The sequence below is a fragment of the Nocardia fodinahabitans genome (assembly GCF_052983615.1).
In genome coordinates this window covers 6,113,997-6,227,559 of record NZ_JBRJJC010000001.1, presented here as the reverse complement: position 1 = coordinate 6,227,559, position 113,563 = coordinate 6,113,997, and the positions used below count along the sequence as shown (strand labels likewise).

The window sequence follows — 113,563 nt, the reverse complement described above, 5'->3', positions numbered from 1 at the left end:
CGGCCCTCCTCACCGACCTCCCCGACCTGGTCGGGATCACCTGCCTGGCCCGCGGCGCGGATTCGATCTTCGCCGAGGAGGTACTGGCGGCAGGCGGGCGCCTGGAAGTCGTGCTGCCCTCGCGCGACTACCGCTCGGCCAAGGTGAAGCCCGACCACGCACCCCTGTTCGACGCCCTGCTCGACCGTGCGAGCACGGTGCGGGTGATGGACTTCGACACCGCGGGCAAGAGCGCCTACGAAGCCGCCAACGAGATCCTCCTCGCCGACTGCGACCGCCTCCTCGCGGTCTGGGACGGCGACCAGGGCGAGCGCGGCGGCACCGCCACCGTCGTCGAATCCGCCCGCGCCCAAGGCATTCCGGTGGACGTCGTCTGGCCGAACGGCGCAACCAGGCAGTAGTTCGGGCCTCCCGGCGCCACCGACCGGCCGCCCATCATCCGCGCCAGTGGGACCGAGACCAGCATGAGCACGGCGGTTGCCGGCACCCACACAGCATCGCCGGGTTCTCCCACCGGGGTGACATCGGCGAGAGACGGGCATGACCCGAGAATCGCGCGGGATCAGGCCAATTCTTCGATGCGGGCGGCGAGTTCGGCGCCGGTGAGGGGTTCGCGGGCGATCACGGCGATGGTGTCGTCGCCGGCGATGGTGCCGACGATGAAGGGGAGGGCGGCGCGGTCGAGGGCGCTGGCCAGGAAGTGGGCGGCGCCGGGTGGGGTGCGCAGGACGGCGAGGTTGCCGCTGGCGTCGGTGGAGACCAGCAGGTCGCCGAGGAGTTTGGAGAGGCGGCCGGTGCCGCCGGTGACACCGCGGACGGGGCTACCGTCCTCGGGGACCACGTAGACGCCCGCACCACCGTCGGCGGCACGGAGCTTGACCGCGCCGAGTTCGTCGAGGTCACGCGACAGGGTCGCCTGGGTGGTCTCGATGCCCTCGGCGGCCAGCAGCGTCGCCAGCTCGGTCTGGCTGCGCACCGAATGCGCGGACAGCAGCTCCACGATGCGCGATTGGCGGCCGGCGCGGGTACGGGCGATGGCGGGCGAGCCCTTCTCGGGCGCGCTCATCGACCGACCCCCGCGCCGGCCCCGGTTCGCGGTCTCACGCGGCGGCTTTCGCGAGCAGCCAGACCAGCAGCGCCTTCTGGGCGTGCAGCCGGTTCTCGGCTTCGTCCCAGACCACGCTGTGCGGGCCGTCGAGGACCTCGTCGGTGATCTCCTCGCCGCGGTGCGCCGGAAGGCAGTGCATCACAATGACTTCCGGATCGGCCGCGGCCAGCAGTGCCTCGTTGACCTGGAACGGTCGGAACGGGCCGACGCGATCGAGACCATCGTTCTCCTGGCCCATCGAGGTCCAGGTGTCGGTGACGAGGACATCGGCGCCGGTCGCGCCCGCCACCGGGTCGTTGGTGACGGTCACGGTCGCACCGGTCTCCGCGGCCCGCTTGGCGGTAGCCTCGAGGATCCACGGCAGCGGCTCGAAACCGGCGGGCGCGGCGACGGTCACGTTCATGCCGGCCGTGACCCCGCCCAGCAGCAGCGAGTGCGCCATATTGTTGGCACCGTCACCGAAGTAGGTGAGATCCAGCCCGGCGAGGGCTCCCTTGCGCTCGCTGATCGTCTGCAGATCGGCGAGCACCTGGCAGGGGTGGAACTCGTTGGACAGCGCGTTCACCACGGGAACCGTCGCGGTGGCCGACATCTCGTCGAGCCGGGACTGTTCGAAGGTCCGCCAGACGATGGCCTCGACGTAGCGCGAGAGCACGCTGCCGGTGTCGCCGAGGGTTTCCTCCCGGCCCAGCTGGGTGTCGCGGCCGTCGACGACGACCGCGTGCCCGCCGAGCTGGGCGATGCCCAGCTCGAACGAGAACCGGGTGCGGGTGGAGTTCTTCTCGAAGATCACCCCGACGCCACGCGGACCGTCGAGCGGCCGGTGCGCGAACGGGTTCTTCTTCAGATCCGCGGCGATGGCGAGGATTTCGGCCTGCTCGGCCTGGGTCACATCGTCGTCGCGCAGGAAGTGGCGCAGGGTCACTTGCTGGCTCCCTTCGCATCGGCGGCGGCCTTGTCGAGAATCTCGGGCAGGTCGGCGACGAAGTTGTCGGCCTGGGTTTCGGTGAGCACCAGGGGCGGCGCCAACCGGATCACGTTCGGCTTGGCGGGATTGATCAGGTAGCCCGCCTCCCGCGCCCGCTCGTCCACGTAGGCGGAGATGTCGTTGCGCAGCACGATGCCGATCAGCAGACCCGCGCCACGCACGTGATCGATCTCGGGGTGCTCGAGCAGCGCGATACCGTCACTGAGCTTCTTGCCGACCCATTCCACATGGGAGAGCAGGCCTTCGGAGTCGATCGTGCGCAGTACCGCCAGCGCCGCCGCCGCGCACACCGGGTTGCCACCGAAGGTGGTGCCGTGCAGGCCCGGGGTGAGCAGCTCGGCGGCCCGGCCCTGCGCCAGGACCGCGCCGATCGGCAGACCGCCGCCGAGACCCTTGGCGAGGGTGATCGCGTCGGGCACGATGCCCGCCGCCTGATGCGCGAAGAACGTTCCCGTGCGACCGATTCCGGTCTGCACCTCGTCGAGGATCAGCAGCGCGCCCGCCCGCGAGGTGATCTCGCGGGCGCGGGCCAGGTAGTCGAACGGCGGGACGACCACACCGCTCTCCCCCATCATCGGCTCCAGGAACACCGCGGCGGTGTCGGTGTCGACGACGGCCTCCAGCGCGGCGGCGTCACCGTAGGGCACGTGCACGACGCCGGGCGGCATCGGCTCGAACGGCTCGCGCTTGGACGGCTGACCGGTGAGCGCGAGCGCGCCCATGGTCCGGCCGTGGAAGGCCTCCTCGGCGGCGACGATCTTGGACCGGCCGGTCAGCCGCGCAATCTTGAAGGCGGCCTCGTTGGCCTCGGTGCCGGAGTTGCAGAAGAACGCCTTGCCCTCACCGTCGCCGAAGTGCGCGAGCAGCTTCTCGGCCAGCTCGATCACCGGCTCGCTGGCGTACAGGTTCGACACGTGGCCGAGCGTGCCCAGCTGCTGGGTGACCGCTGCCAGGATGGCGGGATGGGCGTGGCCGAGGCTGTTCACCGCGATGCCACCGAGGAAATCGATGTAGCGCTTGCCATCGGCGTCGTAGACCACCGCGCCCGCGCCGCGCACCAGCGCGACCTTCGGGGTGCCGTAGTTGTTCATCATCGCGGCCGACCACCGCTGCTGCAGCTTCTCTACTTCACTCATGCGGTCACCATCGTTCCGATTCCTTCTCCGGTGAACAACTCCAGTAGTACCGAATGCGGCACTCTGCCGTCGATCACATGGGCGCTGGGCACCCCGCCCTGGACGGCGCGCAGGCACGCTTCCATCTTCGGCACCATGCCCGCATCCAGGCGCGGCAGCAACTCCGCCAATGCCGTCGCGTCGATCTCGCTGGTCAGCGAGGAGCGGTCGGGCCAGTCGGTGTAGAGGCCCTCGACGTCGGTGAGGACGACGAGCTTCTCCGCGCCGATCCCCTCCGCCAGCGCGGCGGCGGCGGTGTCGGCGTTGATGTTGTGCACCACGCCGTCGGCGTCGGGCGCGATGGTGGACACCACCGGGATGCGCCCGGCGTCGATCAGGTCGAGCACGGCGCCGGGGTTGACCTCGGTGACGTCGCCGACCAGGCCGATGTCGGTGGCGACACCCTCCACCGTGACGGTGCGCCGGGTCGCGGTGAACAGGTGCGCGTCCTCACCGGAGATGCCGACCGCGTATGGGCCGTGCGCGTTGATCAGGCCGACGAGCTCGCGCCCGACCTGGCCGAACAGCACCATCCGCACCACATCCATCACCTCGGGGGTGGTGACGCGGAAGCCGCCGCGGAACTCCCCCGCCATGCCGAGCTTCTTCAGCATCGCGTTGATCTGCGGTCCACCGCCGTGCACGACCACCGGGTGCACGCCGACGGTGCGCAGGAACGCCATGTCGGCGGCGAAGGCGGCCTTGAGTTCGTCGTCGACCATGGCGTTGCCGCCGTACTTCACGACGACGACCTTGTCCCGGAACTTCTGCAGCCACGGCAGCGCGTCGGCGAGCACGTGCGCCTTGTCCAGCGCCGACAGCGACTGCACCACACCGCTGCTCATGAGCTGTACGCCGAGTTCTCTTCGACGTAGGCGTGCGAGAGGTCGGTGGTGCGCACCATCGCGGTGCCCTCGCCGACGTGCAGCTCGATCAGCACGTCGATGTCCGCGCCGGACAGGTCGACCTCGCGGGCGCCGGGCGCGCCGACACTGTCGACGCAGACCGGATTGCCGTTGAACGACACCGCGATCCGATTCGGGTCCAGGGTGATCGGGGCGATGCCGACAGCGGCGAGCACCCGGCCCCAGTTGGGGTCGGAGCCGAACAGCGCGGTCTTGACCAGACTGTCGCGGGCGACCGCCCGGGCGGCGGTGAGCGCCTCTTCTTCGGAGGCCGCGCCGGTGACGGTGACCCGCACCCGCTTGGTGACGCCCTCGGCGTCGGCCATCAGCTGGGCGGCCAGGTCGTCGCACACGGTGAAGACGGCGGCGTCGAGGTCCTCCTGAGATGGTGCGACGCCGCTGGCACCGTTGGCCAGCAGCAGCACGGTGTCGTTGGTGGAGCAGGAGCCGTCGACGTCGAGCCGGTCGAAGGTGTATTTCGTGGCCTTGCGCAGCGCCTGGTCGAGCTGCTCGGGCGTGGCCACCGCGTCGGTGGTGAGCACGACGAGCATGGTGGCCAGCGACGGGGCGAGCATGCCCGCGCCCTTGGCCATGCCGCCGACGTTCCACTTGTCCTCGTGGTGGAACGCCGATTCCTTCGGCACGGTGTCGGTGGTCATGATGGCGTGCGCGGCGTCGGAACCGCCGGACATGCCGCCGCCCATCTCGTGCACGATCTCGGTGACGGCGGGGATCAGCTTGTCCATCGGCAGCCGGTCACCGATCAGGCCGGTGGAGCAGACCGCGATCTCGCCGGCGCCGGTCTCGGTGCCCCAATTGCTCAGCGCGGCAGCGAGTTCCTCGGCGGTCCGGTGGGTGTCCTGGAACCCACCAGGGCCGGTGCAGGCGTTCGCGCCGCCCGAATTCAGGATGACCGCGCGCACGCGACCGGACTTCAGCACCTGCTGCGACCACAGCACGGGCGCGGCCTTGACCTGATTGCTGGTGAACACGCCTGCCGCCGCGTACTCGGGGCCCTCGTTGAGCACCAGCGCGAGGTCGGGCTTGCCGCTGGCCTTGATGCCCGCCGCGATACCGGCGGCGCGGAAGCCGAGCGGGGCGGTGACGCCCTGGGTGTGGATCAAATTGCCATGGTCCGTCGTGTGCGGATCAGGGGTCGTCACGGTGCCACTCCTACGGTGGAAAGTCCTGCGGTCTCGTCGAATCCGACGGCCAGATTCATCGATTGCACCGCGGCGCCCGCGGTGCCCTTGGTCAAGTTGTCGATCGCGCCGATCACCACGAGCAGACCCGCGTCGGCATCGACGGCGACCTGCAGGGTGATGGCGTTGGAGCCCAGCACCGCACCGGTCTGCGGCAGCACGCCTTCGGGCAGCAGGTGCACGAACGGTTCGTCGGCGTAGGCCTTGTCGTAGACAGCGCGCGCCTGCGCGGCGCCGACCTTCACGGGAGCGGTGCAGGTGGCCAGGATGCCGCGTGGCATCGGGGCGAGCACCGGGGTGAACGACACCGAGACATCCACGCCGCCCGCGGCTTTCAGGTTCTGCGCGATCTCGGGGGTGTGCCGGTGCGCGCCGGCGATGCCGTAGGCGCGCACGCTGCCCATCACCTCGGAACCGAGCAGGCCGACATCGAGCTTGCGGCCCGCGCCCGACGTGCCGCTCACGGCTACGACGTTCACGGTCGGCTCGATGATGCCCGCGGCGATGGCGGGCGCCAGCGCGACACTGGACACGGTCGGGTAGCAGCCGGGCACGGCGATGCGCCGGGCGCCGGTGAGCCGCGCCCGGCCACCGGGCAGCTCGGGCAGGCCGTAGGGCCAGCTGCCCGCGTGCGCGCTGCCGTAGTACTTCTCCCAGGCGGCGGCATCGGTGAGCCGGAAGTCGGCACCACAATCGATGATCACCGTGGACTCGGGCAGTGCCTGCGCGATGGCGCCGGACTGGCCGTGCGGCAGGCCGAGGAAGACGATGTCGTGCCCGGCCAGGACCTCGGGGGTGGTTTCCTGCAGGATCCGGTCGGCCAGCGGCAGCAGATGCGGCTGGAGCGCGCCCAGGGCGGTGCCCGCGTTGGATCCGGCGGTCAGCGCCCCGATCTCGAGGCGCCCGGTTCGGTATTCGGGGTGGGCCAGCAGCAGACGCAACACTTCGCCACCGGCGTATCCACTCGCACCGGCAACCGCCACCCGCAGCGCGGGTCCTCCCGACGAATCAACCATGTGATGATTATGCACGACTATGCAAGCTCATTCATGAGCAGGTGCGGTCACGAGCGGCGCCTTACCCCCGATCAGCCGCGCTACCAGCGGAAACAGTAGAACCGTCGTCGCACCGGCGGCGACCAGGACCGAGGCGGTATCCGCCGTCATCAGCTCCGTCGACACGGCCACCTGGGTGACGGCGACGATGATCGGCAGGCCGGTGGCCGCGAACAGGGCGAGCTGGGCGCGCTCGTGCGGCGACTCCAGATTGCGCCCGTGCGGGACGAACCGCTCGCTCAACCACACCGGCAGCCCGCGCGCGACGGCGATGGCGGCCACGAACGACACCCACAGCAGCGGCCTGCTCGCCACCGCGGACATATCGATCGCCATGCCCGACACCACGAAGAACACCGGGATCAGCAGCCCGTAGCCGATGGTCTCGAGCTGCTCGTCGACCCGCGGGTGGCCGGCGGCGATGAGCCGGCGCAGCACCATGCCCGCGGCGAACGCGCCGAGCACCACGTCCAGGTCGAAGCGTTCGGCCACCACCATGAGCACCAGCAGCAGCAGGATCGACCCGCGCACCGGCAGCTGGGAGGTGCCGCCGTCCATCTTGGCCAGCGCAGCCCCGAGGTCGGGGATACGGCCGAACAGCCGTATCGGGATTACCCCGACCAGCAGCGCCGCCAGGACGAACAAGGCCAGCACCGCCAGCGCGGCGCCGACATTGTGGCTGCTCAGCAGTACCGACATGGCCACGATCGGGCCCAGTTCGCCGACCGCGCCGTGCGCGAGCACCGCCCGGCCCAGCGCGGTGTCGAGCAGCCCGGCCTGCTTGATGATCGGCAGCAGGGTGCCCAGCGCGGTGGAGGTCATCGCGATGGCGACGGCGATGTGATTGGTCGTCGATTCACCGCTCGCCAGCACGGCGACCAGGCCGAACGCGAAGACGAGACCGGCCAGCCACACCAGCCAGGCGACCCGGCCGGACTTGCCGCCGAGCAGCTCGGGGTCCAGTTCGTAGCCCGCGAGCAGGAACAGCATGCCGAGGCCGAGTTCCTTGATGAGGTCGACACCGCCGTCCGCGGTGGCCCAGCCGAGCGCGAACGGCCCGAGGATCGTGCCCGCCACGAGCAGGATCACCACATCCGGCACGAACCCCCGCAGCGCCCGCGACAGCAGCGGCGCCAGCACCGCGACGAGCGCGATCCAGAACAGCGAGACGATCGGCGACGGGGCGTCCACGGCGGCGGCGAGCAGCTCCATGCGCCTCATCGTGGCACAGCGGCCCGGCCGATCCGGCACACCTCGCTGGCCGTCAAGCCGCGAATCGGAACACCCGCGACTGTCGATCCGGCGGCGGCCCGTTCGCCCAGGAGAGGAACCGTGGATGGGCCGTTCCTGCTGATCGTCGAGGCGCAGGGGCGTCCGGAATCCCGCAAACCCGCGGCGTGGTCGTATTACCTGTCGTTCTTGATCGCGAAGTACGAGCTGCCGGTCGTGCTGGCTGTCGTGTGCCGTGACCATGCCACCGCGACGTGGGCCGCCGGGCCGCTCCGGCTCGGCCACGACCGGTGGACCTGCCTGTCGGTGTCGCCGATCGTGCTCGGGCCGCACAATGTCCCGGCCGTCCTCGACGTCGACACCGCGCGTCACGACCTGCCGCTGGCGGCCCTGTCCGCCATCACCCACGCTCGCCAACCCCACATCGGTGCGAAACTGGAGTCCGTGGCCGAGGCCTTCCGGCAAGCCGGAGACCAGGACGAGACCCAGCTGTTCATCGAGCTCGTCTATCACGGCCTCGGCCGGACCACAGCGGGCACGACCTGGAAGGAACTCATGGACGCCGATCTCTCGTACTTCCGCGGACCCCTTGCTCAGGCACTGCGTGAAGAAGGGCTGGATGAGGGCCGAGCCAAAGATGTGCTGCTCATCCTTCGACATCGCGGAGTTCATGTTCCGGAGGATGCCGCCGAACGCATCGCAGCATGCCGAGACCAGCACATCTTCGACGTATGGATGCGTCGGGCGCTGGAGATCTCCAGGGTAGAGGCCCTGTTCGACTGAGCGTTTCGGCCGAAGTGCCCGTCAGCGTAGGTCGGCGGGGTCGATGCCGAGGGTTGTCGTCAAGCCGGTTACTCCGGTAGGAGTGACGCGGATGGCGCGGCCCGTTCCCGACGGGGTGATCCAGCCGAGTGTCAGGAGGCGGCGGTGGAGGAGGACCGCGGCGGGGCCGCCCAGGTGCGTGCGGCGTTCGGTCCAGTCGAGGCAGGGGCGGGTCAGGGGGCGGCGGGAGCGGGCGAGGGTGGGCTCGTCGATGCCGAGGGTGGTGGTCAGCCAGGTGGTGCCCGCGGGGGTCAGGGCGTGGGCGTTGCCGGGGTCGAGGAGGGCTCGGCGGGCCATGGCATCGGTGATGGTGACGCCGAGGCGGCCGGCGAGATGGTTGTAGCAGGTGCGGCCGCGGGCCAGGGCCGCGTCGGCGGTCGCGGCGCGCAGGTTCTTCGGCGGGGTGGGGGCCGGATCGAGTTCGGCCAGTAGGGTTTCCAGAAGCTGGGCGATGGCGGGGCTCGCCAGTTCGACGTAGCGGTGCCTGCCCTGCTTGCGCTCGGTGATCACGCCAGCGGCGCACAGCCGGTCCAGGTGTGCGGTGGCGGTGGAGGGGGCGACACCGGTCAGGCGGGCCAGTTCGCCTGCGGTCCAGGCGCGACCATCCAGCAGGGCCAGGCACATGTGGGCTCTGGTCCGGTCGGCGAGGACGGCGGCCCAGTCGGCGAGGGCGGCGGCGCGGGCGGGCATCTCCCCATCATGCGCCGCGATTGTTCGGCGGCCACCGAAATGTCGCGGGCTTACCGTCGGTGCCGTGATCATGGCGACGACACCTCCACTGCGCTCCACCCGACGCGTGGTCGACGGCACGGTCACCGAACTCGACCTACGCCACCCCGGACTCGGCTTCGGCGCGGGACCGCATCGCTGCCCAGGGAGCGCCCACGCCCTCGCGATCGCCGGCGGCGTTCTGGCGGCGATGCCACAACCGGGCAGCCCGGCGGTCGAGGTGGATTCCTGATCGCGACCGATGTCCTTTCACGCGCTGCATCACAGCGACCACCCCCTCGTGCTGCCGAACGCCTGGGACTACACCTCGGCCGCGCTACTGGTCGACGCGGGCTTCCCCGCCGTCGCCACAACCAGTCTCGGCGTCGCCGCGGCCGCAGGTCTGCCGGACGGCACAGCGGCATCGGCCGACGAGACCTTCGCTCTCGCAGCACGATTGACGCGGCTACCGGTGCCGGTGAGCGTCGATGTCGAAGCCGGATTCGCCGACGAGCCCGATGCGGTCGCCGACTATGTCGCACGCTTGGCCGATCTCGGTGTCGCGGGCATCAACATCGAGGACGGCCGCGACAACACCACACTGGCCGCACCCGAGACGCACGCCGAGCTCATTCACGCGATCAAGTCACGCGCACCGACGCTGTTCGTCAACGCCCGCATCGACACCCATTGGTTCGGCATCGACCGCGAGTCGACGCTGATCCGCGCCGAGCGGTACGCGGCGGCGGGCGCCGACGGATTGTTCGTTCCCGGCGTCACCGACCCCGCCACCCTCACCGCGCTGGTCGGCGCGACCCCGCTGCCGCTGAACACTCTCTACTCACCCACCGGCCCGGATATAGACACGCTGGCAGCGCTGGGCGTCCGCCGGATCAGCACCGGATCGGCGCTCTACCGCGCCGCTCTCGGAGCGGCGATCGGCGTGGCTCGCACGCTCCGCGGCGACACCGGTGACGTGGCGACCGTCCCCGACTACCGGCAGGTCCAGGCCCTGCTTGCGGTGGCCGACACTCGGTAGCCGGTGCCGCCCGCCACCGCCGAACGCCCGTCGAGCGCGTGATCGCGACCACCATGCGCGACGAGCTGATCCTTGCGCGACTGCCCTGACGACACGCTAGTCCTTGCGCGACCGCGCGTTGAGCGCTGTTGCGCTGACCAGCCCGAGCGCCAGGAACCCGGCCGCGACGAGCAGCGCGATCCGGGTCGCGTCGGCGAATCCTTCCGACAGCGCCGAAGTCACCTCGGGCCCGGTCTGGCCGAACGTGCCGTCGTCCCCCTGCGCGCGGATCCCTGAGATCGTGCCGCCCGCGGAGTCCCTGGTCGCGGTGACCAGCTGTTCCTGCGCAGGCGGCGGCACCGCGGTGACCGGTTCGAGACTGGCGGTGAGGTTCTGCGCCAGCGAGATCGAGAGCACGGCGCCCAGAACGGCCGACCCGAGTGCGGCGCCGAGCTGGCGCACGGTGCTCTGGGTGGCCGAGCCCTGCCCGGATTTCTCGGTGGGGATGTCGGCGAGCACCGTCCCGGTCAGTTGCGCCGAGGCCAGCCCGAGACCGGCGCCGTAGATCGCCAGCAGCACCGCCAGCAGCCACGGCGACACCGTGGCGGACAGCACGAACGCCACCACCGCCACGCCGACGGCTTCGAGCGCCAAGCCGATGATCACGGTCCGTGGCGCGCCGAACGCGGCGGCGACGTGCCGGGCCGCGGCCCCGGAGGCGAACGCGCCCAGCGCCATCGCGGCCAGCACCAGACCCGCGCCCATCGTGGTCAGGCCGAGCGCGTTCACCAGGAACAGCGGCAGCACCAGCAGCAGACCGAATTCGCCGATCGCCACGGTGAGCGCCGTCAGGTTGCCCCAGCTGAACGTCGGCACCGCGAACAGGGTCAGGTCGAGGATCGCGGAGCGGTGGCTGCCGCGGGCGCGGTGCCGCTCCCACACCACGAACAGCACCAGGCAGAGCACACCGATCGCGCCGACGACCGGGACCACCGAGACCGGCGCGTCCGGGGGCCACTCGAACCCGAACACGCTGAACGGGGCGATCGGCGTCCACCAGCCCAGACTCTGCCCCTCGATCAGGGCGAAGATGACACCGCCGAAGCCGATCGCGCTGAGCAGCAGCCCATCCACGTCGAGACCCGGCTCGGTGATGGTCGCGCGGGTCTCGCGCACCGCGAACAGCGCGCCGACGATCACGGCGATCCCGATCGGGATGTTCACGAGGAAGATCCACGGCCAGGTGAAGTAGGTGGTCAGCCAGCCGCCGAGCAGCGGGCCGACCGCCGCCATGCCGGAGATCACCGCGCCCCACACCGCGAACGCGACGATCCGGTCCTTGCCACGGAAGGTCGCGTTCACGCTGGACAGGGTCGTCGGGAGCACGAAGGCGCCACCGACACCTTGGATGACACGGGCGATGATGAGCGAGGTCGCGTCGGTGGCGAGCGCGGCGAAGACGCTGCCGGTGAGGAACACCAGCACGCCGACGATGAACATGGTGCGCCGACCGAGCCGGTCACCGAGCCGTCCCGCGGTGAGCAGCAGGGCGGCGAACACCACCGAGTAGACGCTGTTGACCCATTGGGCGTCGGTCAGGTCGAGATCGAGGTCGGCGATGATCACCGGCAGCGCGACGCCGACGATGGTGCCGTCGACCACGATCATGGACAGCCCCGCCGCGAGCACCCCGAGCCCGATCCAGGCGCGCCGGTCGGCTCTCGGTTCCGCGTCGGCCGACTCTGCGGTCATGGGTGCCCCTTCCACGTCGACAGCCGGTGCCGAACGGCGCCGCCACGATTCCATCACCGGCCGCCGCCCGTTGCCGTCGCGCAATGCCGAGGCGGCACCGAATTTCCTCCTTTCGATGGATTCGCCCGCGTGGTGGTGATTCAGTCCTTGCGAACGACCCTCTCGCCGGCGCCCGGCTTCCACACCGTGATGTTCAGGTGGTCGTCGTCGACCTCGACGGTCGAGGCGCCGGTGAGATCGGCGACGTAGAAGTGGTCGAACTGCTGGCCGCGGATGTCGAACCCGCTGTCGTCGAAGAGCTGCTGGGCGAAGCGGGCGTGGACGGCTTCGTCGCGCAGGTCGGTGACGGCGCCGAACAGTTTGGCGTCACCGTCGGCGACGTTGGTGTCGACGGTGGCGGTGTGCAGGCAGAAGCGAGGGTCGCGGGCGAGGTCGTCGAATTTCCTGGTGTGCGGCATGCCGACCAGGACCAGCATGTCCTCGAAGACCATCGGCTCGATCGGGCTGATCCGCGGTGATCCGTCGGCGCGCACGGTACCGAGCATGCACAGGTTGCCGGTCGCCTGGTGCCTGCGCAGGAACAGGGCGGAGATTCGCGGTGCTTCTTCGGTGAACTGGCTCCACGTGGTCATAGGTCGAACAGTACGACCGAATCTTGCCATCCCCTGTCAGGTTTTCCGGCTAGTCTCGAGAACATGCGAGCGAGCAGGCTGGTGCAGCTGCTGCTCCTGTTGCAGACCAACGGCGGGGCGACCGCGACCGAGCTGGCACGGGAGCTGGAGGTGTCGGTGCGCACGGTGTACCGCGATGTCGAGGCACTCTCGGCAGCGGGCGTTCCGGTGTACAGCGAACCGGGGCGCGGTGGTGGCGTCCGGCTGATCGATGGGTACCGGACCCGGCTGACCGGTCTGACCTCCGGCGAGGCCGACGCGGTCCTGCTGGCCGGATTGCCCGGTGCCGCCGCCGACCTCGGGCTCGGCACCGTGCTGGCCACCGCCCAGCTGAAGATGCTGGCCGCGCTGCCGCCCGAACTGCGCGGCCGCGCCACCCGCATCGCCGAACGCGTCCACATCGATATGCCCGGGTGGTTCCACCGCCCGGACGACACCCCCACGCTGGCAGCGGTCGCCGACGCGCTGTGGCACGACCGCCGCCTGGCGATCAGCTACCGGCGCCGCGACAAGACCGTCGAGCGCACGATCGATCCGCTCGGCCTGGTCATGAAGGCGGGCACCTGGTACCTGGTCGCCCGCGAGGGCAGCGACACCCGCTCCTACCGGGCGAGCCGCATCGTCTCCGCCGAACCCACCGGCGAATCCTTCACCCGCCCCGCCGATTTCGACCTCACCGCGCACTGGTCGGCATCGGCGGACGAGTTCGCCCGTTCCATCCTGCGGGTCCGGGCGCGGTGTCGCGTCTCGGCCGACCAGCTGAGCCTGCTGCGCTTGATGAACGACCCGGCGGCGGTCCGCGAAGCGCTTGCCTCCGCGGGCCCACCGGACGACACCGGCTGGGTCGACATCACCATCCCCGGTGAGTCCTACGACATCCTCGCTCACGCCCTGCTCCCCCTCGGCGCCCACCTCGAAGTCCTCGGCCCACCCGAACTCCGCGCGACCATGGCCACCACCGCGGCCGCCATGCACGCCCGCTACCACGCATCGACCTGACCGCCGTCCGCGTCCCCGCATGCGGGAACGACGCGGAACCGAACGCACCCAGCGAGATCCCTACCCTCTGGCCGCAGCGCCGACCGGCACGAGTCGCCTCGTTTCTGCCGGAGCGGACGCGTCGGTCCGCGCCTTCGTTTGCTCGATCGGTTGAGGGTCACCAGGCCGACCACGGGGAAGTCCGAAACACGCTCTCGTGCACGGGGTCAGCACGTCCAGTCGAGAATCTCGCCCATCGCACGCAACGGGACGGACGCCGGCGTGAGCCGAAGTGCGGCGTCTCGCAAGGCGACCACCGGGGCCGCGGAGAGCTGGCCGATGGTGCCGATGCGGGCCGAGCGGGCGGCGATCATCCGGGTCCGGGGACGGCGTTCCCGGTCGTAGCGGGTCAGGCCGTCGGGTTCGGCGGCCAGGCGGGCCAGCACCACCGCGTCCTCGAGCGCCTGGCAGCCGCCCTGGCCGAGGTTCGGCGTCATGGCGTGGGCGGCGTCGCCGATCAGGGCGATGCGGCCCACGGTGAACGACGGGAGAGCGGGAATGTCGTAGATGTCGTTGTGCAGCACCGTGTTCGCGTCGGCGGCGGCCAGCAGCGCGGGGATCGGGTGATGCCAGCCGGCGAAGCGGGCGCGAACCTCGGCGAAAGTGCCCGGCGCGTGTTCGGGCGCGTTGTAGACGGCGAAGCAGTAGACGCGACCGTCGGCGAGCGGAGCCATCCCGAAACGTGCTCCGCGACCCCAGGTCTCACCGAACTCGGTCAGTTTCTCCGGCGGGTCGACCACCGCACGCCAGGCGGTGTACCCGGCGTATCGAGCCCGCACCTGGCCACAGACCGCGCGCCGGACCACACTGTGGATGCCGTCCGCGCCCACGACCAGATCCGCGGTCGACACCCCCACGGAGTGGACCACCGATCCGCCGGGTTCCGCCGCCGACACCGAGATATCCGGCCGCACCGCGTTATCGGGGAGCGCGGCGCGCAGGACGTCGAGCAACGCGGCGCGGTGGATCACCACCGGAGCGCCGAAGCGCTCGCGCAGCGTCGCCACATCGGTGCGCGCGAGCCACCGGCCCCGCGCATCGCGGATGCCGGCCGACGCGTCCTCGATCGCCTGCGCCCGCACCGCGGCCCCGACGCCGAGCGCGTCGAGTGCCCGCAGGGCGTTGGACCACAACGAGATTCCCGACCCGACCTCGGCGATCTCCGGCGACCGCTCCAGCACTTCGACCGACCAGCCCCGCCGCGTCAACGCCAGCGCGGTGGCCAGTCCCCCGATGCCACCCCCGACGACAATCGCTGTGGACATCGCGCTCTCCCCTCGTTGCAGGTACCGGCTCACCGTACTACTTCTGTAGTGAAAGACACTACTCCTGTAGTGTTCGACACTACGGGCGTAGTATCGTCGAGTGGGCACGAAACGCGAACAGATTCTCGACGCCGCTATCGATGTACTGGGCACGCGCGGGCCACGAGCCCTGACCCATCGCGCGGCCGACGAGGCGGCGGGCGTCCCCAGCGGATCGGCCTCCAACTACTTCCGCACCCGCGAAGCCCTGCTGATCGGCGTCACCGAACGGCTCGAGGATCGCGACCGCACCGACTGGGAGACGCTGAACCGCCTGCTCGGGCCCGCCACGGTCGAGCACCTCGTCGAAGGTCTCGCCCTGTTCGTCCTGCACGCCACCGGACCCGATCGGACCCGGACCCTGGCCCGGTTCGCGCTGTTCAGCGAGGCTCAGACGATGCCCGCGCTGCACGAGTCACTGCAGCGCGGGCATCGTCGGCTCCGGGAATGGGCGATCGAGATGGCGGCGCGGGTCGGGATCGCCGCCGGGGACACGGCGATCCTGGTCGACTATCTCGACGGAGTCGTCGTGCACCGGCTCGGCGGCGCGGGGACCGAGACCGATCCCCGCGCCGCGATCGGCCGATTGGTCGGCGCGCTGACCGTCAGCTGACCACGGCGAACAGCAACGCCGCCACCGCGAAACTCACCACCGACAGGATGGTTTCGAGGACGGTCCAGGTCTGCAGCGTCTGCTTCACGGTCATGTTGAAGTACTTCGAGATGATCCAGAAACCACCGTCGTTGACGTGGCTGAGGACGATCGAACCGGCCGCGATCGCCATCGCGATCAGGGCGATCGACATCTGCGAGTAGCCCTGGTCGGTCACCAGTGGCGCGACGATGCCGCCGGTGGTGACGATGGCGACCGTCGCCGAACCCTGGGCGATCCGCAGCCCACAGCTGATCAGGTAGGCGAGCACGATCACGGGCAGACCGGCCGCGGACATGGTGTCGGCGAGCGCAGTGCCGATGCCGGTGGCGGAGATGACCTTGCCGAAGAACGCGCCCGCGCCGACCACCAGCAGCACCATGCCGACCGGCTTGAGCGATTCGGCGGTGATGGTGCTCAGTTCCTGCACCGTCGAGCCGCGCCGGATACCGAGCAGGTAGAACGCCACCAGCACGGTGATGAGCAGCGCGACCGCGGGTGTGCCGAAGAAGGTGAGCACCTGCAGCAGGGCCGAATCCTTGTCCAGCAGTTGGTAACCGAAGGTCGCGCCGAGGATCAGCACCAGCGGAATCGCGATGATCGCCCCGATCAGGGCCACCGAGGGCGGCGACTTCACGATGACGGCCGTGCCGCCGGAACCTTCGACGGAACCTTCCGCACCGTCACCCGAGCGTGCCCCGTTGGGCTCGAGCGGCACGAATTCGGCGGGCACCGCGACCTGCACACGATTGCCGATCCAGGTACCCCACACGATGCCCGCGGCGAGGAAACCCGGGATGCCACAGACGAATCCCATGATGATCAGCCAGCCCAGGCTCACCCCGAGCAGACCGCCCAGCGCGACCGGACCGGGGTGCGGCGGCAGGAAGGCGTGCGTCATGGACAGACCGGCCAGCATCGGCATGGCATAGAGCACCAGCGAGCGCCCGCCGCGCTTGGCCGCGACGTAGACCAGCGGCGCCAGGACGAAGATGCCGATGTCGAAGAAGACGGGAATGCCGAAGATGAGGCCGAGCAGGCCCATCGCGACGGGAGCGCCCTTCTCGCCGAACGTCTTCAGCAGTTTGTCGGTGAGAACGTCGGCACCACCGGATCGTTCGAGGATCGCGCCGAGCACGGTGCCGAGACCGATGATGACGGCGATGTGCCCGAGGATGCCGCCGAAGCCGGTCTCCAGTAGTGACTCACCGGCTTTCAATGGTGTGCCGACGAGCTGAGAGACCGGGAGTCCCGCGGCCAGCGCCAGCAACAGACCGGTCAGCAGCAGCGCGACGAACGGCTCCAGTTTGACCTTGATGATGGCGATGAGCAGTACGGCGATCGCGAGACCGCACAGCACCAGCAACCCGGGGGTGGTGGTGCGCAACCAGTCGACAGTGGCGCCCATGGGGATACCTCTCAATCAAGCGAATGGACGAAGCGTGCGGCTTTGGAGCCGATGTGGGACCAGCGCGAACTCGCTACGTCCAGTGGGGCGACCACCTCGGTGCCCGCGGTGACGGCGATCGCTCCCGCCTGCAGGAAATCGCGGGCGTTGTGGGTGTTGACGCCGCCGGAGGGGATCAGGAACACGTGCGGGAACGGACCGAGCAGATCCTTCAGATAGGCGGGGCCGAGCGCGCGCGCCGGGAAGATCTTGACCGCGGCCGCGCCCATCTCGACGGCCGCGAGCACCTCCGACGGGGTGAACGCCCCCATCACGACCGGGATGCCGTGCGCGATGGCGACGTCGGCCACCTCGGGCCGCAGCGCGGGCGTCACCAGGAACTTCGCGCCCACCTCGATCGCGGCCTCGGCCTGATCACGCGTGGTCACGGTGCCCACGCCGACCACGGCGGCGCTCGCCGCCGAGGCCTTGCGGACGGCGTCGAGCACGCCGAGGGTGGTGAAGGTGAGCTCGACGGCGCGGATGCCCGCACCGGCCAGTGCTTCGGCGAGCGCGACCGGGTCGGGGATGGCGGGTGCGCGCACCACGGTGAGCGCACGGTCGGCGCGGATCACCGCCAGCGCCTCGGACGACGAGCTCTGCAGCGGGTTCATCGGGTCTCCTCTCGCTTGGCATCCATCCGCAGCGCGCGACCGGCACGCGCTCCGGTCGCACTGCCGTTCTCCACCGCGAATTCGCCGTTGACCAGCACATGCTGGATGCCGATTGCCTGTTGTCGGGGATGCTCGAACGTCGCCGTGTCGTGGATCGTCGCCGGATCGAAGACGACCAGGTCCGCGGCGAGACCGGGGCGGATCAGGCCGCGCTCGGCCAGTCGCAGCCGGGCGGCGGGCCTGCCGGTGAGGTGGTGCACGCACTCCTCCAGCCCGAGGATGCCCAGCTCACGGACGTAGCGGGACAGGTAGCGCGGGAAGGTGCCCCAGGCGCGCGGATGCGGCCGGGCCCCGACGAGCAGACCGTCGCTACCGCCCATGTGGCCCGCGTCGACCATGATCGCGCGCACGTTCTCCTCGTGGCCGACGTGCTGCAGGATCGTGGTCGCCAGCTGGTCGCGGCGCAGCAGATCGAAGAAGACCTCGACCGGCGCCCGGTTCTCGTCGTCGGCGATCTGCTCGATGGTGCGTCCGACGTAGGCCGACAGCGTGTCGTCGCCGACGCCGCTGATCTGGATCGTCTCCCATTCGACGGTGACGCCGTGGCATCCGTCGGACCCGTTGACGTTCACGTCCGCGGTGATCCGGGCGCGTTCCGCGGCGTCGTCGAGCCGGGCCAGCGCCGCATCGGGCCCACCCGACATCGCCCAGCTCGGCAGCAGCGCCGACAGCGTGGTCGAGCCGGGCAGGTACGGATAGGTGTCGAGGGTGATGTCGCAGCCGTCGGCGCGGGCCTGGGCGACCATCGTGAGGAAGTCCGGTGCGCGGCCGCGGTTCACGCCGAAATTCATGGTGGCGTGGGTCAGGTGCAGCGCGCAGCCGGTGACCTTCGCCAGGCCCATCATCTCCGCGTAGGCCGCCAGCGCGCCCGCGCCGTAGGAGCGGGTGTGCGGCGCGTAGAAGCCGCCGTAGGAGGCGACGACCGCGCACAGCGCGGCGAGTTCGCCGGTGTCGGCGTACATCCCGGGGGTGTAGGTGAGCCCGCTGGACATGCCGACCGCGCCCTCGTCGAGCCCCTGCGCCAGCAGCGCGCACATCCGGTCGATCTCGGCGGTGGTGGCCGGGCGCTGGTCGGTGCCGACGACGAGCAACCGCAGCGTGCCCTGCGGCACCAGGTAGGCGGCGTTGGGCGTGATGCCCTGGTCGAGCCGGTCCAGGTACTCCCCGACGGTGCGCCAGGAGAAGTCGAAGTCGCCCGGGTTGCCGTTCCAGCCGGCGATCTGCTTGCGCACCACCGCGAGCGCGGCGTCGTCGATCGGCGCGTAGGACAGGCCGTCCTGGCCGATCACCTCGGTGGTGACGCCCTGGGTGATCTTCGGGAAGTGGTCGGGGTGGGTCAGCAGGTAGAGGTCCGAATGCGCGTGCATGTCGATGAAGCCGGGACACAGCACCGAACCCTGGTGCGCTGCAACCACTCTCGCGGTGGTGGCGTCGATCGATCCCGGCGCCGACACCTCGGCGATGCGCCCGGCGCGGACCAGGACGTCGCCGCGGCGGCGCGGGTCGCCGGTGCCGTCGACGATGTCGATATCACGAAACAGCAAGTCGGTCATGGTCATCGGTCAGAAGTAGGTGCGAATCAGGTCGACCACGCACGGGCGGTCGGCCGCCGCGTCGTCGATCACCGGGATGAGCCGCCACTTGTCGAACGCCGTACACGGATGCGACAAGCCGAGCCGCACGATGCTGCCGACCGGCAGATCGGCGGCATCGGCGCCGGGCAGGCGCAGGAAGGTGTGCTGATCATTGAGCGCGCTGACGTGCGCGCCCGCGGGCAGCGCACCGCCGACCACCAGCTGCGGCACCGGCAGGCCCTCGTCGAAGGGGAAGTCGCGTTTGCCGCCGTCGAGCAGCGCCAGTTCCGGTTCCGGCCGGGAGACCACGCGGGCCCAGCCGTGCATCGCGGCCCGCAGACCGGGGTCGACGGCGGGCGCGGCCAGCGGGGAGATGCCGGCGTAGAAGCCGTCGTCGTGAACGAGGTAGGCGCCACTGCGCAGGACGACCGTCGTGGTCGCGTCGGCCAGCCCGGCCAGTTCCTCGACGACGAGCTCGGGATAGGCACTGCCGCCGGCGGTGACGATCGCCGGACCGGCATAGGCCCCGGCCGCGGCGAGTTCGGTGTGCAGGGCGGCCAATTCGCCGAGATAGCCGCGCACGGCCGCGACGCCCGCGCTGCTGCGATCGTGGGCCAGCGCGCCTTCGTACCCCGCGACGCCGGCGAGCTCGAGCCGGTCGCCGGCCCGCAGCGCGGCCACGACGGCGTGCGCTTCGGCGCGGGTGCGTGCGCCGGTGCGCCCGTGCGGGCCGCCGAGTTCGACCAGCACCCGGACCCGGGGGCCGGGCGGGGTGTCGCGCAGGATCTTGTCCATCAGTTCGACGGTGGCGACGCTGTCGGCCCAGCAGTAGAACTCGAACCCGGCATCGCGCGCGGATTCCGCGGCGACCCAGGTCAAGGCGGCCGGGTCGACGAGCGCGTTGGCGAGCATGATCCGCCCGACGCCGAACGATCGCGCGACCTGGGCCTGCCAGCCGGTGGCCAGCGTGATCGCCCACGACCCCGCGGCGAGCTGCGCACGCCAGAGCTGGGGCGCCATCGTGGTCTTGCCGTGTGGCGCCAGCGCGACACCCGCCGCGGCGGTCCACCGCGCCATCAGCGCGATATTGGCGTCGAGGAGCCCGCGGTCGAGGGTGAGCAGCGGCGTTTCCCACCGGTCCAGTTCCGGTGCGTCCGCGAGGTATTCGCGCACGGTCCGCCCCCATGCCGCGGGCGGCACGCTCTTGTCGCGCGGGCCGATCGCCTCGTCGGCGAGCGCGTCCACGACGGCATTGTCGATCGTCACAGCAGCCCTTTCCGTCGATCGACCGAGCTACTCCCGGCCGATCGGTCATATCGGATAAACATTGCATAATGTGCAACGCCGGTTGCACTGAATGTTTCTGCTCGTTATTGTGCATCCCAGAGGCAGTGACCGCAAGCACGAAAGGGCGGAATAGGTGACCCAGGCAACATCAGCGCCGCCCAGGGCGGTCACCGTGGGCGAGGGGCTGGCCGTGCTCGTCGCCCGCCCCGGACCGCTGGAGCAGTCCCCGCATTTCGACCGGAGCGCGGGTGGCGCCGAGGCCAATGTGGCCACTGTGCTCACCCAGCTCGGGGTCGCGGCGGCCTGGCTCTCCCGGGTGGGCGACGACGGCTTCGGGCGCTACCTGGTCGCGCAACTGGCGGCCCAAGGGGTCGACGTCGGCGCGGTGGCCGTCGATCCGGACCGGCCGACCGGTCTCTACGTCAAGGAACGCGGCAGCGGGTCGGGCGCGGCCCACGACCTGCCCGCGCACGCCAGCCGCATGCACTACTACCGGGCCGGGTCCGCCGCCAGCGCCCTGTCCCCCGCCGATCTCGCGACCCGAACGGCGGCCGGCCTGCTCGACGGCACCGATCTGGTGCATTTCACCGGCATCACCCCGGCGCTGTCGGAGTCGGCGAGCCAGCTCACCCGCACGCTGATCGCGCTGCCCCGGCGCGGCCGGCTGGTGAGCTTCGACCTGAATTACCGCCCGGCACTGTGGGGTTCGCGGGTCGACGAGGCCGCCGACGAACTCGCCGCCCATGTCCGCGGCGCCGACGTGGTGCTGCTCGGCGCCGACGAGGCACAGGAGATCTTCGGCACCGGCGATCCGGCCGCGCTCCGCGCGCTGTTCCCCGAACCGGCCCAGCTCATCGTCAAGAACGACAAGCACACCGTCACCGGATTCGACGGCGACACCGCCGTCGAGGTACCCGCGCTGGCGCTCGAGCTCACCGAACGGATCGGCGCCGGCGACGCTTTCGCCGGCGGCTACCTCGCCGCCCTGCTGCACGGCGCCGACCTGCGCACCCGGCTGCGCTACGGCCACCTGTGCGCCGCCGCCGCCCTCACCGCGGCCGGTGACGCGGCGAAAATACCTCCGGTGCACGACATTCGGCGACTGGCGCAGCTGCCCGCGGCGGACTGGGCCGGGCTGCGCTATCCGGACGCACTGGATGGGACGATCAGGCCATGAGTCAAAGCGTGTCGCGCGCCCTGTCCATTCTCATCGCCCTCGGCGAGGACTCACAGTCCCTCGACGAGCTGGCCGGGCGGCTCGGCGTGCACAAGTCGACGGTGCTGCGACTGCTGCAGACCATGCAGGCCGAACGCTTCGTCGTGCGCGACAACGCCCACCGGTACTCGCTCGGCACCCGCATGTTCGAGTTGGCCAGTCACGCGCTGGAGAGCCGCGATGTCCGCACCGTCGCCCGCCCGCACCTGAGCGCGCTGGGCGCGGCCACCGGGCAGACCGTCCACCTGGCCGCCTACGAATCCGGCGACGCCGTCTACATCGACAAGGTCGACGCCGAACAAGCGGTCCGGATGTACTCGCGGATCGGCAGGCCGGCGCCGCTGCACTGCACGGCGGTCGGCAAGGTCCTGGTCGCGGCCCTGCCGCGGGCCGAGTGGCGCGCGGTCGCCGCGCGGCTGGACTACCACCCCTTCACCACCCGCACCCTGCGCACGCCCGAGCAGTACCTGGCCGAGCTGGAACTGGTCGCCACCCAGGGCTTCGCCGAGGACCATGAGGAACATGAGAGCTTCGTCAACTGCATCGGCGTGCCGGTGCGCGACGGGATCGGCGCGGTGGTGGCCGCCGTGTCGGTCTCGGTGCCCGACGTGCTGCTCGACCATGATCAGGTGCTGGCGCTGTTGCCGCAGGTCAAGGCGACCGCTGACGCCATCTCCACCGAACTCGGCTGGGCCCCCCGCCGAGACGTCACCGCGAGGAAAGGCTGAACTCCATGGGTACCGAGAAGTCCGAGAAGATCGCCGTGCGCACCGCCGACGCACCCGCGCCCGCGCACACGTTCTCCCAGGGTGTCCGTAAGGGCCCGTTCGTACAGGTCTCGGGCCAGGGCCCGGTCGACCCGGAGACCAACGAGTACCTGCACCCCGGCGACGTCGCCGCCCAGACCACCCGCACGCTGATGAACGTCAAGGCCATCGTCGACGCCTCGGGCGCCACTTTCGACGATGTGGTGATGTTGCGCGTCTATCTCACCCGAAGGGAGGATTTCGCCGTCATGAACCAGGCGTATGGTGAATTCGTCACCAAGCACACGACCGGTGACGTGCTGCCGTCCCGTACCACCGTCTTCACCGGCTTGCCGCGTGCGGAGATGCTGGTCGAGATCGACGCCATCGCCGTCGTAACGGACTGAGCCACAACGTTTCCGGTGATGTCTGATGACATCACGCACCACCCGTGTTGAGATGGGGCGGCCCCTCCGGGGGCTGCTCCGCCCGTTCTACCCGAGGATCAGCCATGTTCGCCAAGATCGCCCGCCCGCTCGCCGTCGCCGCACTCGCCCTCTCCGTGACCACCGTCGGCGCGGGTACCGCCTCGGCCGCCGCCGCCGAGCCTGTCGTCGGCTCGGTCGCCGTCTGCATCGGTATTCCGGTCGGCCCGGTGACCGTCACCTTCTGCGTGTAGCGGCTAACCCGAGTTACGCAAGGCGGTGGCCAGGCCGTTCATGGTGAGCAGGATGCCCCGCTTCACCAGTTCGGAATCGTCACCGCCGCGCAGCCTGCGCAACAGATCCACCTGCAACTGATTGAGCGGTTCCAGGTAGGGGAAGCGGTTGTGGATCGACTCCGCCAGTGACGGGTTGTCGCTGAGCAGCTCCTCGTGGCCGGTCACGGCCAGGTACATGCGGATGGTGCGGGCGTGCTCGTCGCGGATCATCCCGAAGATCTGCGCGCGCAGCGCCGGATCCTCGACCAGGTCGGCGTAGCGGGCGGCGATGTCGAGATCGCTCTTGGCCATCACCTGGGCCAGGTTCGACAGCACCGTCCGGAAGAACGGCCAGCGCTGGTAGAGGTCGGTGAGCCGGGCCAGTCGCCGCGGGTCGTCGCCGACCCAGTCCTCGAGTGCGGTGCCGGTGCCGTACCAGCCCGGCAGCATCACGCGCGCCTGGCTCCAGGCCATCACCCACGGGATCGCGCGCAGGTCCGCCACCGAATTGGTGGGTTTGCGCGAGGCCGGGCGGCTACCGATATTGAGGTCGCCGACCTCGGCGACCGGGGTGGACTGCCGGAAGTACTCGACGAAGCCCGGGGTGTCGTGCACGAGGCGCCCATAGGCGGTGCGAGCCCGGGCCGCCAGATCGTCGAGCAGTTCGTAGGCCGGTTCGGCGGCCTCGCCCAGGCCTTCGACATCCAGCAGCGTCGATTCCAGGGTGCCCGCGATCAGCGACTCCAGATTGCGGTGTGCCGCACCCTGTTCGGAGTACTTCGCCGCGATCACCTCGCCCTGTTCGGTGAGCCGCAGCGAGCCCCGCACCGCGCCCGCGGGCTGGGCCAGGATGGCGTCGTAGCTGCGGCCACCACCACGGCCGACGGTGCCGCCGCGGCCGTGGAACAGCCGCAACCGGATGCCCGACTTGCGGGCCACCTCCACCAGATCCAGCTCCGCCCGGTACAGCGCCCAGTTCGCGGCCAGATACCCGCCGTCCTTGTTCGAATCCGAGTAACCGAGCATCACCTCCTGCCGCATCCCCGCCGCGGCGACCAGCTCGCGATACACCGGAACGTCCAGCACCGCCGACAGCGTCGCCGAGCCGGCCCCCAGGTCCTCGATGGTCTCGAACAGCGGGACGATGCCGACCGGGCTGCTCGGCGTGCCCTCGGCGGTGCCCGGATCGAGAATGCCCGCTTCCTTGAGCAGCAGGGCCGCCTCGAGCATGTCGCTGACCGAGGTACACATGCTGATGATGTAGTTCGGGATGGCGGCGGCACCGAAGGTGTCGATCACCTCCTTGCCTGCGCGCAGCACGCCCAGCTCTTTGGCGGCGAGCTCGCTCAGCTGCGCGTGCGGGCCGAGCAGCGGCCTGCGGGTGCGCAATTCGTTCGACAGCAGCTCGACGCGCTGGGCCTCGGACAGACTCGGGTAGTCGGCGTGCACGCCCGACCAGGCCAGTAGTTCGGTGACGACCTGCTCGTGCACCTCGGAGTTCTGCCGCATGTCCAGGGCCTGCAGGTGGAAGCCGAAGGTCTCGATGGCGTGGCGCAGCGCGGCGAGCCGGTCGTCGGCGAGCAGGGCGTCGCCGCCGGCCCGCAGCGAGAAATCGACCGCGTCGAGGTCGTCGAGCACCGCCTGCGGGGTGGCGTACGGCGCAGCGGCCGCGGCGAGACCGTTCTCGGGCAGTGTGCCCAGCGCCAGTTCGGCGGTGACGCTGAGCCGGGCCCGGATCGCGTGCAGCGCACGGCGATACGGCTCGTCGGCGAAGACGTCCGGGTCGCGGTAGCCCGCCTCGGCGAGCACGGCGACCGCGGGGCTCACCTGGACCAGCCGGGCCGACAGGGACAGCGTCTTCTCCAGCTCGACCAGTTCGTCCAGGTACCGGCCGAAGGCGTAGGCGGCGGCCTGCTCGGCCGCGGTGTGCACGACTTCGGCTGTCACATAGGGGTTTCCGTCGCGGTCGCCGCCGATCCACGAGCCGGGGCGCAGGATCGGGCGCGGCAGCAGCTCGGCCTCGGGCCAGCGGAACCGCAGCGCGGCGCGCACCTGCGCGTTGATCGCCGGGATGACGTCGTAGAGGGTCAGGTCGTAGTAGCGCAGGCCGACCGAGATCTCGTCCTGGATGCGCAAGCGCGCCAACCGGATCAGCGCCGTGCGCCACAGGGTGAGGACTTCGCGGCGGATCCGCAGTTCGGAATCGTCGAAGCCGGGATCACCGGGTTCGAGTCTGCGCCGCAGCCGCATCAGTTCGGTGATCTTGGCCTGCACGTCGAAGACGGTGCGCCTGCGGGTCTCGGTCGGGTGCGCGGTGATCACCGGGGAGACCAGCGCGTCGGTGAGCAGGTCGGCCACCGTCGAGCCGTCGAGCCCGGCCGCGTCGAGTTTGTCGTAGGTGGCCGCCAGCGAGGAGTCCTGCGGCGGCTCGCCCGCCGAGACGTGCGCGGCGCGGCGGCGGTCGCGCTGGATGTCCTCGGCGAGGTTGGCCAGCAGTACGAAGTAGCTGAACGCCCGGATCAGCGGAATCGCGATCTCGGTCGGCGTGCCGTCGAGCATGTCGGCGACCGCGCTGCGTTCGACCTCCTCGCGGCGCACCCGGAACGCCTCGGTGCGCACCCGCTCGATCAGGTCGAACACCTCCGGACCCTCGTGGTCGCGGATGGTGTCGCCCAGGATGCCGCCCAGAAACCGGATGTCCTCGCGCAGCGGCCGGGTGGCTTCCTGCTCCTGCACAATTCGCGATTCGCCCATGGAAAGACAGTATTGCGGCCGTCGCCGTCCCGCGACCCGGCGACGCGCCCCGCCTCGGCCACGACGCCCGTGGCGCTCGGCCGGGGCCGAGCACCACGCGGCCCCGATCAGCCCTTCTGACGGCCGGTGAAGCGGATCTGGTTGCCCCAGGGATCGACGAAGGCGCAATCGCGGCCGTACTGCTGGTCGACCGGAGGCTGGGCGACCGTGGCGCCGAGGTCGCGGACGCGGGTGAAGGTGGCGTCGACGTCGTCGGTGGCGAAGATGATGGTGGACTGCATCCCGCCGTCGAGACGGGCCCGGGCGGCGGCGCGGCGGGCCTCGTCGGGCGCCATCTGCGGAACCTCGAGCACGAATTCGATGGTGGGCTGGCCGACCGGGCCCAGCGACAGCCAGCGGGCGTCCTCGACGAACGGCATATCGGTGCGGACTTCCAGGCCGATCACGTCCTGATAGAACGTCTTGGCCTCGTCCTGGTCGCCGACCAGCAGCATGACGTGGGTGAGCGCGAGGTCTTCACCGGGGCGCATGGGGTATCTCCTTCGGTACCGGGATCGTGAGCGTGCGGTTCAGCCTAGCCAGCACACCTACAACGACCGGATCACCCGCGCCGGATTCCCCGCCGCGAACACCCGGTCGGGCAGGTCGCGGGTGACCACGCTGCCCGCGCCGACCACCACGTCGTCGCCGATGGTCACGCCGGGGCACACGATCACCCCGCCGCCGAACCACGCGTTGTCGCCGATCCGGATCGGTGCCGCGGATTCCCAACGCCGCCTGCGCTTGTCGTGATCCTCCATCGGATGCAGGGCCGTCAGCAGCTGACAGCGCGGCCCGATCGAGCAGTCGTCGCCGATGACGATCGGCGCGCAGTCGAGCAGGATCGCGTCGTAGTTGAGGAAGCTGTTCGTCCCGATCTCGATGAGATAGCCGTAGTCACACTGGAACCGGGGCATGATCCACGATCCCTCCCCCAGCTTGCCCAGCAGGTCGCCGAGCAACTCGGTCCGGCGCCCGGTCTCGTCGGGACCGGTCCGGTTGAACTCGTCGCACAACCGCTGCGCCCGTTGCCGTTCGGCCACCAGTTCGGGATCGCTGTCCTGGTACAACTGCCCGCTCAGCATCCACTGTTTCTGCTCGCCCATTGCGCCGAGTGTAGGGGCGACCCGCGTCGCGCCATTGCCTGCCGACGGCCGGATCGTTAGCGTGGTTCACCATGGTGTCGATGACGCATCTCGTGTCCTTCGCGGGATTGGCCTTCCTGCTCGTCGTGGTTCCCGGGCCGAGCGTGCTGTTCACGATCAGCCGGGCCCTCACGGTCGGCAGGCGGGCGGCGGTGCTGACGGTGGTCGGCAACTCGGCCGGGGTGTACGTCCAGGTCGTGGCGGTCGCCGTCGGGCTCGGCGCGCTGGTGGCCACTTCGGTGGCGGTGTTCACCGCCGTGAAACTGGTCGGCGCGCTGTATCTGGTCTATCTGGGGATCCAGGCGATCCGGCGCCGGGCCGATCTCGCCGGGGCGCTCCAGCCCGGCCGTGCCGAGCCCGGCTATTCCACCCTCGGGGTGCTGCGCGACGGGTTCGTCGTCGGCTTCGCCAATCCGAAGACCATCGTCTTCCTGGCGGCGCTGCTGCCGCAGTTCGTCGATACCGCCCGCGGTGGCGTCCCGCAGCAGATGCTGGTGCTCGGCATCTGCATCCCGCTGTTCGGGCTGATCTTCGACACGCTGTGGGCGCTGGCGGCGAACTCCGTGCGCGGCTGGCTGGCCCGCACGCCACGCCGGATGGCCGCGGTCGGTGGCACCAGCGGACTGATGATGATCGGGCTGGGCACCTCGCTGGCCTTCACGGGGCGCAAGGACTGACCTCCGCGTATGCCGCGGCGGCGCCGCGAACGTAGGGTCGATGTCGTGACGACAGCGCGCACCCGACACAACTACACCGGCACCTCGGTCGCCGAGCGGCAGGTCGAGCGGCGCGCGCTGTTCCTCGAAGCGGGGCTGACCGTGTTCGCGGAGAAGTCGTATGCCAACAGTTCCCTGACCGACGTGTGCGCGGCGGCGGGACTGTCGCGACGCCAGTTCTACGAGCAGTTCGCCGGGCGCGAGGAACTACTCGTCGCCGTCTACGACTCGGTGCAGGGCAAGGCCAGGGACGCGGTCGCCACGGCGCTGGCGGCGGCCGGGACCGACGACCTGCGCGCCCTCATCGACGCCGCGGTGCGCGCCTACACGAAGGCGATCACCGACGACATCCGGTGCGTCACCGTGGCTTTCGTGGAGATCGTCGGTGTGAGCCCGGCGATCGAGGCGCATCGCGCGCAGGTCAGGGACCAGTGGGGTGAGGTGGTGGCCGCGATCGCGCAGGGCCGCGACGGAGTGCGGACACCCCCGGGCGGCTGGCGGGTCGCGATGGCCGCGTTCATCGGCGCTGTCAACGGCGCGGTGCATCAGTGGAGCCTGGACGACCCGCGGCCACCCGTGGACGAGCTCGTCGACGTCTTCTCCACCCTGCTCAATGCCCTGACCGCGGCCTGATCCCCCGGTCGCTGATTGCGATCTACGCCACACCCGTGCCATAGTAGCCGTCATTGAGACGAAGGCGTCTCAATTCACGTGAGGACTGTGCACGATGAGATCTCCCTTCGCTCTGCGATGGATGGCCCTGGCCACGGGCGTGCTCGCGGCCGCAACGGTCGTGGTGGCCGGACCGGTCGCGGCCGACCCGGCGATTGTGGCGCCGGCCCCGGTGATCCCGCTCCCGCCCGAACTGGATCCGGGCTTCTACCTGCCACCCGCCGAGGTCGTGGCCGCTACGGCGCCGGGCGCGATCATCGCCGCCCGGCAGGTGCGCATCGCCGATTTCGGCCTGCTGCCGATCGACGTCGACGCCTGGCAGGTGTCCTACCGCTCCAACAACAGCCGCGACGAGGCGATCCCCGCGGTCGCCACCGTGATCAAGCCGCGCGGCCAGGCGCCGGAGCCGCGCAAGCTGCTCTCGGTGCAGCTGGCCGAGGACTCGACCGCGGGCTATTGCGCGCCCTCCTATGCGCTGCAACATCTTTCGGCAGCCCCGCTGGCTGGACAGATCGTGGTGCCCGCCGAATTCCTGTTCGCCCAGGCCGCGCTGGCGCAGGGTTGGGCTGTCGTCGTTCCGGACCACCAGGGCCCGAATTCGGCCTACGCGGCCGGGCCGCTGGCCGGGCGGATCACCCTCGACGGCATCCGCGCGGCGACCTCGTTCGCGCCGCTCGAGGTGGGTCCGACCGCGCCGGTCGGGCTCTACGGCTACTCCGGCGGCTCGATCGCGACCGGTCACGCCGCCGAGCTGAAGAGCACCTACGCGCCCGAGCTGAACATCGTCGGCGCGGCCGAGGGCGGGGTGGGTGCCGATCTCGGCGCCGCGCTGAGTATGGCGAACAACCAGCTCACCTCGGGCCTCGTCTTCGCCGCGGTGCTCGGCCTCACCCGCGAGTACCCGGACTTCGCCGCCTACCTCGATCAGCGGCTCGATCCACTCGGCAAGGGCCTGACCGCGATCAAGTCGCCGCTGTGCGTGCAGTACCAGTCGGCGCTGCTGCCGTTCCTGAACCTGACCGGCATGATCGGCTCCGACGGCAACCCCCTGGACGACCCGCCGGTCGCGACGATGCTCGACGACACCCGCATGGGCAAGGCCACCCCCGATATGCCGATGTTCCTGTGGCATTCCGCGTGGGACGAGATCCTGCCGCTGGGCGCGACCGACACCCTGGTCGACACCTACTGCCGGGACCCCAAGACCTCTCTCACCTACACCCGCGACCACGCCAGCGAGCACATCGTCGCCGAGGTGGTCGGCGGACCCGCCGCGCTGCTGTGGCTGCGCGACCGGCTCGACGGCATTCCCGCACCCACCGGCTGCACCATCTCCGACGCGGGCACCATGGCCGCCACTCCGGGCGCGCTCGACTTCCTCGGCGACACCCTGTCGGCGAAGTTCGCCACCCTGTTCGGCAGGCCGCTGGGCAGCCGCTGAGCGCGCGCCGGGGTGCGGCCGAGACCGCGCCCCGGCGAAATCCCCTGCGGCGAAGGAGTCTTCGCCGACACCGGTCGCCCTTCCCGCGCACCGGCGAAATCGGTGATACAGGTTGACGTTCGATGTTGATTTGTCTCATACTCGCCGGGTTCGTCGATCATGAGCAGGAGGTGCCCGGTTGACCGACAACGCACGGGCTGCGCTGGAGATACTCCGCGATGCGGGCCAGTTCAAGTGGTATGTCATTCCGCTACTACTGATGGTCATCTACATCTACGCGGTGGAAGTCGAGCGCCGGAACTGGAATGTGCTGTTCGCGGGGCTCGCGCTGTGGGGCATGGACTGGTTCAACGAGATCTGGAATTCGCTGGTCTTCCACGTCACCGATCGGGCGCCGGTCTGGGGCGCGAGCGGGCCGACGGCGTATCAGATCCTGATCGGGCTCAATATCGAGATCTGCTTCATGTTCGCGATCATGGGCGTCGCGGCGGCGAAGATGCTGCCGCCCAAGGAGACCCGGATCGCCGGGCTGCCGAACCGGCCGGTGCTGATCGCGGTGAACTCGGCGGCGGCGGTCGGCGTCGAAGTGCTGCTCAACAAGGCGGGCGTGCTCACCTGGGATTGGTCGTGGTGGCAGCCGGGCTTCCCGTTCCTCATCTGGATCATCGGCTACGTACCGTTCTTCGCCGCCTGCTTCGCCGTGCACGACCTGCCCAGCGTGCGGAGTAAGGCGCTGGTCGTCGGCACCATCTTCGGCATCGACGTGATCGCCCTGATCGCCTTCGGCGCGGCGGGGTGGCTGTGAGGCGCGGGCACGCTGTCCCGGCGTGGTGACGGCAACCTGTACGTGAAGAGGCCGCCGCCCTGGGTGGCCGGCGCACCGTGGTGCTGCCGGGCGGCGGCCTGGCGGGCACGATCGCCGGCGTCTCGGCCGACGCCGACGAACTGGTGACGATCGACCGCGACGGCCGGTTCATCACCATGGATCACCCGCTCAGCGCGCCCAGGGACTGGAACTGGAGCAGCCGGTACGGCACGCCGCTGTGGACCGGGCCGGGCAACCCCTGCCGCCGGGGACGCTGACCCGGTCGTGGTCGGTGTTGTCCCCCGACGAGGATCACGTCTGGACCGACATGGCGGGCAACGAGCATCCGGTCGGCGGGGTCAGCTCACCTCCCGGTGCCGGGGCTGGACGCGGTGCAGCAGGACCTGTTCGAGCAGGGCCACCAGGACATCGCGGACGGAGTCGCGGTCACGGGCGTCGCAGTCCAGGACCGGGATCCAGTCGTCGAGGCCGAGGGCTTCGCGGACCTCGGCGAGGTCGAAGTGGGTGGCGTCGTCGAAGCGGTTGACCACGACGACGAATGGGGTGTTGTGCTCCTCGAAGTAGTCCAGCACCGGGTAGCAGTCCTCGACGCGACCGGTGTCGACGACGATGACCGCGCCGAGGGCGCCGTCGACCAGGTCGTCCCACAGGAACACGAAACGGTCCTGGCCCGGGGTGCCGAACAGGTAGAGGATCAGCGACTGGTCCAGCGTGATCCGGCCGAAGTCCAAGGCGACCGTGGTGGCGGTCTTCTCGGCGCGGCGGCCCGGGTCGTCGACGCCGATCGAGACCTCGGTCATCGACGCCTCGGTGACCAGCGGCTCGATCTCGGAGATGGCGCCGATGAAGGTGGTCTTGCCGACGCCGAAGCCGCCGCTGACCACGATCTTCACCGACGACGGCATCGCCGGTGCGGCGGTACGGAATTCAGAGTGCCCGAACAAGATCCCTGATCCTCTCGATGGCGGCGGTCGACAGTTCCGGGGCGTCGCGGACCGACACGTGGCCCGCCGCGGCCAGGTCGCTGACGATCACCTTGGCGATGCCGACCGGAACCCGCAGGGCGGCACCGATTTCGGCGATGGAGTGCGGTCGCAGGCACAACTGCACGACGGTGCGTTCCTCGAACCGCAGCGGCGCCGACAGCGCGGACGGCGGTGCCTGGACCAGGGTTTCGATGCGCAGCCCGTCCAGCACCGGGACGGTGCGGCCCGCGGTGACCACGAACGGACGGACGAAGCGGTCATCGACGTCGTCGCTGTCGGTGGGCCCCACCGGGACCGGCGGTAGCTGGTCGCGCCAGCCGCTGGGGCGGTTCATCGGGATCATGCGCGGGTCGGGCAGCCGGGGTCGATCGGGATCTCTCATCTGCGCAACGACTCTCGCAGTTCACCGATCAGCCGCGGGTCGAGCAGCGAACCGGCGCGTTCGGCCAGCACCGCCATCTCGTAGCCGACCAGGCCCACATCGCAGCCGCCGTCGGCGATCACGCCCAGGCAACTGCCGTCGCCGAGTGCCGAGACCAGCAGGAAACCGCGCTTCATCTCGATCATGATCAGTTTCAGTCCGTCGAAATCGTAACTGCGCGAGGCACTGCGGGCGAGGCTGGACAGGCCCGACACCATGGCGGCGAGCCGGTCGGCGCCGGTGCGGTCCAGGCCGTCGGACATGGCGATGAGCAGCCCGTCGGAGGACACGGCGACGGTGTCGCGCACGCCGTCGGTGTTGCGGACGAAGTTGCCGAGCAGCCAGTTGAAGGTGTGCGGGTCGGCGGTCGGTAGATGGGTGGTCACCGGGAGCTCCTGTGGTCGGGTCCGATCGGTCAGTGGGTCGGATCGTGCGGGGTGGGGCCGGGGAGGGTGTCGCCACCGCGTTCGTGGCCGGTGCGGAACGACGACAGCATGCTGCGCGTCTGGTCGGGGGTCCGATCGGCGACCGGTGGCCGGTCCTGGCGGGTCACCGGTTCGCGGCGCGGACGGTCGGGCGAGCCGGTGATCTTGGCGCGCTTGCTGCGCTTGACCAGCCCGTTGCGGGTGCGTTCGACGGCGGCGGGGCCGGTCGGGTCGACGGCCGACGGATCGTGCCGGACGCCCGGCGTCGGCGAACCGGTGCGAGCGACCACCGCGGGATCACCGTGCGCCGCTTCGCTTCGGCTGCGGTCGACAGCGGGTGTTCCCGATGTTGCGTCAGGGCGCACCGGGTGCCCGCCCGGCGTGGGCGCCATGCCGTCACGCACTCGATCGGCGCCGGCGGGTGACGGTGCCACGCCATTGCGCGCGCCGTTCGTATCGGAAGGCGCCGATGCCACGCCGTCGCGCGTGCCGTTCGTATCGGCCGGTGCCACACCGTTGCGAGGGTGGTCGCCCGCGCCGGCGATCGTCGGCGCGGGATCACTCGGTGTGCCGTAGTAGCCGATGGCCTTGGTGGTGCTGCTGAGGAACTGCGCGTAGACCGAGTCGCCGGACGCGGGCGCGACGGTGCCGTTGGCCGGGGCGGATCCGGGATCCCGGCGGTGCTGTGATCGGCCGGCCGCCTCGGCCTGCCACGCCGCGCCATTCGCCGAAGGCGACCGGGAATCATCCCGCACACCACCGGCTCCGGCGAAGTCCGGTTCGACTGCCGTTCCGTTGCGGGTGACCGCTCGGCCGGGATCCGCCGCACCGGTGCGGCCCCGGTCGTCGGCCGATGGCACCGGGCGGGCACTCTCGTCGACGAGGATGCTCGCCGGCAGCAGCAGGCGGGCGACGATGCCGCTGACCGGGGAGGTGTTGAGTTCCACGTCGATGCCGAGGCGGCCCGCCAGCCGGCCGACCACGTAGTGACCCAGGTAGCGGGTGGAAGCGACGATGAAGTCCTGTTCACCGCGCAGCCGCGCGTTGGCCTCGGCGAGCTGGTCGGCGGGCATGCCGACGCCGTGATCGACCACCGCGAGCAGATAGCCGCCCGCCACCTTGCGGCCGTAGATCTCGACCTCGAGGTCGGGCGGGGAGAAGGCCAGACCGTTCTCGATGAGTTCGGCCAGCACGTGGGCGAGTTCGCTGACGACCGCACCGGCGATCGCGATGTCGTCGACCCGGCGCAGCACCACCCGGCGATAGTCGTCGACCTCCGACAGGCCGGCCCGGATGACGTCGGTGAGCGCGATCGGCTCGGCCCATCGGCGCGGGCTCGCCTCGCCGACGAGCACCAGCAGGCTTTCCGCGTTGCGGTGCATCCGGGTCGCGAGATGGTCGAGTTCGAACAGATTCGACAGCGCCTTCGGGTCGAGCTCCTCGCGCTCGAACTCGCTGATCAGCCCGAGCTGCCTGCGCACGAGGTTCTGATTGCGGCGGGCCAGGTTCGCCATCGACTCGGTGGTGTTGCGCCGCACCAGGGCCTGTTCGGAGGCCAGGTCGAAGGCGGTGGTCTGGACCCGGTCCAGCGCGCCGGCGACCGCGCCGATCTCGGCGCTGGAACCCGGTGGCGTGCGCACGGGCGCGGGCGCTTCGGGGCGGCTGTCGGCGGCCCCGCGCCAGGCGGCGATCACCTCGGGCAACCGGCTCGACGCGACGTCGTCGGCCTCGGCGGCGAGCCGGGCCAGCGGGCGGACGATGGCCCGGATACTCGCGAAGACCAGCGCCACCTCGGCGGCGATCGCCAGCAGGGCCGCCAGCGCGAAGCCGGCGAGGATCAGCGCGGCATCGCGGCGCAGGTCGGCGGCGCGGGCGCGCACGTCGTCGCCGACGGCCTGCTGCACGGCGCGCTGTTCGTCGATCACGTCGGTCATCCGTGACCACCAGACCGCCGGGTCGACCGGTTGGACCAGCGGACCCGCGGTGGAGGCGATCGCGATGTTCTCCGCTTCGGCTGCCTGCGTGGCACTCTCCCCGGACATGACCGCGTCGAGCCGGTCCTGCTGGGCGGGGGTGGCGTCGCGGTCGAACTGGGTGAGCGCGGCGGTGCGGGCGGCGCGGATGTCGAGGAACTGCACGTACTCCCCCGGCGCGAACTCCCCGGCGGCGAACACACCGTTGAGGAAGCCGCGTTCCCGCGCGGTGAACTCCTTCGCGTCACCGAGGGCGTAGAGCGCCTGCAGACCATGGCGCACCGCCGGATCGCGGGCCTGGTCGAGGCCAAGTGCCAGCCGGTTCATCGCGTCGATGCTGTCGGAATAGAACTGGAAGGCCGCCTGCCGCGAGACCGTGCGGGTGTCGATCTGCGAGCGGACACCGGGCAGACCGGCCAGATGGCCCAGCGCCGAGCGCACCTCGGCCGCGCCGGGCGGATCGGCCGCGACGATGCCCGCGAGATTCCGCAGGGCCGCGTCGGTGTCGGCCCGCTGGTCGGTGACGGGCTGCACCAGCCGCGGGTCGCCACCGAGCAGACCGTTGCTCAGACCACGTTCGCGCTGCACCTGGTGCACCAGATCCTGGGCGGCCAGCGCCACCGCGACCGCGTCCACGGTCTCGCCACTGCGCCGGAAGGCGCTGATCTGCCCGGCCATCGTCAGGCCGAGCAGGGCCAGCACCAGCACGAGCGAGACCGCCAGGATCCGGGCGAGCTGACCGGAGATGGTGCGCGGCCGGATCAGCCGGCCGCCCGCGGCCTGCCGACGGGAATGTGAACGCACCACCTGCTCCTTTGAAACACCGGCGGGTGGAAATTCCCGGCGGCCCAGCGAAAGTCAGGTGTCAACTTGCACTGCCCGGACCGCGCGGTCAATCCGGGACAGCGTAAGAACAGGTTTCGTGCACTGATCTCAACATGCCGGAAATCAACGGGGCTTTCTGTGTCCGAAAGCTCACAGCCCGCACGGCAATTGCGTGACCGGCCCGTTCGATGCGCGACACATAGCGGGGGAATTGCGGCCGTGACGTCGCCCACATTTTCTGGCGGCGCTATTCCCGGTACCACACCGGAAACGCGCGCGAGTCAACCGATCCGAAATGAACGATAGCGAGACGAATCGCGAATACCCCGGATATCCGGGAAATTCGAGACCGAACGGTAATTACTCGCCGCCGAGAATGCCGAGCACCTGCTCGGAGAAGAAGAACGGCTCGAGCCGTTCCCGGATCAGCCCGGCCAGCACACCGTTGCGCTTGGCCGACTCGATGACTGCGGGACCGTAACGCAGGATCTCGGTGCTGACGTCCTCGGCGGTCAGGCCGAGTTCGGGCAGCATCGCCGAGAGCGTGTGCTTGCCGTACTTGGCGTAGAACACCTCGACGCACTCGCGCACGAGCATCCCGAAGTATTCCTTCTCCCTGGTCGTCACCGCGATCTCGTAGCAGATCTGGACCAGTTCGTTGAGGTCCTTCTGGGTCAGGTATTCGCGCAGGCCGGCCACCGGCTCGTCGGCGTGCAGGTCCCAGAACTCCATGGCCGCCGAGTGCACGGGGGCGTCGCGCAGCATGTCGCGGATGGCGTTGTTGGTGCGCTTGAGCGCGAACAGGGCGCCCTTGCCCGCGAGGTCACCGACGAAGGTGCTGTCGGCGACCTTCTTGGCGCGGTTCGCGGCCGACTGGCCCAGCGACATCAGCGAGGAGACACCGGGGATCTTCTCGGCGCGCTCGCGGTTGGCCTGCATGAAATCGCCGATCAGTTTGTCGACGAAGCGGGCCGCGACGGTGGCTACGAGCGGGCTCTCGGTGAGCCGGTCCAGGATCCGCTCCTGAGCCTGGTGCATGCCGAAGATCTTCTCCAGCAGCGCCTCCACCGGCTCCCGGTCGACGACATCGCCGAGGGTGTATTCGGTGTTGGACGCGATGTGGTCGTAGATCGCGTCGGAGAAGATGCCGACGGTGTCGGCGATGACGGGGCTGCCGCCGATGCGGTCGAAGACCGTCGCGACGGTCTGCTCGCCCTGCTCGAGCGAGACGACGTCACCGAAGACGATCGTCTCGCCCACGGCCAGCACCGCGGCCACGTCACGCGCGATCACCTCGGCGAACCGTTCGCCGGTCACCTCGGCGAGCAGGAACTCCACCTGCGCGTCGAGCAGTCGTTCGGCGATCTGGCGCGCCTGCGTCATCTGGGTCCACCCATCACGGTCGTTGCATCGGACGGGAGACCTCACGGCTACTTGTCGTCGGCTCCGGAATCGTTGCGCTGCATCGATTTCCGAATCTGGTCCAGACGCTCGCGCGCGGCTTTCTCCCGCGCCTCCCACTGTTCGTCGGCACTGCGACCCGCGGGGGTCTGCCGGTCGAGCTCACCCATTCCCTGCGCGGTGCCGAAGCGCTGCTCGACCTTATCGCGAACCGCGTCGAATGTCGGCACTCCGGAAGTGGAATAGCCGCCGGTCGCAGTGGGTGCGGCCGTTCCGGGCAGGCCATGCGGTACCGGCGGTACCGGCATGGCGCCTCCGACCTGCTCCGATGCGACGGACACCACATCGGCGTCCAGGACATCCGTGTCCAGAGTCACAGGCGCGCCGGTCTCGGCATGACCGGCCTCGAGCTGGGCGAGCGCGGCGGCGACGGCGCCGAGGCCGGGTCGTCCGGCGACGGCGGCCCGCAGCACCGACACCAGTTCGGCGTCCGGCAGCGCGGCCAGGTGACCGAGGATCTCGCTCGTTTCGCTCATACCGCCAGGCTACGCAGACCGGTGCGACAGGCCCAGGAGATCAGTCCAGGAAGGTGTCGGTCCACTCGACGATGCGCCGGGGCCACGCCGGGCCCAGCGCGTCGATGACGTCGTTGTGGCCCGCGCCGGGGACGACGACCAATTCCTTCGGCTCCCTGGCCGCGGCGAACAGGCGCTCGGCATGGCGCAGCGGGAGCAGTTCGTCGCGGTCGCCGTGGAACATCAGCACCGGCACCCGGAGTTCGGCGATCCGGCGCAGGTTCGGGTACGCGTTCGGGATCAGCGACGCGGGCAGGAACGGATAGACCGACCGGGCCGCCGCGCGCATGCTGCTGAAGGTCGACATGAGCAGCATGCCCGCGGGCGGATACTCGGTGGCCAGTTCGAGCAGGACGCCACCGCCGAGCGACTTGCCGAGATACAGCACCCGCTCCGCGTCGACACCGCGCTGGTCGAGCAGGGCGGCGCGGACAGCCCTGGCGTCGAGATAGGTGCCCCGCTCCCCCGGCGCGCCCGTACTGTGGCCGAACCCGCGGTAGTCGAAGGCGAGCACATCGAAACCGGCCCGGACCAGCAGCGCGATGATCGGCACCCGATCGCCGATGGTGCCCGCGTTGCCGTGCGCGTAGAGGATGTGCCCGCGGGGGCGGTCGGCGCGCACGAACCAGCCGTGCAAGTCGACGCCGTCGGCGGTGCGCATCGTGAGGTCGCGGTAGTCGAGACCGAGGGCGGCGGGAGTCTGGGCGACGTGCTTGTCCGGGTGGTAGACCAGCACGTTGAGCACCCGGGTCGCGGGATGTCGCATCACTTGCCGCGGCCCGCCTGGAAACCGAAGTCCCAGTGGTAGAGCCTGGCGATCTCCACGACGCCGCCGCCCGGCTGACCGGCCGGTGGCCGGACGAAGGTGCCCTCGCGCCGGACCACCAGCTCACCGTCGACATTCTCCAGGACGGCGAGCACCGCGTCGCGGGAGTTGTCGGTGCAGCCGTCGAGGGTCATCTCGATCGGCGCCGAGTTCACCGGATGCAGGGTGACGGTGGCGTGCACGCCACGGAAATCGCTCGCACCGTCGTAGATCGAGGCGAACACCAGGATGCGGCGGAAGAACCGGGTGTAGTCCAGGTTGATCGAAAGGTTCTCGCCGCTGCTGCCGGCGCCGGTGCGATCGTCCCGGTCGAGATGGATGAACGGCGGCTCGTACAGCGCGCCGAACCGGCGGTCCAGCGCACGCACCGAGCCGATCGCGCCATCGACCAGTTCGAAGAAGCAGCACAGGTCGAGGTCGATGTTCTTGCCGCGCAGTTTGCCGAACAGGCGGCCGGTCGCGGCCATCGAGGTCCAGTTGAGATTCACCCGCATGACACCGCCGACGGCCCCGTGCTTCGTCAGCGAGACCGAGGGTGCTTCCTTGGTGAGCGAGACCTTGGCGAGGTTCACCGGTGGTTGCGTGGGCGGGTACGGCTGTGTGGGCGGCGGGTACGGCTGGTTGGCCTGCGGGGAAGCCGCGAACGGGTGCGCGGGCGACTGGCGCTGGTTCGGCTGCGGCGCGGGGGCGTACGGCTGGGCCTGCGGTTGCTGTCCGCTCGGCGAGGTGGCGGGGGCGTCGTCGACGGAGATGTCGAAGTCGGTGGCCAGGCCTGCCAGTCCGGAGTCGTAGCCCTGGCCGACCGCGCGGAACTTCCACGCGCCCTGGCGGCGATACAGCTCGCCGAGGACGAAGGCGGTCTCGGTGGTGGCGCCGGTGCTGTCGAATCGGGCGACCTCGGCGCCGGTGGCCGCGTCGAGCACGCGGATGTAGAGGCCGTGGAACTGGCCGAAGGTACCGCCGTCGGCGGAGGCGGCGAGCACGATCGTCTCGATCTGCGGCTCCACCTGGACCAGGTTCACCGACAGCGTGTCGACGACGGTGTGGCCCTGCTGTTTACCTTTGTGGCGAACCGCGCCCGACGGGTGCACGGCCTGGTTGTAGAAGACGAAGTCGTCATCGGAACGCACCTTCGCACCGGCCAGCAGCAGGGCGGAAGCGTCGGCGTCGGGCACCCCGGGCCCCGACTGCCACCCCAGTTCGACGCGGACCGCGGCAGCGGGCACCGCGACATTGGCGCCCTTCATCATCGACACACCTGCCAACCTAGCCCGCCCGCGCACCGAGCCCAAGCTCCGCGCCCCGCACGCCCCGGATCGATGGCACGTACCGGGCATCGACTACGCACTCGCTCGCCGCCTACCCCGACACCGCGGTCCAGATGCCGGTCGAACTGTTCGACCGCCTGCACGCGGGCCGCGACCAGAGACCAGCCACGCTCGGTGAGCCTGACCAGGCGGGCGCCCCGAGTCCGCGTCGAGTTCGGCGGACAGCACACGGGCGGCGGCCGGGATTCGCCGCGGGCGCGGCACCCTTCGCGGCGGGGCGGCGACCGCTACCGAGCTCGTGCTCGGCCTGACGCTGATCGTCGGCGTACGGGTCAGGGCCGCGGCGGCCGTGTTCACGACGTTCGCGCCGGCGATGGCGACCTCGGTCGGTGTCGCCGCGATGGCCGAGTACGCGGTGCCGGTGATGATCGGCGGCGCACTGCTCGTCGGCAAGGCCACGCGCGCGACCGCGCGGAACAGGTCGATCATGCTGTGGCGCACAGGTATTCGGCGGCGGGGTGAAACACTCGATCTCGGTGACCGGGTCGCGAGTCCTGCTCGGCGGTGCCCCCTGCGGGAACCGGCGGATCGATACTCGGCGGGTCATAGCGTCTCACGGATGATTAATTCACTTGTTCCGCGGAAGCGGAAGTCGTTGTTGTCCTTGGTGTCGGTGCCGCTGATGGCCGTGGGCCTGGTGGCGGTGGGGCTGGTGGGTACCGCCGACGCCGCACCCGGCGCGGGCGGACCCACCAAGATCGATCTGCAGGGCGCTGCCAACGTCCGTGACCTGGGTGGCTACCTCACCTACGACGGAGCGAAGGTCAAGTCGGGCAAGCTCGTTCGGGCCGATGCGCTCGCCAAGCTGACCGACGCCGATCTGCAGAAGCTGGCCGCGTTGAAGGTCCAGCAGGTGATCGACTTCCGGACGCAGGCCGAGGTGCAGTCGATGGGGGCCGACAAGCTGCCCGCCGGGGTTCCGCTGGTGGCCCGTCCGATCGACGACGGCGGCATGTTCGTGAAGATGTACCAGGCGATTTCGTCGAAGGATCCGGTGCAGCAGCAGGAAATGCTGGGCGACGGCAAAGCCGAGCAGATCATGCAGAACGTGTATCTCAACTTCTTCACCCCCGACGCGATGGGGAAGTTCGGGCAGTCGGTCCGGGATCTCGCGGACACCGCGAACGCCACGCTGTACCACTGCACCGCCGGTAAGGACCGGACGGGCTGGCTGTCCTACGTGACGCTGCGGGCCGTCGGCGTGCCGGAATCGGTGGCGCGGCAGGACTATCTGCTGTCGAATCAGTACCGGGCAGCGGCGGATGCCGCGCTGCGGGCCCAGCTGAAGCAGGCGGGCATCATGCAGAATCCGGACCTGCTGATTCCCCTGCAGGAAGTACGGGACGCGTATCTCGAGGTGGCGCTCGCCCAGATCGACGAGAAGTACGGGGACTTCGGTACGTACCTCACCGACGGACTCGGGCTCGACGGCTGGACCCTGCTGAAACTGCGGAAGAATCTCGTGTCCTGACCGGACGCCGCAGACGACGAAGGCCGCCCGGCGACCTGCCGGGCGGCCTTCGGTCTGCGGATCAGCCGCGCAGTTCGGCGCCTACCGCGGTGCCCGCCGCGGCGACGGCGGCGTCGCGGGCGGCGCTGGCCTCGTCCTCGGTGAGGGTGCGGTCGGTGGCGCGGAAGCGCAGGGCGTAGGTGAGCGACTTGCGGCCCTCACCGGCCTGAGCGCCTTCGTAGACATCGAACAGCGCGATGTCCTCGAGCAGGTCGCCACCGCCGGTGCGCAGCGCCGATTCGACGCTCGCGGCGGGCACGGCCTTCTCGACGCTGATCGACACGTCCTGCAGGACGGCGGGAAACGCCGACACCGTGGGCGCCGGGCGGGCCTCGGTCAGCGGCAGCGCGTCGAGGTCGAGTTCCAGCGCGCAGGTGCGGGGCGGCAGACCGGCGCGCTCGAGCACGGCCGGGTGCAGCTCGCCCGCGTGGCCGACCACGACACCGTCGACGACCAGTTCCGCGCAGCGGCCCGGATGCCACGGCAGGTGCACCGCGGCCCGGCGCTCGACGGTGACGCCGGCGGCGTCGGCGACGGCGTCGACCAGCGCGAAGGTGTCGGCGGCCTCGGCCTGACGACCCGGGCCCCAGGGTCCGCGCGGGTCGCGCTTGCCGCTGAGCACCGCGGCCACGTGCACCGGCTGCGCGGGCAGCGACGCGGTGAGCTCGGCGATCTGCTCGTTGCTGGGCCGACGGTCCACCGGCAGCGCCTCGACCGCATGGGTCTCGGCGCCGGGCAGCACGACCTGGGCGATGCCGTAGATCGTGAGGTCGCGCGCGCCACGGGAGATATTGCGGGCGGCCACTTCCAGCAGACCGGGCAGCAGGGTGGTCGCCAGCTCGGGACGCTCGGTGTCGAGCGGGTTCAGCACGCGGGTGGTGTTGCGGCGCGGATCGCCCGCGTCGAGACCCCACACGTCGAACACCCCGGCGGGCAGGAACACCGGCGCGGGCACTTCCACGCCGCCGGCGAACGCCAGCGCCCGGCTCACGGCACGGCGCCGCTTCTGCGCGGCGGTCAGGCCGCGACCGGCGGGCGCGGACGGCAGCACCGACGGGATCTGCTCGAGACCCTCGAGGCGCAGCACCTCCTCGACCAGGTCGGCGGGTTGGGCCAGGTCGGGCCGCCAGGTCGGCGGGGTCACCAGCAGCTGGGTCTTGCCCGCGTCGTTGACCTCGATCTCGACCCCGGCACCGATCTGGGCGAGCCTGCGCACGGCGGTGCCCGCCGGGTAGGTGACGCCGGCGACGCGGTCGGGCAGGTCGATGTCCATCGCGATCGGCGCGACCGGCGCGAGGGGCACCCGGATGTCGGTGAGCGTGGATTCGATGGTGCCGCCGGTGATCTCGGCCAGCAGCGTCGCCGCCCGGTCGAGCGCGACGATGTTGATCTCCGGGTCGACGACGCGCTCGTAGCGCTTGCCCGCCTCCGAGACCAGCTTGTGCCTGCGCGCCGTGCGGTACACCCGCAGCGGGTTCCAGGTCGCCGCCTCGAGCACCACATCGGTGGTCTCCGGGCCGACCTCGGTGCTTGCGCCGCCCATCACACCCGCCAGCGAGACGACGCCGGAATCGTCGGCGATCACCACGTCCTCGGCGTCGAGGGTGCGCTCGGTGTCGTCGAGGGTGCGCAGCGTCTCGCCGGTGTTGGCCGAGCGAACGACCAAGCCGCCGTTGAGCTTCGCCGCGTCGAAGGCGTGCAGCGGCTGGCCCAGTTCGAGCATCACGTAGTTGGTGACGTCGACGGCGGGCGAGATCGGGCGCATGCCCGACAGCATCAGCCTGCGCTGCAGCCACAGCGGGCTCACCGCGTTCGGATCGATCCCGGTGACCCGCCGCGCGCCGAAGCGCGTGCACTCGGCGTCGGCCTCGAGCCGCACCGGCCACGCCACCGCGTCGCCGTCGGGCACCGTCCGCACGGCGGGGTCGGCGTATTCGAGGTCGAAGCCGCAGGCCAGTTCGCGGGCGAGGCCGCGCACCGAGAAGCAGTAGCCGCGATCGGGGGTGATGTTGAGCTCGATGATCGTGTCGCCGGTGCCCAGCAGCACGTTCGCGTCGTCACCGGGCTGCGCCGAGCCGGGCTCGAGCACCAGGATGCCGTCGTGATCCTTGCCGATGCCGAGTTCGGCGACCGAGCAGATCATGCCGTTGGAGGTGTGCCCGTAGGTCTTGCGGGAGGAGATCCTGAACCCGCCGGGCAGCACGCCGCCGGGCAGCACCACGACCACCAGGTCGCCGACCGCGAAATTGCGGGCGCCGCAGACGATCTCCTGCAGCTCGGGGTTGCCGACGTCGACCTTGCAGAAGCGGATCGGCTTCTTGAACTCGGTCAGCTCGGTGATCTCGGCGACCCGGCCGACGACCAGCGGCTTGTCGATGTCACCACCGATCGGCTCGAGCTTGTCGACCTCCTCGACCTCCAGGCCGACACGGACGAAACCGGCGTCGAGCTCTTCGGCGGACACCGACCATTCCGGGGTGGTGCGCTGCAGGATCTCGGTCAGCCAGGACTGCGCTACTCGCACGTGACTTTTCGCTCTCTCTCAGGACCGGATACCGAAGGGCAGGGTGAACCGCACGTCGCCCTCGACGATGTCGCGCATGTCGGGGATGCCGTTGCGGAACTGCAGCGTGCGCTCCATACCCATGCCGAACGCGAACCCGGAGTACACCTCGGGATCGATGCCGCTGGCAATCAGGACCTTCGGGTTGACCATGCCGCAGCCGCCCCACTCGACCCAGCCCGCGCCGCCCTTCTTGTCCGGGAACCACACGTCGACCTCGGCCGAGGGTTCGGTGAACGGGAAGTAGTTGGGGCGCATGCGGGTTCGGGTGTCGGGACCGAACAGGGCGCGCGCGAACGCGTCGAGGGTGCCGCGCAGGTGGGCCATGGTCAGGCCCTTGTCGATGGCCAGTCCCTCCACCTGGGAGAACACCGGGGTGTGGGTGGCGTCGAGCTCGTCGGTGCGGAAGGTGCGGCCCGGGCACACGACATAGATCGGCAGCTCGCGTTCCAGCATCGAGCGCACCTGCACCGGGGAGGTGTGCGTGCGCAGCACCTGGCGCGAACCCTCCGGGGCGATATGGAAGGTGTCCTGCATGGTGCGCGCCGGGTGGTCGGGCAGGAAGTTCAGCGCGTCGAAGTTGAAGTGCTCGGTCTCGACCTCGGGACCCTCGGCGACCTCCCAGCCCATACCGACGAACACGTCGGCGATCTGCTCGGAGATGACGGTGATGGGGTGGCGGGCACCGACCGGCTGACGGCGCGCGGGCAGGGTGACGTCGATCTTCTCGGCCACCAGCACGGCCTGATCGCGCTCTTCCAGCAGCGCGGCGCGGCGGGCCTCGAACGCGTCGGACACGCGCTTGCGGGCAACGTTGACCCGCTTGCCCGCGTCGGCCTTCTCCTCCTTGGGCAGCGTGCCCAGCCCGCGCTGAGCCAGCGCGATCGGCGACTTGCCGCCGATGTACTCGGTCTTGGCGACCGCCAGCGCATCCAGATCAGCCGCAGCGGCGAACGCCTTCTCGGCCTCCGCTGCCGCTGCCGCGAGTGCCTCCTCGGTCAGCAAGGCGTTCTGCTCGACTCCACTGTTGTCGTCGGCCACGATCGTTCGACTCTCCCCTGGGGATCGGTTCACGGGTGCGTCATTGCCTACCCGTATCGGTGCTGCATAAATCCTATGGGATCGGGTTCCGGCGATTCATCCGGATTACCGGCGGCGCGATCACGACCGTGCTAGCGCCCGCAGGAAGGTCCCGATCCGGACCGACAAGTCCAGGTCAGGCCGGTCTTCCCGGGGCGCGCACCACGATCGGCGACGCCCCCGAATTCGTGGGAACCGAAACGCCGTGAGTTCCGTCCAACCGTTCAAACACATCAGCGTGTTCGACTCGAGAACAGGACGACTCGATGCCGGAACAGACTTGCGATTCGACCCCGCCCCCGGGCCCCCGCACCCGCCTCACGGCCCCGGGTAGCGGCCTGGCCCTGTGCGGCCTGAGCATCCGCGGCCCCCGCCACCGTCCCTTTCCCCGCGCCGCAGGCCCCTGCCCCCAGCGACCGATCGAGCCCCGGGAAATCGAGCCCGACCAGGGCACTTCCCGGCCGGAGGACGTCGATTGACGGCGACCCTGCGGTCGTCGCCGAGGACATCAGTGCTGGTCGTAGAGCGGCAGGCAGGCGGTATCGAGCGACATCGACAATGGCGCCGCCAGCACGATCGGGGCACCGAAATCGCCTTCGACCGGGTCCGGATATACCCCGGTATTCGGCTCTCGATACAGCGCCCAGCGGCCGAACCGAGGGTCGATGACGAGCAGAGCGCGCACACCCGCCGCGCCGTACCAGCCGTTCTTGCCGGTGATCTGGTGCGCTTTCTCCGATTTCGAGATCACCTCGACAGCCAGCTCCACATCGGCGGGGTCGGCGAGCCACTCATCGTCGGTATCCCAGGCGTCAGGGAGCACGACGAGGTCGGGCGTGCAGTAATCGTCGATATCACCGGGCATGGCGATCGATGTCACCTCGTAGGCGGCGAGCCCCTCCGGCATGACCGATTCGAGTTGGTGACGCAATCGACGAATCGTGCCCGCGTGTTTCCCACGCGGGGTCGGTGACATCACGAGGGCCCCTCCCAGAATCTCGACCCGCAGACCCGTCGCGCGTTCGATCTGCTCGGCGACGCCACGGAGATTGCCGGGCCGTGGGTGCATCGCGGGAAGGGTCATGCGGTCGCTCCATTCGTGCGGACTGCCGAGCTCAACGATAGCGCGACCGGACAGCACCCGAAGTGGACGCGTCACTGCGGCCATCCCGGAGGGCATGCACAACCCATCAGCATGCTCGACTCGAGACAGGACGACTCGATGCAAGAGTGAATCCGTATGAGCCGCACCTGCGTGCCGACGGTCGCCGACGACATCCGGGCGCGAGTGCGTGGTTCACCCGGTCGGCGCTGCCGACGATCGACCGGATCGGTGGCTATCTCGACATCCTCGACGTGCACGGGGTCGAGTGGAAGCGACTGGACACCGATACTCCGGGAGTCATTCCGCAGCAGGTCGTGGCCGTTCCCAACGGGGCGACCGCACCCGTCCGGTGTTGACCGGGACGCAGCGGGGCCTGCCGGACGTGGCGATGGTCCGCGTACCGAGCGACACGCGGACCATCGTCTCCGGGATCAGGCCGCCGGTGCCGTGTGCCGGGGCAGGAAGGCCGCGATGACGGCCGCGACGGCGACCAGACCCGCGCCGACCCAGACGGCGGGGACGAGGCCGTCGACGTAGGACTGGGGGTCGGTATAGGCGCCGTAGGAGGCGAAGACCGAGGCCAGGACGGCGATGCCCATGGCGACGCCGACTTCGCGGACGGTGCTGTTGATGCCGGAGGCCATGCCCTGGTCGTCCGGGGCTGCGCTGTCCATCACGATCGTGGAGGACGGAGCGAAGGTGAGGCCCATGCCGATGCCGCCGAGCACGAACGGGGCGACGAAGTTGAGGTAGGGCAGGTCGACGGTGATGATCAGCGCCATCCACGCCAGCGAGATCGCGAGGCAGACCTGCCCGGCGGCGATGAGGAGCCGGGGTCCGACCCGGTCGATCACCAGCCCGGCCAGCGGCGCGACCACCATCGGAACCATCGTCCACGGCATGGTGCGCACGCCCGACTCGAGCGGTGAGTAGCCCTGCACCACCTGGAAGTACTGGGCCAGCAGGAAGATCGCGCCGAACACACCGGCGGAGAAGGCGAAGGAGATGAGGTAGCTCAGGCTCAGACCACGGGAGGCGAACATGTGTAGCGGGAGCATCGGATCGGAGGTTCGGTTCTCCCAGACCACGAAGGCGGCGAGCAGCAGGCCACCGCCGATCAGCGCGGCGAGCACGGCCGGTGCGGTCCAGCCGTCGTCGGCGCCGTGGATGACGCCCCACACCAGCGCCAGCACGCCGCCCGCCGAGAGCACCAGGCCGAGGAGATCGAGTGTGCGCGCGGCACCGAAGGACTCGCTGAGCATGCGCGCCGCGAACGGCAGTGCCAGCAGGCCGACCGGGATGTTCAGCCAGAAGATCCACTGCCAGTTCAGCCCGTCGACGACCGCGCCGCCGACCACCGGACCGACCGCGATACCGAGCCCGGCGATACCGCCCCAGATGCCGATCGCGGCGCTGCGCATCCGCTCGGGCACCGCCGCCGCGAGCAGGGTCAGCGACAACGGCATCACGGCCGCGCCGCCCGCGCCCTGCACGGCGCGCGCCGCGATCAGCATCCACGGTTCGGTGGCCATGGCGCATGCGGCCGAGGCGACCACGAACAGGGCGATACCGGCCAGGAATACCCGGCGCCGCCCGATCCGGTCACCCAGCGCCGAGGCCGTCAGCAGCAGCGAGGCGAAGGACAGTGTGTAGGCGTTGACGAACCACTGCAGGTCCGAAAGTGATGCTCCCAGTTCGGTTTTGATCACCGGCAGCGCGTTCGTCACGACGAGGTTGTCCAGCGTGACCATGAACATCGGCACGGCGACCGCGGCGATGACCGCACCGAGCGGCTTGGCCTTCGCGCCCGCCTCGCGCGGCGTCTCGGCGGTGGACTTGCCGCCTGGATCGAGTGTTTGCGTCATCTCCGAGCCCCTTGGTTGTTATTCACTGATAACTAGCGTTCATCGTTATGCATCGGCTGATAACATGTCAAGTGAAAGGGGACTGACCAGGAGGTGGACAACCGGATGGACGGCACGACCAGAACGCGGATGACCGCGTCGCAGCGCAGCGCTCAGGTGCTCGCGGCCGCCGTCCAGGCGTTTGCCGAATCTGGTTATGCCGCAACGAAAACCGACGAGATCGCCCGGCTGGCCGGGGTGTCCCAACCCTATGTGATCCGGCTGTTCGGCACCAAGCAGCAGCTGTTCATCGCCGTCCTGCACGAGGTGTGCGCCCGCATCGAGCAGGTCTTCCGCGACGCGGAGATCGAGCCGGACGCCGACACCGCCGCCGCGCTGCAGGCGCTCGGGAAGGCCTACGAGGTCTTCCTGGAGGAGCGTGAGCTCCCGCTCAACCTGCTGCACGGCGCGGCCGCGAGCGCCGATCCGGCGATCGGCGACCACATGCGGGAACGCTTCGGCCGGATCTACCGGCTGGTCGGCGAGCTCACCGGTGCCGACACGACGGAATCACGTCGCTTCGTCGCCACCGGCATGCTGCTCACGATCATGACGGCCATGCAGGTGGCGGGCGCAGCGGCGATCCCGCTCCCCTGGGCCACCGAGATACTCGACGACCTGCGCAACAGCGTCGACCCGCACTGCTGAGGCGGTGCTAGCGCACGTGCTGGACGCGCGCGCTCGCGTAGAGGCAGATCGCCGCGGCGGCAGCGAGATTCAGGCTCTCGGCCCGGCCGTGGATGGGGATGCGAATGCGATGGTCGGCCCGCGCCGCGACGGCGGGGTCGAGTCCGTGGGCCTCGTTACCGAAGAGCCAGGCGACCGGACCGGCCAGGATCTCGTCGGCGGAATCCAGGTCGACCTCGCCGTTCGCGGCGGTGGCCAGGATGGTCACGCCCGCCGCGGAGATCGCGTCCAGGGTCGCGGCGACATCGCGACTGCGCGCGATCGGCACGTGGAACAGGCTGCCCGCGCTGGCGCGGACGCATTTGCCGTTGTGCGGGTCGACGGTGTCGCCCGCCAGCACCACACCGTCGGCGCCGACCGCGTCGGCGACCCTGATCAGGGTGCCCGCGTTGCCGGGTTCGGCGATCTCGACCGGCACGGCGAGCATGCGCGGCCCGCGCTCGAGGATGTCGGTCAGCGGCACATCGACCAGATCGCACACGGCGACCAGACCGGGCGCGGTGACGGTCTCGCCGAGATGCTCGGCGGCGCGATCGCCGACCAGGGTGGTGCGCACGCCGTCGGCGGCGGCACCGGCGATCAGCGCGGTCTCGCGGCTCGCGGCCGCGACCGAATAGAACAGCTCACGGACGCGACCGGTCTCCAGCGCGGCGGTCACGGCATTGGCGCCCTCGGCCAGGAACTGGCCGGACTTGCGGCGCTGCGCGGCGCGCTGGAGCTTGACAGCGGAAACGACCCGCGGATTGCGCTCGGAGAGCGCGTCCACGGGTCGTTCCGGCAGATCGCTGTGTGTCGTCAAGCTCAGGCAGCGGTGGCCGGGGCGTTGACGTCGGCGGGCAGCGCGGCCTTGGCGACAGCGACGAGGCCGGCGAAGGCCTCGGCGTCGGAGACGGCGAGCTCGGCCAGGATCTTGCGGTCAACCTCGACACCGGCGGCCTTGAGGCCCTGGATGAAGCGGTTGTAGGTGATGTCGTTCAGACGCGCGGCGGCGTTGATACGAGCGATCCACAGCTTGCGGAAGTCACCCTTACGCGCCTTGCGGTCGCGGTAGGCGTAGGTCAGCGAGTGGAGCTGCTGTTCCTTGGCCTTGCGGTACAGGCGCGAGCGCTGGCCCCGGTAGCCCTTGGAGGCCTCGAGGATGGAACGGCGCTTCTTCTGAGCGTTGACAGCCCTTTTGACGCGTGCCACTTTTCAGTCCTTGATCATCTGGGGGGCGCGGCGGCGCCCGAGTTCGGTAGTTGTCGGCGTCCGGTTATCCCGGCCGCGGAATCGTCAGGGTGCGACGGTCTCAGGCGAGACCGAGCAGCCGCTTCACGCGGGGGGCGTCGACGGCAGCGACGGACTCCGTGCCTTCCAGACGACGAGTCCGGCGGGTGGCCTTGTGCTCCAGCAGGTGGCGACGGTTCGCCTGCTCGCGAAGCAGCTTGCCACTGCCGGTCACCTTGAATCGCTTCTTGGCGCCGCTGTGGGTCTTGTTCTTCGGCATGGATTCCTCTATCTGTGTCGTTGAAATCGGTGTTACTGCGGGTCGGCCGGCGCGGCCTGCTCGGCGGGCGCCGGCGTTTCGGCCGTCGCAGCCGGTTCGGCACTCGCGGGGCCGGTCGGCAGCGGACGCGCTGCCGGAGCCGATTCCTGCTGTGCCTTCACCCGCGTCTTCGCGCCCTTGTGGGGAGCGAGGACCATGGTCATGTTGCGGCCGTCCTGCTTGGCCGAGGTCTCGACGAAACCGAGTTCGGCGACGTCGGAGGCCAGACGCTGAAGCAACCGGAAACCGAGCTCGGGCCGCGACTGCTCACGACCACGGAACATGATCGTGACCTTGACCTTGGACCCGGCCTCGAGGAAGCGAACGACGTTGCGCTTCTTGGTCTCGTAGTCGTGGTCGTCGATCTTCGGGCGGAGCTTCTGCTCCTTGATCACGGTCTGGACCTGGTTCTTCCGGGACTCGCGCGCCTTCTGCGCCGTCTCGTACTTGAACTTGCCGTAGTCCATGATCTTGCAGACCGGCGGACGGGCATCGGGTGCCACCTCGACCAGGTCGAGATCGGCTTCGAGCGCGACGCGTAGTGCATCTTCAACACGCACGATCCCAACCTGTTCGCCGCCGGGTCCGATGAGACGAACCTCGGGAACACGGATGCGATCGTTGATGCGGGTCTCAGTGCTGATGGGGCCTCCTAGGTCAAGCGGTGTCGTCATAACGACCGCAGGCAATAACTGCAACCCCTGTTTCAACACGAAAGCCCCGCTGCGGTATTTCTCCGCGACGGGGCCCGATGTCGACCGATCGCCCACAGTCGATGCCCTCACGAGCTCGCTGTCGACCCCCGCGTGCCAGGCACACAGGAAACCCGCCACATCGGGCGGGTGACCGGGACCGTTTGTCCAGTACGATTGCTCGCCGGTAACGGTGGGAGTCGGGCTCCACTTATCTGCCCCAGAGCTGCATGACACAACCAGGGGCGGTCGTCAGCGGAAAGTCTAGCATCGCATTCCGCTATCGCCGAATCGGCCTGGCGCGAACGGGCCCCACCGGGGCCGCTATAGCCTTGTCGGCATGACTGACGAGCTCGATCCCCCCGTGCGCGACCTGGCCGACATCCCCGCCGTCGAAGTTATCAGCCGGGCCGCCGTGATGCTGATGAGTTCGGCCGCGGAGAAGCTGGGGCTGGCCTCCGACGACCCGGACTCCGGGGCGCACGTCGACCTCGACGAGGCCCGCCGGGTGATCACCGCGCTGGCCGGCCTGGTCACCGCGTCGGTGGAGTACCTCGGCCCGCACGCCGGTCCGATCCGCGACGGCCTGCAGGCCTTGCAGCGCGCGTTCCGTGAGTCCTCCTCGGTGCCGGACGCACCGGGCGCGGGCCCGGGCGAGAAGTACACCGGGCCCGTGTTCTGAGCCCGACCGGACACCGAGACGCAAAAGATCCGCCGGCGCAGCAGCGCCGGCGGATCTTTTGTCTACAGAGGCTTACGCGGCCGCGGTCAGGCCGCGGGGGGCGGCGTGCCCGGGGTCACGGCGATGGCCGAGCCCGAGGCGATCGCGTTGGCGAGAGCGGTGAAGATGCTGGCGAGGCCTGCGCTTCCGGTTTCCATGCTCAGTGGTTCCTTTCGATTCCGCCCGACTCAGGCAGTCGGCTTGGTGGGCGTGTAGGCCAGCGAGGACCCGCCACTGAGGAAAGACAGAATCTGGCCGATGAGCGCCGTGGTGGCTTCATCCATGGGGACGTTCCTTTCGTACTGCACGACACCCGCGATCGCGCCGCCCACGGGCGCGAGACACCACTGGATGCCGGTTCGACTGACCGTTACTGTCCGGTATTCCGGCAACGGTGAGGCGAATGCTACCCACAGGTGTTTCACTTTGTCGCGTTTTCGGAAAGTCCCCGCGCGCGAGACTATCCGGACTCAGCGCAGCGCGGCCGCCTTTCGCGCCAGCCGCTTGGCCGCGGCCGTCTCCGCAGGTGCCTTCTTCGCGGCGGGGGCCGCCTTCTTGGCCGCTTTCTTCGCTGCGGGCTCGGCCGGCGCCGGTGCCGCCAGCACCTCCTTGAGGAACTGGCCGGTGTAGCTGCCCGACACCTGTGCCACATCCTCCGGCGTACCGGTCGCGACCACGGTGCCACCGCCGGAACCGCCCTCGGGACCCATGTCGACGACCCAGTCCGAGGTCTTGATGACATCGAGGTTGTGCTCGATGACGATCACCGTGTTGCCCTTGTCGACCAGCCCGTTGATCACCTTGAGCAGCTTGCGGATGTCCTCGAAGTGCAGGCCGGTGGTCGGCTCGTCGAGAATGTAGACGGTGCGCCCGGTCGAGCGCTTCTGCAGCTCGGCGGCCAGTTTCACGCGCTGGGCCTCGCCGCCGGACAGCGTCGGCGCGCTCTGGCCGAGCCGCACATAACCCAGACCGACCTCGACGAGCGTCTTGAGATACCGGTGGATCGAGGTGACCGGCTCGAAGAACTCGGCGGCCTCGTCGATCGGCATGTCCAGGACCTCGGCGATGGTCTTGCCCTTGTAGTGCACCTCGAGGGTCTCGCGGTTGTAGCGGGCACCGTGGCACACCTCGCACGGGACGTAGACGTCCGGCAGGAAGTTCATCTCGATCTTGAGCGTGCCGTCGCCCGAGCACGCCTCGCAGCGGCCGCCCTTGACGTTGAACGAGAACCGGCCCGGCTGATAGCCGCGAACCTTGGCCTCGGTGGTCGAGGCGAACAGGGTGCGGATCTTGTCGAAGACGCCGGTGTAGGTGGCCGGGTTCGAGCGCGGGGTGCGCCCGATCGGCGACTGGTCGACCTGCACCAGCTTGTCCAGGTGATCCAGGCCGTTGATCCTGGTGTGCCTGCCCGGCACCTGGCGGGCGCCGTTGAGCTTGTTCGCCAGCACCGTCGCCAGGATGTCGTTGACCAACGTCGACTTGCCCGAGCCGGAGACGCCGGTGACCGCGGTGAGCACGCCCAGCGGGAACGCCACATCGATACCGGTCAGATTGTGCTCGGTGGCGCCGACGACGGTGAGCCTGCGCTTCTTGTCGATCGGCCGGCGCACCATCGGCACCTCGATCTGCTCACGGCCGGAAAGGTAAGCGCCGGTCAGTGATTCGGGCTCGGTCAGCAGTTCGGTATACGGGCCGCTGTGCACCACCCGACCACCGTGCTCACCGGCCAGCGGGCCGATGTCGACGACCCAGTCCGAGGCGCGGATGGTGTCCTCGTCGTGCTCGACGACGATCAGGGTGTTGCCCAGGTTCTTCAGCCGCAGCAGCGTCTCGATCAGCCTGCGGTTGTCGCGCTGATGCAGGCCGATCGACGGCTCGTCGAGCACATAGAGCACGCCGACCAGGCCGGAGCCGATCTGGGTGGCCAGGCGGATGCGCTGTGCCTCACCACCGGACAGCGTCGCGGCCGCGCGCGAGAGCGTGAGGTACTCCAGGCCGACGTCGAGCAGGAAGCCCAGGCGCGCCTGGATCTCCTTGAGCACCTGACCGGCGATCGCGGCCTCGCGCTCCCCCAGCGTCAGCGAATTCAGGAACTGCGCGCACTCGCCGATCGACAGCTCACTGACATCGGCGATCGACTTGTCGGTGCCGTCGGCGGCCAGCGTGACGGCCAGGATCTCCGGGCGCAGGCGGGCACCGTGGCACACCGGGCACGGTACGTCGCGCATGTAGCCGTCGTAGTGCTCCTTCATCTGCTCGGACTCGGTGTTGTCCATCCGCCGGTGCAGAAACGGCATCACGCCTTCGAAATCGGCGTAGTAGGAGCGCTTGCGGCCGTAGCGGTTGACGTAGGAGACGTGCACCTGGTCGGAGCTACCCTCGAGCACCGCTTTGCGCGCCTTGGCGGGCAGGTCCTGCCACGGGGTGTCCATCGAGAAGCCGATCGACTCGGCCAGGCCCGACAGCAGCCGGTTGAAGTACTCGGCCGTCTGCCCGCGCGACCAGGGCGCGATGGCGCCGTCGGCCAGGCTCAGCTCCGGATCGGGCACCACCAGCTCCGGGTCGACCTCCTTGCGGATGCCGAGGCCGGTGCAGTCGGGGCAGGCGCCGTAGGGCGAGTTGAAGGAGAACGAGCGCGGCTCGAGGTCCTCGATGTCGAGCGCGTGGCCGTTCGGGCAGGCCAGACGCTCGGAGAAGCGGCGCTCCCGGTCGTGCGCGTGCTCGTCGCGGTCGACGAAGTCCAGCACCACGATGCCGTCGGCCAGCCGCAGCGCCGTCTCGATCGAGTCGGTGAGGCGCTGCTTGGACGCGGACTTGACCGCGAGCCGGTCCACGACGACCTCGACGTCGTGCTTCTCCTGCTTCTTCAGCTTCGGCGGATCGGTGAGCGGATACACGACGCCGTCGACCCGCACACGCGAGTAGCCCTGGGTCTTGAGCTGGTCGAACAGGTCGACGAACTCGCCCTTGCGGGTCCGCACCACCGGCGCCAGGACCTGGAACTTGAGCCCCGCCTCCATCGCCAGCACCTGGTCGACGATCTGCTGCGGCGTCTGCTTGGCGATCAGCTCGCCACACACCGGGCAGTGCGGTGTGCCGGCGCGGGCGTAGAGCAGGCGCAGGTAGTCGTAGACCTCGGTGATGGTGCCGACCGTCGACCGCGGGTTGCGGTTGGTCGACTTCTGGTCGATCGACACCGCGGGCGAGAGGCCCTCGATGAAGTCGACATCGGGCTTGTCCATCTGCCCGAGGAACTGCCGCGCGTAGGCCGACAGCGACTCGACGTAGCGGCGCTGCCCCTCGGCGAAGATCGTGTCGAACGCCAAGCTCGACTTCCCGGAACCGGACAGACCGGTGAACACGATCAGGCTGTCACGAGGCAGGTCGAGGTCGACACCTTTCAGGTTGTGTTCCCGAGCTCCGCGCACAGTGAGGCGTTCCGCCACCTGGTGAATCCCTTCTCCATCGTCATCCGCCGACCGGACATGAACCCCCGCTCGCCATGCTAGGCGGACCCACCGACAGAAATATTTGAGCGCTGGCGCGCTCGAGGTCGCGGCCCCTTGGGTCCCGCCGATCAGGCGCCGTGGCTTGCTCCTTCGTCGCTTGCGCCACGGCGCCTGATCGGCGGGACGGCCGCGACGGCCGACTGCGTCGGCCTGCCCCTCCTCGGGGTCGGGGCTTGGTGGTCGAGTTCCCGGTCTGCGCCCATGATTTCGGCGTACGGATTATGTTTGACGGCAGGGGTGGGGCGATCGACATGATGAAGGAGCCGGCGTGCTCGAGGTTTTCCTGGTCGACGACCATGAGATCGTCCGGCGCGGGCTGATCGATCTGCTCGAGGGTGATCCAGAACTCAGGGTGATCGGGCAGGCCGGTGGAGTGGCCGAGGCGATGGCGCGCATTCGCGAGGCACGGCCGGACGTGGCGGTGCTCGATGTCCGCCTGCCCGACGGCAACGGCATCGAGCTGTGCCGCAATCTGCTCGCCGAGTTCGAGGACTTGCGCTGCCTGATCCTCACCTCGTTCTCCGACGAGCACGCCATGCTCGACGCGATCCTGGCCGGCGCCAGCGGCTATGTGGTGAAGAACATCGACGGGATGAAGCTGGCCGACGCGATCAAGCAGGTCGGCGCGGGCCACTCGCTGCTCGACACCCGCGCGGCCGACGCCCTGCGCGCCCGGCTGCGCCGCAGCACCGAGCCCTCCGGCGCGCTGGCCGGGCTCACCGAGCAGGAACGCCGATTACTCGAGCTGCTCGGCGAGGGGCTCACCAACCGGCAAATCGCCGCGCGGATGTTCCTGGCCGAGAAAACGGTCAAGAACTATGTCTCCCGCCTGCTGGCCAAACTTGGCGTCGAACGCCGCACCCAGGCCGCCGTGCTGGCGACCAAGCTGCGCGAGCCGTGAGGGTCAGGACGGGACGACGATCGTCAGGTCGCCGTCGTAGCGGCGGTAGAGCAGGTTGCCGCGGCCGCTGTGGCTGTCGGTGAAGAACAGGTACGGCAGGCCCGCGGTGCACAGCATGTCGGAGGCTTCGTCCTCGGCGTAGACCGGCGCGGCGTCCTGGACGACGCGGACCGGCATGGCGCTGGCGGTCAGCGGCAGCTCGGCCGACTCCCCCGCCGCGGCCGTGCGGCGCTGCCTGGCCAGGCTGACACCGTGCGGATCGGCCCAGGTGACGATGGCGTCCTCGCCGGTCTGGGCGTCGGTGAACAGGTAGGCGTCGTAGTCCATCGCGTCCAGCACGGTGCTGGCTTCCAGCGGCGTGCCGGTCATCAGCGCACAGTCCTTGCGGCGGATGATCGGGCGGGTCTCGGTGACCTGGGCCAGCGGGCGCCGGGCCGGATCGGGCCACGCGCCACGGGCTTCCTTGCCCGCGCGCCGGGCCAGCTGACGGTCGAGCCGCTCGGCGGCGAAGGTGACGGCGAAGCCGCCGGGACCGGTGACCTGCACGCGGGTGAGCGTGTCGTTGGTCCGGATGTTGGCCTGCACCAGGGTCGGCTCGTCGGAGCCCTGCGGCGCGGTGACGCGCACGCGGGCCGGACTGTCCAGGTGGTGCCTGCGCATGACGCGGGTGATGGCACGAACAGCGCGGGTGACGTCCTGGGGTGGTACCTCGCCGCAGGTGGTCACCGCGAGCTCCGGGTCCGCGGCGGTCGTCCAGTGCTGGGTAGTCGACAACGAATTCATCTCTTGCCCCACTTCTCGATCCCTATTCCCGGTGCCCTATGCCACCATGGGGGCCCTTGTGGGTGAAGGGCCGAAAGTCCCCACCTTGCGGACTAGACTTTGCGTTCGACGGTTGGGGTGGCGCGGCGAACGGATACGGCGATGACGAATGACGGTCGGGGTGGCCGCTATTCGGTGGGCCGGACGGTCTCCCAGCAGCGATTGCGCACGCTGCTCGGTGAGGTGGCCGATCGCGTCGAAGTGATGATCGGTTCCCATGACCGGATGGACGGGCTGGTCGAGGCCATGCTGACGGTCACCGCGGGCCTGGATCTCGACGAGACCCTGCGCACGATCGTGCGCACCGCGATGAACCTGGTCGATGCCCGCTACGGCGCGCTCGCGGTCCGCGGCCACGATCAGCAGGTCTCGCAGTTCATCGACGAGGGCATGCCGGACCAGATCCGGGACCGGATCGGGCGATTACCCGCGGGCCACGGCGTGCTCGGCGCGGTGTTCGCGCAGAAGGCGCCGCTGCGCCTGGACGATCTCACCGAGCATTCCTCCTCGGTGGGCTTCCCGGCGGGTCATCCGCCGATGCACACGTTTCTCGGTGTGCCGGTGCGTATCCGGGACGAGGTCTTCGGCAGTCTCTATCTGACCGAGAAGTCCGACGGTAAGCCGTTCACCGAGGAGGACGAGGTCCTGGTGCTGGCGCTGGCGGCCGCGGCGGGGATCGCGGTCGACAACGCACGGCTCTACGAACAGGCGCGGACCCGGCAGGCCTGGATCGAGGCGACCCGCGACATCGCCACCGAGTTCCTCGCAGGCACCGAATCGGACCGCGTGCTGGCGCATGTGGTCGACCACGCCCGCGGGCTCACCGGATCGCATCAGGCCTTCCTGGCCTCGGTGCCGGTGCCGGACGAATTGCCCAGCGAGATCTCGGAATTGGTGATCACCCAGTGGACCGGCCCCGACGCCGGACAGGACTGGCAGACCGTCCCGATCGCGGGCACCGCCCTGGGCGACGCGTTCAGCAGGCGCACGCCGCTGCGCTTCGACGACGTCTCCACCGTCACCCTCGGTGTCGAGTTCCCCGGTGCCGAATTGCCCGGCGCCGGACCGGCTCTCGTCCTGCCGCTGTGCACCCCCGATGCCACGCTCGGCGTGCTGGTGACGATCCGGCCACCCGGTTTCGCCCCGTATTCCGACGAGATGCTGGAACTGACGGCGGCCTTCTGCGATCAGGCCGCGCTGGCCGTCCGGCTGGCCGACGCACAGCGGCGGATGCGCGAACTCGACATCGGCGCCGACCGCGACCGCATCGCCCGCGACCTGCACGACCACGTGATCCAGCGACTGTTCGCCATCGGCCTGACCGTGCAGGCCACCCTGCCCAAAGCGGTGGTTCCCGAAGTGCGGCAACGACTCTCGACGGTGATCATGGATCTGCAGGAGGTCGTGCAGGAGATCCGGACCTCCATCTTCGACCTGCACGCCAGCGGCCCCGACCACAGCGCGGGCCTGCAGCAGCGGCTCGAGGTCGCGATCCGGCGCCAGACCGCCGACATCGCCTTGCGGGCCACCATCCAGGTGTCGGGTCCGCTGTCGGTCCTGGACCCGCAGCTGGCCGATCACGCCGAGGCCGTGGTGCGCGAGGCGGTGAGCAACGCGGTGCGCCACTCCGGCGCCGACACCGTCGCGATCGTCATCGACGTGGCCGACGACCTGACGATCACCGTCACCGACAACGGCTGGGGCATTCCCAACCACGTCATCCGCAGCGGACTGCGCAATCTCGAGCAGCGCGCGCAGGAGGCGAGCGGGCACTTCGACATCGGGCCAGCCCATCGCCCGGACGCCGACGGCAACCACCCCGAGATGCCGGGTACCCAGCTGCGCTGGGCGGTTCCGCTCCCCCAGGATTCACCGGCTACCGGCGGCTACGCCCTCGCCGGCGGCCCGGAGGCGGGCGAGGGCGACTGAGCTCGACCGCTCAGGCGGGCCCGAGGACGACGGCGGCGTTGTTGCCGCCCATTCCCATCGACAATTTCACCGTCGGACCGTCGGTCATCGGGGCCGGGCCGTCCAGCAGCCGCGGGTGCGCGGGCGCGACGATCGGCGCCGAGGCGGCGATGCCGCGTTCATAGGACAGCGCGATGGTGGCGACCTCGACCGCCGCGGCCGCGCCCTGGCAGTGCCCGGTGAGCGGCTTGAGCGCGGTGACGGCGGGGCGGTCGGCGAACACGGTGGTCAGCACGTCGCGTTCGGCGGCGTCGCACTGGCCGGTGCCGGTGCCGTGCACGTTGACGTAGTGCACGTCGGTCGCGGTGATCCCCGACGCGGCCAGCGCCCGCTCGGTGCAGCCGATCAGCTGGGTGTGGCCGGGGTCGACCGACACGACATGGAACGCGTCGTTGGTCATCGCGCCGCCGAGGACCCTGGCGTAAGGGGTGTCGACAGCGCCGGTGAGCAGGAACGCCACCGAGGCCTCGGCCATCGTGAAGCCGCGCGAGCCCTCCTGCAACGGCCGGCACGCGGTGAACGGGTCGGCGTCACCGACCGCGGCGCCCAGCCGGACGAAGTGGTCGAGCATCTCCGGCGTCGCCGAGAGATCGGTGGCGACGCACAGCACGTCGTCGACCAGGCCCGCCTCGCGCCACATCTTCGCGGTGAGCAGCGCCGCCGTTCCCGTGCTGCAGGCCGCCGAGACGTTCATCGCGGGCCCGTGGAAACCGAACTCCTGCATGACCACCGAGATCGGGGTCGACGGCAGCATCCGCAGGTAGTCGCGGGATCGCCGGTGCCCGTGATCGGTGAGGTAGAACTCGCGCCAGTCGGCGACGTCGCCGAGGGTGAACCCGTGCACCAGGCCGACCGTGCGTCCCGCACCGCGCCACCCGCGCGCCTCGGCGTCGGCGACGGCCTCGGCGGCCGCCGCGTGCACGGCGCGCCCGAACAGACCGGCACCGTGAGCCGGATCACCACCGTCGGGAATCCGGCCGACCCAGGCGTGCTGGTCCCGTTCGGGGCCGTATCCGGGGTGCAGCCGGGCCGACGGTTTACCCCCCAGGACCCCCTGCCACAGCTGCTCACGGCCCCAGCCGAAAGCGGAGACAACACCGATGCCCGCGATCGACATAGAATCGGGGCGGTGGACCATGCCGCCGGGACGTACGTCCGGTTTCACATCGCTCCTCGCGGATCTCATCGAGGGTCCCCACAATAGTCCTGTCCGCCGTCGCCAAGACCAGGTCGAGATCGGGGGTATCGCAGTGGGAGAAACCGATACCGACGCGGCGAGCGCCGAACAGCTCGCCCAGCGATACCGCTCGCTCGTCGAACACACGCCCGACGCGATCTGCGTGCACGAGGCGGGCAAGGTCGTCTTCGCCAATCCCGCCATGGTCCGGCTGCTCGGTGCCCGCACCCCCGCCGACCTGCTCGGATTGCCCATCATCCGGTTCGTCCACCCCGATTCGGTCCCCGCGATGCTGGACCGGATCGACCAGCTGACCGCCGATGGCGCCGCCTCACCGCCGACCGAGATGGATCTGGTGCGCTTCGACGGTCATACCGTGCCGGTGCAGACCGTGTCGGTTCTCACAGCGTGGCAGGACGCGCTGGCCTACCAGGTGGTCGTGCACGACCTGACCGCCCAGCGGGCCGCGGAGGCCTCGGCGCGCCGGGCGGAGGCGCACTTCACCACGGTGGTGTCGCAGCTGGAGGAGGGCGTGCTCGTCGTCGATCCGCGCGGCCGCGTCGAGTCGATCAATCCGGCGGGCAAGCGGATCCTCGGCATCGACGACGCGACGCCGGTGATCGGGCACGTCATCGACGAACTGCCGCTCACCCTGGTCGATCGCAACGGCCAGCCGATGCCGACGGCCCGGCATCCGATGGCGCACACCCTGGCGACCGGCGAGGCCGTCACCCAGTTCATCTTCGGCGTGGAACGCACCGACGGGCACCAGGTGTGGCTGTCGTGCAACTGCCGGCTGCTCAACCCGGATACCCCGCACTCCTCCGGCGTGTCCTCCTTCGCCGACATCACCGAGTTCCGGGCCAGCAGGCGCCAGCTCGAGTACCAAGCCACCCACGACGCGCTGACCGGGCTGGCCAACCGCTCGCTGATCCTGTCCCAGCTGTCGGCCGCGCTGGCCGACGAGGACGGCGGCCTGGTCACCACGGTGCTGTTCATCGATCTCGACGGCTTCAAGGCGATCAACGACACCCTCGGCCACGCGATCGGCGACACGGTGCTGCAGATCGTCGCCCAGCGGTTGCAGCGCGCGCTACGAGCCGAGGACCTGGTCGGCAGGCTCGGCGGCGACGAGTTCCTGGTCCTGCTGGCCGGGCACCCGCACAGGGCCGATCTACCCGGCCTGATCGAGCGGCTGCGCACCACCATGGCCGAGCCGATCATCGCCCGCGGGCACCGGCTGGAGGTGAGCGCCTCGATCGGCATCACCGAGCTCGGGCCGCACGAACACCGCACCCCGGAGGCCGTCCTGCACGACGCCGACCTGGCGATGTACCGAGACAAGCCGTCGGGTCATCGTGACCTCGGTCTCGGTCAGAATCGTCGATCGAACAACACCCACGCGTCCTGACAGACTGGTCGGCGTGATCATCGAACAAGCGGTGCTGCCCGTTCGCGCCGGGCTGGAAGCGGAGTTCGAGGCCGCGTTCGCCGAGGCCGCCCCGATCATCGAGTCGATGCCGGGTTTCGGCGGGCTGTCGCTGTCGCGGTGTGTCGAACGACCGGACAGTTATCTGCTGCTGGTGCGCTGGGAGCGGCTGACCGACCACACCGAGGGTTTCCGCGGATCGCCGGAATATCAGCGCTGGCGGGCGCTGTTGCACCACTTCTACGATCCGTTTCCCGTGGTCGAGCACTTCACGCCGATCGTCGGTGACGATCTGTTCGCCGAGTAGACTCGACAACTCTGTTCTCGCCGGTGACAAAGGAGTCCTGTTTTGCCCGACCGCCTCGCCGATGATCGCGCCGCGGAACAGCAGTACCTCTCGGTGCTCTACGACCGGCTCGACGGCATGCGCGACTACGCGCAGAACCGGCTGAAAACCGTGCTGCTGGAGACCGGCGGCACCCCACAGGCACGCAGTGAGCGCGAGTCGTTCACCCAGCTCTACAGCGAGGACCTGGCCAAGTACGACGCCGCCGAGCACGGTCTGTGCTTCGGCCGGATCGACCTGGACGGTGACGAGCCCGAGGCCCGCTATATCGGCAGGCTCGGCATCCTCGACGAGGACAACGACTACGAGCCGCTGCTGCTGGACTGGCGCGCTCCCCTGGCCCGCCCGTTCTACCTGGCGACCACCGCCAACCCCGAGGACGTGGTCCGGCGCAGGCACATCCGCTCGCGCAACCGCGCGGTCACCGCGATCACCGACGAGTACCTGGACCTGCGCGCCGCCGAGCGCGACGGCGCGGTCGGCACCGACGACGGTGTCGGCGGCGAGAGCGCGCTGCTGTCGGCGCTCAACGCCGCCCGCACCGGGCACATGAACGACATCGTCGAGACCATCCAGAGCGAGCAGGACGCGATCATCCGCTCCGAGCACAAGAGCGTGCTGGTGGTCCAGGGTGGGCCGGGTACCGGCAAGACCGCGGTCGCGCTGCACCGCGCCGCCTACCTGCTCTACACCTACCGTCAGCAGCTGGCCAAGAGCGGCGTGCTGATCATCGGCCCGAACGCCACCTTCCTCGACTACATCGGCCAGGTCCTGCCCTCGCTCGGTGAGACCGGCGTGCTGCTGTCCACCATCGGCGACCTGTACCCCGGGGTGAAGGCGGTGCGTGAGGACACGCTGCGCGCCGGCGAGATCAAGGGTTCCCTCGACATGCTCGAGGTGCTCAAGCAGGCGGTGCGCGATCGCCAGGAAGTGCCCACCGAACCCGTGCGGCTCACCTTCGACGGTTATCCGGTGACGCTGGATCGCAAGATCGCGACCAAGGCCCGCGGCCGGGCCAGGTCCTCGCGCCGCCCGCACAACCTGGCCCGGCCGATCTTCGCGTCCTCGGTGATCGACGCGCTCACCGATCAGCTGGCCGCGACCATGGGCGCCGACCTGTCCGGCGGGACCAGCCTGCTCAGCTCGGCCGACCTGTCCGAGATCGGCGACGAGATGCGGGCCGACCCGCAGGTCCAGGCCGCGATCAGCGCGCTCTGGCCGATCCTGTCCCCGCAGGAGGTGCTGGCCGACCTGCTCGCCGACCCGGCCCGCCTCGACCGCGCCGCCAAGACCCTCGACGCCGAGGACCGGGCCGCGCTGGTCCGCAACGACGACGGCATGTTCGGCGCCGCCGACGCGCCGCTGCTCGACGAACTCGCCGAACTCCTCGGCGTGGACGACACCGAGGAACGCGAACGCGCCCGCCGCCGCTGGCGCGCCCAGCTGGCCGAGGCGCAGGACGCGCTCGACATCCTCACCGGCTCCGCCCCGCAGGACATCGAAGACGAACTCGACCCCGAGATCCTCATGGCCTACGACCTCATCGACGCCTCCCAGCTGGCCCAGCGCCAGGAGTTCGGCAACCGGCAGACCACCGCCGAGCGCGCGGCGGGCGACCGCACCTGGACCTACGGGCACGTGATCGTCGACGAGGCGCAGGAGCTGTCGCAGATGGCCTGGCGCATGGTGATGCGGCGCATCCCGAACCGGTGGATCACCGTGGTCGGCGACGTCGCCCAGACCGGTGACCCGGCGGGCGCGTCGTCGTGGCAGCGGGTGCTGGAACCGTATGTGGCACAACGCTGGAAGCTCACCGAGCTGACCGTCAACTACCGCACCCCCGCCGAGATCATGGCCGTCGCCGCCGATGTGCTGGCCGCCATCGATCCCGGCGTGCAGGTGCCGCGCTCGGTCCGCGAGACCGGCAATCCGCCCCGGGCACACCGGGTTCGGCCCGTCGAGGTGGCGGGCGAGGTGGCGCGGCTGCTCGAGGCCGAACACGGTCCCGGCACCAGCGCGGTGCTGGCGCCCGCCGCGCTGGTCCCCGAGCTGTCCGCGCTGGCCGGGGAATCGGTGCAGGTGCTGACCGTGCACGATGCCAAGGGTCTCGAGTTCGACCGGGTGTACCTGGTGGAACCGCAGGCGATCCTGGACGAGTCACCGCGCGGACTCAACGACCTCTACGTCGCGCTGACTCGTGCGACCCAGCGCCTGGCGGTCGTGCACACCGACGAACTGCCCGAGGTGCTGTCCGCGCTCGGCTAGGCGCTGCGGCGCCCGTCAGGACTGATCGGTATCGGCCAGACCCGCGGCGACGCGGCGTCGACGAGCGTCCGAGATCACGACGATCGGATTGCGTGGCGGCCCAAGGCAGGAGCCCGTCGACCGCTGACCGCCTGCCCGGAAACACTCGAGGGCGCTGCCGAAGCAGCGCCCTCGAGGTCGTGATCGATCGGTACTAGCGGACGGTGTGCACGATCAGCACATCCGAGCGCGACTTGCGGGCCACGTCCGAGGGGACGGAGCCGAGCAGTCGGCCGGTCAGGGTGTTCAGGCCCCGGTTACCGACGACCAGCAGATCGGCCTTGGTCTCGTTGACCAGGTCGAGCAGCGAATCGACCGGCTCGCCGACGATGGCGCGCTCGACGATGTTCTTCGCCCCGGCGGCCACCGCCTTCTCCCGGGCTACGTGCAGGATCTCGTTGGTCGGCGCCGAGCCACGCACCTGGTAGGCCTCGTCCTTGAGCACGTCGGCCGCGGCGGCGACGTCGCGATCGTCGGTCGGGAAGTAGGCACAGGCCAGCACGAGAGTCGCGTCCGCGTCGCCGGCGAGCGCTGCGGCCTTCTCCACGGCGACGTACGACGAATCCGAGCCATCAGTACCGACGACAATGGTCCGGTAGGCGGTCATCTCTCCTCCAACTTGGTCGGTGCCAGCACCGATCGACCCGGGAATCGAGCGTCAGCGCGGCAATTGGGTCGACCCTAACGCCAAAACAGGCCGATTTATCGACAAATCGCAACAGATCACATCGGGAGTGTTGGCGCCTACGGGCACCGTGCCGGTGGCCTTCGCGACAGCCGCGAAGATTCACCTGCGACAACCAGACCGCGGCTCGGGGAAATTGTGGCCTATCACAACACAATCAACGTGCCTGCGCGACTGGGACTTTGCTCACATCAACCGGAAAAACTGGGCAGCCCGCAGGCGGCGCTCCCGGTGCCGGTCGAGGGCGCCACGGTCACCGTGGTCGGCGCGATCCACCGGGTGCTGATACCGACGACTTTCGCGGTCAATTCGTGCTGACCGGCGGCGCCGGGCCGCCAGGACGTGGTGGTGGTGCCGATGGTGGGCACCGCGACGGTGGCGATCGCCGCGCCGTTGTCGTAGAAGGTCACGTCCGCGCCTGCGTCACTGCTGCTGTACCCGACGACGTCGACCGCGGTGACCGTGTACGAGCAGCCGGCCTGGTGATCGGCGCCCTCGACCGCGACGCGCTGAGTCCCGTCGGCGTGCGCAAACGGCGCGGCGAGCACGGCCACGACCATGGCGATACCGGAGCTGGTCAGGCCGAGTCCCGTGTTCCGGCGGAAAGATGTTGTCACCGTTGATGTCCTCACTCTCACGCAGCAGCGACCGCCGCGAATACGGTGAGACTATCGACGGACATCACCGTTCCCCGTCGAAACGGCAATATTTCAGATACCCGATTTCTGGGGTCTCGACACCCCGTCACCCCGGTGTGGGTACCGCGCTCGCCTGCGCTTTACGCGCGTATTCCCACGGCGACATCCCGATCTCCGCGGTGAATTCCCTACTGAAATGGGCCTGATCGAAATAGCCGAGGTCGGCGGCCAGAGTCGCCAGATCGGGCGTGGCGCCGCGGGCGAGCAGATCGGCGGCGTCCTGCAACCGGAATCGGCACAGCACCCATTTCGGCCCGGCCCCGACATACCGGCGGAACAGCCGCTGCAACGTCCGGATGGGGACCGCGAAGCGATCGGTCACCTGGTCGACCCGGGTGAGCGCGGGATCGGCCGCCATCGCGGTGACGATGCGCGACACCAGCGCGTAGTGCGGATCGTCGGCGCGGCCACGCCCGGCGAAGAAGTCCTCGACGATCTCCACCCGCGCCACATCGGACGGCTCGGCCAGCACCCGGTCCGCCAGCCCCGCCGCGGCGGGCATGACGTCGGCCAGCGGGGCCGAATCATCGCGCAGCGCACCGACATCCATGCCGGTGAAGGCGCCGAACCCACCGGGCCGGAACCGCAGACCGAACGTCTCCCCTTCGCCGTCGAGTTCGCGCACGTACTTCGTGGTACACACCCCGTTGACGAAACCGCCCGTGCGCAGGCCGCTGCGCTCGAAGGTGACGTTCACACACGGGAAAGACAGCACCTCGGCGCGATAAGCGGGTTTGCCCCGCAGATCCCAGCGCACGATCCAGTACCGGTCGGCGAACTCCGCCAGCGCGGGCCCGACCGCCAGCCGATCCAGCGATCGGTGCCGAGCCTGCTCCCCCGGATGCAGAATGCCCTTCACATCGGCGGGATCCGGCACCGTCATCGGATCTGTCGCGTTCTTACAAGATCGGCCGGCGCCGGCCGACCAGGATCGAAGACATGACCGATCCCGTTGCGCCCATTCCGCAGGGCTACCACTCCATCACCTGTTTCCTGGCCGTGCCGGACGGCAACGCGGCCATCGACTTCTACACCGAGGTCTTCGGCGCGAAGGTGCTCAGCCGGGCCGATCTGCCCGACGGGCAGCCCGCGCACGCCGAACTGCTGATCGGCGATTCGACGCTGCAGCTCGGCATGCCCATCCCCGACAACAACGTTCGCGCCCCCGAGGACTGGGTGCACACCTCGATCGTGCACTACTGTCCCGACGTCGACGCCGTGATCGCCCGCGCGATCGCCCACGGGGCCCGCACCGCCGAGGAGCCGCAGACCTTCGTCAACGGGGAGCGGTTCGGTGTGGTCATCGATCCGTTCGGTCACCGGTGGGCGGTGATCACCCGGATCGAGGAGATGTCGCGCGAGGAAGCCGACCGCCGGATCGCCGAGTGGATGGCTGCGTCGAATTAGCGGCTGGCGCCGCGGGGTTTTCGGCCCTGTGGGCCTCGCGTCCGAGGGGCGAGACTGCGCCTGCGGCGTTCCGTCTCGCCCCTCGGACGCGAGGCGGCCGAAAACCCGGGGTGATGCGGTGCGCATCGTCAGCTCAGGCCTGCGGCGTCCATGCCGCGTAGTTCCTTCTTCAGGTCGGCGATCTCGTCGCGGAGGCGGCCGGCCAGCTCGAATTGGAGCTCGCGTGCGGCGTTCATCATCTGGTCGGTGAGGGAGGCGACCAGGTCGGCCAGTTCGGCGCGCGGCATGGACTTCACGTCACGTTCGGCGTAGATGCCCGCGCTCACCGCGCGGCCGGGCTCGCCCTGGGCGCGCCTGCCCCGGCTGACATTGCGGCCCGATCCGCCGACGGCGACCTCGTCGTCGGCCTCCAGGTACACCTGGTCCAGGATGTCGGCGATCTTCTTGCGCAGCGGCTGCGGGTCGATGCCGTTGGCCGCGTTGTAGGCGACCTGCTTGGCGCGGCGGCGATCGGTCTCGTCGATCGCGTGCCGCATCGAGTCGGTGATCTTGTCCGCGTACATGTGCACTTCACCGGAGACATTGCGCGCCGCGCGGCCGATGGTCTGGATGAGGCTGGTGCTCGACCGCAGGAAGCCTTCCTTGTCGGCGTCGAGAATCGCCACCAGCGACACCTCGGGCAGGTCGAGGCCCTCACGCAGCAGGTTGATGCCGACCAGCACGTCGTATTCGCCGAGGCGCAGCTGTCGCAGCAGCTCCACCCGGCGCAGGGTGTCGATCTCGGAGTGCAGGTAGCGCACCCGCACACCGAGGCCGAGCAGATAGTCGGTGAGGTCCTCGGCCATCTTCTTGGTGAGCGTGGTGACCAGCACGCGCTCGTCGCGCTCGGTGCGCCGGCGGATCTCGTGCACCAGATCGTCGATCTGGCCCTTGGTCGGCTTCACCACCACCTGCGGGTCGACCAGGCCGGTCGGGCGGATGACCTGTTCGACCACCTCACCACCCACCTGACCCAGCTCGTACGGGCCCGGCGTCGCCGACAGGTACACCGCCTGACCGATCCGGTCGGCGAACTCCTCCCAGGTCAGCGGGCGGTTGTCGACCGCGGACGGCAACCGGAAGCCGAACTCGACCAGGTTGCGCTTGCGCGACATGTCACCTTCGAACATGCCGCCGATCTGCGGCACAGTGACGTGCGACTCGTCGATGACGAGCAGGAAGTCGTCGGGGAAGTAGTCCAGCAGGGTGGCAGGCGCCGAACCGGCCGGGCGACCGTCGATGTGGCGCGAGTAGTTCTCGATACCCGAGCAGAACCCGACCTGACGGATCATCTCGAGGTCGTACTCGGTGCGCATGCGCAACCGCTGCGCCTCGAGCAGCTTGCCCTGCTTCTCCAATTCGGCCAGCCGCGCGGCCAATTCGGCCTCGATGTCGGCGACCGCGCGCTCCATCCGCTCCGGACCCGCGACGTAGTGGGTGGCGGGGAAGATGCGCAGCGAGTCGACCTGGCGCACCACATCACCGGTGAGCGGATGCAGGTAGTACAGCGCCTCGATCTCGTCACCGAAGAACTCGATGCGGACCGCGAGCTCCTCGTAGGACGGGATGATCTCGACGGTGTCTCCGCGCACCCGGAACGAGCCGCGGGTGAACGCCATGTCGTTGCGGGTGTACTGCACGTCGACGAGCAGGCGCAGCAGCGCGTCGCGATCGATCTCGCCGCCGACCTCGAGTTGCACGGAGCGGTCCAGGTACGACTGCGGGGTACCGAGGCCGTAGATGCACGACACCGAGGCGACCACGACCACGTCGCGGCGCGAGAGCAGGCTCGAGGTCGCCGAGTGCCGCAGGCGCTCGACATCGTCGTTGATCGAGCTGTCCTTCTCGATGTAGGTATCGGTCTGGGCGATGTACGCCTCGGGCTGGTAGTAGTCGTAGTAGGAGACGAAGTACTCGACCGCGTTGTGCGGCAGCATCTCCCGCAGCTCGTTGGCCAGCTGCGCGGCGAGGGTCTTGTTCGGCGCCATCACCAGCGTGGGCCGCTGCAACTTCTCGATCAGCCACGCTGTGGTCGCCGACTTACCGGTGCCGGTGGCACCGAGCAGGACGACATCCTTCTCCCCCGCGGTGATCCGCCGCTCCAGCTCGGCGATGGCGGCGGGTTGGTCACCGGCGGGCTTGTGCTCGCTGACCACCTCGAACTGCCCGCCCGCACGTTCGATGGCGCCGACGGGGCGGTGCTCGGAATGAGCCAGCGGGTGCCCCCGCTCCTCGTACCCTTCCGTCGGGATCTCGGTTGCGAATGCCATGCCCACCAGGTTAGGCCCGACCACCGACAAGTCGCGCGGACAGCCCGCTCACCGGCGCCGATCCAGCGACACACCCGCGCCACGCCGAGCCGGGGCCCGCCGCCCCGATGTCGTTCGGATGAACTTCTGCTCATCGAGAAATCCGCTCAACAGCGCGAACGCCACACCGCACGCGGCCCGCAGCATCGTGGCGACCGCACGCTCGGGATCACATCACCTGGTCCGCCCCGTACCGGCGATCACGCGGCCGCGCCACGGCTACTTCGGAGCATTCCGGGACGATGTCCGAAAAGTCCCATGTCCCAAGGATATTCACGGTGGTGTGGTCCAGCGGACACGGTGCGCGACACACATCCGGGCGTACCCTGAGCTGATCATCGGCACGTGGTGAAGGACAAGGCCATGAGCGCACTGCTTCCTCTGCTCGTCGCGGCTCCGGCGCTCACCGGATTCGCGGGATACTTCGCCCGGGAGATCCGCGGCCCGCAGCCACCGCCGGTCACCACGCCCACCGCGCCGCCGCCGGGCCGCCCCCGGGTCGAGTACTTCGACGTGGCCGAACTCACCAGCACCGACGCCAAGGGCTACATCCGGCCCGTCGACCGGTACGAGGTGCAGCCGTGGGGTGTCTACCTCGCCCGCACCGTCGACCGGCCCCGTGGCCGCTACGAGGAGTCCTGGCTGCTGCCCGGACCCGCCGTGCGCGCCACCATCGAGCACGACCGCCCCGGCCACCACCGCAGCCACGACTACGTCCTCGACATCGTCGAGTTCGTCCAGGTCGGCCCCAAGCGCTGGAAGGCCACCGACTACTTCCTCGACATCGCGGTCCGGCGCGGCCGGTCGGCCACCCTGCGCGGCGCGGGCGAGCTGCTGGCCGCGCACGCCGCCGGTCACGTCGACACCGTCCAGGCCGATCGTGCCTTCGAACGGGCCGCGGCCGTCCTGGACGGCCTCGCCGCCAACGACCACGATGTCGAGCAATGGTTGCGCTCACGGGAGATCACCCTGACCTGGATGTGAGCGGGCAGGGCCGGTCACCGGTAGATTTTCCGGTCATGACGCAGGCATCCACCGTGCACGTGCACCCGCCCAAGATCGAATACTTCGATGTCGCGGCGCGGACGAACACCGATCCGAAGGGGTTCGTCCGTCCGGTGGAGGTCTATCGCGAGGAACCGTGGGGCCTCTACATGGGTAGGCACTCGGACCATCCGAACTTCCACTACCTGGAATCGTGGGTGCTGCCCGAGCTGTCGCTGCGGGCGACGAAGTTCCACCACAACCCGGGCGTGGAGCGCTGGCAGGACGTCTACGTCGACGTCGGGGCGTTCACCCGGGAGTCGGCCACGCTGTGGAAATCGGTCGACCACTACCTGGATCTGCTGGTCCGCACGGGCCGCGAGGTCGAGCTGGTCGACATCGACGAACTGCTCGCCGCGCACGCCGACGGCCTGCTCGGTGCAGCGGACTGCCAGGCCGCCATCGAGCACGCGACCGCCGCGATCGACGGGATGGCCGCGCACGGGCACTCGCTCGAGGCCTGGCTGGCCACCCGGGGCATGGCGCTGACCTGGCGTTGAAACGACGAAACCGCCCCGACCTCCGGTAGTGAGGTCGGGGCGGTCGCCGATCGGGGCAGGATCAGCCGGCCGACAGGCTCGGGAACAGATCCGCCAGGCCGCCGCCGCAACCCGCACTGCCGGTCGCGGCCGCCTCGCCCACGGTGACGGTGATCGAGTCGCTGATCAGCAACTGCCGCGCCTCGAGCTTGTGCTGACCCGCCGTGGTGGGCTTCCAGGTGATGCTCACCGTGCCCGAGAGCAGCGACGGCGACACCGGGCTGCCCGGGATGTCGACGCCGTTGTCGGTGAACTTCACCGAGGTCAGCCGATCGACCTCGACGCTGGCGGTCAGCTTGTAGCTGCAACCGACCTTGTGGTCGGACCCCGCCACGGTGACGTTGCCGACCCACGCCGAGGCCTGCGGTGCGGCCAGCACGATACTGGCGGCGACGGCGCCGAGTGCGGTGATGCCGAAGCCCGCACGGCCGAACTGACGGTGATGTGTTGTCATACGCGCTACAACTTCCCTGTGAACCGAGTCACCGGCTGGTGACTCGGCACAATGTACCCAGCGCGCGACACCGCTCGGCCACTTTTTGAAACATTGATGTTTAACAGATTGGTCTCGGGTCAGACGCGTGCGCGAGCCCAGTCGGTGACCACCGGATAGATCGCGTCGAACCACGGTTCCTTCACCCCGTAGTACGCCTGCGCCGCCGCGTCCCCGGTCTTACCCGCCGCCGCCTGCTCGGCCTCGCGCTTGACCACCAGGTACGCCGCGCGCGCGTCCTCTTCCTGGCGCAGCCAGTCGCGCAGCTCGAGCGCGAACCGCTGGCCGGGCGAATCCTGCACGCGCAGATGGATATTCGCCGGGCGGGCGGGATCAGCGTTGCCGTGCACGCGCTTGCCCCAGCGGGCCAGATCGGTGCCGTCGGGATCACCGGGGGTCGGCTTCGGGTTGTCGTGGGTGATCCGCGGCGCGAGCGGGAAGCCGGCCCCGGCGAGCGCGTCGGCCAGCGACTCGGCGGTGGCCAGATCGGCCACTGTCACCTGGATGTCGATGATGTCCTTGGCGGGCAGGCCGTGCACCGCGGTCGATCCGATGTGGTCGATCCGCACCGCCGACGCGCCACACGCCAGGTGCAGCCGCGCGATGATCCGGCGGGCCTGCGCGGCCCAGTCCGGATCGGCGGGCACCAGCCGATAGGCGGCCTCGGCGCGGATGCCCTCGCGCTGATTGCGCTCGAACGGCACCAGCCGCTCGGCCCACAGCGCGCGCACCTGGGCCTCGACGATCTCGGGGGCGCCGTTGTTGTCCAGCCACACGTCGGCGACCGCGTGCCGCTGTTCGTCGGTGGCCTGGGCCGCGATCCGGGTGCGCGCGTCGGCCTCGGCCACCCCGCGCTGTTCGACCAGCCTGCGCAGCCGGGTCTCGATCTCGGCGCCGACCACCAGGACCAGCTGCATGAGCGGGGCCAGCCCGTTCTCGACCAGCAGCGGAATGTCCTGCACGACGATCGCCCGCTCGGGCGCCGCGCCGATCAGCTCCGCGGTACGCGCGCCGACCAGCGGGTGGGTGATCGCGTTGAGCTTTCCCCTGGACTCGTCGTCGGCGAAGGCGACCGCGGCCAGCGCGGGCCGGTCGAGGCTGCCGTCGGCGGCGAGAATGTCCGGTCCGAACGCCTCGACCAGCGCGGCCAGCCCCGGTGTGCCGGGCGCGACGACCTCGCGGGCGATCGCGTCGGAGTCGATCAGCACCGCCCCGCACTCGACCAGAGTCCGCGCCACTGTGGATTTACCCGCTCCCATGCCTCCGGTGAGGCCGATCCGCAACATGGGCCCAGTCTCGCAGACGCCGCGCCGCGCGGTCCGCGCCATCGGATTCTTTCCGACACGCCCATGCGCCGACCGGCGCAAATCCGGGGCCGGGCGAGTCGCGTGGATTAATGTTCGCGCTGGCGAGAAGGCCAGCTCCAGCAACCGAAGGATGATCATGGGCACCACAGACCACCGGACGGCTCGCCACCGCCTGGGAATGCCCGGCGGTGTGCATTGCATCGAACACCCCGCTGTCGCAGCGACTCTCGCCGAATACCGCCGATCCTGGTTCACCGCCCTGATCTCCCCCGCCCGGCACAGCTTCGCCGCGATGCGCAAACGCCCCAGCATGGCCGCCGCCGGCTACTGGGTCCCCGCCGCCGCGAGCTGACTCCTCCACGGCAGCGTCCACCTTGGGGCCGTGGGTCGGGCAGCACCGGCTTCGCCGCGTTCGGCGCGGCCGCGAAGTCGAAGGTGGAGGTCATGCCCCGGTGACGCCGCGACGCGGTCAGGTTCGGTCCGTCGATCCCGAATCGCGTTTCCAGCAGCCGCAATTGCGAGGTGTGGTCGAAGGCCCTGCGAGGCGACCAACCCGTCGTGGCTGAACGGCGAGACCACCAGACACGGCACCCGGTAGCCGAGGCCGATCGGCCCGGCGATCCCGCCCCCGGCGGGCAGGGCCGGGTGTTCGCAGTGCAGCACCGACGGCACCACGGGCAGGGTGTCATGGGCGACGTCGGCCTGGAAGTCGTTGGGGTACACCGGCGCAATGCCACGCCAGGCCACTCGGAGTTCGGGTCGGCGGCCTGGGTGGAGCAGCCCATCATGCCGTCGAGGATCGTCGAGGGGGCCGGGCCGACACCGCGGTTGCTGTAGATCTTCCAGCTCACGCCCGCCTCGGACAGGTTCTCCGGGTAGGTGCGCCAGCTGGAGACGTGCTTCGGGATAACGTCGGCGTCTCCACCAGCGGGCCGCCGGCCAGCCCGTCGGGGTCGATGGTGGCGCCGCGCGTGGTGTCGAGCCGGAACGGTTCGACGAAACCGTCTGCGGTGGGCCCGATTCCGGTGGACATCGCCGGCGCGATCGGCGCCGACACTACTTCACGGACCTGGGAAAAGGCCGAAGGCCCCGGTCCGTGTGGACCAGGGCCTTCGGTACTGCTCTACCCGAATCAGGCGTTGCCGGAGAGCTTCTCCCGCAGAGCCGCGAGCTGCGCGTCGCTGGCGAGCGAACCGCCGGCGGACTCGGCCGGGCCGGAGGAGGCCTGCGAGCTGCCGCTCTCGGAGGAGTAGTTGCCCGAGGCGGGACCGCCGTTGGCGGCCTCGGCGGCAGCGTCGGCTGCCATCTTCTCCATCTGAGCGGTGTGCATCTTGTGGCGACGCTCGGCCTCGGCGTAGCGGCCTTCCCACTCTTCACGCTGCTTGTCGAAGCCCTCGAGCCATTCGTTGGTCTCGGGATCGAAGCCCTCGGGGAAGATGTAGTTGCCCGCATCGTCGTAGCTGTCGGCCATGCCGTACTTCGACGGGTCGAACTCGGCGTGGTAGTCCTCGTTCGCCTGCTTCAGCGACAGCGAGATCCGGCGACGCTCGAGGTCGATGTCGATGACCTTGACCATCGCGTCGTCGCCGACGGCGACAACCTGGTCCGGGACCTCGACGTGGCGCTCGGCCAGCTCGGAGATGTGCACCAGGCCCTCGATGCCCTCTTCGACACGCACGAACGCACCGAACGGAACCAGCTTGGTGACCTTGCCCGGCACGATCTGACCGATCGCGTGGGTGCGGGCGAACTGACGCCACGGGTCTTCCTGGGTCGCCTTGAGCGACAGGGAGACGCGCTCGCGGTCCAGATCGACGTCGAGAACCTCGACGGTGACCTCGTTGCCGACCTCGACGACCTCGGACGGGTGGTCGATGTGCTTCCAGGACAGCTCGGAGACGTGCACCAGGCCGTCGACGCCACCCAGGTCCACGAAGGCACCGAAGTTGACGATCGAGGAGACCACACCCTTGCGGACCTGGCCCTTCTGCAGCTGGTGCAGGAACTCGGAGCGGACCTCGGACTGGGTCTGCTCGAGCCAGGCGCGACGCGACAGAACCACGTTGTTGCGGTTCTTGTCGAGCTCGATGATCTTGGCCTCGATCTCCTTGCCGACGTACGGCTGGAGGTCGCGGACACGACGCATCTCGACGAGCGAGGCGGGCAGGAAGCCACGGAGGCCGATGTCGAGGATCAGGCCGCCCTTGACGACCTCGATGACGGTGCCCTTGACGGCCTCGTCCTTCTCCTTGAGCTCCTCGATCGTGCCCCACGCGCGCTCGTACTGCGCCCGCTTCTTCGACAGGATCAGGCGGCCTTCCTTGTCCTCCTTGGTGAGAACCAGGGCCTCGACCTCATCGCCCACGGAAACGACCTCGTTCGGGTCGACATCGTGCTTGATGGAGAGTTCACGGGAGGGGATGACGCCTTCGGTCTTGTAACCGATGTCGAGCAGGACCTCGTCACGATCGACCTTGACGATGGTTCCCTCGACGATGTCGCCATCGTTGAAGTACTTGATCGTGGCGTCGATGGCGGCGAGGAAATCCTCGGCGGAGCCGATGTCGTTGACGGCTACCTGCGGCGAGGTGACGGTGGTGGGCATATGTGGATTTGCTCCGGACGGATTGTGGTCGGTTGCGGACATTGGAACTTTCGGTACGCTGCGAGATCACCGCGACGAGGCGACGAAGGATACCGGGTAAGTATCGCACGGACCGCCACACTTGCTGGTGATCGAACTCAGCACGGGCGACTCCGTCATCGGATACCGTACGCATTCAACCCCGGCGCACAGCGCTCCTCGAAAGACACTCGCGTGCCTCAGCGTACGCGACCGTTGTCCAGCCGGGCAAACCACCCCCTCCGCCCCGCCGATACCCTGGTCGTCGTGTCCGACGACGAACGCCATGCGCAGGCCAACGCGCTGCTGGGAACCACCGCGACCACCCGGACCAAGATCGGTTCGGCGGATAGCGAACGCGCGAGCAGGCGCTGGTGGGACGCCGATGCCGACCAGTATCACCAAACCCACGCCGACTTCCTCGGCGTCGACTCCCCCGGCGGCGAGTTCGTCTGGTGCCCGGAGGGCCTGCACGAGGGCGATATGGGCTTCCTCGGCGAGCTGACCGGCAAGTCCGTGCTGGAGATCGGCTGCGGTTCCGCGCCCTGTTCGCGCTGGCTGGCGGGCCAGGGCGCGCATCCGGTGGGACTGGATCTGTCGATGGGCATGCTCGAGCGGGGCGTGGCCGCGATGGCGCAGGGCGGACCGCGGGTGCCGCTGGTCCAGGCGGGCGCCGAGGCGCTGCCGTTCGCCGACGCCTCCTTCGATCTGGCCTGTTCGGCCTTCGGCGGTGTCCCGTTCGTCGCCGATTCCGCGCTGGTGATGCGCGAGGTCGCCCGGGTGCTGCGGCCGGGCGGACGCTGGGTGTTCTCGGTGAACCACCCGATGCGCTGGATCTTCCCCGACGATCCGGGCGAAGACGGCCTGGTCGCCCGCATCCCCTACTTCGACCGCACGCCCTATGTAGAGGTCGACGGCGACGGCGTGCCCACCTATGTCGAACACCATCGCACCATCGGTGACCGCGTGCGGGAGATCGTCGGCGCCGGCCTGACCCTGCTCGACATCGTCGAACCCGACTGGCCCGAGTGGCTGGACCGCGAGTGGGGTCAGTGGTCGCCGCTGCGCGGCGAGATCTTCCCCGGCACCGCCATTTTCATCACCGAGAAGCCGCGCGCCTAGAACTCGGGCAGCGCCGCGAAGGCGGGGTCGACCCGCACGTTGGGCACGGTTTCGGCGACCCAGCGGCGGGCCCTGGTCAGGGCGTGATCGGGGAACACGGCGTCGAAGCGGACGTCGTCGGACAGCAGATACGGCAGTCGACCGCGCAGTCCCGGCGCGTACGGGTGGGGCGGGCACATCTCCGCGCGGTGGACCTGCGCGCCGATCGAGGACTCCCGCAACCCGGGCACCCCGGTTTCGGGACAGATGATCTGGAACACCGCGGAGCACCGATCCTTGGGCACCACGATCGACGCGGCGAAGACGAGCTCGCCGCGCGGGCCGGGCAATTGCGTTTTCTCCACGCGCAGCAGCGCGGGCAGCTGATCGACCCACACCACGAACGCCTCGATCAGACAGCCGGTGTGGGCGTGGTGCTCGGCCAGCCGCCTGCGCAGCCGGGGCAGATCGTGCAGCCGGGCGGGCAGGTCGGGCGCGCCGTTGACATAGGTCAACGCGACGACATCACGAGTGGCCGGATTCCCCCAGGTCGTGTTGTCCAACTGCTGCATTCCAGGAATGTCGAACGAGATGGGCACCGGGACAATTTACCGGCGCGCGCGAGTTCGGTTGCCTCCGTGCGCGGTAGAGCGCGTCGTTCAGGCGGAAATGCGTTCGTCGACCAGCTCGACCAGCCAGGATCGGTGACCGGTCACCATCGCGCGGCTGCGCGGAGTGGCCAGGACGGGGGCCAGCGCGGTGCGGAACGCCTCGGCGGTGGTGGGTCGTCGAAGTCGAGGTCGACGAGGACGCGGCCGGGGTCGCCCTCGACGCGGCCCACGCGGTAGGTGCGGACCCCGTGGTCGGCGCGGAATCGATGCCCGGCGGACATCCCTGACGCTGGGGTTTTCGCCGTAGACTGAGCCGGTGCCGAGCGCCTTGGCCGACCGGGTGAGCCGGCTGTGCCGTGCCGATCACTCCGCCGAACGACTGAGTGAGCTCGTGTTGGCCGAGATTCGGCTGTCGATGCCGTTCACCGGCCATGTCTTCGCGCTCACCGACCCGGTGACCGCGGTCGCGACGGCGCCGCTGGCCGATGTGCCCGGGCTCGAGCCGGCGCGCCTGCCGGAACTGATCCGGGCCCGCTATCTCACCCCGCTCAATCGCTGGGACACCGTGCGCGGCACCGGCGCCCACTCCCTGCTCGACGCCACCGACGGTGAACCGGACCGCTCGCTGCTGTGGCGCACCGCCCAGCGCGGCCTCGGCGTCACCGATTCGGCCACCGTCGCCTTCGCCGACCGCTACGGCTGCTGGGGATTCCTCGAGCTGCTCCGGGTCGACGAACCCCCTTTCACCAGAAGCGAACTCGCCGAGCTCACGGCCCTGACCCCCGCCATTTCGACCGCACTACGCGCGACGGTCGGCGCCGGGTTCGTCGAATCCGACGTGCAACTGCCGCCGCTGGGCCCCGCGGTCGTCCTGCTCGACGACACCTTGCACGTGCGCTCCCACACCGCCGCGGCCGCCGAAACCCTGCTCCGCCTGCTCCCGCCCGACGAGCCGCTCCCGCCGGTGCCCGCGTCGGTCTACAACGTGGGCGCCGCCCTGCTCGCCGCCGAGGCGGGCACCCCGGTCGGACCCGCGTCCGCCCGCATCCACCTGGGCGGCAACCGCTGGCTCACCGTGAAGGCCGACCGGATCGGCGACCACGACATCGCCGTCGCCCTGGAACCCAGCACCGCCACCGAACGCCTGGACCTGTTCGCCCGCGCCAACGGCCTGTCCGCCCGCGAATCCCAGGTCCTCACCCTCCTCGCCACCGGCCTGGACTCCCGCGAACTGGCCGCCGAACTGGCCCTCTCCGAACACACGGTCAACGACCACGTCAAAGCCATCCTCGCCAAATCCGCCACCCGCACCCGTCAACGCCTCCTCACCCGGGTCCTCGGCATCGCCTGACGCGACCGCTACTTCGATCGGGGTTTTCTCCCGGCGTGGTCGAGGGCCAGGCGGAGGGCGTATTCGATCTGGGAGTTGACGCTGCGCAGGTCGTCGGCCGCCCACTTGGCGATGGCCTCGTGGACGGCCGGGTCGAGCCGCAGCAGGACCTTCTTGGGTTCCCTCTTCGGCACCGTCATCGCGGTCAGGCGTAGAGGGATCCGGTGTTCACGACCGGCTGGGTGGCGCGGTCGCCGCAGAGGACGACGAGCAGGTTCGAGACCATGGCGGCCTTGCGTTCCTCGTCGAGTTCCACGGTGCCCGCTTCGGCGAGGCGGTCCAGGGCCAATCCGACCATGCCGACCGCGCCTTCCACGATCCGGGTGCGCGCGGCGACCACCTGGGCGGCCTGCTGGCGGACCAGCATGGCCTGGGCGATCTCGGGCGCGTAGGCCAGGTGGGTGATCCTGGCTTCGATGACCTCGATGCCGGCGGTGAGGGTGCGCGCGCGCAGTTCCTCGGTGAGCTCCTCGGCCACCTCGGCGCCGTCGCGCAGGCTGGTGCGCGCGTCGTCGTGCGCGTCGTAGGGGTGGGTGGTGGCCAGGTGCCGCACCGCCGCCTCGGACTGGGTCTCGACGTACTCCTCGTAGTCGTCGACCGCGAAGGCGGCCTTGAAGCTGTCGACCACCTTGTAGACGACGACGGCCGCGATCTCGACCGGATTGCCGTCGGCGTCGTTGACCTTCAGCTTCTGCGTCTCGAAGTTGCGTACTCGCAACGAGATCGACTTGCGGTCGGTGAGCGGCAGCACCGAGAAGAACCCGGGGTCCGACACCGAGCCGACGTAACGGCCGAAGAAGGTGACGACCTTCGCCTCGTTGGGGTTGACGATGATCAGCCCCGTGGCGAGCACCGCGAGGACCAGCACCACCACGGCGGCGGCGACCGCGCCGGCCCAGGCGAGCGCCCCGCCGTCGTGCTGGGCGGCGGCGATGAACGCGACCACGGCGGCGGCGCCGAACAACAGGGTGAGCACCAGCCATCCCAGCAAGACGACGAATCCGTTGACGCGGAATGCGGACCGCAGCTCCATGACATCCTCCCGATATCTGAGTGATATCACGAAGATAGTAGAAATCGGACGAATCGACAAGGAGCGGCCGGCTACGCGGGGACGATGTTGCGGTTGAAGCGGAACATGTTGTGCGGGTCGACGTTCGCCTTCGCCGCGGTCAGCCGGGCGTAGGTGTCGGGCGCGTAGCCCGCCTCGGTCTGCGCCGCGCCCGCGGCGGCACCCGCGCCGTAGAGGAAGTTCAGGCTGTGCCCGATCGTCCAGGGCGCCAACGCTTCCCGGACCGCGGCCAGGCCCGCCGGTGCGGCGTCGCCGGCCGCGCCGGTGATCACCCGCACGATGAACTCGGCATCGCGGTGGTCCACCGACGCGCTGCCGTGACGCAATGCCCCGCCCAGGTGCCGGATGTCGACCACAGCGTCGACCGGCCCGCCGGGCGCGGTCAGCGCGCGCAGTGCCGCGATCCCCGTGCCGGTCAGCTCGGACAGCAGCGCGTTGGTGGCGGCGTAGGCGTGCGGGAAATCCGGGTCGCTGTGGATGGTGTGCGACTCGGTGTACGGCAGCACGCGCAGATCGTCGCGCAGCCGTTCGCCGATCGCGCGCAGCGGGGCGACGAGCCGCTCACCGTCCGAGGCGGGGCCGTCGAAGGCGATCCGGATCGAGGCGACATGCTTGCCGCGCAACGGTTCCGGTACGGGTGGGATGTCCGGGAAGGTGACCACGGCGATCGTCGAGGTGAGCGTGTCGGGCAGGGTGGCGGTCCACCGCCGCCACGTCTCGAGCGCCGTGTCGACCAGCGGGGTGTCGAAGATCAGCTGGCCGCCGTACACCTCGGTGACGGGTACCAGCTCGAGCTCCAGCGCGGTGACCACACCGAAGTTGCCGCCGGTGCCCAGCACCGCGCCGAACAGCTCGTCGGCGGCGGTGAGCGTGCGCATCCGGCCGTCGGCGGTCACCAGGTCGATCGAGCGGACATGATCTGCGGCATAACCGAATTCGCGTGCCAGCAAGCCGAGCCCGCCGCCGAGCACATACCCGACGACACCCACCGACGGTGAGGATCCGTTGAGCGGCGCCAGCCCGTGCACGGCCGCCGCTTCGACCAGCGCCCCCGCCCGCACTCCGGCGCCGATGCGCGCGGTGCGCGTGTCCGGGTCGACGGTGATGGCGTCCATCCGGCGGGTCGTGATCAGCACGCCGCGGTCGGCCGCCACCGAGAGCCCGTGCCCGGTCGCCTGCACAGCGACCGGAAGTCCCTGCCGGGCAGCGTATTCCACGGCGGACCGGACATCCTCGGCGTGCACGGCACCGACGACCAGGGCGGGACAATGGGCGTAGGCGGTCTGGAACCCGGCCACTTCCTCGGCGTAGCCGGGGTCGTCCGGCGTGAACACCGGGCCGGTGAAACGGAGGGATTCGAGAGTCTGCGCTGCGTTCTCGGTCATGCCCTCGACTGTGCCGCCGCACGAAGAAGAAGTACAACAGATAGTCCTTCTTGGTTCGATAACTATCAGTTATGCTCAGTCTCTAAAATCCTCGGCATGGAACTGCGGCAGCTGCGGTACTTCGTCACCGTCGTGGACGAGGGTGGGTTCACACGTGCGGCCGAGCGGTTGCATCTGACGCAGCCGGGGTTGAGTGCGCAGATCAGGCAGCTGGAACGCGAGCTGGGGCAGCCGCTGCTCGACCGGGGCGCCCGCTCGGTGACGCCCACCGAGATCGGGGCCGCGGTGCTGGAGCACGCGCGGGACGCGCTGGCCGCGGCGGACCGGATCGGCGAGACCGTGCAGGAATTCACCGGGCTGCTCCGCGGGCACGTGCGGCTCGGGGTGATCTCGGGTGCGGCCACCGAGGAGTTCGATGTCGCGGGGGTGCTCGCCGACTTCCACGACGATCACCCGCGGGTGGGGATCAGCCTGACCGAGGACACCGCCGAGCGGATGCTGGCCGCTCTCGAGCGCGGCGAGCTGGATATCGCGCTCGTCGGATTGACCGGCGCCACACCGGGTCCGGGCATCGGTCTCGACGTGATCCTCGAGACGCCACTGGTCGCCGCTGTCGCGCTGGACGCACCGATCGACCCGGCCGAGTCGGCGGGCACGATCACCCTGGCCGCGCTGACCGATCGCCGGCTCATCTGCCTGCCCACCGGCACCGGCCTGCGCGGCGTCTTCGAACGATCTTGTGCCGCTGCCGGTTTCACGCCGCAGATCGCGTTCGAGGCGGCCGCTCCCCCGCTGCTGCTGCGCCTGGCCGCGCGCGGTCTCGGCACGGCGGTCGTGCCCGCCCTCACCCCCGAGGAGGCGACGGCCTTCGGCGTGCGCGCCTTGGCCATCGTCGAGCCCCGCATCCACGGCCGCCTGGCCCTGGCCTGGCGCACCGACCGTCCCGGCAGCCCCGCGACCACAGTGCTGCTCGGACAGATGCGCATCGCCCTCGGGGGCCGCGCGCCCGGGTAACGACCGACGCGCGATGTCACGCAGGTGCGCGTCGGCCGACGCCCGCCGCGGTCCGCCCCACGCGGTCCGCCCGGTGCACTCGGCGCCGGTACACTCGGCGCCAATGAGCTCAGCGCCGGTGAGCTCAGCGCCGGTGAGCTCAGCGCCGGTGAGCTCAGCGCCGGTGAGCTCAGCGCCGGTGAGCTCAGCGCCGGTGAGCTCAGCGCCGACACGCTAACTGCCAAATCGCTCACCGCCGACTCGCTCACCGGCAACTCACTCACTGCCAACTCACCCACCGCCAACTCGCTCAGCGCCGATGGGCGGTCGCCCGCGCGCAGGATTCGGCGTAGCCGCGCACGAGCGGGCGGGTGTCGTCACGACGCCAGGCAAGGGCGGGTTCGCACGGGTCGACGCCGGTCACCGGCCTGGTCACGACGCCGTCGTGGGCAACGAGCGGCGCCCGCCGCCATCCGCGCGGCGCCGCCCGCGGACAAGACACCGCTGCGGCTGCCGCTGGGCAACGACGCGGATCGACGCCACACTCGGCCACCTCGACACGGTGCGCACCGAGCTGCTGGAGTGGGAAAGCACCGCCCGCGGAAACGATTTCGACGACAACTGACCAAGCGGATCGGCCCGGACCACCGGTCCGGGCCGTTCGGCTCAGGCCGCGATCGGATCACCCTGCGGGGCAGCGGGTTCACGCGCCGAGCGGCGACCGGCCACTTCACGCAGCACCAGATAGATCGGGAAGACGATCGGCGACAGCAGGATGGTGCCGACCAGCAACGGCCCCATCAGCAGTGGGGAGATGGCGCGCTCGCGGCTGTCGAGGTAGATCCAGCGGCCGAGGAACAGGTCCCAGGCGATGATCTGGGCCCACAGGGCCGTGAGGACGGCGGGGTCGGCGGCGGCGTCGGTGATCGCGGCCAGCGACGGGGAGGTCACCAGCGACCAGATCGCACCGAGGACCGGGATCGCGACGATCGCCCAGACGACCAGCGGCACCAGCGTGATCCACGGCGAGCCGATGATCGTGCGGGTCCAGCGCCAGGTGGGGGCCAGGATCATCAGCGCCCAGAACGGGACGGTGACGAAGAAGGACAGGTCGAACAGGGTGCTCATGCGGTGACCGCCTTTCGGGTGCCGATCGCGCTCGCGATCGAGAACAGGGTGCCCAGGACGACGGCGGTGAGGATCGCGGCCGCCGCGGTCAGGGTGGTCTGGTCGGGGTGGATCAGCGGCTGGCCGCGCAGCGCCTGCCAGGTGACCAGCGCGAGCACCGCGGCGTAACCCGCGGCCATGGTGACGACCAGGCCGACGCGCACGCGCAGCACCCGCAGCATCGGGATCCGGAGCGCGAGACACACCAGCAGCGCGGCGAACAGCGGCACCGCCTGCAGGGCGTGCATGCCGAAGAAGTGCGGGATGCGCAGGTCACCGTCGGTGGTGCTCCAGCCGGTCAGCGGCATGCCGGGGGTGCCGTCGGGCGCTCCGACGGTGTGCGCGCCGGCGATGTCGTCGACGCCGGATTCGCGGCCCGGCATGAGATTGCCCAGCGCCAGGCCGACCAGGGTGATGGCCAAGCCGAGCCGGATCGACCAGGTGATCGCGGCGTCGCCGATCCGGGTCAGCGAGAGCCGCACGGCGACCACCATGGTGGCCAGGAAGAGCACGATGATGGTGCTGCCCATGGTGATCCACAGGACCGCGTCGAAGGTGGTCGTCATGTTGTAGTGGCTGCGGGTGCCGCGGATGACCTGCCCGAAGATGACCAGCTGCTCGACCGCGCCGGCGACGACGATCACCGTCGCCATCACCCTAGTGAGCCGGGAAGTCTTGGGCCGCAACGAGATCAGCCAGGCCAGCGCCAGGCAGTAGAACACGAACGAGAGGGCGAACTTGGCCGGTTTGAACCAGGCGGCCGAACCGGCGATCACCCGGTCGTCGACCAGCATGCCGAGCACCGCGACGACGGCGAGCACGACGTTGACAACGGCGAAATACAGCAGCGGACGGTGCAGTGGCGCGCGGCGGCGGGGCAGCGCGTCGACGGTCTGGACGGACATGGCGAATCTCCCAGCGATAGATAGTTCTACTATCCGTTATGGATAGTTAGACTATCCGCACGCCGGGCAGTCGGCAAGGGGGCCGAGCGAAAACGGAGGTAGCGGTGCGTATCTCGGAGTTGAGCGAACGCAGCGGCATCGCGGTGGCGACGATCAAGTACTACCTGCGGGAAGGGCTGCTGCCCGCAGGCGAGCGCACCAGCCCCAATCAGGCCAGTTACGGCGAGGAGCACCTGCGCAGGCTGCGGCTGGTGCGCGCGCTGATCGAGGTCGGCGGACTGCCGGTCGCCACGGTGGGCGACGTGCTGGCCGCCGTCGACTCCCCCGATCTACCGCTGTTCAGCCTGCTCGGCGTGGTGCAGGGCAGCATGTCCGCCCCCGCGCCCACCGCCCCGGAGGCCGAGTGGGAGCGCGCCTACGCGACCGTGCGCGCGGAGATGGAGCGGCGCGGCTGGGACATGAAACCGAGCCCGGAGGCGATCGACACGCTCACCTCGGTCCTCGTGCGCCTGGCCCAACTCGGCTACGCGGACTGGGGCGAGACCGCCCTGCGCAGCTATTTCGACGGCGCCCGGGTGATCGCGGAGAACGATGTGGCGACCGCGGTGGCGGCTGGCGGACGCGAGGACATCGTCGACGCGGTGGTGGTGCTGACCGTGCTCGGCGACACCGCCCTGGCCGCCATCCGCCGCATCGCCCAAGCGCAGGTGTCACTGGAACGACTGACGGTGAATCCCGTCGAACCCCACTGATCGCGCATGGACAGGGGTAACCCATCGGGAACGGGCTGACCCATCCGACTCACCGACCACCGGCCGCCCGCCCCTCCACGCTCCTGAGACCGGCCAGAAGTCGCGGAGCGGCGGGACAGCTCAGAGCAGGCGCGACAGGAACGCCTTGGTGCGCTCGTGCTGCGGGTTCGCCAGCAACTCCCGCGGCGGACCCGACTCGACGACCACACCGCCGTCCATGAACACCAGTTCGTCGGCGACCTCACGGGCGAAGCCCATCTCGTGGGTCACCACCAGCATGGTCATGCCCGAATCGGCGAGCTCACGCATGACGGTGAGGACCTCGCCGACCAGCTCGGGGTCCAGCGCCGAGGTGGGCTCGTCGAACAGCATCAGCTTGGGATCCATCGCCAGCGCCCGCGCGATCGCGACGCGCTGCTGCTGACCGCCGGAGAGCTGCGCCGGATAGGCGTTGCGCTTGGCGGCCAGGCCGACCCGGTCGAGCAGTTCCTCGGCCCGCGCGATCGCGTCGGCCTTGCGGATCCCGCGCACCTGGGTGGGCGCCTCGATCACGTTCTCCAGCACGGTGCGATGCGGGAACAGGTTGAAATGCTGGAACACCATGCCGATGTCGCGACGCTGAACCGCGGCGTCGCGCGGATGCATCTCGTAGAGCTTGCCGTTCTTCTCCCGGTAGCCGACGAGATCGCCGTCGACGTAGAGCCGGCCCGCGTTCACCTGCTCGAGGTGGTTGATGCAGCGCAGGAAGGTCGACTTGCCCGAGCCCGACGGCCCGACCAGGGTCAGCACCTTGCCACGCTGCACTTCGAGCGAGACGCCCTTGAGCACCTTCAGCGCACCGAAGTTCTTACACACCCGGTCGGCGAGCACCATCGGCGGTGTGGTCACTGCTGGTTCGCTCATTTCGCCTTCACCGCCGCCTGCGCCGTGGCCAGTTCCTCGAGCTGCTTGGCCGTCAGCTGCCGGGTGGCACCGCGCGAGTAGTAGCGCTCCAAGTAGTACTGCCCGACCATCAGGACGCTGGTGATCGCCAGGTACCAGGTGGCACAGACGAGCAGCAGCGGGATCGGCTGGAAGTTGACACCGTAGATGTCACGGGCCCGGCCGAACAGGTCGGTACTGAGCGGGATGGCCGTGACCAGCGAGGTGGTCTTGAGCATGCCGATCAGCTCGTTGCCGGTGGGCGGGATGATCACCCGCATGGCCTGGGGCAGCACCGTGCGGCGCATCGTCTGCGTCCACGACATGCCCAGCGCCACCGAGGCCTCGCGCTGGCCCTCACCGACGGAGTTGATGCCCGCGCGCACGATCTCGGCCATGTAGGCGGCCTCGTTGAGACCCAGGCCGATCACCGCGAACAGGAACGCCGCCTGCAGATGCTGCACGTCCAGGTGGAAGAACTGCGGACCGAACGGCACGCCGAGGTCGATCTGCTTGTAGAGCGAGGGCACCAGGCCCCAGAACACCAACTGCACGAAGACCGGGGTGCCGCGGAAGATCCACAGATACACCCACGCAGTGGTCCGCAACACCGGGTTCGGCGAGAGCCGCATCACCGCCAGCACGGTGCCCAGGCCCACCGCGATCGCCATCGCGAGCACGGTGAGTTCCAGGGTCACCAGCGCACCGGCGGTGATCCGGCTGTCGAACAGGTACTTGCCGTACGTGTCCCACCGGTAGGCGGGATTCGTGGCCGCGCCGTAGGCGAACAATCCCACCAGGATCAGGATGATTGCCGCCGCGATCCAGCGACCCGGCCTGCGCAGCGGGACCGCTTTGATCGGTTCGGGTTCGGTGCCCGGTCCGGGCACCTCCACCGTGTCGTCGTGCTCGGTCACGTCAGCTCACTGCGCCGTTGATCACCGAGGTCTTGATCTGACCGTCCTGGACACCCCAGTTCGTGGTGATCTCGCCGTACTTGCCGTTGTCGATCAGGTGCTGCAGCGCCTTCTGCAGGGCCGCCGCCAGCGGCGAGCCCTTCTGCACGGCCCAGCCGTAGGGGGCGGAATCGAACAGCGGGCCCGCGGCCTCGATCTTGCCCTCGCTCTGCTTGATCGCGTAGGCGGTCACCGGGGAGTCGGCCGACATCGCGTCGACCTGGCCCAGCACCAGCGCGTTGGTCGCGGCGCTCTGCTCGTCGAAGGCCTTCATATCGATGGCCGGCTTGCCCTCGGCGACGCACTTGGCGCTCTTGGCGGGAATCTCGTCGGTGTGCTCGACCGTAGTGGACTGTACGGCGACTTTCTTGCCGCACGCATTGTTCGGATCGACGGCTTTACCGGTTTGCTGGGCCCACTGGATGCCCGCGGAGAAATAGGTCGTGAAATCGACCTGCTGTTCGCGTTCGCGCGAATCGGTGATCGAGGACATACCCACGTCGTAGGTACCCGCCTGAATCGCGGGAATGATCTTCTCGAACGAGGATTCGACGTAGTCGACCTTCAGTCCGAGGGTGGTCGCGACGGCGTCGAGGAGGTCGACGTCGAAGCCGACGATCTTGCCGCTCGCGTCCTTGTACTCGTTCGGCTGGTACGGCACGTTGACGCCGACGACCACCTTGCCTGCCTGCTTCACCTTGTCGGGAACGGCCGCGGCGAGCGCGTCGACCTTCTCCACCGACACCTTGGTCACCTCGGCGGTGTCGCCCTCGGTGTTGTTGGCGCAGCCGGTCAACACCAGCGCACCCGCGGCCGCGGTGCACAACAGCCGCACGGCGCTGCGGCCGAGAACAATACGAACAGACAAAGGAGCCTCCACATTTCACGTCGACGCCGGCCACGTGTCAGCGCCTGTTTGGCAATGTATGCGAACCGGACACAGCGTGGTGCGACAGTAACCGAAGATTAATCAGCCAATGTGAAAGGGGTCCCTTCACCTCCGGTGCACGCGCGCTCTGACCTGCTCGGTGAATTCGCTGGTGGAAGCCAGCCCACCCAGATCCGCGGTCGCGATTCCGGCCGCCAGCGTGGCCGCGACGGCGCGGGTGATCCGCTCCGCGGCGTCGTGCAGCGCGCTGTCGTCGTCGCGAACGGCCAACCACCGCAACAACATCGCCGCCGACAGTTGCAGCGCCGCCGGGTTGGCGCGATTACGGCCCGCCAGACCGGGTGCGGCGCCGTGCACGGCCTGGGCCATCGCCTTGGTGTCGGAGCAGTTCAGCGAGGCGGCCATGCCGAGCGATCCGGCCAGCTCGCCCGCCAGATCGGACAGGATGTCACCGAAGAGGTTCTCGGTGACGATCACGTCGTACTCGCCGGGCGAGCGCACCAGGTGCGCGGCCATCGCGTCGACGTGCTCGTCGTCGACCCGCACGTCCGGGTACTGCGCGGCCACCTCGTAGCAGACATCACGGAACAGCCCGGTCGTCATCGGCAGCACGTTCGCCTTGTGCACCACCGTGACGTGCCGTCGCCTGCCCTGGGCCAGCCGCAGCGCCTGGTGCGCGATCCGCTCGCACGCCTGCCGGGTGATCACCGCGACCGCCATCGCCACATCGGGAGTCGGGCGGAACTCCCCCGATCCGGCGAACATGTTGCGGTCGGCGTAGAAGCCCTCGCTGTTCTCGCGCACGATCACCAGGTCGATGTCGGGCGCGGCCGCCCGCACCCCGGCGAAGGCGGCCGCGGGCCGGATGTTGGCGTAGAGACCGAGCCGCTTGCGGATGGTGCCGCCCGGCGCCACCCGCATGTCCGTGGGATAGGACGCGTTGTCGTGCGGGCCGAGGATCCACGCGTCGAGGTCCTCGAGCGCGACCAGCGTCTGCTCGGGCAGCGGGTCGGCGTAGGCCGCGATGGCGTCGTGGCCCATCAGCAGCGGCACCCACTCCACCGGGCCGAGCCCGGCCGCGCCGATCGCCTCGTCGACGACCGCCCGCGTCGCGGCGACCACCTCGGGGCCGATTCCGTCTCCGTCGATCACACCGAGTCGCAGGCTCGCCTTCGCACCGTTCACCCGTCCATCCTCGCGCCTGACCGGACCGAGTCGGCCACGGGGACACGCGGGAGCGACTAGTTTCTGCAGATCATGGTGCAGTCGGTGGAGTTGCTCCTGGACGAACACGGCGAGGCCGAGATCCGGCGGCAGTGGGCGGTGCTGGCCGAGGCGGGCATCGGCAGCCCCCGTGGCGCGGCCCATCGGCCGCACGTCACGGTCGCCGTGGCGCGCGAGATCTGGCCCCGGATCGACCGCGCGCTGGCCGGGATCGAGTTCCGGCCGCTGCCGATCAGGCTGGGCGGACTGCTGGTCTTCGGGGCCCGCAGGCCGATCCTGGTGCGGCCCGTCGTGGTCACCGAGGACCTGCTCGCCCTGCAGCGCCGGGTCCACCACCTGGTGGCACCCTGTCCCGGCGTCCCCGCGACGATGGCGCCGAACGCCTGGACCCCGCACGTCACGCTGGCCCGCCGGGTGCCGCCGGACCGGCTCGGCGAGGCGATCGGCGCGGTCGCCACCGACCACGACTTTTCCACCGTTGTGGTGGGCATTCGCCGCTGGGATGGGGAGGCACGGCTCGCGCACATCGTGGTCGGTGGAAGATAGAGGGACGCCACGGCGTTACAGCCGAGGACACCGACAAGGAAGGGACGTCATGGCCACCCAGACGCTGACCCAGCAGAACTTCGACGAAGTAATCACCGGAAACGACGTGGTCCTCGTCGATTTCTGGGCTTCCTGGTGCGGACCGTGCCGCAGTTTCGCGCCCACCTACGAGGCCTCCTCCGACAAGCACACCGATGTGGTGTACGGCAAGGTCGACACCGAGGCCGAGCAGGGACTCGCGGCCGCCGCGAACATCCAGTCCATCCCGACCATCATGGCCTTCCGCGAGGGCGTGCTCGTGTTCGCCCAGCCGGGCGCGCTGCCGCCCGCCGCGCTCGAGGACCTGGTGACCCAGGTGAAGGGCCTGGATATGGACGAGGTGCGCAAGCAGATCGCCGAGCAGTCCACTCCCGCCGAATAGGCGTTACGAAACGTCGGGGTCCGTTCACCTCTGGTGAGGTGAACGGACCCTGACGTGCTTTTCGGCTCAGCCGGCGAGCAGGTTGAGCCCCGCGATCATGGCGCGGACACTCGACTCGGCGGCATCGGCGCACATGGCCGCGGCCCAGCCGCGCCTGCCGTTGAACTCGCACTGCACGAAGGTGGCGATACCCTCGGCGGTGCGGCGCTGGTGGAACTGCAGGATCTCGAGGGGGTAGCCCTCGTCGTAGAGCGCCGACGTCATGGCGGCGACCGGGCTACCGGCCGCGATGACGGTGCGCAGATGGTCGGCGAATTCCAGGGTGGCGGTGAAATCCGTTCCGGAACAGGTGAATTCGCCGAGGGTGATCGGCCCCTCGATCCGGGTGTACCGGTCGAGGAACTCGGCGGGAGTCAGGTCGATGGTCTCGGCGCGCAGCCCCTTGGGGGCGGCGTCGAACAGGGCACGGTCCAGTGTCAGCAGTGTCATTGCAGGTGAGGTCTTCCCGAAGATGGTCTTCGTTGGCAGGTGGGACCAGCAGAACAATGAAAATCAGCCCGCAGCGAGGGGGCCGGTCCGAATCAGACCCCGCTACGGCGGGTTACTACGAGAAGAATCTGCCGTGTGGCTGCCTGCGCGGTCTGCGCAGCAGCGACCGCGCGGTCGCGGTCAGCGACTAGCAGCGCGGCGAAGCGGTCGGCGGGATTCGGCACGGGATCGAGGATAGGGCGATCGTCGCGAAACCGCAACTTACTTACTGCCCCGACGTGTCTACCCGTGAGTACCATCACCGCAGCTCAGCGCGTACGCGTAAGACGCCGGGTACCGTGGTCGCATGGGTGCCGGGAGACGCCCTCGGACGGGGCGCCGCCGCGGGATCAGGTGGACCTCAGCAGCGGGTCGGCCACCCTCGTCGCTCGCGACAAGTGAGCCGGATCTGCTAGTCCCCCAGCGGTTTCCGGTCCTCGGCCAGCCGCTCGACCGCGGCGAGCGCCCGGGCCGAACCATCGACGTCGACCTGCAGGCGCAGTCCGCCGGGACGCGCGCTCGTGCGCAGCACGACCTTGTCCCCCGTCATCACCGGGCCGACGTGTTCGACGATCGCGCGGTACGGCAGTTCGTGCCGGCCGGGATGCGCGGCGAGCGCCTCCTCCACGGCCTCCCAGTAGACGGCGTTGTTGACATGGCCCAGCCGGTCCACGTCGGTCACCCGCAGCGGGAACGGCACCGCCTCGACGTCCGGATCGTCGAGTTCGCTCAGCGCCGCCCGCCAGCGCAGCCGGTGCTCGGTGGTGCTGGCCAGCATCGGCGCCATGAACGCGTCGCTCATCCGGGCGGGCCGACCGGCCACCGGGTCGATGTGGATCAGGAAGGCCGCGGCCTCGATGTGCCCGCCGCGTTCGCCCTTCAGCTGAATCCGCATGTCGCACCAGCGATTCGACAGTGCGTCGGCCCACCGGCGCAGCTGCACCCGGTCCCCGAACTCGATCGGCTCGTAGACATCGATCACGGTGCGCCGCACGATCCACGCCTGATGGGTGTCGCCGTCCTCGACCGCATCCAGGTGGTCGAACCCGATGTCCTGCAGATACCGGGCCACCGCGTCCAGGCGCAACCGGTCCTGCCCGTCGGTGTCGCCGAGGCGCACCGGCCACGACGCCGCGAAGGCGCGGGTGATGTCGGGGCAGGCGGGGAGCGGGGTCGCGATGACGTCGGCGGACATACCGCCGATGCTGCCACACCCGGCGGGCGATACGACGACGCATCTCCGGCCGGGCCGGGACTAGCGGCCCTCGGCGGCCTGCTTGATTCCGTCGACGTGGCTGGTCCACATCGCGCGGGAGTGCTCGGCCTCGACCGGGCTCGCGATGTTGTCCTGGCTCAGCGACAGGTGGGTGCCCGTCGCGCTGCCGGACAGCTCGTAGGTGAGCGTGTGATAGTTCTCGGGGCGATCGGGCACGTCGCCGAGCGGGCTGTAGTGGGTGAGTTTCAGCAGCCGGCCGGGCTCTACGGCCAGGATCTCGCCTTTGTCCTCGTACGCGGTGCCCTCGTATTCGCCGGTCCAGGTGATCGGGCTGCCCGGCGACCAGTCGGTCGACACCTCGGCACCGAACATGAACCGCCGGATCTGCGCCGGATCGGTCAGCACGGCCCAGACCCGCTCCGGCGAGGCGGCGATCTCGGTATCGGCGGTAGCCACGAATCCGGTCATGGCACTCAACTCCTTCGGTCGACACTCACCACGCTACGACCGCGCGGCCCCGAAGTCTTGGACGAAGACGCCACCTGTTTCGCCGACCAGGCCAGGCCGGCCTCGGTCAGTCCGGTACCGATCCCCCGGCCGAGCCGCCCCGGCCGGGCGTGCAGGTTGTCCAGGAGCACCCGCCCGTCCGGCATCGGCCGCAGGTAGACGAATCCCAGGAGCTCGCCTTCGTCCTCGGCCACCAGGAACCCCGGCGTCAGCGGGTCGACCAGGATCGAACGCCACCGAGCGGCCAGGTCGGCCGTCATCGGCCCCGCCAGATACTCCGCGGGCGGGATCCCGGCGTAAGCGACCCGCCAGCTGGCGGCATGCAAGGCGGCGACGGCCGTCGCGTCGGCGACTCCCCCTGGTCGAATCAGCATCCGACCATTCTGCCGACCGGGGCGCCGCGGGGCGCCACCGTTGTTTCGCACGGTGCCGCCACGCGGGGTGGCCGAACTCAGTGTGCCGCCGAATCCCAGCTCCGGCCGGTGCCGACCGAGACGGTCAGCGGCACCGAGAGTTCGATGGCGGACGACATCTGTTCCCTGGCAAGGGCTTCCAGCGCCTCGCGTTCACCGTCGGCGACCTCGAAGACGAGTTCGTCGTGGATCTGCAGCAGCATCCGCGAGCGCAGGCCCGCCTCGCGAATCGCGGTCTGCACGTTGATCATCGCGACCTTGATGATGTCGGCCGCGGTGCCCTGGATCGGCGCGTTGAGCGCCATCCGCTCGGCGGCCTCGCGGCGCTGGCGGTTGCTGGAATCCAGATCGGGCAGGTAGCGGCGGCGGCCGAAGAGGGTCTGGGTGTAGCCGACCTTGCGGGCCTCGTCGACGACCTCGGACAGGTAGTCGCGGATGCCGCCGAAGCGGTCGAAGTAGACGTCCATCTGTTCCTTGGCCTCGGCGGTGCTGATCTTCAGCTGGGCCGAGAGGCCGTAGGAGCTCAGGCCGTACGCCAGACCGTAGGACATCGCCTTGATCCGGCGGCGCATCTCCGGGTTCACCTCCGACAGCGGGATGTCGAAGGCCTTCGACGCGACGAAGGTGTGCAGGTCCTCGCCGGAGTTGAACGCCTCGATCAGGCCCTCGTCACCGGACAGGTGCGCCATGATCCGCATCTCGATCTGGCTGTAGTCGGCCGTCATCAGCTCGGCGTAGCCGGGACCGACGACGAAGGTGTCGCGGATCTGGCGGCCGGTGTCGGTGCGGATCGGGATGTTCTGCAGGTTCGGCTCGGTCGAGGAGAGCCTGCCGGTGGCGGCGATGGTCTGGTTGAAGGTGGTGTGCACCCGGCCGTCGTCGGCCACCGACTTGAGCAGGCCGTCCACGGTGACCTTGAGCCTGGTCGCGTCGCGGTGCGCGAGCAGGTGCTCGAGGAAGGCGTGGCCGGTCTTCTCGAACAGCGACTCCAGCGCGTCGGCGTCGGTGGTGTAGCCGGTCTTGGTGCGCTTGGTCTTGGGCATGTCGAGCTCGTCGAACAGCACCACCTGCAGCTGTTTGGGCGAGCCGAGGTTGATCTGCTTGCCGATCACCTCGTAGGCGGAGTTGGCCGCCTCGGTGACCCGGTCGGCGAACTGCCGCTGCAGCGATTCGAGCTGGTCCACGTCGACGGCGATGCCCGCCTCCTCGAGCGTGCCGAGCACGCCGAGCAGTGGCAGTTCCATCTCCTCGAGCAGCGCGGTCGACTCGATCTGGGCCAGTTCCTGGTCGAGCGCCTCGGCGAGGTCGGCGACCGCGCGGGCGCGCAGCATCTCCTCGCGCGCGATGTCGGCGGCGACGGTGTCCTCGTCGTCGAGCAGCGAGAGCTGACCCGAGTCGCCGGTCTCGGCGCGCAGTTCGCGCTTGAGGTAGCGCAGCGACAGATCGTCGAGGTTGAAGCTGCGCTGCCCGGGCCGGACCAGGTAGGCGGCCAGGGCGGTGTCGCTGGTGAGACCGGCCAGGGTGAGGCCGCGACCGCGCAGCGCGTGCTCGGCGGCCTTGGCCTCGTGCAGCGCCTTGGGCACGGCCGGGTCGGCCAGCCAGGCGCCCAGCGCGGCCTCGTCCTCGGTACTCAGCGCGGTGAGGTCGATGTAGCCGCCCTCACCGTCGGCGGCGGCGATGGCCAGCGCGCGGGCGTCGCCGTGTACCGGAGTGCCCGTGCCGACGATCGAGAGACCGTGGCGGACACCGGCTTTCGCGTGCTCTGCCAGCCAGTCGGCGACCGCGCCCTGTTCGAGGGCGGCGCCGCTGATCTCGAAGCCCGATTCGGCCTCCGGCTCGGCGGAGCCGAGGGTCTCGAACAGGCGGTCGCGCAGCACCCGGAATTCCAGGTCGTCGAAGAGCTGATGGATCTTCTCCCGGTCCCACGGCGCCTGGGCCAGCTGATCCGGGGTGTAGGGCAGCGGCACCTCGCGCACCATCTCGGTGAGCTGGCGGTTGAGCACCACGCTGGACAGGTTGGCGCGCAGCGAGTCGCCGACCTTGCCTTTCACCTGGTCGACCTTGTCCACCAGGGTGGCCAGGTCGCCGTATTCGCGAATCCACTTCGCCGCGGTCTTCTCGCCGACGCCGGGGATGCCGGGCAGATTGTCGCTCGGGTCGCCGCGCAGCGCCGCGTAGTCGGGATACTGGGCCGGGGTGAGGCCGTATTTGGTCTCCACCTCGGCCGGGGTGAAGCGGGTGAGGTCGGAGACGCCCTTGCGTGGGTAGAGCACGGTGACGTCGTCGTTGACCAGCTGGATCGCGTCGCGGTCACCGGTGACGATGAAGACCCGATATCCCTGGGCGACGGCCTGGGTGGTCAACGTGGCGATCACGTCGTCGGCCTCGTAGCCGTCGATCGCCATCACCGGGATGCCCAGCGCGCCCAGCACGTCCTTGGTGAGTTCGACCTGACCGCGGAACTCGTCGGGCGTCGCGCTGCGGTTGGCCTTGTATTCCGGGTACGCCTCGGTGCGGAAGGTCTTGCGGGACACGTCGAATGCCGCGGCCACATGGCTGGGCTTCTCGTCGCGCAGCAGATTGATCAGCATCGAGGTGAAGCCGTACACCGCGTTGGTGGTCTGCCCGGTGACGGTCTTGAAGTTCTCCGCCGGTAGCGCGAAGAACGCGCGGTAGGCCAGCGAGTGCCCGTCCAGGAGCAGCAGCGTCGGCCGCTCACCGCCCGAGTCGGTGGTCGTTGTCGATGCCTGCGCAGTCGTCGGTGAACTCACCCGGATGAGTGTAGGGACCACCACCGACACCCCCGAATCCCGCCGCGCCGGACTCCCCCACGCGGAGCCGTGGCGAACGCCTGACCCCTGCACCCTCACAGACGACATCCATGACCTACAGTTACATAAAGGACACCTTGTGTCCTACAGTTGGCTATCGTTTCCGATGCGAAGGAGGGTTTCATGGCTACCACGCTTACCGATTCGAAGGCGACGCTGATGCGACGCGCACAGGAGGACATGGGGACGCACTTCGCCGACTCGGGTTGGACCTCTCGCGAAAAACTGGCCCTGACCTGCCGTGCACTTTTCGACCGCGGCCACGATTCGGGTCTGGCCGGGCAGATCACCGCAAGAGCCGAACAGCCGGGCACGTTCTACACCCAGCGCCTCGGCCTGGGTTTCGACGAAGTCACCGCGGGCAACCTGCTGGTGGTCGACGAGGACCTGACCGTGCTCGAAGGCGACGGAATGGCCAATCCCGCCAACCGATTCCACAGCTGGATCTACCGCGCTCGCCCGGATGTGCAGTGCATCGTGCACACCCACCCCTTCCACGTCGCGGCGCTGTCGATGCTGGAGGTCCCGTTGGCGGTGTCCCAGATGGACATCGCCCCGCTCTACGACGACTGCGCCTTCCTCGCGGACTGGCCGGGCGTCCCCGTCGGCAACGAGGAAGGCGAGATCATCACCGCCGCGCTGGGCGACAAGAAGGCAGTACTGCTCGCCCACCACGGTCATGTCGTCGCCGGTGCCAGCATCGAGGAAGCCTGCTCGCTGGCCGTGCTCATCGAGCGCGGCGCAGCGCTGCAACTGGCCGCGATGGCCGCGGGAACGATCGCCGAACTGCCCGAACGCCTTGCCCGCGAAGCACACGACTGGACCTTGAAGCCGCGGCGCAGCCAGGCCAATTTCGCCTACTACGCCCGGCGCGCGCTGGTTCGCCATCCCGACGCGCTGGACTGATCCCTCCGCGACCGAGTCCGGTATCGCCTACGGCCGCAATCGCGTGCCGATCACCCTTGCAACCAGGAGACCCCTATGCCCGAGATCGAAGGCATACTCGCCTATCCCGTCACCCCGTTCGACGCCGACACCGGCACCGTCGACATCGGCTCGCTCAGCGCGCTCGTCGACGACCTCGTCACCACCGGCGCGCACGCCATCGCACCGCTCGGCAGTACCGGTGAGGCGGCCTACCTCACCGAGGCCGAATTCGACGCGGTCGTCGATACCACCGTCGACGCCGTCGGCGGGCGGGTTCCCGTGGTGGTCGGCGCGTCCGATCTGACCACGGCGGGCGCCATCCGGCGGGCGCGCAAGGCCGAAGCGGCCGGGGCGGCGGCGGTCATGGTCCTGCCGGTGTCGTACTGGAAACTCACCGAGCGGGAATTGATTCGGCACTACCGCGCGATCGCCGACGCGATCGGCCTGCCGATCATGGCCTACAACAACCCGGCCACCGCGGGCATCGATATGCCCCCGGAACTGCTGGTCTCGATGTTCGAGACCATCGACAACCTCACGATGGTCAAGGAATCGACCGGCGACATCACGCGGATGCGCGCGATCACAGAGCTCAGCGGCGGCGAACTGCCGTTCTACAACGGCAGCAATCCGCTGGTCCTCGACGCGCTCGTCCACGGAGCGTCGGGCTGGTGCACGGCGGCCCCCGCCTTGGTCCCGCACGCGTGTACCGCGTTGTTCGCCGCTGTCCGGACCGGCGACCTGGACACGGCGAGTGCCACCTACGCGACGATCGAGCCACTGTTGCGGTTCCTCGTCGCCGGCGGGCTGCCGACCACCGTGAAGGCGGGGCTCGAACTGCTCGGACGGGCCGTCGGCAGCCCGCGCCCGCCCCTGCTGCCGCTCACGGCCGCCGACCGCGAACGCCTGCGCGCGATCCTCACCGACCTCGCGCTCCTGCCGACCGGACAGCCCGCCTGAAGCACGCCGGGCCCCCTGCCGACGCGGGGCACCTCGGTGTCCTATCGTTGTCTCGAGTGTCCCGGCCTAATGAGGTGAGCTATGTCAGCGTTGGTTCGAGCCGTACGACGACAACGGGGGCTCACCCTGGACGCGGTCGCGGCACGGACCGGGCTCACCAAGAGCTATCTGTCCAAAATCGAACGGGGACAGAGCAATCCGTCGATCGCGGTGGCGCTGAAGATCGCCAAAGTGCTCGATGTCGACGTCGGACAGCTGTTCGCCGACGACTCGGCAGCCCAGTCGCTGATCATCGACCGGGCCACCGCGCAGGACGCCGAAGACCGTCCCGGGTACCGCGCCTTGGCCAGTTCGATGCTGGGAAAGGCGATGACACCGTTCGTGCTGCGGCCACACCCCGGCGCCGAGGACTACGAACACGCCGAACATCCCGGTCAGGAGTTCGTCTTCGTACTCGACGGCGAGGTCGAGCTGGAACACGGTGGGGCGACGAACGTACTCGGCGCCGGTGACAGCGCGTATTTCGACGCCGCGGTGCCGCACCGTGTCCGGCGGCACGGCACCCGCCTGTCGAAGGTGCTCGTCGTGGCCTACCACCAGCCGGGCGCCGAACAGGGCTGAGCCTGTGGGTCCACTCGGCGAACCCGAGTGGACCCACGGCCCGCGCGGGTTCGGTCAGTCGTGACCGAGGTAGGCAGACATTACCGCGGGGTCGGTGAGCAGGGCGGCGCCCGCACCGGATTTGGTGACCTCGCCGGTCTCCAGGATGTAGGCGCGGTCGCTGCGGGTCAGGGCCTGCTGGGCGTTCTGCTCGACGAGCAGGACCGTGGTGCCCTGGCGGTTGATCTCGCTGATGATCTTGAAGATCTGCTGGATCACCATGGGCGCCAGACCCATCGACGGTTCGTCGAGCAGCAGCAGCTTCGGCCGGGCCATCAGGGCGCGACCGATGGCCAGCATCTGCTGCTCACCGCCGGAGAGGGTGCCACCGACCTGCTTGCGCCGCTCGGCCAGCCGTGGGAACAGTTCGAAGATCCAGTCCAGCGTCTGCTGGTACTCGGTCTTCTGCTCGAACGGCCTGCCGTAGCACCCCATGTCGAGGTTCTCGGCCACGGTCATGCCGGGGAACACCCCGCGGCCTTCCGGCGCCTGGATCAGGCCCTGGACCACCCGGTCGTGGGCCTTCATCGTGGTGATGTCCTTGCCCTCGAACAGGATCCGGCCCGAGGTGAGCGGCAGCAGGCCCGAGAGCGCGCGCATGGTGGTGGTCTTGCCCGCGCCGTTGGCACCGAGCAACGTCACCAGCTCGCCCTGCTCGACCGACAGCGAGATCCCGTGCAGCGCTTCGATCCTGCCGTAGTTGACGACCATGTCGCGCACCTCGAGCAGCGGCACCGGCTGGTCGGCGACGGCCTCGGGCTCCTCCTGCGCCGCCTCCACCACGGTGGCCGGGGCCCGGGTGGGCGCGGCTTCGGCCGCGGCGGCGGCGCCCGCCTCGTCCTGGACCTCCTCGATGGTGTCCGCGTCGGGCACACCGAGATAGGCGGCGATGACCGCCGGGTCCTCGCGGACCTCGACGGGCAGTCCGTCGGCGATCTTGCGTCCGAACTCGAGCACCACGATCCGGTCGGTCACGCCCATCACCAGGCGCATGTCGTGCTCGATCAGCAGGACGGTGTAACCGTCGTCGCGGATCTTGCGGATCAGCGCCATCAGCGCCGACTTCTCGCTGGGGTTGAATCCGGCGGCGGGCTCGTCCAGGCACAGCAGCTTCGGCTCGGTCGCCAGCGCTCGCGCGATCTCGAGTCTGCGCTGGTCACCGTAGGAGAGGTTGCGTGCCTTCTCCACCGCCCGCGGCGCGATGCCGACGAACTCGAGCAGCGCCATGCCGCGTTCGATCGCGTCGCGTTCCTCGCGGCGATGCTTCGGCGTGCGGAACACCGCGCCGGGCACCGAGGTGCTGTGCCTGGCGTCGGTGCCGACGACCACGTTCTCCAGCGCCGTCATCTCGCCGAAGAGCCGCACGTTCTGGAACGTGCGGGCGATGCCCAACCGGGTGATCTCGTTGCGCTTGGTCTTGGCCAGCGGCCGCCCGTCGAAGTGCACGCTGCCACCGGCCGGCTTGTAGACGCCGGTGATCGCGTTGAAGCAGGTGGTCTTGCCCGCGCCGTTGGGGCCGATCAGGCCGAGGATCTCGCCGCGGCGGATCTCGAAGCTGACGCTGTCGAGCGCGGTCAGACCGCCGAACTTCACCGTCAGCCCGTCGGTGCGCAGCAACGGCTCGCCCACCGCGGTTTCGATGTCACGGTGCGGGGCGACCACATCGGCCACGGTCTCCGCGTCGCCCAGTCCGGGCAGCACCGCGGTGACGTCGACCTCGCCCACCGGTTCGACCTCCGGCGCGGGCTTGTACCCGGCCGACATGTCCTCGTTGTCGTACAGCGCGTCTCCCGCGCCCGGCCCCGTCATCGCCCTGCTCCGATCGGTTCGGCCGCCGGCTTGCGCACGACCGCCTGGTACACCTGTCTGCCGTAGGTGAGCAGTTTCTGCCGCACCGGGAACAGACCCTGTGGCCGCAGAATCATCATCACCACCAGCGCGATGCCGAAGTAGAGGTACTTCAGGTCACCGAGATTCTGCGCGCCGCCCTTGCGGTAGAGCAGCACGCTGCCCAGCAGCAGCAGTCCGAAGACCACCGCGACGATCGATACGGTGATCACCCCGCGCCGGACCCACACGCCCAGCGCGTCGCGGCGCCACCGCCACAGCAGCCACAGCCCGACCAGCACCGCGATGTCGAGCCCGAGCAGCAGATAGCCGGTCGACTCGCTCGACACCAGCTGCACCGACTGCAACCGCATCGGCAGGTACGCGATGAGGAACGCGCCGACGATCACGCCGAGCTTGTTGCCCGAACCACCGAGCACCACCGCGCACAGGAACAGCATCGACAAGATGATGTCGAACTGCTTCGGATTCACGTAGGTGACCTGACCGGCGTACATCGCGCCGGACAGACCGCCGACGGACGCGCCGATCACGAAGGCCCACAGCTTGAACTTGAAGGTCGGCACGCCCATGATCTCGGCGGCGTCCTCGTCCTCGCGGATCGCGACCCAGGAGCGGCCGACCCGGCTGCGCTCGAGGTTCCCGATGATCAGCAGCACCACGATGACCAGCGCCATGCCGAGCCAGAACCACCAGGTGCCGTTGTTCGCCCGCTGCAGCGGGTTCGTGCTGTCGGGATCACCGAGGTTGCCCGGGGAGAAGTAGCCACCGGGATGCGCTTCGGATTCGCCGACCTGCGGGTAGGCGATCTTGGACAACCCCAGGCTGCCGTTGGTCAGCTCATCGAGGTTGTCGGCCATCAGGCGGACGATCTCACCGAAGCCCAGCGTCACGATCGCCAGGTAGTCGCCGCGCAGGCGCAGGGTCGGCGCGCCGAGGACGAGGCCGGCGAACGCGGTCAGCGCGACCGCGATCGGCAGGCAGGCCAGCCAGGCCCAGCTGGGATTGAGCCAGCCGCCGTCGGTCTGGTTCCACGGACTGTTCGGGCTGGTCAGCAGGCCGACCGTATAGGCGCCGACGGCGTAGAAACCGACATAGCCGAGGTCCAGCAGACCGGCCTGGCCGACGACCACGTTCAGGCCGATGGCGATCAGCGCGTACATCGCGAACTGCGCCATCACGCCGCCGAAACTCACGCCGGGGGTGTCGAGCAGCGGGGGCGGGTACAGCGGCAGGATCGCCAGCACGGCGATGACCGGCACACCGACAGCCCATTGGCCCGGCCGGGACAGCCCGTCCCACCAGTCGCGGATCGCGTCGCCGAGGCCACGCCGATCCTGGTTCGCCACGGGGGTTTTCGTCAGGTCGGTCATGCGCGCGCCCTCCCCAGGCTCTCGCCGAGGATGCCGGTCGGCCGGAACATCAGCACCGTCACCAGCAGGACGAAGGCGACCACGTCACGCCACTCGTTGCCGAACAGGATCTGTCCGTACTGCTCGGCGACGCCGAGGATCATGCCGCCGAGCAGCGCGCCGCGCAGGTTGCCGATGCCACCGAGCACCGCGGCGCTGAACGCCTTGATACCGAGGATGAAGCCGCCGGAGAAGATGATGCCAGTGGGAATGTAGAGGGTGTAGAGCATCGCGGCCGCACCGGCGAGCAGGCCGCCGATGAGGAAGGTCAGCACGATGACCCGCTCGCGCGAGACGCCCATCAGGGTCGCGGTGTCGGGATCCTGGGCCACCGCGCGGATGGCGCGGCCGAACTTGGTGCGGTTGATGACGATCTCGGTGGTGATCGCGAGCACGATGGCCGACGCGAAGATCACCAGCGCCACATTGGTCACCTGCGCGCCGAGGAAGGTGAACTGCACCTTCGGTTCCACCAGCCGGATGCCGGTCTGGGCGTTGGAACCGCCGAGGCCGGGCCTGATCTTGGGCAGGATGTAGTGGACGAACTCCTGGATCACGAACGACATGCCGATCGCGGTGATCAGGAAGGCCAGCGGTTTGGCTCCGCGCCTGCGCAGCGGCCGGTAGGCGACTCGTTCCAGGCCGACCGCGGCGATCCCCGAGACCAGCATGCCGAACAGCATCGCCACGCCGAGATAGACCACCGTGAGCAGGACGCCCTGGGAGTACGCGTTGCCGCTGGGGGCGAAGCCGAGCAGCTCCAGTCCCACATAGGTGCCGAACATGCCGAGCATGAAGATCTCGGAATGGGCGAAGTTGATCAGTCTCAGTACGCCGTAGACCAGCGTGTAGCCGACCGCGACCAACGCGTAGATCGACCCGTAGGTGAGACCGTCCACGGTCAATCGCCAGAACTGGTCGATCACCCCGGAGACGTTGAAATCGATGGACCCCTCGGCCAACAGGGTCACACCGAGCGAAGCCGCTGATGTCATGATTTCTCTCGCGTCAGGCGAGCGGTGCGCGTGGCAAGGCCACGCGCACCGCTACACGCTCTCGTGGGGACTACTTGACCTGGTACATCCAGATCTGGATGTTGGCCAGCTCGCCGGTCTCGCCCCACTTGTACTGGCGGGCGACGCCGGTGCCGTTGTAGTTACGGACGTAGTCCAGCAGCTCGGCGCGGGTCAGCTTGCCCGAGTCGATGCCCTTGAGCAGGATCGTGGTCAGGTCGTAGCCCTCGACGGAGTAGACGCCGGGCGCCTGGCCGTTGAGCGCCTTGTACTCGGTCGCGAATTTCTCCGGCGCCGGGCTGCACGGGCACGAGAGCAGCGCGTCCTTGGACGAGCTGCCCGCCTGCCGCACGAACTCGGGGTCGTTGCTGCCGTCGGCGGAGACGAAGGTCGCGGTCACGCCACCGGAACGCAACTGCTGCACGAACGGCGCCGCTTCCGCGTAGTAGCCGGCGTAGAAGATCGCGTCGGGCTTGGCGGCGGACAGCTTCGACACCGCGGCCGAGAAGTCCTTGTCACCTTCCTTGACGCTGACCGCGCAGGAGGCGTCGGCGGCCGGGCCCGCGGCGGCGTTGAACGCCTGCGCCAGACCGGCACCGTAGTCGGTGTTGTCCTGCACGACGCAGATCTTCTTGTAGCCCTTCTCGCCGGTCAGGTAGTTGGCGACGGCCGGGCCCTGCGAGTTGTCGTTGCCCAAGCCGCGGAAGAAGGTCTTCCAGCCGTTCTGGGTCAGGGTCGGGTTGGTGGCCGAGGCGGTCAGCGTGGGCATGCCCGCCTCGCTGAGGATCTGGCCGGTCGCCTTGGTCTCGCCCGAGAAGGTCGGGCCGACCAGCGCCACGATGCTGGGATCACTGACGATCGTCGGGATCACCTGGCTCGCGATCTGCGGCTTGCCCTCGGTATCGAACTGCTTGACCGAGACCTGACAGTCCGGGTTGGCCTTGTTGTGCTGGTCGAGGGCGAGCTTGACGCCGTTGATGATATTGATGCCGAGCGCGGCGTTGCCACCGGTCAGCGGACCCGCCATCGCGATGGTCTGGGGCGCGCACTTGGCCTTGCCGTCGCCCGCGGGGTCGGCGGCGGTGCCCGCATCGGTCGCCGCGACAGCCTTACCCTCGGTATCGAGCTGAACGACCGACTGGATGGAGAGATCGGTGTTGCCGCCACCGCCGCCGTCGGACGACTTGTCGCTGCATCCGGACAACACCAACGACGCGGCAGCTCCGATTACCAGAACTCCTCGCGTCGAACGACTGCGCCATGTCGAACTGAGCACGTCTCACCTCTATGTCCTGTGCTCCCCGGGGTCCCCGAGGGGGCCGACCACGTTCAGCCCGGACAGAACATATCGCCGGTTTGTTAGATCCGCATCACATTCGCATCATGTCGGACGCTCCGTGTCCAGTCGTAGTTCACATTATTGTTTCGCTTACGTAAAGTTTTTCGGCTTTCGACGCGAGACACGGAGCGGCACGTTCCAGATCACTGCGGGGTGAGGTTCTCCAGCACGACTTCGGCGACCGCCTTCATGGTCGTCCGGCGATCCATCGCGGTGCGCTGAATCCATTTGAACGCCTGCGGCTCCGACAGCCCCTGGGTCTGCATGAGCACGCCCTTGGCACGCTCGACCAGTTTGCGCGTCTCCAAACGATCCGACAGATTCGCGACTTCTGTTTCCAGCGCGGTGATTTCATGGAAACGGCTCGCCGCGAGTTCGATCGCGGGCACCAGATCGGATTTGGTGAACGGCTTCACCAGATAGGCCATGGCACCGGCATCGCGGGCCCGCTCGACCAGGTCACGCTGACTGAACGCGGTCAGGATCACCACGGGCGCAACACGTTTCGACGCGATCTCGGCGGCGGCGTCGATCCCGTCGCGGCGCGGCATCTTGACGTCCATGATCACCAGATCAGGGCGCAGCTCCTCGGCGAGCTCGACAGCCTGCTGCCCGTCGCCCGCTTCACCGACTACCTCGTAGCCCTCTTCCTTGAGCATCTCGACGAGATCCATCCGGATGAGGGCCTCGTCCTCGGCGACGACGACACGCTTGGCCACGGCCTCACGCGTGGCGCCAGCGCCCCCTGCATTCGTGCTCATAGGTTCGACCCCTCTGGATTCCGATGCCTGTCGATCACACCACGACAGACGACGGCACCGGGCGAGCCGGCCGAAAAACCCGTCGTGGGTGACCGAGTGATGTAAAGAGTACCTTTCGCTTCCGCACAGAATGCATTGAGCGGTCGGAAACCGCCGGTGAACGCAAGCGCGGAGACGTCGCGCACACCCCGCGACCGATACTCCCCCGCGGAGCGCGGCCGATGCCGCGCTTCCGCCGTGGTGCCGAGTGTGGGACTCGAACCCACACGTCCTTTCGGACAACGGTTTTTGAGACCGTCGCGTCTGCCAGTTCCGCCAACCCGGCGCACCGCGGTCACTATAGCGTCTCGGCGCGCCGGGAAGCGAACCGCCGGTCGAACCGCGCGAACACCCACGTCGTAGTACGGGGAGACCGGGCACGACGGAAGGACGCGGACATGCGGGTGAACAGGATGACGGTCGATCTGAACGCCTACCCCGACCTGGTGATGATCCTGCTCGGCATGCGGGTGCGCACCCCACGCGGGATGCTGCGTCTGCTCGGCGTCGGGCCCAAGCTCTACCGCTCGCACGCCGACCGCCCCGACGGCCTGATCCTGCACGAAGACGTGGTCTGGTCGATGCTGCCGCCGCATTGGGGCGCCCGCCAGTACTGGCGCGATCTGGATTCGCTCGAACGCTGGACCCGCTCGGCCCCGCACCGGCAGTGGTGGCAGGACTTCCTGCGCGACTCCGGCGGCACCGGCTTCTGGCACGAGGCCTACTTCCGCCGCGGCGGCATCGACGCCGTCTACGACGACATGACCAGGCCGACCGGCCTGGCCGCGTTCGCGCCCACCGTCCCCGCGCGCGGCCGGATGTTCTCCACCCGCGGCCGGGTGCACGGCGCCCCACCCGCCGTGCCGCCGGTTATTACCGAATCGAATTATTACGACGCGAAAGAGTGATGGCCGACACATATCATCGAGAGGTTTGCGGGCCCTATCTCGCGGGTATCACGGTCACACACAACGGATTTGCGTATTGCGATTCATGTACAGCATTCAACCGAGAGGTGAATAAGTAGCACCGCGCCTGTGATGGTTACAATTTCGGCCTACTGCGCGACAATCGACCCGATTACCGTGTCGGTATGCACGTGTTGTTCGTCTGCAACTCCAATGTCTGCCGGTCGGTGATCGCCGAACGGCTCACCCGGGCGTTCGCGACGGACCACGGCCTGGCCGGCCTGACCGCGGAGAGCGCGGGCACCCGCGCCCTGGTCGGATTCCCGCCCGAACCACTGGCGGCGGAGACCGTCGCGGGTCTCGGCGGCGACCCCACCGGATTCAAGGCCCGAAAGCTCGAGCCCGAGATGGTCGATCGCGCCGATCTGGTGCTGACGATGACCGAATCCCTGCGCGAGCAGGTGAGCGAGCTGGCCTTCGGCGCCGCTCCGCGCACCTTCACCCTCACCGAGGCGCACCGGATCGCCAAGGTCACCGGCGCGAAATCCATTGCCGCCCTGCACCGGGCCCGCAACGACCTGGCCTATGTCGGCCGGGAGAACATCGCCGACCCGATCGGGCTTTCCCCCGAGGCGTTCCTCGAGGTCGGCGACCGGATCGCCGAACTGCTGTTCCCACTGCTGGCCGCGCTGGCCCCGCACGAGCAGGCCAAGGTCAGCGAGGACGCGCGGCCCGGTCTGGTGATCGAGCCGGCACCGGCCCGGCCGCTCTCGGCGTTTCTGGCCGCGCAGCGCAGGCGCTGAGCGTAAAGCTATTCGCCGGGCCGCCGACGGTCTAGACTTCGGCGGACGTGGAAGTTCCCCTTGCTGGTTCGACACACGACAGGACTGGAGACTTGCCGAAACGCATTTCGGATGTTTCGCTCCATGTGTATGTGACCCCGGAAATCCTCGACCACATCGTCGCCCGTGTGCGAGCGGTTCTCGACGACCATCTCCAAGACCGCGACGTCTTCGCCTGGCGGTTCACCCTGCCCGTCGACGCCGCCGATCCGCTCCATCAGGAGCTCGAATCACAGTGGCGCGCTATGTATTCCGGCGCCGAGCCGAAATCCGAAGCCGCGTTCGAGATCGCGCTGAGCTTGGTCGGCGATCCGGCCGATCTCACCGATGCCGATATCGCCGACCTCGAGCACAGGCTGGCGCTGGCGGTATACGGCGCACCCACCCCCGCCGTCCCGTTCGTCCTGCGCGCGGATCAGCGCACCGACCTCGAATGGGAACTCGACGTCGAGCGGCGCTGATCCCGCTCAGCGGGCCGGGAAGTGCCGGATGACGCCTTCCTGGACGGTCGTGGCGAGCAGTTCGCCACTGCGCGAATAGAACCGGCCGGTCGCCAGCCCGCGCGAGCCCGCGGCCACCGGCGACTCGGTCGCGTAGAGCGTCCAGTCGTCGAAGCGGAACGGGCGATGGAACCAGATCGAGTGGTTCACCGTCGCCGCGAGAATCCGGTCCAGTCCCCACGACAAACCGTGCGTCGTGATGATCGAATCGAGCACCGTGGTGTCCGAGGAATAGCCCAGCGCGGCCACGTGCAGCAGCGGATCGTCGGCCAGCGCGCCGTCGGTGCGCATCCACACGCGGTTGTGGTTGAGCTTCTCGCCGGTGCCCTTGAGGATCCACGCCGGATCGTTGGTGTAGCGCATGTCGATCGGGTGCGGCGCGTTGATGAACATCTCCAGCTTGTCCTCGAAGCCGGCGAAGCTCTCCTCGATCCGGGGCAGCGTCTCCGGATCGGGCACCTGGGGGCCCTCGTGGGCGTGCTCGAGGCCCTTGCCCCAGTCCTGGAAGGCCGCCAGCATGACGAACAGCTCCTGGCCGTCCTGGCTGGCGGTGACCGTCCGGTTCGCGAGCGCGCGGCCGTCGCGATGCCGCTGCACGTGGTATTCGATCGGCTTCTTCACGTCGCCGCCGCGCACGAAGTGCGCGTTGATCGCGTGCAGCGGCCGCTCCCCGGCGGTGCGTCCGGCAGCGACGATCGCCTGCGACACCAGCTGCCCGCCGAAGGTGCGGCTCCACACCTTCTCGGGATGGTTGCCGAGGAAGACGTCCTCGCCGATCGATTCGAGGTCGAGCAGGTCGAGCAGTACCCGCAGATCGGGTGACGGCTCGCCCTGCACGGTCTCGGCCTCGATCGCTCCGCCTGCCGAACTACTCACGACTAGTGGTCCTCCTCGCCGATGCGATGAACGTGGATCAGGTTGGTGGAACCGACGGTACCCGGCGGGGAACCGGCGACGATGACCACCAGGTCGCCTTTGCGGTACCGATCCATCGACAGCAGCGCCTGGTCGACCTGATGGATCATCGCGTCGGTGCTGTCCACCATCGGCACGATGAAGGTCTCGGTGCCCCAGGTCAGCGTCAGCTGGCTGCGCACCTCCGGCAGCGGGGTGAACGCCAGCAGCGGCAGCGGGGTGTGCAACCGGGCCAGGCGGCGCACGGTGTCACCGGACTGGGTGAAGGCGACCAGCGCCTTGGCGTTGAGCCGCTCGCCGATGTCGCGGGCGGCGTAGGAGATCACACCGCGCTTGGTGCGGGGCACGTGGGTCAGCGGAGGGACCCGGTGCGTCTCGGACTCCACCGCGGTGACGATGCGGCTCATGGTGCGCACCGCGTCGATCGGCCAGGCGCCGACCGAGGTCTCGCCCGAGAGCATCACCGCGTCGGCGCCGTCGAGCACCGCGTTGGCGACGTCGGAGGCCTCGGCGCGGGTCGGGCGGGAGTTCTCGATCATCGACTCCAGCATCTGGGTCGCGACGATGACCGGCTTGGCGTTCTCGCGCGCCATCTGGATGGCCCGCTTCTGCACCAGCGGCACCTGCTCGAGCGGCAGCTCCACGCCCAGGTCACCACGGGCGACCATCACCGCGTCGAAGGCGAGCACGATGGCCTCGAGGTTGTCGATCGCCTCCGGCTTCTCCAACTTGGCGATGACCGGCACCCGGCGGCCGACCTTGTCCATGATGTCGTGCACGAGTTCGATGTCGGACGGCGAGCGCACGAACGACAGCGCGATGAAGTCCACGCCCAGCTTCAGCGCGAATTCGAGATCCTCGATGTCCTTTTCGGACAGGGCAGGCACCGACACGTCCATGCCGGGCAGCGACAGGCCCTTGTTGTTGCTCACGGGCCCACCCTCGGTGACCCGGCAGACGACGTCGTTGCCGTCGATGCTCTCGACCGTCAGACCGACCTTGCCGTCGTCGACGAGCAGGCGGTCGCCGGCCCTGGCGTCCTGCGCGAGCTGCTTGTAGGTGGTCGAGACGCGATCGTGGGTGCCGTCGACGTCGTCGACGGTGATCCGGACCTGCTCGCCGTTGGCCCAGGTGGTGCGGCCGTCGGTGAACCGGCCGAGGCGGATCTTGGGGCCCTGCAGGTCGGCGAGGATGCCGACCGCGCGGCCCGTCTCGTCGGAGGCCGCGCGGACCATCTTGTAGTTGTCGGCGTGGTCGGCGTGCTCGCCGTGGCTGAAGTTCAGCCGCGCGACGTCCATGCCGCTTTCGACGAGCTCACGAATACGGTCCTGGGAGGCCGTAGCCGGTCCGAGGGTGCACACAATCTTCGTCCGTCGCATCACACCGGCAAGCCTAGTACTGTCCCGCCTAGCCGCGTACTCGGCCGGTCGGGGGGTGTAAGGCCCCTACTCGACCGGACCGGCGCATATCGACGGGGCATGGGCCGGGCGTTCCCGGCGAGTTACCCAGGTGTTCACGAAATCGGTTGTCACCGAACGGCGATGTGCCTGGACAGCCGGGTCTCCAGGCGGCTCTGGCCGAAGCCGAGGATCAGGCAGATCACCCAGTAGTAGAGGGCGGCGACGCCGTAGAGGGCGAAGAAGTCGAAGGTCGGCGCGGCCGCCAGCTGGGCGGTGCGCAGCAGCTCGGTGACCAGGATGGTCGAGGCCAGGGAGGTGTCCTTGACCAGGGAGATGAGCGTGTTCGACAGCGGCGGCACGGCGATCCGGGACGCCTGTGGGAACACGACGTACCAGAGCGTCTGTGGGTAGGTCATGCCCAGCGACTCGGCCGCCTCCCACTGCCCCGGCGCGACGCTCATGATCGCCGAGCGCACCACTTCCGCGGCGTAGCCACCGACATTGAGGCTGAACGCGATCACCGCGGCCGGGAACGGATCGATGACGATGCCGAACTGCGGCAGCGCGTAGAACACGATGAACAGCTGCACCAGCAGCGGGGTGCCGCGGATGATCGAGATGTAGAACCGGGCGGGCAAGGACAACGCCCGCTTCGACGACATCCTGGCCAGCGCGACACCGATCGCGATCGCCAGGCCGATGACGAAACTGATCGCCGTCAGCGGCAGCGTCGCGGTCACCGTGGCCTTCAGCATCGGCCACAGGTTGTGCCAGATCAGCTCCCTGGTCGCGGGATCCATCCGCTATTTGCTGACGTCGGTGCCGAAGTATTTCTCCGACAGCCTGGTCAGCGTGCCGTCGGCGCGCAGTTGCTCGAGCGCCTTGTCGATATCGGCGATCAGCGCGGCGTCGTCTTTGCGGGCGGCGAAGGCCTGCTTGCTGGTCTCGCCGGTCTTGCCCGCGATCTTGATGCCGGTGTCGCCGGTCTTCTTGGTGTACTCGCCCACGGCGAGGGTGTCGTTGACGGTCGCGTCGACCCGGCCCGCCTTCAGCAGCTGCACCGCCTGCACGAACCCTTCCACCGCTTCGACTTTCGCGCCCGCGCCGGCGGCGACCTTGCCCCAGTTGCTGGTGGCCGACTGCGCGGTGGTCTTGCCCGACAGGTCGGCCAGCGAGGTGATCGTGGTGGTGTCGGACTTGGTGACGATCACGCCCTCCGACGTCGTGTACGGCTGCGACAGCGAGTACTTGGCGGTGCGCTCGGGGTTGACGGTCACCTGGTTGGCGACCAGGTCGAAGCGCTGGGACTCCAGCCCCGCGAAGATCGAGTCCCAGGGCGTCTGCACGAATTCCACCCGCTTGCCGAGCTTCTCGCCGATGGCCCGCGCGACCTCCACGTCGTAGCCGGTGAGGGTGCCGTTCTCCTGGTAGCTGAACGGCGCGTAGGTGCCCTCGGTACCGACTTTCAGCACGTTCGGGTCGGCGTCGGACGAGCAGGCCGACAGGCCCGTCGCGGCGACGACGGCGAGCACGGCGGCGGCAAGCAATTTGCGCACGGACATCCCTTTCTCCGCTGCGCGCATCGGGCACGCGCAGGCCAAGCGACGCTACGGCGCCGCCCTGGACCGACACAGAGTATCGCTCACGGTGATCGCAATCCCGGCCGGGAAACGCGAAACGGGTACTCCGCGGACGCGGAGTACCCGTTCGTGGTGCGGGACGTGATCAGTCGCGCAGCGGACGGCCCTGCGCGTCGGGCACCTTGCCGGTGAGCATCATGATGCCGTCGATCAGCGGCCAGATCGCGCCGATGCCACAGGTCAGCCAGACCACGGCGATCTGGGCGATGCCCAGACCGGTGTAGCCCAGGTAGAACCGGCCGACGCCGAAGCTGCCGAGGAAGATCTCCAGCAGACCGGCCATCAGCTTCTGCTTGTCCGAGAACGGGACACCGTACATGTCGCGACCGTACGGCGCTTCCGGGTCGGCCGGGTTGTAGCCCTGCGGCATGCCGCCGTAGGGCGCGGCGCCGTAGGCGGGCTGCGGCTGGGCGTACGGGTCGGCGGGCTGGCCGTACTGCGGCTGCGGCTGACCGTACTGCGGCTGGCCGTATCCCGGCTGCGGCTGCTGCCCGTAACCGGGCTGCTGCGCGTACGGATCCGAGGGCTGGCCGTAGGCAGGCTGACCGTACTGCGGCTGCGAGCCGGAGTCGGGCTGCTTACTCAGGTCGGGGCCGTACTGGGGATTGGGGTTGTAGGGGTCGGTCACTCATGTCCTCCATCATTCGTGCGGGTACCCGTCGTGGCCCCCGGCCAGTGGCGATCGGCCGAACGGCGGTGCGCCCGCGACGATCACCGGCCATTGTGGTCATACGAACCGGCCGTTGTCTCCTCGGGTACCACACGATCGGTCCTCGACACTCGCTTGCAATATCGCGACGGGCGCCCGGAATGTTGCCGGACGCCCGTTCACTTCGTGCGAGAGATCGTTGATCAGGCCTTCTTCGCCCCCGACTGCTGTGGCTCGGCGGTGTCCGTCTTCTCGTCGTCGGTAACGGTCGTCGCGGCGGTGTCCGATTCGGCCTGTGTCGGCTCCGGTTCGGCGGTGTCCGCGGAGCTGTCGGCCGTCTCGTCCTTCGGCTCCCGCGGGTCAGCGGCCTTCGCCTCGCCGGAAGCCGGTGCGGCGGTGGACTTGTCGAGGTCGACAGCGGCGGCGTTGTCGGCCGCACCGGCGGCCCGCAGCGCCGAGAACTGCCACGGCCACGGCCGCGGCTCGCCACCGGGCTGCAGCTGCGCGGGTGTCTCGCGACCCTTGGTCGCCAGCGCGAAGTAGGCCATGGCGGCGAGGAAGACCAGCGCGGCGGTGAACGAGTTGATCCGGATGCCGAGGATGTGGGTGGCCTCGTCGTTGCGCATCAGCTCGACGAAGAAGCGGCCGAAGCTGTAGCCGGCGACGTAGAGCGCGAACAGGCGGCCGTGCCCGATCTTGAAACGCTTGTCCAGCTGCACCAGCAGGATGACGACCAGCACGTTCCACACGAGCTCGTACAGGAACGTCGGGTGCACGACCTCGAGCACCCGCCCGGTCGAGACCCCGTTCATCATGTCCCGCGCGCCGGTCTCCGGGTCGAACCGCTCGTAGATCTCGAGGCCCCACGGCACCTCGGTGGTGCGGCCGTAGAGCTCCTGGTTGAAGTAGTTGCCGAGGCGGCCGATCGCCTGCGCGAGCAGCACGGCGGGCGCGACGGCGTCACCGAGCGCGGGCAGCGGGATCTTGTACACGCGGCAGCCGATCCAGGCGCCGATACCGCCGAGGAACACCGCGCCCCAGATACCGAGGCCGCCCTGCCAGATGTAGAGCGCCTCGATCGGGTGCTTGCCGGGGCCGAAGTACTTCTGCCAGTCGGTGGCCACGTGGTAGAGCCGGCCGCCGATCAGGCCGAACGGCACGGCGAACATCGCGACATCGAGGACCGCGCCCTGCTGGCCCCCGCGCTGCTGCCACCGGCGCTCACCCCACCAGATGGCGACGACGATGCCGAGGATGATGAACAGCGCGTACGCCCGGAGCGGGAAGGGTCCGAGGTGCCAGACACCCTGCGGCGGACTCGGAATGTAGGCCAGGACTGAGTTCACGGCCCCCACGTTAGTTCAGTGGCTTACCGGCGAGCGACCGCGACCCGAATGACAGCGGTCTCCCACATGACGACACCGCCGACCACCACCCGGACCACGCGATGTCGCGAGAACACGAGTAACTCACCGGGGTCGAGCTACCTCGACTCCCGAGTGGCCGACGGCCGCGTCGCTCTCCGACTTCGCGCCTAGATCTGGCCAGAAGTCGCGGAGACGCGGGACCGCACGCCGTCAGCGAGTTCCGCCGTCAGCGTGCGCACCGCGTCCAAGCCCTCGGCGGCGGCCGAGACCAGCGCCGATCCGACGATGACGCCGTCCGCGTAGGCGGCGATCTCGGCGGCCTGGGCCCCCGAACGCACACCCAGACCGACACCGATCGGGATGTCGGAATGCGCGCGGATACGGGCGCACAGCGCGGGCGCGGCCGAGGAGACCACGTCACGAGCGCCGGTCACGCCCATGGTGGAGGCGGCGTAGATGAATCCGCGCGAGGCCTCCAGCGTCTTCACCAGGCGCTCCTCGGTCGAGGACGGCGCGACCAGGAAGATCCGATCCAGGTTGTGCGTGGCCGAGGCGACGAACCAGTCGTCGGCCTCGTCCGGAATCAGGTTCGGCGTGATGATGCCCGCGCCACCGGCGGCGGCGAGATCACGCGAGAAATTGTCGACGCCGTACTGGAGCACCGGGTTCCAGTAGCTCATCACCACGGCCTGACCACCGGCATCGGTGATCGCCTCGACGACGGTGAACACGTCGCGCACCCGCACACCACCACGCAGCGCCTGCTCGGCGGCGGCCTGGATGGTGGGTCCGTCCATCACCGGATCGGAGTAGGCGACGCCGACTTCGACGATGTCGCAGCCGGATTCGACCATGGCCTTGCACACCTCGATGGACCCGGCCAGATCGGGGTAGCCCGCGGGCAGGTAGCCGATCAGGGCGGCCCGGTTCTCCGCGCGCGCGGCGGCGAAGGTGTTGGCCAGACGGGACTGCTGACTCACGACCGCTCCTCGCTGACGCTCGTCGCGGCCGACGTCATGGACGCTGTGTTGATGGTGCCCTCGCTTCGCTCGGTCACTGCGGATTCTCCTCGGCGGCGTCGTCGTCGAACAGACCGAACCAGTGGCCCGCGGTATCCATGTCCTTGTCGCCGCGACCGGACAGGTTGACCAGGATGATCGCGCCCTCGCCGAGCTCCTTGCCCAGCTTCAGCGCACCGGCCACGGCATGCGCGGACTCGATCGCCGGGATGATGCCCTCCGCGCGCGACAGCAGCAGCAGCGCGTCCATCGCCTCGGTGTCGGTGATCGGCGCGTACTCCGCGCGCCCGATGTCCTTGAGGTGCGCGTGCTCGGGGCCGACGCCCGGGTAGTCCAGACCGGCCGAGATCGAATGCGACTCGATGGTCTGGCCGTCCTCGTCCTGCAGCAGGTACGAGTAGGCGCCCTGGAACGCGCCCGGCGTGCCACCGGTGAAGGTGGCCGCGTGCCTGCCGGTCTCGACGCCGTCACCGGCCGCCTCGTAGCCGATCAGCCGCACCCCCGCGTCGGGGATGAAGGCGTGG

At 69.4% G+C, this 113,563-nt stretch carries 114 protein-coding genes, 1 tRNA gene and 3 pseudogenes (2 of these 118 only partly in view); 41 read left to right on the top strand and 77 right to left on the bottom strand.

Translation table 11 applies throughout. The features are described from left to right. A protein-coding gene (locus NV348_RS29310; protein ID WP_447149739.1) for a hypothetical protein crosses the window boundary here: on the top strand, positions 1-401 show its 3' portion. 70 nt of this gene lie to the left of the window's left edge; 401 of the gene's 471 nt are visible here — the last part of the coding sequence; its start codon lies off the left edge, out of view; the stop codon is at positions 399-401. A 161-nt stretch (positions 402-562) separates the two neighbouring features. Here NV348_RS29310 and NV348_RS29305 read toward each other — a convergent pair whose 3' ends face one another. From NV348_RS29305 to NV348_RS29275, 7 genes are read right to left on the bottom strand one after another with little or no spacing between them, the layout of a single operon-like run. Then, the gene (locus tag NV348_RS29305) at positions 563-1,066 is read right to left on the bottom strand and encodes an arginine repressor (RefSeq protein WP_218718167.1); all 504 of its coding nucleotides are present in this window, start codon (positions 1,064-1,066) and stop codon (positions 563-565) included. 34 nt (positions 1,067-1,100) lie between these two features. Then, on the bottom strand, positions 1,101-2,033 hold the full coding sequence (gene argF / locus NV348_RS29300; protein WP_447149738.1) for an ornithine carbamoyltransferase: 933 nt from the start codon (positions 2,031-2,033) through the stop codon (positions 1,101-1,103). Further along, a complete protein-coding gene (locus NV348_RS29295; RefSeq protein ID WP_447149737.1) occupies positions 2,030-3,232 on the bottom strand; it encodes an acetylornithine transaminase in 1,203 nt (400 codons plus the stop codon). The genes argF and NV348_RS29295 overlap by 4 nt, the downstream gene beginning before the upstream one ends. Continuing rightward, positions 3,229-4,116, bottom strand: coding sequence for an acetylglutamate kinase (argB, locus tag NV348_RS29290; protein ID WP_218718170.1), 888 nt, complete (start codon positions 4,114-4,116; stop codon positions 3,229-3,231). Before argB ends, NV348_RS29295 begins: the two co-directional genes overlap by 4 nt. Next, complete coding sequence (gene argJ, locus NV348_RS29285; RefSeq protein ID WP_447149736.1) at positions 4,113-5,339, bottom strand: bifunctional glutamate N-acetyltransferase/amino-acid acetyltransferase ArgJ; 1,227 nt, start codon at positions 5,337-5,339, stop codon at positions 4,113-4,115. Before argJ ends, argB begins: the two co-directional genes overlap by 4 nt. Further along, positions 5,336-6,394 (bottom strand): N-acetyl-gamma-glutamyl-phosphate reductase, encoded by a 1,059-nt coding sequence (argC, locus tag NV348_RS29280; protein WP_447149735.1) that lies wholly within the window; start codon positions 6,392-6,394, stop codon positions 5,336-5,338. The genes argJ and argC overlap by 4 nt, the downstream gene beginning before the upstream one ends. 27 nt (positions 6,395-6,421) lie before the next feature. Continuing rightward, positions 6,422-7,645 (bottom strand): cation:proton antiporter, encoded by a 1,224-nt coding sequence (locus NV348_RS29275; RefSeq protein ID WP_447149734.1) that lies wholly within the window; start codon positions 7,643-7,645, stop codon positions 6,422-6,424. Positions 7,646-7,765: 120 nt separating this feature from the next. Between NV348_RS29275 and NV348_RS29270 the strand changes: the two genes are divergently transcribed. Continuing rightward, positions 7,766-8,446 (top strand): hypothetical protein, encoded by a 681-nt coding sequence (locus NV348_RS29270; RefSeq protein WP_447149733.1) that lies wholly within the window; start codon positions 7,766-7,768, stop codon positions 8,444-8,446. Between the two features lie 21 nt (positions 8,447-8,467). Here NV348_RS29270 and NV348_RS29265 read toward each other — a convergent pair whose 3' ends face one another. Next, complete coding sequence (locus NV348_RS29265; protein ID WP_447149732.1) at positions 8,468-9,175, bottom strand: ArsR/SmtB family transcription factor; 708 nt, start codon at positions 9,173-9,175, stop codon at positions 8,468-8,470. 64 nt (positions 9,176-9,239) lie between these two features. Here NV348_RS29265 and NV348_RS29260 point away from each other — a divergent pair, with 64 nt between their 5' ends. Both NV348_RS29260 and NV348_RS29255 read left to right on the top strand, forming a co-directional pair. Next, complete coding sequence (locus tag NV348_RS29260) at positions 9,240-9,446, top strand: hypothetical protein (RefSeq protein ID WP_447149731.1); 207 nt, start codon at positions 9,240-9,242, stop codon at positions 9,444-9,446. Between the two features lie 9 nt (positions 9,447-9,455). Beyond that, positions 9,456-10,232 carry an isocitrate lyase/PEP mutase family protein gene (locus tag NV348_RS29255; RefSeq protein ID WP_447149730.1) on the top strand — a complete coding sequence of 259 codons (777 nt, stop codon included), beginning with the start codon at positions 9,456-9,458 and terminating at the stop codon, positions 10,230-10,232. A gap of 96 nt (positions 10,233-10,328) precedes the next feature. Here NV348_RS29255 and NV348_RS29250 read toward each other — a convergent pair whose 3' ends face one another. Further along, positions 10,329-11,963 carry a DHA2 family efflux MFS transporter permease subunit gene (locus tag NV348_RS29250; RefSeq protein WP_447149729.1) on the bottom strand — a complete coding sequence of 545 codons (1,635 nt, stop codon included), beginning with the start codon at positions 11,961-11,963 and terminating at the stop codon, positions 10,329-10,331. 140 nt (positions 11,964-12,103) lie between these two features. Next, entirely contained in the window at positions 12,104-12,595 is a 492-nt protein-coding gene (locus NV348_RS29245; protein ID WP_447149728.1) for a pyridoxamine 5'-phosphate oxidase family protein, read from the bottom strand. 63 nt (positions 12,596-12,658) lie between these two features. Here NV348_RS29245 and NV348_RS29240 point away from each other — a divergent pair, with 63 nt between their 5' ends. Beyond that, on the top strand, positions 12,659-13,633 hold the full coding sequence (locus NV348_RS29240) for a helix-turn-helix transcriptional regulator (protein WP_447149727.1): 975 nt from the start codon (positions 12,659-12,661) through the stop codon (positions 13,631-13,633). Positions 13,634-13,839: 206 nt separating this feature from the next. Here the strand turns inward: NV348_RS29240 and NV348_RS29235 are convergent, their stop codons facing one another. After that, positions 13,840-14,937 carry an FAD-dependent oxidoreductase gene (locus NV348_RS29235; RefSeq protein ID WP_447149726.1) on the bottom strand — a complete coding sequence of 366 codons (1,098 nt, stop codon included), beginning with the start codon at positions 14,935-14,937 and terminating at the stop codon, positions 13,840-13,842. A 100-nt stretch (positions 14,938-15,037) separates the two neighbouring features. Between NV348_RS29235 and NV348_RS29230 the strand changes: the two genes are divergently transcribed. Next, positions 15,038-15,589, top strand: a complete 552-nt coding sequence (locus tag NV348_RS29230; protein WP_447149725.1) for a TetR/AcrR family transcriptional regulator — start codon at positions 15,038-15,040, stop codon at positions 15,587-15,589. On the opposite strand, the gene NV348_RS29225 is transcribed toward NV348_RS29230, so the two are convergent. From NV348_RS29225 to NV348_RS29210, 4 genes are read right to left on the bottom strand one after another with little or no spacing between them, the layout of a single operon-like run. Beyond that, entirely contained in the window at positions 15,582-17,036 is a 1,455-nt protein-coding gene (locus NV348_RS29225) for a GntP family permease (protein ID WP_447149724.1), read from the bottom strand. The two genes, NV348_RS29230 and NV348_RS29225, sit on opposite strands and share 8 nt — an antisense overlap. Positions 17,037-17,047: 11 nt before the next feature. Next, positions 17,048-17,689, bottom strand: a complete 642-nt coding sequence (locus NV348_RS29220) for a bifunctional 4-hydroxy-2-oxoglutarate aldolase/2-dehydro-3-deoxy-phosphogluconate aldolase (protein WP_447149723.1) — start codon at positions 17,687-17,689, stop codon at positions 17,048-17,050. After that, positions 17,686-19,302, bottom strand: coding sequence for an N-acyl-D-amino-acid deacylase family protein (locus NV348_RS29215; RefSeq protein WP_447151177.1), 1,617 nt, complete (start codon positions 19,300-19,302; stop codon positions 17,686-17,688). Before NV348_RS29215 ends, NV348_RS29220 begins: the two co-directional genes overlap by 4 nt. Before the next feature lie 9 nt (positions 19,303-19,311). Further along, positions 19,312-20,589, bottom strand: coding sequence for a type III PLP-dependent enzyme domain-containing protein (locus NV348_RS29210; RefSeq protein ID WP_447149722.1), 1,278 nt, complete (start codon positions 20,587-20,589; stop codon positions 19,312-19,314). A gap of 154 nt (positions 20,590-20,743) precedes the next feature. Between NV348_RS29210 and NV348_RS29205 the strand changes: the two genes are divergently transcribed. From NV348_RS29205 to NV348_RS29190, 4 genes are all read left to right on the top strand, one after another. Next, entirely contained in the window at positions 20,744-21,787 is a 1,044-nt protein-coding gene (locus tag NV348_RS29205; protein ID WP_447149721.1) for a sugar kinase, read from the top strand. Next, positions 21,784-22,554, top strand: a complete 771-nt coding sequence (locus NV348_RS29200; RefSeq protein WP_447149720.1) for an IclR family transcriptional regulator — start codon at positions 21,784-21,786, stop codon at positions 22,552-22,554. Before NV348_RS29205 ends, NV348_RS29200 begins: the two co-directional genes overlap by 4 nt. Before the next feature lie 5 nt (positions 22,555-22,559). After that, positions 22,560-22,979: a RidA family protein gene (locus NV348_RS29195; protein WP_447149719.1), complete on the top strand. Its 420-nt coding sequence runs from the start codon at positions 22,560-22,562 to the stop codon at positions 22,977-22,979. Between the two features lie 104 nt (positions 22,980-23,083). Continuing rightward, entirely contained in the window at positions 23,084-23,251 is a 168-nt protein-coding gene (locus NV348_RS29190; RefSeq protein WP_447149718.1) for a hypothetical protein, read from the top strand. 3 nt (positions 23,252-23,254) lie between these two features. Here NV348_RS29190 and ppc read toward each other — a convergent pair whose 3' ends face one another. From ppc to NV348_RS29175, 3 genes are all read right to left on the bottom strand, one after another. Next, complete coding sequence (gene ppc, locus NV348_RS29185) at positions 23,255-26,026, bottom strand: phosphoenolpyruvate carboxylase (protein ID WP_447149717.1); 2,772 nt, start codon at positions 26,024-26,026, stop codon at positions 23,255-23,257. 107 nt (positions 26,027-26,133) lie between these two features. Further along, entirely contained in the window at positions 26,134-26,556 is a 423-nt protein-coding gene (locus NV348_RS29180) for a VOC family protein (protein ID WP_447149716.1), read from the bottom strand. 57 nt (positions 26,557-26,613) lie between these two features. Next, a complete protein-coding gene (locus tag NV348_RS29175; protein ID WP_447149715.1) occupies positions 26,614-27,171 on the bottom strand; it encodes a sugar O-acetyltransferase in 558 nt (185 codons plus the stop codon). A gap of 71 nt (positions 27,172-27,242) precedes the next feature. On the opposite strand from NV348_RS29175, the gene NV348_RS29170 reads away from it, so the two are divergent. The 5 genes from NV348_RS29170 (at position 27,243) to NV348_RS29150 (ending at position 31,122) form a co-directional block, all read left to right on the top strand. Next, positions 27,243-27,887, top strand: a complete 645-nt coding sequence (locus NV348_RS29170; protein WP_447149714.1) for a LysE family translocator — start codon at positions 27,243-27,245, stop codon at positions 27,885-27,887. A gap of 45 nt (positions 27,888-27,932) precedes the next feature. Continuing rightward, positions 27,933-28,559 (top strand): TetR/AcrR family transcriptional regulator, encoded by a 627-nt coding sequence (locus NV348_RS29165; RefSeq protein WP_447149713.1) that lies wholly within the window; start codon positions 27,933-27,935, stop codon positions 28,557-28,559. Between the two features lie 94 nt (positions 28,560-28,653). Further along, on the top strand, positions 28,654-30,039 hold the full coding sequence (locus NV348_RS29160) for a lipase family protein (protein WP_447149712.1): 1,386 nt from the start codon (positions 28,654-28,656) through the stop codon (positions 30,037-30,039). Between the two features lie 178 nt (positions 30,040-30,217). After that, positions 30,218-30,844, top strand: coding sequence for a hypothetical protein (locus NV348_RS29155; protein WP_447149711.1), 627 nt, complete (start codon positions 30,218-30,220; stop codon positions 30,842-30,844). 77 nt (positions 30,845-30,921) lie between these two features. Then, complete coding sequence (locus tag NV348_RS29150) at positions 30,922-31,122, top strand: hypothetical protein (protein WP_447149710.1); 201 nt, start codon at positions 30,922-30,924, stop codon at positions 31,120-31,122. Between the two features lie 81 nt (positions 31,123-31,203). Here the strand turns inward: NV348_RS29150 and NV348_RS29145 are convergent, their stop codons facing one another. The 8 genes from NV348_RS29145 to NV348_RS29110 all read right to left on the bottom strand — a co-directional run bounded on the left by NV348_RS29145 (position 31,204) and on the right by NV348_RS29110 (position 39,547). Further along, on the bottom strand, positions 31,204-31,770 hold the full coding sequence (locus NV348_RS29145) for a GTP-binding protein (RefSeq protein WP_447151176.1): 567 nt from the start codon (positions 31,768-31,770) through the stop codon (positions 31,204-31,206). A gap of 22 nt (positions 31,771-31,792) precedes the next feature. Further along, complete coding sequence (locus tag NV348_RS29140; RefSeq protein ID WP_447149709.1) at positions 31,793-32,233, bottom strand: DUF742 domain-containing protein; 441 nt, start codon at positions 32,231-32,233, stop codon at positions 31,793-31,795. Beyond that, positions 32,230-32,658 carry a roadblock/LC7 domain-containing protein gene (locus tag NV348_RS29135; protein ID WP_355281632.1) on the bottom strand — a complete coding sequence of 143 codons (429 nt, stop codon included), beginning with the start codon at positions 32,656-32,658 and terminating at the stop codon, positions 32,230-32,232. Before NV348_RS29135 ends, NV348_RS29140 begins: the two co-directional genes overlap by 4 nt. Before the next feature lie 29 nt (positions 32,659-32,687). After that, entirely contained in the window at positions 32,688-35,474 is a 2,787-nt protein-coding gene (locus NV348_RS29130; RefSeq protein WP_447149708.1) for a sensor histidine kinase, read from the bottom strand. Positions 35,475-35,855: 381 nt separating this feature from the next. Then, complete coding sequence (locus NV348_RS29125) at positions 35,856-36,878, bottom strand: hypothetical protein (protein ID WP_447149707.1); 1,023 nt, start codon at positions 36,876-36,878, stop codon at positions 35,856-35,858. 47 nt (positions 36,879-36,925) lie between these two features. After that, the gene (locus tag NV348_RS29120) at positions 36,926-37,432 is read right to left on the bottom strand and encodes a hypothetical protein (protein WP_447149706.1); all 507 of its coding nucleotides are present in this window, start codon (positions 37,430-37,432) and stop codon (positions 36,926-36,928) included. A 40-nt stretch (positions 37,433-37,472) separates the two neighbouring features. Further along, entirely contained in the window at positions 37,473-38,237 is a 765-nt protein-coding gene (locus NV348_RS29115; RefSeq protein WP_447151175.1) for an alpha/beta hydrolase, read from the bottom strand. Then, a complete protein-coding gene (locus NV348_RS29110) occupies positions 38,237-39,547 on the bottom strand; it encodes a TerD family protein (protein ID WP_447151174.1) in 1,311 nt (436 codons plus the stop codon). The genes NV348_RS29115 and NV348_RS29110 overlap by 1 nt, the downstream gene beginning before the upstream one ends. A 316-nt stretch (positions 39,548-39,863) precedes the next feature. Between NV348_RS29110 and NV348_RS29105 the strand changes: the two genes are divergently transcribed. Then, complete coding sequence (locus NV348_RS29105; RefSeq protein WP_447149705.1) at positions 39,864-41,096, top strand: tyrosine-protein phosphatase; 1,233 nt, start codon at positions 39,864-39,866, stop codon at positions 41,094-41,096. A gap of 61 nt (positions 41,097-41,157) precedes the next feature. Here NV348_RS29105 and pheT read toward each other — a convergent pair whose 3' ends face one another. The 3 genes from pheT to NV348_RS29090 form a co-directional block, all read right to left on the bottom strand. Next, complete coding sequence (gene pheT, locus NV348_RS29100) at positions 41,158-43,659, bottom strand: phenylalanine--tRNA ligase subunit beta (protein WP_447149704.1); 2,502 nt, start codon at positions 43,657-43,659, stop codon at positions 41,158-41,160. Between the two features lie 18 nt (positions 43,660-43,677). Continuing rightward, positions 43,678-44,739, bottom strand: coding sequence for a phenylalanine--tRNA ligase subunit alpha (pheS, locus tag NV348_RS29095; protein WP_218716549.1), 1,062 nt, complete (start codon positions 44,737-44,739; stop codon positions 43,678-43,680). A 547-nt stretch (positions 44,740-45,286) separates the two neighbouring features. Then, positions 45,287-45,862 carry a Uma2 family endonuclease gene (locus NV348_RS29090; protein WP_447149703.1) on the bottom strand — a complete coding sequence of 192 codons (576 nt, stop codon included), beginning with the start codon at positions 45,860-45,862 and terminating at the stop codon, positions 45,287-45,289. A 146-nt stretch (positions 45,863-46,008) separates the two neighbouring features. On the opposite strand from NV348_RS29090, the gene NV348_RS29085 reads away from it, so the two are divergent. Then, positions 46,009-46,239: a hypothetical protein gene (locus NV348_RS29085; RefSeq protein ID WP_447149702.1), complete on the top strand. Its 231-nt coding sequence runs from the start codon at positions 46,009-46,011 to the stop codon at positions 46,237-46,239. A gap of 75 nt (positions 46,240-46,314) precedes the next feature. On the opposite strand, the gene NV348_RS29080 is transcribed toward NV348_RS29085, so the two are convergent. Next, a complete protein-coding gene (locus NV348_RS29080; RefSeq protein ID WP_447149701.1) occupies positions 46,315-47,748 on the bottom strand; it encodes an MFS transporter in 1,434 nt (477 codons plus the stop codon). Positions 47,749-47,853: 105 nt separating this feature from the next. Between NV348_RS29080 and NV348_RS29075 the strand changes: the two genes are divergently transcribed. Beyond that, the gene (locus tag NV348_RS29075) at positions 47,854-48,435 is read left to right on the top strand and encodes a TetR/AcrR family transcriptional regulator (protein ID WP_447149700.1); all 582 of its coding nucleotides are present in this window, start codon (positions 47,854-47,856) and stop codon (positions 48,433-48,435) included. Between the two features lie 7 nt (positions 48,436-48,442). Here the strand turns inward: NV348_RS29075 and NV348_RS29070 are convergent, their stop codons facing one another. The 4 genes from NV348_RS29070 to infC all read right to left on the bottom strand — a co-directional run bounded on the left by NV348_RS29070 (position 48,443) and on the right by infC (position 50,673). Then, entirely contained in the window at positions 48,443-49,240 is a 798-nt protein-coding gene (locus NV348_RS29070) for a TrmH family RNA methyltransferase (RefSeq protein WP_447149699.1), read from the bottom strand. A 35-nt stretch (positions 49,241-49,275) separates the two neighbouring features. Then, positions 49,276-49,662 carry a 50S ribosomal protein L20 gene (gene rplT / locus NV348_RS29065; RefSeq protein WP_019046423.1) on the bottom strand — a complete coding sequence of 129 codons (387 nt, stop codon included), beginning with the start codon at positions 49,660-49,662 and terminating at the stop codon, positions 49,276-49,278. 100 nt (positions 49,663-49,762) lie between these two features. Beyond that, entirely contained in the window at positions 49,763-49,960 is a 198-nt protein-coding gene (gene rpmI / locus NV348_RS29060; RefSeq protein ID WP_218716546.1) for a 50S ribosomal protein L35, read from the bottom strand. A 32-nt stretch (positions 49,961-49,992) separates the two neighbouring features. Beyond that, a complete protein-coding gene (gene infC / locus NV348_RS29055) occupies positions 49,993-50,673 on the bottom strand; it encodes a translation initiation factor IF-3 (protein WP_447151173.1) in 681 nt (226 codons plus the stop codon). A gap of 358 nt (positions 50,674-51,031) precedes the next feature. On the opposite strand from infC, the gene NV348_RS29050 reads away from it, so the two are divergent. Then, a complete protein-coding gene (locus NV348_RS29050; RefSeq protein ID WP_447149698.1) occupies positions 51,032-51,373 on the top strand; it encodes a DUF1844 domain-containing protein in 342 nt (113 codons plus the stop codon). A 509-nt stretch (positions 51,374-51,882) separates the two neighbouring features. On the opposite strand, the gene uvrA is transcribed toward NV348_RS29050, so the two are convergent. Further along, entirely contained in the window at positions 51,883-54,858 is a 2,976-nt protein-coding gene (gene uvrA / locus NV348_RS29045; protein WP_447149697.1) for an excinuclease ABC subunit UvrA, read from the bottom strand. Positions 54,859-55,189: 331 nt separating this feature from the next. Here uvrA and NV348_RS29040 point away from each other — a divergent pair, with 331 nt between their 5' ends. Continuing rightward, on the top strand, positions 55,190-55,822 hold the full coding sequence (locus NV348_RS29040) for a response regulator transcription factor (RefSeq protein ID WP_218716543.1): 633 nt from the start codon (positions 55,190-55,192) through the stop codon (positions 55,820-55,822). A gap of 3 nt (positions 55,823-55,825) precedes the next feature. On the opposite strand, the gene NV348_RS29035 is transcribed toward NV348_RS29040, so the two are convergent. Beyond that, entirely contained in the window at positions 55,826-56,605 is a 780-nt protein-coding gene (locus tag NV348_RS29035) for a sigma 54 modulation/S30EA ribosomal C-terminal domain-containing protein (RefSeq protein WP_447149696.1), read from the bottom strand. A 141-nt stretch (positions 56,606-56,746) separates the two neighbouring features. Between NV348_RS29035 and NV348_RS29030 the strand changes: the two genes are divergently transcribed. Beyond that, positions 56,747-58,573 carry a sensor histidine kinase gene (locus NV348_RS29030; RefSeq protein WP_447149695.1) on the top strand — a complete coding sequence of 609 codons (1,827 nt, stop codon included), beginning with the start codon at positions 56,747-56,749 and terminating at the stop codon, positions 58,571-58,573. 10 nt (positions 58,574-58,583) lie between these two features. On the opposite strand, the gene NV348_RS29025 is transcribed toward NV348_RS29030, so the two are convergent. After that, the gene (locus tag NV348_RS29025) at positions 58,584-59,777 is read right to left on the bottom strand and encodes a beta-ketoacyl synthase N-terminal-like domain-containing protein (protein WP_447149694.1); all 1,194 of its coding nucleotides are present in this window, start codon (positions 59,775-59,777) and stop codon (positions 58,584-58,586) included. Between the two features lie 85 nt (positions 59,778-59,862). Between NV348_RS29025 and NV348_RS29020 the strand changes: the two genes are divergently transcribed. From NV348_RS29020 to NV348_RS29010, 3 genes are read left to right on the top strand one after another with little or no spacing between them, the layout of a single operon-like run. Continuing rightward, positions 59,863-61,200 carry a diguanylate cyclase domain-containing protein gene (locus tag NV348_RS29020; protein WP_447149693.1) on the top strand — a complete coding sequence of 446 codons (1,338 nt, stop codon included), beginning with the start codon at positions 59,863-59,865 and terminating at the stop codon, positions 61,198-61,200. Between the two features lie 13 nt (positions 61,201-61,213). Continuing rightward, complete coding sequence (locus NV348_RS29015; protein ID WP_447149692.1) at positions 61,214-61,525, top strand: antibiotic biosynthesis monooxygenase family protein; 312 nt, start codon at positions 61,214-61,216, stop codon at positions 61,523-61,525. Positions 61,526-61,567: 42 nt separating this feature from the next. After that, positions 61,568-63,829, top strand: coding sequence for a HelD family protein (locus NV348_RS29010; RefSeq protein WP_447149691.1), 2,262 nt, complete (start codon positions 61,568-61,570; stop codon positions 63,827-63,829). 193 nt (positions 63,830-64,022) lie between these two features. On the opposite strand, the gene NV348_RS29005 is transcribed toward NV348_RS29010, so the two are convergent. The 3 genes from NV348_RS29005 to NV348_RS28995 form a co-directional block, all read right to left on the bottom strand. After that, entirely contained in the window at positions 64,023-64,475 is a 453-nt protein-coding gene (locus NV348_RS29005) for a universal stress protein (RefSeq protein ID WP_218716686.1), read from the bottom strand. Between the two features lie 269 nt (positions 64,476-64,744). Beyond that, entirely contained in the window at positions 64,745-65,170 is a 426-nt protein-coding gene (locus NV348_RS29000) for a hypothetical protein (RefSeq protein ID WP_447149690.1), read from the bottom strand. A gap of 127 nt (positions 65,171-65,297) precedes the next feature. Further along, positions 65,298-66,134 carry an AraC family transcriptional regulator gene (locus NV348_RS28995; protein ID WP_447149689.1) on the bottom strand — a complete coding sequence of 279 codons (837 nt, stop codon included), beginning with the start codon at positions 66,132-66,134 and terminating at the stop codon, positions 65,298-65,300. 56 nt (positions 66,135-66,190) lie between these two features. Between NV348_RS28995 and NV348_RS28990 the strand changes: the two genes are divergently transcribed. Next, positions 66,191-66,658, top strand: a complete 468-nt coding sequence (locus NV348_RS28990; RefSeq protein WP_447149688.1) for a VOC family protein — start codon at positions 66,191-66,193, stop codon at positions 66,656-66,658. Between the two features lie 128 nt (positions 66,659-66,786). On the opposite strand, the gene uvrB is transcribed toward NV348_RS28990, so the two are convergent. Continuing rightward, positions 66,787-68,967: an excinuclease ABC subunit UvrB gene (gene uvrB, locus NV348_RS28985; protein ID WP_447149687.1), complete on the bottom strand. Its 2,181-nt coding sequence runs from the start codon at positions 68,965-68,967 to the stop codon at positions 66,787-66,789. Positions 68,968-69,369: 402 nt separating this feature from the next. Between uvrB and NV348_RS28980 the strand changes: the two genes are divergently transcribed. Together NV348_RS28980 and NV348_RS28975 are read left to right on the top strand one after the other, a co-directional pair. Next, complete coding sequence (locus NV348_RS28980; RefSeq protein WP_447149686.1) at positions 69,370-69,990, top strand: ribonuclease FAU-1 family protein; 621 nt, start codon at positions 69,370-69,372, stop codon at positions 69,988-69,990. A 59-nt stretch (positions 69,991-70,049) separates the two neighbouring features. Beyond that, positions 70,050-70,550: a ribonuclease FAU-1 family protein gene (locus NV348_RS28975; protein WP_447151172.1), complete on the top strand. Its 501-nt coding sequence runs from the start codon at positions 70,050-70,052 to the stop codon at positions 70,548-70,550. A 61-nt stretch (positions 70,551-70,611) separates the two neighbouring features. Here the strand turns inward: NV348_RS28975 and NV348_RS28970 are convergent, their stop codons facing one another. Together NV348_RS28970 and coaE are read right to left on the bottom strand one after the other, a co-directional pair. Continuing rightward, positions 70,612-71,043, bottom strand: coding sequence for a hypothetical protein (locus NV348_RS28970; RefSeq protein ID WP_447149685.1), 432 nt, complete (start codon positions 71,041-71,043; stop codon positions 70,612-70,614). A gap of 119 nt (positions 71,044-71,162) precedes the next feature. Further along, positions 71,163-72,368, bottom strand: a complete 1,206-nt coding sequence (gene coaE / locus NV348_RS28965) for a dephospho-CoA kinase (protein ID WP_447149684.1) — start codon at positions 72,366-72,368, stop codon at positions 71,163-71,165. A gap of 157 nt (positions 72,369-72,525) precedes the next feature. On the opposite strand from coaE, the gene NV348_RS28960 reads away from it, so the two are divergent. Further along, positions 72,526-72,741 carry a hypothetical protein gene (locus NV348_RS28960; RefSeq protein WP_447151171.1) on the top strand — a complete coding sequence of 72 codons (216 nt, stop codon included), beginning with the start codon at positions 72,526-72,528 and terminating at the stop codon, positions 72,739-72,741. Here the strand turns inward: NV348_RS28960 and NV348_RS28955 are convergent. Beyond that, positions 72,691-73,410, bottom strand: a pseudogene (locus NV348_RS28955) (alkaline phosphatase family protein); the annotation flags it as partial. The gene NV348_RS28960 and the pseudogene NV348_RS28955 overlap by 51 nt on opposite strands. Before the next feature lie 111 nt (positions 73,411-73,521). Next, on the bottom strand, positions 73,522-74,994 hold the full coding sequence (gene rpsA, locus NV348_RS28950; protein WP_218716677.1) for a 30S ribosomal protein S1: 1,473 nt from the start codon (positions 74,992-74,994) through the stop codon (positions 73,522-73,524). A 285-nt stretch (positions 74,995-75,279) separates the two neighbouring features. Here rpsA and NV348_RS28945 point away from each other — a divergent pair, with 285 nt between their 5' ends. Next, positions 75,280-76,134: a class I SAM-dependent methyltransferase gene (locus tag NV348_RS28945; RefSeq protein ID WP_447149683.1), complete on the top strand. Its 855-nt coding sequence runs from the start codon at positions 75,280-75,282 to the stop codon at positions 76,132-76,134. Here the strand turns inward: NV348_RS28945 and NV348_RS28940 are convergent. After that, a complete protein-coding gene (locus NV348_RS28940) occupies positions 76,131-76,712 on the bottom strand; it encodes a hypothetical protein (RefSeq protein ID WP_447149682.1) in 582 nt (193 codons plus the stop codon). The two genes, NV348_RS28945 and NV348_RS28940, sit on opposite strands and share 4 nt — an antisense overlap. 328 nt (positions 76,713-77,040) lie before the next feature. On the opposite strand from NV348_RS28940, the gene NV348_RS28935 reads away from it, so the two are divergent. Beyond that, positions 77,041-78,075 carry a helix-turn-helix transcriptional regulator gene (locus tag NV348_RS28935; RefSeq protein WP_447149681.1) on the top strand — a complete coding sequence of 345 codons (1,035 nt, stop codon included), beginning with the start codon at positions 77,041-77,043 and terminating at the stop codon, positions 78,073-78,075. Between the two features lie 8 nt (positions 78,076-78,083). On the opposite strand, the gene NV348_RS28930 is transcribed toward NV348_RS28935, so the two are convergent. The 3 genes from NV348_RS28930 to NV348_RS28920 all read right to left on the bottom strand — a co-directional run bounded on the left by NV348_RS28930 (position 78,084) and on the right by NV348_RS28920 (position 80,571). After that, entirely contained in the window at positions 78,084-78,254 is a 171-nt protein-coding gene (locus NV348_RS28930) for a type II toxin-antitoxin system antitoxin (protein ID WP_447149680.1), read from the bottom strand. A gap of 5 nt (positions 78,255-78,259) precedes the next feature. Next, positions 78,260-79,147: an SPFH domain-containing protein gene (locus NV348_RS28925; RefSeq protein ID WP_447149679.1), complete on the bottom strand. Its 888-nt coding sequence runs from the start codon at positions 79,145-79,147 to the stop codon at positions 78,260-78,262. A 71-nt stretch (positions 79,148-79,218) separates the two neighbouring features. Then, positions 79,219-80,571: an FAD-binding oxidoreductase gene (locus NV348_RS28920; RefSeq protein ID WP_447149678.1), complete on the bottom strand. Its 1,353-nt coding sequence runs from the start codon at positions 80,569-80,571 to the stop codon at positions 79,219-79,221. Positions 80,572-80,667: 96 nt separating this feature from the next. Between NV348_RS28920 and NV348_RS28915 the strand changes: the two genes are divergently transcribed. Further along, positions 80,668-81,585: a LysR family transcriptional regulator gene (locus NV348_RS28915; RefSeq protein WP_447149677.1), complete on the top strand. Its 918-nt coding sequence runs from the start codon at positions 80,668-80,670 to the stop codon at positions 81,583-81,585. 108 nt (positions 81,586-81,693) lie between these two features. Here the strand turns inward: NV348_RS28915 and NV348_RS28910 are convergent. Then, positions 81,694-81,777, bottom strand: a pseudogene (locus NV348_RS28910) (pentapeptide repeat-containing protein); the annotation flags it as partial. A gap of 97 nt (positions 81,778-81,874) precedes the next feature. After that, positions 81,875-82,000 (bottom strand): hypothetical protein, encoded by a 126-nt coding sequence (locus NV348_RS28905; RefSeq protein ID WP_447149676.1) that lies wholly within the window; start codon positions 81,998-82,000, stop codon positions 81,875-81,877. 9 nt (positions 82,001-82,009) lie between these two features. Here NV348_RS28905 and NV348_RS28900 point away from each other — a divergent pair, with 9 nt between their 5' ends. Beyond that, entirely contained in the window at positions 82,010-82,189 is a 180-nt protein-coding gene (locus NV348_RS28900) for a hypothetical protein (RefSeq protein ID WP_447149675.1), read from the top strand. A 41-nt stretch (positions 82,190-82,230) separates the two neighbouring features. Here NV348_RS28900 and NV348_RS28895 read toward each other — a convergent pair whose 3' ends face one another. Then, on the bottom strand, positions 82,231-82,692 hold the full coding sequence (locus tag NV348_RS28895; RefSeq protein ID WP_447149674.1) for an ABA4-like family protein: 462 nt from the start codon (positions 82,690-82,692) through the stop codon (positions 82,231-82,233). Continuing rightward, positions 82,689-83,636, bottom strand: a complete 948-nt coding sequence (locus NV348_RS28890; protein WP_447149673.1) for a hypothetical protein — start codon at positions 83,634-83,636, stop codon at positions 82,689-82,691. The genes NV348_RS28895 and NV348_RS28890 overlap by 4 nt, the downstream gene beginning before the upstream one ends. Positions 83,637-83,740: 104 nt before the next feature. Here NV348_RS28890 and NV348_RS28885 point away from each other — a divergent pair, with 104 nt between their 5' ends. Next, complete coding sequence (locus tag NV348_RS28885) at positions 83,741-84,388, top strand: MerR family transcriptional regulator (protein ID WP_447149672.1); 648 nt, start codon at positions 83,741-83,743, stop codon at positions 84,386-84,388. A gap of 120 nt (positions 84,389-84,508) precedes the next feature. Here the strand turns inward: NV348_RS28885 and NV348_RS28880 are convergent, their stop codons facing one another. The 4 genes from NV348_RS28880 to NV348_RS28865 all read right to left on the bottom strand — a co-directional run bounded on the left by NV348_RS28880 (position 84,509) and on the right by NV348_RS28865 (position 88,339). After that, positions 84,509-85,261 carry an amino acid ABC transporter ATP-binding protein gene (locus NV348_RS28880; RefSeq protein WP_447151170.1) on the bottom strand — a complete coding sequence of 251 codons (753 nt, stop codon included), beginning with the start codon at positions 85,259-85,261 and terminating at the stop codon, positions 84,509-84,511. 26 nt (positions 85,262-85,287) lie between these two features. Beyond that, positions 85,288-86,226, bottom strand: coding sequence for an amino acid ABC transporter permease (locus NV348_RS28875; RefSeq protein WP_447149671.1), 939 nt, complete (start codon positions 86,224-86,226; stop codon positions 85,288-85,290). Position 86,227: 1 nt separating this feature from the next. Continuing rightward, entirely contained in the window at positions 86,228-87,133 is a 906-nt protein-coding gene (locus NV348_RS28870) for an ABC transporter substrate-binding protein (RefSeq protein WP_447149670.1), read from the bottom strand. 126 nt (positions 87,134-87,259) lie between these two features. Beyond that, positions 87,260-88,339 carry an isocitrate/isopropylmalate dehydrogenase family protein gene (locus NV348_RS28865; protein ID WP_447149669.1) on the bottom strand — a complete coding sequence of 360 codons (1,080 nt, stop codon included), beginning with the start codon at positions 88,337-88,339 and terminating at the stop codon, positions 87,260-87,262. Positions 88,340-88,423: 84 nt separating this feature from the next. Between NV348_RS28865 and NV348_RS28860 the strand changes: the two genes are divergently transcribed. Together NV348_RS28860 and trxA are read left to right on the top strand one after the other, a co-directional pair. Beyond that, a complete protein-coding gene (locus NV348_RS28860; protein WP_447149668.1) occupies positions 88,424-88,924 on the top strand; it encodes a 2'-5' RNA ligase family protein in 501 nt (166 codons plus the stop codon). A gap of 49 nt (positions 88,925-88,973) precedes the next feature. Further along, positions 88,974-89,345, top strand: a complete 372-nt coding sequence (gene trxA, locus NV348_RS28855; RefSeq protein WP_218716661.1) for a thioredoxin — start codon at positions 88,974-88,976, stop codon at positions 89,343-89,345. Between the two features lie 66 nt (positions 89,346-89,411). Here trxA and NV348_RS28850 read toward each other — a convergent pair whose 3' ends face one another. The 5 genes from NV348_RS28850 to polA form a co-directional block, all read right to left on the bottom strand. Beyond that, on the bottom strand, positions 89,412-89,834 hold the full coding sequence (locus tag NV348_RS28850; protein ID WP_447149667.1) for a 2-isopropylmalate synthase: 423 nt from the start codon (positions 89,832-89,834) through the stop codon (positions 89,412-89,414). 451 nt (positions 89,835-90,285) lie between these two features. Beyond that, positions 90,286-91,068, bottom strand: a complete 783-nt coding sequence (locus NV348_RS28845; protein WP_447149666.1) for an acyl-[acyl-carrier-protein] thioesterase — start codon at positions 91,066-91,068, stop codon at positions 90,286-90,288. Between the two features lie 60 nt (positions 91,069-91,128). Then, positions 91,129-91,557 (bottom strand): SRPBCC domain-containing protein, encoded by a 429-nt coding sequence (locus NV348_RS28840; protein WP_447149665.1) that lies wholly within the window; start codon positions 91,555-91,557, stop codon positions 91,129-91,131. A 5-nt stretch (positions 91,558-91,562) separates the two neighbouring features. Further along, entirely contained in the window at positions 91,563-91,970 is a 408-nt protein-coding gene (locus tag NV348_RS28835; RefSeq protein ID WP_447149664.1) for a GNAT family N-acetyltransferase, read from the bottom strand. Positions 91,971-92,047: 77 nt separating this feature from the next. Next, positions 92,048-94,780, bottom strand: coding sequence for a DNA polymerase I (gene polA / locus NV348_RS28830; RefSeq protein WP_447149663.1), 2,733 nt, complete (start codon positions 94,778-94,780; stop codon positions 92,048-92,050). Between the two features lie 183 nt (positions 94,781-94,963). Between polA and NV348_RS28825 the strand changes: the two genes are divergently transcribed. The 3 genes from NV348_RS28825 (at position 94,964) to NV348_RS28815 (ending at position 97,348) form a co-directional block, all read left to right on the top strand. Continuing rightward, positions 94,964-95,746 (top strand): aldolase, encoded by a 783-nt coding sequence (locus NV348_RS28825; RefSeq protein ID WP_447149662.1) that lies wholly within the window; start codon positions 94,964-94,966, stop codon positions 95,744-95,746. A gap of 75 nt (positions 95,747-95,821) precedes the next feature. After that, positions 95,822-96,727, top strand: a complete 906-nt coding sequence (locus tag NV348_RS28820; RefSeq protein WP_447149661.1) for a dihydrodipicolinate synthase family protein — start codon at positions 95,822-95,824, stop codon at positions 96,725-96,727. An 81-nt stretch (positions 96,728-96,808) separates the two neighbouring features. After that, a complete protein-coding gene (locus NV348_RS28815) occupies positions 96,809-97,348 on the top strand; it encodes a helix-turn-helix domain-containing protein (protein WP_447149660.1) in 540 nt (179 codons plus the stop codon). Between the two features lie 54 nt (positions 97,349-97,402). Here the strand turns inward: NV348_RS28815 and NV348_RS28810 are convergent, their stop codons facing one another. The 7 genes and pseudogenes from NV348_RS28810 to NV348_RS28780 all read right to left on the bottom strand — a co-directional run bounded on the left by NV348_RS28810 (position 97,403) and on the right by NV348_RS28780 (position 104,085). Continuing rightward, complete coding sequence (locus tag NV348_RS28810) at positions 97,403-98,098, bottom strand: ABC transporter ATP-binding protein (RefSeq protein WP_447151169.1); 696 nt, start codon at positions 98,096-98,098, stop codon at positions 97,403-97,405. Between the two features lie 147 nt (positions 98,099-98,245). Continuing rightward, positions 98,246-99,196 (bottom strand): annotated as a pseudogene (locus tag NV348_RS28805) (ABC transporter ATP-binding protein); the annotation flags it as partial. Next, entirely contained in the window at positions 99,193-100,608 is a 1,416-nt protein-coding gene (locus tag NV348_RS28800; RefSeq protein ID WP_447149659.1) for a branched-chain amino acid ABC transporter permease, read from the bottom strand. The gene NV348_RS28800 and the pseudogene NV348_RS28805, both read right to left, overlap by 4 nt. Next, the gene (locus NV348_RS28795) at positions 100,605-101,642 is read right to left on the bottom strand and encodes a branched-chain amino acid ABC transporter permease (RefSeq protein ID WP_447149658.1); all 1,038 of its coding nucleotides are present in this window, start codon (positions 101,640-101,642) and stop codon (positions 100,605-100,607) included. Before NV348_RS28795 ends, NV348_RS28800 begins: the two co-directional genes overlap by 4 nt. A gap of 70 nt (positions 101,643-101,712) precedes the next feature. Continuing rightward, complete coding sequence (locus NV348_RS28790; RefSeq protein WP_447149657.1) at positions 101,713-102,870, bottom strand: branched-chain amino acid ABC transporter substrate-binding protein; 1,158 nt, start codon at positions 102,868-102,870, stop codon at positions 101,713-101,715. Positions 102,871-103,142: 272 nt separating this feature from the next. Further along, positions 103,143-103,760, bottom strand: coding sequence for an ANTAR domain-containing response regulator (locus NV348_RS28785; RefSeq protein ID WP_447149656.1), 618 nt, complete (start codon positions 103,758-103,760; stop codon positions 103,143-103,145). A 238-nt stretch (positions 103,761-103,998) separates the two neighbouring features. Beyond that, positions 103,999-104,085 (bottom strand) — tRNA-Leu (locus NV348_RS28780). A 112-nt stretch (positions 104,086-104,197) separates the two neighbouring features. Between NV348_RS28780 and NV348_RS28775 the strand changes: the two genes are divergently transcribed. The 3 genes from NV348_RS28775 (at position 104,198) to NV348_RS28765 (ending at position 106,010) form a co-directional block, all read left to right on the top strand. Then, entirely contained in the window at positions 104,198-104,707 is a 510-nt protein-coding gene (locus NV348_RS28775) for a monooxygenase family protein (protein ID WP_447149655.1), read from the top strand. 185 nt (positions 104,708-104,892) lie between these two features. Beyond that, on the top strand, positions 104,893-105,510 hold the full coding sequence (locus NV348_RS28770) for an arsenate reductase/protein-tyrosine-phosphatase family protein (RefSeq protein WP_447149654.1): 618 nt from the start codon (positions 104,893-104,895) through the stop codon (positions 105,508-105,510). 131 nt (positions 105,511-105,641) lie between these two features. Continuing rightward, positions 105,642-106,010, top strand: a complete 369-nt coding sequence (locus NV348_RS28765; protein WP_447149653.1) for a hypothetical protein — start codon at positions 105,642-105,644, stop codon at positions 106,008-106,010. Between the two features lie 6 nt (positions 106,011-106,016). On the opposite strand, the gene NV348_RS28760 is transcribed toward NV348_RS28765, so the two are convergent. From NV348_RS28760 to trpB, 8 genes are all read right to left on the bottom strand, one after another. Then, positions 106,017-106,925, bottom strand: coding sequence for an acyl-CoA thioesterase (locus NV348_RS28760; protein WP_447149652.1), 909 nt, complete (start codon positions 106,923-106,925; stop codon positions 106,017-106,019). Positions 106,926-106,927: 2 nt separating this feature from the next. Then, positions 106,928-108,346: a pyruvate kinase gene (gene pyk / locus NV348_RS28755; RefSeq protein WP_447149651.1), complete on the bottom strand. Its 1,419-nt coding sequence runs from the start codon at positions 108,344-108,346 to the stop codon at positions 106,928-106,930. A gap of 146 nt (positions 108,347-108,492) precedes the next feature. Then, complete coding sequence (locus NV348_RS28750) at positions 108,493-109,164, bottom strand: amino acid ABC transporter permease (RefSeq protein ID WP_447149650.1); 672 nt, start codon at positions 109,162-109,164, stop codon at positions 108,493-108,495. 3 nt (positions 109,165-109,167) lie between these two features. Beyond that, positions 109,168-109,920, bottom strand: a complete 753-nt coding sequence (locus NV348_RS28745) for an amino acid ABC transporter substrate-binding protein (RefSeq protein ID WP_495885084.1) — start codon at positions 109,918-109,920, stop codon at positions 109,168-109,170. Between the two features lie 169 nt (positions 109,921-110,089). Then, positions 110,090-110,632, bottom strand: coding sequence for a TM2 domain-containing protein (locus NV348_RS28740; protein ID WP_218716858.1), 543 nt, complete (start codon positions 110,630-110,632; stop codon positions 110,090-110,092). A gap of 224 nt (positions 110,633-110,856) precedes the next feature. Beyond that, entirely contained in the window at positions 110,857-112,008 is a 1,152-nt protein-coding gene (gene lgt, locus NV348_RS28735) for a prolipoprotein diacylglyceryl transferase (RefSeq protein WP_447149648.1), read from the bottom strand. 179 nt (positions 112,009-112,187) lie between these two features. Beyond that, positions 112,188-113,000 (bottom strand): tryptophan synthase subunit alpha, encoded by an 813-nt coding sequence (trpA, locus tag NV348_RS28730; RefSeq protein WP_447149647.1) that lies wholly within the window; start codon positions 112,998-113,000, stop codon positions 112,188-112,190. Positions 113,001-113,073: 73 nt separating this feature from the next. Further along, positions 113,074-113,563: the final stretch of a tryptophan synthase subunit beta gene (trpB, locus tag NV348_RS28725; protein WP_447149646.1), read on the bottom strand. The gene runs 773 nt beyond the window's last position; 490 of the gene's 1,263 nt are visible here — the last part of the coding sequence; the start codon falls outside the window, past its right edge; it ends in the stop codon at positions 113,074-113,076.

Coding starts and splice junctions, on each gene's coding strand:
- NV348_RS29305 (WP_218718167.1), bottom strand. CDS start 1,066: ATGAGCGCGCCCGAGAAGGGCTCGCCCGCCATCGCCCGTACCCGCGCC.
- NV348_RS29295 (WP_447149737.1), bottom strand. CDS start 3,232: ATGAGTGAAGTAGAGAAGCTGCAGCAGCGGTGGTCGGCCGCGATGATG.
- argB (WP_218718170.1), bottom strand. CDS start 4,116: ATGAGCAGCGGTGTGGTGCAGTCGCTGTCGGCGCTGGACAAGGCGCAC.
- argC (WP_447149735.1), bottom strand. CDS start 6,394: ATGGTTGATTCGTCGGGAGGACCCGCGCTGCGGGTGGCGGTTGCCGGT.
- NV348_RS29275 (WP_447149734.1), bottom strand. CDS start 7,645: ATGGAGCTGCTCGCCGCCGCCGTGGACGCCCCGTCGCCGATCGTCTCG.
- NV348_RS29265 (WP_447149732.1), bottom strand. CDS start 9,175: ATGCCCGCCCGCGCCGCCGCCCTCGCCGACTGGGCCGCCGTCCTCGCC.
- NV348_RS29255 (WP_447149730.1), top strand. CDS start 9,456: ATGTCCTTTCACGCGCTGCATCACAGCGACCACCCCCTCGTGCTGCCG.
- NV348_RS29250 (WP_447149729.1), bottom strand. CDS start 11,963: ATGACCGCAGAGTCGGCCGACGCGGAACCGAGAGCCGACCGGCGCGCC.
- NV348_RS29245 (WP_447149728.1), bottom strand. CDS start 12,595: ATGACCACGTGGAGCCAGTTCACCGAAGAAGCACCGCGAATCTCCGCC.
- NV348_RS29240 (WP_447149727.1), top strand. CDS start 12,659: ATGCGAGCGAGCAGGCTGGTGCAGCTGCTGCTCCTGTTGCAGACCAAC.
- NV348_RS29235 (WP_447149726.1), bottom strand. CDS start 14,937: ATGTCCACAGCGATTGTCGTCGGGGGTGGCATCGGGGGACTGGCCACC.
- NV348_RS29225 (WP_447149724.1), bottom strand. CDS start 17,036: ATGGGCGCCACTGTCGACTGGTTGCGCACCACCACCCCCGGGTTGCTG.
- NV348_RS29220 (WP_447149723.1), bottom strand. CDS start 17,689: ATGAACCCGCTGCAGAGCTCGTCGTCCGAGGCGCTGGCGGTGATCCGC.
- NV348_RS29215 (WP_447151177.1), bottom strand. CDS start 19,302: ATGACCGACTTGCTGTTTCGTGATATCGACATCGTCGACGGCACCGGC.
- NV348_RS29200 (WP_447149720.1), top strand. CDS start 21,784: ATGAGTCAAAGCGTGTCGCGCGCCCTGTCCATTCTCATCGCCCTCGGC.
- NV348_RS29195 (WP_447149719.1), top strand. CDS start 22,560: ATGGGTACCGAGAAGTCCGAGAAGATCGCCGTGCGCACCGCCGACGCA.
- NV348_RS29190 (WP_447149718.1), top strand. CDS start 23,084: ATGTTCGCCAAGATCGCCCGCCCGCTCGCCGTCGCCGCACTCGCCCTC.
- ppc (WP_447149717.1), bottom strand. CDS start 26,026: ATGGGCGAATCGCGAATTGTGCAGGAGCAGGAAGCCACCCGGCCGCTG.
- NV348_RS29180 (WP_447149716.1), bottom strand. CDS start 26,556: ATGCGCCCCGGTGAAGACCTCGCGCTCACCCACGTCATGCTGCTGGTC.
- NV348_RS29175 (WP_447149715.1), bottom strand. CDS start 27,171: ATGGGCGAGCAGAAACAGTGGATGCTGAGCGGGCAGTTGTACCAGGAC.
- NV348_RS29170 (WP_447149714.1), top strand. CDS start 27,243: ATGGTGTCGATGACGCATCTCGTGTCCTTCGCGGGATTGGCCTTCCTG.
- NV348_RS29160 (WP_447149712.1), top strand. CDS start 28,654: ATGAGATCTCCCTTCGCTCTGCGATGGATGGCCCTGGCCACGGGCGTG.
- NV348_RS29145 (WP_447151176.1), bottom strand. CDS start 31,770: ATGCCGTCGTCGGTGAAGATCGTGGTCAGCGGCGGCTTCGGCGTCGGC.
- NV348_RS29140 (WP_447149709.1), bottom strand. CDS start 32,233: ATGAGAGATCCCGATCGACCCCGGCTGCCCGACCCGCGCATGATCCCG.
- NV348_RS29125 (WP_447149707.1), bottom strand. CDS start 36,878: ATGACGCAGGCGCGCCAGATCGCCGAACGACTGCTCGACGCGCAGGTG.
- NV348_RS29120 (WP_447149706.1), bottom strand. CDS start 37,432: ATGAGCGAAACGAGCGAGATCCTCGGTCACCTGGCCGCGCTGCCGGAC.
- NV348_RS29115 (WP_447151175.1), bottom strand. CDS start 38,237: ATGCGACATCCCGCGACCCGGGTGCTCAACGTGCTGGTCTACCACCCG.
- NV348_RS29110 (WP_447151174.1), bottom strand. CDS start 39,547: ATGATGAAGGGCGCCAATGTCGCGGTGCCCGCTGCCGCGGTCCGCGTC.
- NV348_RS29090 (WP_447149703.1), bottom strand. CDS start 45,862: ATGACCCTTCCCGCGATGCACCCACGGCCCGGCAATCTCCGTGGCGTC.
- NV348_RS29080 (WP_447149701.1), bottom strand. CDS start 47,748: ATGACGCAAACACTCGATCCAGGCGGCAAGTCCACCGCCGAGACGCCG.
- NV348_RS29075 (WP_447149700.1), top strand. CDS start 47,854: ATGGACGGCACGACCAGAACGCGGATGACCGCGTCGCAGCGCAGCGCT.
- rpmI (WP_218716546.1), bottom strand. CDS start 49,960: ATGCCGAAGAACAAGACCCACAGCGGCGCCAAGAAGCGATTCAAGGTG.
- infC (WP_447151173.1), bottom strand. CDS start 50,673: ATGACGACACCGCTTGACCTAGGAGGCCCCATCAGCACTGAGACCCGC.
- NV348_RS29050 (WP_447149698.1), top strand. CDS start 51,032: ATGACTGACGAGCTCGATCCCCCCGTGCGCGACCTGGCCGACATCCCC.
- NV348_RS29035 (WP_447149696.1), bottom strand. CDS start 56,605: ATGAATTCGTTGTCGACTACCCAGCACTGGACGACCGCCGCGGACCCG.
- NV348_RS29030 (WP_447149695.1), top strand. CDS start 56,747: ATGACGAATGACGGTCGGGGTGGCCGCTATTCGGTGGGCCGGACGGTC.
- NV348_RS29005 (WP_218716686.1), bottom strand. CDS start 64,475: ATGACCGCCTACCGGACCATTGTCGTCGGTACTGATGGCTCGGATTCG.
- NV348_RS28995 (WP_447149689.1), bottom strand. CDS start 66,134: ATGACGGTGCCGGATCCCGCCGATGTGAAGGGCATTCTGCATCCGGGG.
- NV348_RS28990 (WP_447149688.1), top strand. CDS start 66,191: ATGACCGATCCCGTTGCGCCCATTCCGCAGGGCTACCACTCCATCACC.
- uvrB (WP_447149687.1), bottom strand. CDS start 68,967: ATGGCATTCGCAACCGAGATCCCGACGGAAGGGTACGAGGAGCGGGGG.
- NV348_RS28980 (WP_447149686.1), top strand. CDS start 69,370: ATGAGCGCACTGCTTCCTCTGCTCGTCGCGGCTCCGGCGCTCACCGGA.
- NV348_RS28970 (WP_447149685.1), bottom strand. CDS start 71,043: ATGACAACACATCACCGTCAGTTCGGCCGTGCGGGCTTCGGCATCACC.
- coaE (WP_447149684.1), bottom strand. CDS start 72,368: ATGTTGCGGATCGGCCTCACCGGAGGCATGGGAGCGGGTAAATCCACA.
- NV348_RS28960 (WP_447151171.1), top strand. CDS start 72,526: ATGGGCACCACAGACCACCGGACGGCTCGCCACCGCCTGGGAATGCCC.
- rpsA (WP_218716677.1), bottom strand. CDS start 74,994: ATGCCCACCACCGTCACCTCGCCGCAGGTAGCCGTCAACGACATCGGC.
- NV348_RS28930 (WP_447149680.1), bottom strand. CDS start 78,254: ATGACGGTGCCGAAGAGGGAACCCAAGAAGGTCCTGCTGCGGCTCGAC.
- NV348_RS28925 (WP_447149679.1), bottom strand. CDS start 79,147: ATGGAGCTGCGGTCCGCATTCCGCGTCAACGGATTCGTCGTCTTGCTG.
- NV348_RS28920 (WP_447149678.1), bottom strand. CDS start 80,571: ATGACCGAGAACGCAGCGCAGACTCTCGAATCCCTCCGTTTCACCGGC.
- NV348_RS28915 (WP_447149677.1), top strand. CDS start 80,668: ATGGAACTGCGGCAGCTGCGGTACTTCGTCACCGTCGTGGACGAGGGT.
- NV348_RS28895 (WP_447149674.1), bottom strand. CDS start 82,692: ATGAGCACCCTGTTCGACCTGTCCTTCTTCGTCACCGTCCCGTTCTGG.
- NV348_RS28890 (WP_447149673.1), bottom strand. CDS start 83,636: ATGTCCGTCCAGACCGTCGACGCGCTGCCCCGCCGCCGCGCGCCACTG.
- NV348_RS28880 (WP_447151170.1), bottom strand. CDS start 85,261: ATGGTGCTCGCCGACCGGGTGTGTAAGAACTTCGGTGCGCTGAAGGTG.
- trxA (WP_218716661.1), top strand. CDS start 88,974: ATGGCCACCCAGACGCTGACCCAGCAGAACTTCGACGAAGTAATCACC.
- NV348_RS28850 (WP_447149667.1), bottom strand. CDS start 89,834: ATGACACTGCTGACACTGGACCGTGCCCTGTTCGACGCCGCCCCCAAG.
- NV348_RS28845 (WP_447149666.1), bottom strand. CDS start 91,068: ATGTCCGCCGACGTCATCGCGACCCCGCTCCCCGCCTGCCCCGACATC.
- NV348_RS28840 (WP_447149665.1), bottom strand. CDS start 91,557: ATGACCGGATTCGTGGCTACCGCCGATACCGAGATCGCCGCCTCGCCG.
- NV348_RS28835 (WP_447149664.1), bottom strand. CDS start 91,970: ATGCTGATTCGACCAGGGGGAGTCGCCGACGCGACGGCCGTCGCCGCC.
- NV348_RS28825 (WP_447149662.1), top strand. CDS start 94,964: ATGGCTACCACGCTTACCGATTCGAAGGCGACGCTGATGCGACGCGCA.
- NV348_RS28820 (WP_447149661.1), top strand. CDS start 95,822: ATGCCCGAGATCGAAGGCATACTCGCCTATCCCGTCACCCCGTTCGAC.
- NV348_RS28815 (WP_447149660.1), top strand. CDS start 96,809: ATGTCAGCGTTGGTTCGAGCCGTACGACGACAACGGGGGCTCACCCTG.
- NV348_RS28810 (WP_447151169.1), bottom strand. CDS start 98,098: ATGGTCGTCAACTACGGCAGGATCGAAGCGCTGCACGGGATCTCGCTG.
- NV348_RS28800 (WP_447149659.1), bottom strand. CDS start 100,608: ATGACCGACCTGACGAAAACCCCCGTGGCGAACCAGGATCGGCGTGGC.
- NV348_RS28795 (WP_447149658.1), bottom strand. CDS start 101,642: ATGACATCAGCGGCTTCGCTCGGTGTGACCCTGTTGGCCGAGGGGTCC.
- NV348_RS28785 (WP_447149656.1), bottom strand. CDS start 103,760: ATGAGCACGAATGCAGGGGGCGCTGGCGCCACGCGTGAGGCCGTGGCC.
- NV348_RS28775 (WP_447149655.1), top strand. CDS start 104,198: ATGCGGGTGAACAGGATGACGGTCGATCTGAACGCCTACCCCGACCTG.
- NV348_RS28770 (WP_447149654.1), top strand. CDS start 104,893: ATGCACGTGTTGTTCGTCTGCAACTCCAATGTCTGCCGGTCGGTGATC.
- NV348_RS28750 (WP_447149650.1), bottom strand. CDS start 109,164: ATGGATCCCGCGACCAGGGAGCTGATCTGGCACAACCTGTGGCCGATG.